Annotated in this window: 108 protein-coding genes, 2 tRNA genes, 10 pseudogenes and 1 other annotated feature (1 of these 121 running past the window's edge); of the genes and pseudogenes, 44 read left to right on the forward strand and 76 right to left on the reverse strand. The window is 69.6% G+C overall.

Translation table 11 applies throughout. The features are described 5' to 3' along the window. Positions 1-227, reverse strand: a pseudogene (locus ABD324_RS37355) (IS30 family transposase); the annotation flags it as partial. Between the two features lie 52 nt (positions 228-279). Then, positions 280-1,229 (reverse strand): annotated as a pseudogene (locus ABD324_RS22295) (IS3 family transposase); the annotation flags it as partial. Then, positions 796-930, reverse strand: a sequence feature (AL1L pseudoknot). Its footprint overlaps the pseudogene before it by 135 nt. A 131-nt stretch (positions 1,230-1,360) precedes the next feature. Here ABD324_RS22295 and ABD324_RS22300 point away from each other — a divergent pair. Both ABD324_RS22300 and ABD324_RS37360 read left to right on the forward strand, forming a co-directional pair. Continuing rightward, complete coding sequence (locus tag ABD324_RS22300; protein WP_344420371.1) at positions 1,361-1,921, forward strand: DDE-type integrase/transposase/recombinase; 561 nt, start codon at positions 1,361-1,363, stop codon at positions 1,919-1,921. Positions 1,922-1,954: 33 nt separating this feature from the next. Continuing rightward, positions 1,955-2,119 (forward strand): integrase core domain-containing protein, encoded by a 165-nt coding sequence (locus tag ABD324_RS37360; protein ID WP_425565895.1) that lies wholly within the window; start codon positions 1,955-1,957, stop codon positions 2,117-2,119. 455 nt (positions 2,120-2,574) lie between these two features. Here the strand turns inward: ABD324_RS37360 and ABD324_RS22310 are convergent, their stop codons facing one another. After that, on the reverse strand, positions 2,575-2,805 hold the full coding sequence (locus tag ABD324_RS22310) for a hypothetical protein (protein WP_344420377.1): 231 nt from the start codon (positions 2,803-2,805) through the stop codon (positions 2,575-2,577). Positions 2,806-3,110: 305 nt separating this feature from the next. Next, a complete protein-coding gene (locus tag ABD324_RS22315; protein WP_344420379.1) occupies positions 3,111-4,268 on the reverse strand; it encodes an NAD-dependent formate dehydrogenase in 1,158 nt (385 codons plus the stop codon). 155 nt (positions 4,269-4,423) lie between these two features. On the opposite strand from ABD324_RS22315, the gene ABD324_RS22320 reads away from it, so the two are divergent. Further along, positions 4,424-5,362 carry a LysR family transcriptional regulator gene (locus tag ABD324_RS22320; RefSeq protein WP_344420381.1) on the forward strand — a complete coding sequence of 313 codons (939 nt, stop codon included), beginning with the start codon at positions 4,424-4,426 and terminating at the stop codon, positions 5,360-5,362. 528 nt (positions 5,363-5,890) lie between these two features. Here ABD324_RS22320 and ABD324_RS22325 read toward each other — a convergent pair. Next, positions 5,891-6,769 carry an aldo/keto reductase gene (locus ABD324_RS22325; protein WP_344420383.1) on the reverse strand — a complete coding sequence of 293 codons (879 nt, stop codon included), beginning with the start codon at positions 6,767-6,769 and terminating at the stop codon, positions 5,891-5,893. Between the two features lie 511 nt (positions 6,770-7,280). Next, on the reverse strand, positions 7,281-8,285 hold the full coding sequence (locus tag ABD324_RS22330; RefSeq protein ID WP_344421792.1) for an amidohydrolase family protein: 1,005 nt from the start codon (positions 8,283-8,285) through the stop codon (positions 7,281-7,283). A gap of 303 nt (positions 8,286-8,588) precedes the next feature. Here ABD324_RS22330 and ABD324_RS22335 point away from each other — a divergent pair, with 303 nt between their 5' ends. The 11 genes from ABD324_RS22335 (at position 8,589) to ABD324_RS22385 (ending at position 20,445) form a co-directional block, all read left to right on the forward strand. Continuing rightward, positions 8,589-9,425 carry a helix-turn-helix transcriptional regulator gene (locus tag ABD324_RS22335; protein WP_344420386.1) on the forward strand — a complete coding sequence of 279 codons (837 nt, stop codon included), beginning with the start codon at positions 8,589-8,591 and terminating at the stop codon, positions 9,423-9,425. A gap of 703 nt (positions 9,426-10,128) precedes the next feature. Then, positions 10,129-10,770 carry a PAS domain-containing protein gene (locus ABD324_RS22340; RefSeq protein WP_344420389.1) on the forward strand — a complete coding sequence of 214 codons (642 nt, stop codon included), beginning with the start codon at positions 10,129-10,131 and terminating at the stop codon, positions 10,768-10,770. Continuing rightward, the gene (locus ABD324_RS22345) at positions 10,683-11,696 is read left to right on the forward strand and encodes an alanine racemase (protein ID WP_344420392.1); all 1,014 of its coding nucleotides are present in this window, start codon (positions 10,683-10,685) and stop codon (positions 11,694-11,696) included. Before ABD324_RS22340 ends, ABD324_RS22345 begins: the two co-directional genes overlap by 88 nt. Continuing rightward, entirely contained in the window at positions 11,693-11,839 is a 147-nt protein-coding gene (locus tag ABD324_RS22350; protein ID WP_344420395.1) for a hypothetical protein, read from the forward strand. The genes ABD324_RS22345 and ABD324_RS22350 overlap by 4 nt, the downstream gene beginning before the upstream one ends. A gap of 509 nt (positions 11,840-12,348) precedes the next feature. Beyond that, a complete protein-coding gene (locus ABD324_RS22355; protein ID WP_344420397.1) occupies positions 12,349-13,227 on the forward strand; it encodes an ABC transporter permease in 879 nt (292 codons plus the stop codon). Beyond that, complete coding sequence (locus tag ABD324_RS22360; RefSeq protein ID WP_344420400.1) at positions 13,220-14,734, forward strand: sugar ABC transporter ATP-binding protein; 1,515 nt, start codon at positions 13,220-13,222, stop codon at positions 14,732-14,734. Before ABD324_RS22355 ends, ABD324_RS22360 begins: the two co-directional genes overlap by 8 nt. Positions 14,735-14,935: 201 nt before the next feature. Next, entirely contained in the window at positions 14,936-15,844 is a 909-nt protein-coding gene (locus ABD324_RS22365; RefSeq protein WP_344420402.1) for a sugar ABC transporter substrate-binding protein, read from the forward strand. Between the two features lie 30 nt (positions 15,845-15,874). After that, positions 15,875-18,232 (forward strand): xanthine dehydrogenase family protein molybdopterin-binding subunit, encoded by a 2,358-nt coding sequence (locus ABD324_RS22370; protein WP_344420404.1) that lies wholly within the window; start codon positions 15,875-15,877, stop codon positions 18,230-18,232. Next, positions 18,229-19,101 (forward strand): FAD binding domain-containing protein, encoded by an 873-nt coding sequence (locus ABD324_RS22375; protein ID WP_344420407.1) that lies wholly within the window; start codon positions 18,229-18,231, stop codon positions 19,099-19,101. The genes ABD324_RS22370 and ABD324_RS22375 overlap by 4 nt, the downstream gene beginning before the upstream one ends. Next, the gene (locus ABD324_RS22380) at positions 19,098-19,616 is read left to right on the forward strand and encodes a (2Fe-2S)-binding protein (RefSeq protein WP_344420410.1); all 519 of its coding nucleotides are present in this window, start codon (positions 19,098-19,100) and stop codon (positions 19,614-19,616) included. Before ABD324_RS22375 ends, ABD324_RS22380 begins: the two co-directional genes overlap by 4 nt. 10 nt (positions 19,617-19,626) lie before the next feature. Then, entirely contained in the window at positions 19,627-20,445 is an 819-nt protein-coding gene (locus ABD324_RS22385) for an SDR family oxidoreductase (protein ID WP_344420413.1), read from the forward strand. On the opposite strand, the gene ABD324_RS22390 is transcribed toward ABD324_RS22385, so the two are convergent. Beyond that, entirely contained in the window at positions 20,442-21,107 is a 666-nt protein-coding gene (locus tag ABD324_RS22390; protein WP_344420417.1) for a TetR/AcrR family transcriptional regulator, read from the reverse strand. The two genes, ABD324_RS22385 and ABD324_RS22390, sit on opposite strands and share 4 nt — an antisense overlap. Positions 21,108-21,266: 159 nt before the next feature. Here ABD324_RS22390 and ABD324_RS22395 point away from each other — a divergent pair, with 159 nt between their 5' ends. The 5 genes and pseudogenes from ABD324_RS22395 to ABD324_RS22415 all read left to right on the forward strand — a co-directional run. After that, complete coding sequence (locus ABD324_RS22395; protein WP_344420420.1) at positions 21,267-22,244, forward strand: fumarylacetoacetate hydrolase family protein; 978 nt, start codon at positions 21,267-21,269, stop codon at positions 22,242-22,244. A gap of 37 nt (positions 22,245-22,281) precedes the next feature. After that, on the forward strand, positions 22,282-23,172 hold the full coding sequence (locus ABD324_RS22400; RefSeq protein ID WP_344420423.1) for an MBL fold metallo-hydrolase: 891 nt from the start codon (positions 22,282-22,284) through the stop codon (positions 23,170-23,172). A 132-nt stretch (positions 23,173-23,304) separates the two neighbouring features. Beyond that, complete coding sequence (locus tag ABD324_RS22405; protein WP_344420426.1) at positions 23,305-24,057, forward strand: CoA transferase subunit A; 753 nt, start codon at positions 23,305-23,307, stop codon at positions 24,055-24,057. Further along, on the forward strand, positions 24,054-24,722 hold the full coding sequence (locus tag ABD324_RS22410) for a CoA transferase subunit B (RefSeq protein ID WP_344420429.1): 669 nt from the start codon (positions 24,054-24,056) through the stop codon (positions 24,720-24,722). The genes ABD324_RS22405 and ABD324_RS22410 overlap by 4 nt, the downstream gene beginning before the upstream one ends. Positions 24,723-24,858: 136 nt before the next feature. Continuing rightward, positions 24,859-25,179, forward strand: a pseudogene (locus ABD324_RS22415) (transposase); the annotation flags it as partial. 124 nt (positions 25,180-25,303) lie between these two features. Here ABD324_RS22415 and ABD324_RS22420 read toward each other — a convergent pair. Next, the gene (locus ABD324_RS22420) at positions 25,304-26,230 is read right to left on the reverse strand and encodes a ketopantoate reductase family protein (protein WP_344420431.1); all 927 of its coding nucleotides are present in this window, start codon (positions 26,228-26,230) and stop codon (positions 25,304-25,306) included. Continuing rightward, positions 26,220-27,620 (reverse strand): NADP-dependent oxidoreductase, encoded by a 1,401-nt coding sequence (locus ABD324_RS22425; protein ID WP_344420433.1) that lies wholly within the window; start codon positions 27,618-27,620, stop codon positions 26,220-26,222. The genes ABD324_RS22420 and ABD324_RS22425 overlap by 11 nt, the downstream gene beginning before the upstream one ends. Positions 27,621-28,080: 460 nt before the next feature. Between ABD324_RS22425 and ABD324_RS22430 the strand changes: the two genes are divergently transcribed. From ABD324_RS22430 to ABD324_RS22445, 4 genes are all read left to right on the forward strand, one after another. Beyond that, on the forward strand, positions 28,081-28,248 hold the full coding sequence (locus ABD324_RS22430) for a hypothetical protein (protein ID WP_344420436.1): 168 nt from the start codon (positions 28,081-28,083) through the stop codon (positions 28,246-28,248). Beyond that, on the forward strand, positions 28,245-29,705 hold the full coding sequence (locus tag ABD324_RS22435; RefSeq protein ID WP_344420438.1) for an MFS transporter: 1,461 nt from the start codon (positions 28,245-28,247) through the stop codon (positions 29,703-29,705). The genes ABD324_RS22430 and ABD324_RS22435 overlap by 4 nt, the downstream gene beginning before the upstream one ends. A 473-nt stretch (positions 29,706-30,178) precedes the next feature. Then, the gene (locus tag ABD324_RS22440) at positions 30,179-31,015 is read left to right on the forward strand and encodes an oxidoreductase (protein ID WP_344420441.1); all 837 of its coding nucleotides are present in this window, start codon (positions 30,179-30,181) and stop codon (positions 31,013-31,015) included. A gap of 70 nt (positions 31,016-31,085) precedes the next feature. Continuing rightward, on the forward strand, positions 31,086-31,928 hold the full coding sequence (locus tag ABD324_RS22445; RefSeq protein ID WP_344420444.1) for a helix-turn-helix domain-containing protein: 843 nt from the start codon (positions 31,086-31,088) through the stop codon (positions 31,926-31,928). Here the strand turns inward: ABD324_RS22445 and ABD324_RS22450 are convergent. The 14 genes and pseudogenes from ABD324_RS22450 to ABD324_RS37375 form a co-directional block, all read right to left on the reverse strand. Beyond that, positions 31,917-32,276, reverse strand: a complete 360-nt coding sequence (locus ABD324_RS22450) for a ketopantoate reductase family protein (protein WP_344420447.1) — start codon at positions 32,274-32,276, stop codon at positions 31,917-31,919. The two genes, ABD324_RS22445 and ABD324_RS22450, sit on opposite strands and share 12 nt — an antisense overlap. Before the next feature lie 164 nt (positions 32,277-32,440). Beyond that, positions 32,441-32,608 (reverse strand): annotated as a pseudogene (locus tag ABD324_RS37365) (2-dehydropantoate 2-reductase N-terminal domain-containing protein); the annotation flags it as partial. A 475-nt stretch (positions 32,609-33,083) separates the two neighbouring features. Continuing rightward, on the reverse strand, positions 33,084-33,413 hold the full coding sequence (locus ABD324_RS22460; RefSeq protein ID WP_344420450.1) for a zinc-binding dehydrogenase: 330 nt from the start codon (positions 33,411-33,413) through the stop codon (positions 33,084-33,086). Further along, positions 33,374-33,868: an alcohol dehydrogenase catalytic domain-containing protein gene (locus ABD324_RS37370; RefSeq protein ID WP_425565881.1), complete on the reverse strand. Its 495-nt coding sequence runs from the start codon at positions 33,866-33,868 to the stop codon at positions 33,374-33,376. Before ABD324_RS37370 ends, ABD324_RS22460 begins: the two co-directional genes overlap by 40 nt. Before the next feature lie 12 nt (positions 33,869-33,880). Next, positions 33,881-34,804 carry a PDR/VanB family oxidoreductase gene (locus ABD324_RS22465; RefSeq protein ID WP_344420453.1) on the reverse strand — a complete coding sequence of 308 codons (924 nt, stop codon included), beginning with the start codon at positions 34,802-34,804 and terminating at the stop codon, positions 33,881-33,883. Positions 34,805-34,835: 31 nt separating this feature from the next. Next, complete coding sequence (locus ABD324_RS22470) at positions 34,836-35,882, reverse strand: Rieske 2Fe-2S domain-containing protein (RefSeq protein WP_344420456.1); 1,047 nt, start codon at positions 35,880-35,882, stop codon at positions 34,836-34,838. Between the two features lie 38 nt (positions 35,883-35,920). Next, positions 35,921-37,231: an MFS transporter gene (locus ABD324_RS22475; RefSeq protein ID WP_344420459.1), complete on the reverse strand. Its 1,311-nt coding sequence runs from the start codon at positions 37,229-37,231 to the stop codon at positions 35,921-35,923. 73 nt (positions 37,232-37,304) lie between these two features. Continuing rightward, positions 37,305-37,754 carry a (2Fe-2S)-binding protein gene (locus ABD324_RS22480; protein WP_344420462.1) on the reverse strand — a complete coding sequence of 150 codons (450 nt, stop codon included), beginning with the start codon at positions 37,752-37,754 and terminating at the stop codon, positions 37,305-37,307. Beyond that, complete coding sequence (locus ABD324_RS22485; RefSeq protein WP_344420465.1) at positions 37,751-38,551, reverse strand: FAD binding domain-containing protein; 801 nt, start codon at positions 38,549-38,551, stop codon at positions 37,751-37,753. Before ABD324_RS22485 ends, ABD324_RS22480 begins: the two co-directional genes overlap by 4 nt. Beyond that, positions 38,548-40,749, reverse strand: a complete 2,202-nt coding sequence (locus tag ABD324_RS22490; protein WP_344420467.1) for a xanthine dehydrogenase family protein molybdopterin-binding subunit — start codon at positions 40,747-40,749, stop codon at positions 38,548-38,550. Before ABD324_RS22490 ends, ABD324_RS22485 begins: the two co-directional genes overlap by 4 nt. Before the next feature lie 3 nt (positions 40,750-40,752). Then, the gene (locus ABD324_RS22495; RefSeq protein WP_344420469.1) at positions 40,753-41,556 is read right to left on the reverse strand and encodes an enoyl-CoA hydratase/isomerase family protein; all 804 of its coding nucleotides are present in this window, start codon (positions 41,554-41,556) and stop codon (positions 40,753-40,755) included. Then, entirely contained in the window at positions 41,556-42,329 is a 774-nt protein-coding gene (locus tag ABD324_RS22500; RefSeq protein WP_344420472.1) for a cyclase family protein, read from the reverse strand. The genes ABD324_RS22495 and ABD324_RS22500 overlap by 1 nt, the downstream gene beginning before the upstream one ends. 55 nt (positions 42,330-42,384) lie before the next feature. Further along, complete coding sequence (locus tag ABD324_RS22505; RefSeq protein WP_344420474.1) at positions 42,385-43,209, reverse strand: LacI family DNA-binding transcriptional regulator; 825 nt, start codon at positions 43,207-43,209, stop codon at positions 42,385-42,387. 45 nt (positions 43,210-43,254) lie between these two features. Further along, positions 43,255-43,419: pseudogene (locus ABD324_RS37375) on the reverse strand (LacI family DNA-binding transcriptional regulator); the annotation flags it as partial. Between the two features lie 174 nt (positions 43,420-43,593). Between ABD324_RS37375 and ABD324_RS22510 the strand changes: the two are divergent. Next, positions 43,594-44,700: an IS630 family transposase gene (locus tag ABD324_RS22510; RefSeq protein WP_344420477.1), complete on the forward strand. Its 1,107-nt coding sequence runs from the start codon at positions 43,594-43,596 to the stop codon at positions 44,698-44,700. Positions 44,701-45,356: 656 nt separating this feature from the next. On the opposite strand, the pseudogene ABD324_RS22515 reads toward ABD324_RS22510, so the two are convergent. The 12 genes and pseudogenes from ABD324_RS22515 to ABD324_RS22570 all read right to left on the reverse strand — a co-directional run. Then, positions 45,357-45,808, reverse strand: a pseudogene (locus ABD324_RS22515) (transposase); the annotation flags it as partial. Between the two features lie 194 nt (positions 45,809-46,002). Further along, a pseudogene (locus ABD324_RS22520) lies at positions 46,003-46,248 on the reverse strand (SUMF1/EgtB/PvdO family nonheme iron enzyme); the annotation flags it as partial. 16 nt (positions 46,249-46,264) lie between these two features. Beyond that, the gene (locus tag ABD324_RS22525; protein WP_344420480.1) at positions 46,265-46,525 is read right to left on the reverse strand and encodes an SUMF1/EgtB/PvdO family nonheme iron enzyme; all 261 of its coding nucleotides are present in this window, start codon (positions 46,523-46,525) and stop codon (positions 46,265-46,267) included. A 121-nt stretch (positions 46,526-46,646) separates the two neighbouring features. After that, the gene (locus tag ABD324_RS22530; RefSeq protein ID WP_344420483.1) at positions 46,647-47,372 is read right to left on the reverse strand and encodes a gamma-glutamyl-gamma-aminobutyrate hydrolase family protein; all 726 of its coding nucleotides are present in this window, start codon (positions 47,370-47,372) and stop codon (positions 46,647-46,649) included. A gap of 60 nt (positions 47,373-47,432) precedes the next feature. Then, positions 47,433-48,737 (reverse strand): NtaA/DmoA family FMN-dependent monooxygenase, encoded by a 1,305-nt coding sequence (locus ABD324_RS22535; RefSeq protein ID WP_344420487.1) that lies wholly within the window; start codon positions 48,735-48,737, stop codon positions 47,433-47,435. Next, entirely contained in the window at positions 48,737-50,377 is a 1,641-nt protein-coding gene (locus ABD324_RS22540; protein WP_344420490.1) for a dipeptide ABC transporter ATP-binding protein, read from the reverse strand. The genes ABD324_RS22535 and ABD324_RS22540 overlap by 1 nt, the downstream gene beginning before the upstream one ends. Beyond that, positions 50,374-51,240: an ABC transporter permease gene (locus tag ABD324_RS22545; protein ID WP_344420493.1), complete on the reverse strand. Its 867-nt coding sequence runs from the start codon at positions 51,238-51,240 to the stop codon at positions 50,374-50,376. Before ABD324_RS22545 ends, ABD324_RS22540 begins: the two co-directional genes overlap by 4 nt. After that, positions 51,240-52,202, reverse strand: a complete 963-nt coding sequence (locus tag ABD324_RS22550) for an ABC transporter permease (RefSeq protein WP_344420496.1) — start codon at positions 52,200-52,202, stop codon at positions 51,240-51,242. Before ABD324_RS22550 ends, ABD324_RS22545 begins: the two co-directional genes overlap by 1 nt. 33 nt (positions 52,203-52,235) lie before the next feature. Beyond that, positions 52,236-53,852, reverse strand: coding sequence for an ABC transporter substrate-binding protein (locus ABD324_RS22555; protein ID WP_344420498.1), 1,617 nt, complete (start codon positions 53,850-53,852; stop codon positions 52,236-52,238). Next, complete coding sequence (locus ABD324_RS22560) at positions 53,849-55,813, reverse strand: FAD/NAD(P)-binding protein (RefSeq protein WP_344420501.1); 1,965 nt, start codon at positions 55,811-55,813, stop codon at positions 53,849-53,851. The genes ABD324_RS22555 and ABD324_RS22560 overlap by 4 nt, the downstream gene beginning before the upstream one ends. After that, the gene (locus ABD324_RS22565) at positions 55,810-56,553 is read right to left on the reverse strand and encodes a FadR/GntR family transcriptional regulator (RefSeq protein WP_344420504.1); all 744 of its coding nucleotides are present in this window, start codon (positions 56,551-56,553) and stop codon (positions 55,810-55,812) included. Before ABD324_RS22565 ends, ABD324_RS22560 begins: the two co-directional genes overlap by 4 nt. Positions 56,554-56,766: 213 nt before the next feature. After that, the gene (locus ABD324_RS22570) at positions 56,767-57,723 is read right to left on the reverse strand and encodes a LysR family transcriptional regulator (RefSeq protein ID WP_344420507.1); all 957 of its coding nucleotides are present in this window, start codon (positions 57,721-57,723) and stop codon (positions 56,767-56,769) included. An 80-nt stretch (positions 57,724-57,803) separates the two neighbouring features. Here ABD324_RS22570 and ABD324_RS22575 point away from each other — a divergent pair, with 80 nt between their 5' ends. Together ABD324_RS22575 and ABD324_RS22580 are read left to right on the forward strand one after the other, a co-directional pair. Continuing rightward, positions 57,804-58,754: a threonine ammonia-lyase gene (locus ABD324_RS22575; protein ID WP_344420510.1), complete on the forward strand. Its 951-nt coding sequence runs from the start codon at positions 57,804-57,806 to the stop codon at positions 58,752-58,754. A 65-nt stretch (positions 58,755-58,819) separates the two neighbouring features. Beyond that, positions 58,820-59,782 carry an MBL fold metallo-hydrolase gene (locus ABD324_RS22580; RefSeq protein ID WP_344420513.1) on the forward strand — a complete coding sequence of 321 codons (963 nt, stop codon included), beginning with the start codon at positions 58,820-58,822 and terminating at the stop codon, positions 59,780-59,782. A gap of 48 nt (positions 59,783-59,830) precedes the next feature. On the opposite strand, the gene ABD324_RS22585 is transcribed toward ABD324_RS22580, so the two are convergent. Then, positions 59,831-60,559, reverse strand: coding sequence for an IS110 family transposase (locus ABD324_RS22585; protein ID WP_344420516.1), 729 nt, complete (start codon positions 60,557-60,559; stop codon positions 59,831-59,833). 1 nt (position 60,560) lies between these two features. On the opposite strand from ABD324_RS22585, the pseudogene ABD324_RS22590 reads away from it, so the two are divergent. Further along, a pseudogene (locus tag ABD324_RS22590) lies at positions 60,561-60,926 on the forward strand (transposase); the annotation flags it as partial. Between the two features lie 117 nt (positions 60,927-61,043). On the opposite strand, the gene urtE reads toward ABD324_RS22590, so the two are convergent. The 7 genes from urtE to ABD324_RS22625 are packed head-to-tail and all read right to left on the reverse strand — an operon-like array spanning position 61,044 to position 67,496. Then, positions 61,044-61,736 carry an urea ABC transporter ATP-binding subunit UrtE gene (urtE, locus tag ABD324_RS22595; RefSeq protein ID WP_344420519.1) on the reverse strand — a complete coding sequence of 231 codons (693 nt, stop codon included), beginning with the start codon at positions 61,734-61,736 and terminating at the stop codon, positions 61,044-61,046. Continuing rightward, a complete protein-coding gene (urtD, locus tag ABD324_RS22600; RefSeq protein WP_344420522.1) occupies positions 61,729-62,544 on the reverse strand; it encodes an urea ABC transporter ATP-binding protein UrtD in 816 nt (271 codons plus the stop codon). Before urtD ends, urtE begins: the two co-directional genes overlap by 8 nt. After that, entirely contained in the window at positions 62,541-63,653 is a 1,113-nt protein-coding gene (gene urtC / locus ABD324_RS22605) for an urea ABC transporter permease subunit UrtC (RefSeq protein WP_344420525.1), read from the reverse strand. Before urtC ends, urtD begins: the two co-directional genes overlap by 4 nt. Further along, entirely contained in the window at positions 63,650-64,534 is an 885-nt protein-coding gene (urtB, locus tag ABD324_RS22610) for an urea ABC transporter permease subunit UrtB (protein ID WP_344420528.1), read from the reverse strand. Before urtB ends, urtC begins: the two co-directional genes overlap by 4 nt. A gap of 56 nt (positions 64,535-64,590) precedes the next feature. Further along, positions 64,591-65,841, reverse strand: a complete 1,251-nt coding sequence (gene urtA / locus ABD324_RS22615; RefSeq protein WP_344420531.1) for an urea ABC transporter substrate-binding protein — start codon at positions 65,839-65,841, stop codon at positions 64,591-64,593. A gap of 29 nt (positions 65,842-65,870) precedes the next feature. Next, positions 65,871-66,980 (reverse strand): acetamidase/formamidase family protein, encoded by a 1,110-nt coding sequence (locus tag ABD324_RS22620; protein WP_344420533.1) that lies wholly within the window; start codon positions 66,978-66,980, stop codon positions 65,871-65,873. Between the two features lie 48 nt (positions 66,981-67,028). After that, positions 67,029-67,496: an antibiotic biosynthesis monooxygenase gene (locus tag ABD324_RS22625; RefSeq protein WP_344420536.1), complete on the reverse strand. Its 468-nt coding sequence runs from the start codon at positions 67,494-67,496 to the stop codon at positions 67,029-67,031. Positions 67,497-67,750: 254 nt separating this feature from the next. Here ABD324_RS22625 and pdxR point away from each other — a divergent pair, with 254 nt between their 5' ends. Next, entirely contained in the window at positions 67,751-69,214 is a 1,464-nt protein-coding gene (gene pdxR / locus ABD324_RS22630) for a MocR-like pyridoxine biosynthesis transcription factor PdxR (RefSeq protein ID WP_344420539.1), read from the forward strand. Between the two features lie 641 nt (positions 69,215-69,855). Here pdxR and ABD324_RS22635 read toward each other — a convergent pair. Beyond that, positions 69,856-70,659 carry an alpha/beta fold hydrolase gene (locus ABD324_RS22635; RefSeq protein WP_344420542.1) on the reverse strand — a complete coding sequence of 268 codons (804 nt, stop codon included), beginning with the start codon at positions 70,657-70,659 and terminating at the stop codon, positions 69,856-69,858. Positions 70,660-71,277: 618 nt separating this feature from the next. Further along, on the reverse strand, positions 71,278-71,814 hold the full coding sequence (locus ABD324_RS22640) for a transposase (protein ID WP_344420545.1): 537 nt from the start codon (positions 71,812-71,814) through the stop codon (positions 71,278-71,280). Between the two features lie 48 nt (positions 71,815-71,862). Between ABD324_RS22640 and ABD324_RS22645 the strand changes: the two genes are divergently transcribed. After that, positions 71,863-72,366 carry an LLM class flavin-dependent oxidoreductase gene (locus ABD324_RS22645; RefSeq protein ID WP_344421798.1) on the forward strand — a complete coding sequence of 168 codons (504 nt, stop codon included), beginning with the start codon at positions 71,863-71,865 and terminating at the stop codon, positions 72,364-72,366. A gap of 295 nt (positions 72,367-72,661) precedes the next feature. On the opposite strand, the gene ABD324_RS22650 is transcribed toward ABD324_RS22645, so the two are convergent. Then, the gene (locus ABD324_RS22650; RefSeq protein WP_344420548.1) at positions 72,662-73,048 is read right to left on the reverse strand and encodes an Rv3235 family protein; all 387 of its coding nucleotides are present in this window, start codon (positions 73,046-73,048) and stop codon (positions 72,662-72,664) included. 445 nt (positions 73,049-73,493) lie between these two features. Between ABD324_RS22650 and ABD324_RS22655 the strand changes: the two are divergent. After that, positions 73,494-73,973 (forward strand): annotated as a pseudogene (locus ABD324_RS22655) (IS110 family transposase); the annotation flags it as partial. Positions 73,974-74,481: 508 nt separating this feature from the next. Beyond that, a complete protein-coding gene (locus ABD324_RS22660) occupies positions 74,482-74,832 on the forward strand; it encodes a hypothetical protein (protein ID WP_344421801.1) in 351 nt (116 codons plus the stop codon). A 38-nt stretch (positions 74,833-74,870) separates the two neighbouring features. On the opposite strand, the gene ABD324_RS22665 is transcribed toward ABD324_RS22660, so the two are convergent. Then, a complete protein-coding gene (locus ABD324_RS22665; RefSeq protein WP_344420551.1) occupies positions 74,871-75,437 on the reverse strand; it encodes an Rv3235 family protein in 567 nt (188 codons plus the stop codon). Positions 75,438-75,887: 450 nt separating this feature from the next. Here ABD324_RS22665 and ABD324_RS22670 point away from each other — a divergent pair, with 450 nt between their 5' ends. After that, complete coding sequence (locus tag ABD324_RS22670) at positions 75,888-76,751, forward strand: TIGR02391 family protein (protein WP_344420553.1); 864 nt, start codon at positions 75,888-75,890, stop codon at positions 76,749-76,751. A gap of 55 nt (positions 76,752-76,806) precedes the next feature. On the opposite strand, the gene ABD324_RS22675 is transcribed toward ABD324_RS22670, so the two are convergent. The 8 genes and pseudogenes from ABD324_RS22675 to ABD324_RS22705 all read right to left on the reverse strand — a co-directional run bounded on the left by ABD324_RS22675 (position 76,807) and on the right by ABD324_RS22705 (position 82,224). Beyond that, on the reverse strand, positions 76,807-77,028 hold the full coding sequence (locus ABD324_RS22675) for a hypothetical protein (protein WP_344420554.1): 222 nt from the start codon (positions 77,026-77,028) through the stop codon (positions 76,807-76,809). Positions 77,029-77,038: 10 nt separating this feature from the next. Continuing rightward, the gene (locus ABD324_RS22680) at positions 77,039-77,590 is read right to left on the reverse strand and encodes a hypothetical protein (protein WP_344420556.1); all 552 of its coding nucleotides are present in this window, start codon (positions 77,588-77,590) and stop codon (positions 77,039-77,041) included. Positions 77,591-77,695: 105 nt separating this feature from the next. Then, on the reverse strand, positions 77,696-79,171 hold the full coding sequence (locus tag ABD324_RS22685; RefSeq protein ID WP_344421866.1) for a P-loop NTPase family protein: 1,476 nt from the start codon (positions 79,169-79,171) through the stop codon (positions 77,696-77,698). A 109-nt stretch (positions 79,172-79,280) separates the two neighbouring features. Beyond that, positions 79,281-79,367: pseudogene (locus tag ABD324_RS22690) on the reverse strand (ATP-binding cassette domain-containing protein); the annotation flags it as partial. 83 nt (positions 79,368-79,450) lie between these two features. Then, the gene (locus ABD324_RS22695; RefSeq protein ID WP_344420559.1) at positions 79,451-79,804 is read right to left on the reverse strand and encodes a DUF5615 family PIN-like protein; all 354 of its coding nucleotides are present in this window, start codon (positions 79,802-79,804) and stop codon (positions 79,451-79,453) included. 6 nt (positions 79,805-79,810) lie between these two features. Continuing rightward, a complete protein-coding gene (locus tag ABD324_RS22700; RefSeq protein WP_344420562.1) occupies positions 79,811-80,458 on the reverse strand; it encodes a DUF433 domain-containing protein in 648 nt (215 codons plus the stop codon). Positions 80,459-80,882: 424 nt separating this feature from the next. Further along, on the reverse strand, positions 80,883-81,218 hold the full coding sequence (locus tag ABD324_RS37380) for a DUF3987 domain-containing protein (RefSeq protein WP_425565882.1): 336 nt from the start codon (positions 81,216-81,218) through the stop codon (positions 80,883-80,885). A gap of 169 nt (positions 81,219-81,387) precedes the next feature. Then, positions 81,388-82,224 carry a bifunctional DNA primase/polymerase gene (locus ABD324_RS22705; RefSeq protein ID WP_344420565.1) on the reverse strand — a complete coding sequence of 279 codons (837 nt, stop codon included), beginning with the start codon at positions 82,222-82,224 and terminating at the stop codon, positions 81,388-81,390. Between the two features lie 117 nt (positions 82,225-82,341). Between ABD324_RS22705 and ABD324_RS22710 the strand changes: the two genes are divergently transcribed. Further along, positions 82,342-82,758, forward strand: coding sequence for a hypothetical protein (locus ABD324_RS22710; RefSeq protein WP_344420568.1), 417 nt, complete (start codon positions 82,342-82,344; stop codon positions 82,756-82,758). A 5-nt stretch (positions 82,759-82,763) separates the two neighbouring features. On the opposite strand, the gene mobF is transcribed toward ABD324_RS22710, so the two are convergent. The 9 genes from mobF to ABD324_RS22755 form a co-directional block, all read right to left on the reverse strand. After that, complete coding sequence (gene mobF / locus ABD324_RS22715) at positions 82,764-87,026, reverse strand: MobF family relaxase (protein ID WP_344420570.1); 4,263 nt, start codon at positions 87,024-87,026, stop codon at positions 82,764-82,766. A gap of 109 nt (positions 87,027-87,135) precedes the next feature. Then, positions 87,136-87,876 (reverse strand): hypothetical protein, encoded by a 741-nt coding sequence (locus ABD324_RS22720; protein ID WP_344420574.1) that lies wholly within the window; start codon positions 87,874-87,876, stop codon positions 87,136-87,138. After that, positions 87,876-88,529 carry a hypothetical protein gene (locus tag ABD324_RS22725; protein ID WP_344420577.1) on the reverse strand — a complete coding sequence of 218 codons (654 nt, stop codon included), beginning with the start codon at positions 88,527-88,529 and terminating at the stop codon, positions 87,876-87,878. Before ABD324_RS22725 ends, ABD324_RS22720 begins: the two co-directional genes overlap by 1 nt. After that, positions 88,526-89,083 carry a hypothetical protein gene (locus ABD324_RS22730; RefSeq protein ID WP_344420580.1) on the reverse strand — a complete coding sequence of 186 codons (558 nt, stop codon included), beginning with the start codon at positions 89,081-89,083 and terminating at the stop codon, positions 88,526-88,528. The genes ABD324_RS22725 and ABD324_RS22730 overlap by 4 nt, the downstream gene beginning before the upstream one ends. After that, on the reverse strand, positions 89,058-90,980 hold the full coding sequence (locus ABD324_RS22735; RefSeq protein ID WP_344420582.1) for a type IV secretory system conjugative DNA transfer family protein: 1,923 nt from the start codon (positions 90,978-90,980) through the stop codon (positions 89,058-89,060). Before ABD324_RS22735 ends, ABD324_RS22730 begins: the two co-directional genes overlap by 26 nt. After that, positions 90,980-91,483 (reverse strand): hypothetical protein, encoded by a 504-nt coding sequence (locus tag ABD324_RS22740; RefSeq protein ID WP_344420585.1) that lies wholly within the window; start codon positions 91,481-91,483, stop codon positions 90,980-90,982. The genes ABD324_RS22735 and ABD324_RS22740 overlap by 1 nt, the downstream gene beginning before the upstream one ends. Then, entirely contained in the window at positions 91,480-91,956 is a 477-nt protein-coding gene (locus ABD324_RS22745; protein ID WP_344420588.1) for a WhiB family transcriptional regulator, read from the reverse strand. Before ABD324_RS22745 ends, ABD324_RS22740 begins: the two co-directional genes overlap by 4 nt. A 179-nt stretch (positions 91,957-92,135) precedes the next feature. Further along, complete coding sequence (locus tag ABD324_RS22750; protein ID WP_344420591.1) at positions 92,136-92,366, reverse strand: hypothetical protein; 231 nt, start codon at positions 92,364-92,366, stop codon at positions 92,136-92,138. Positions 92,367-92,417: 51 nt separating this feature from the next. Then, positions 92,418-92,660: a helix-turn-helix domain-containing protein gene (locus ABD324_RS22755; protein ID WP_344420594.1), complete on the reverse strand. Its 243-nt coding sequence runs from the start codon at positions 92,658-92,660 to the stop codon at positions 92,418-92,420. A gap of 140 nt (positions 92,661-92,800) precedes the next feature. Here ABD324_RS22755 and ABD324_RS22760 point away from each other — a divergent pair, with 140 nt between their 5' ends. Then, positions 92,801-93,169, forward strand: a complete 369-nt coding sequence (locus tag ABD324_RS22760; protein ID WP_344420597.1) for a winged helix-turn-helix domain-containing protein — start codon at positions 92,801-92,803, stop codon at positions 93,167-93,169. 132 nt (positions 93,170-93,301) lie between these two features. Next, on the forward strand, positions 93,302-94,669 hold the full coding sequence (locus tag ABD324_RS22765; protein WP_344420600.1) for an NsdA family TPR-like regulatory protein: 1,368 nt from the start codon (positions 93,302-93,304) through the stop codon (positions 94,667-94,669). Positions 94,670-94,764: 95 nt separating this feature from the next. Here the strand turns inward: ABD324_RS22765 and ABD324_RS22770 are convergent, their stop codons facing one another. From ABD324_RS22770 to ABD324_RS22790, 5 genes are all read right to left on the reverse strand, one after another. Further along, the gene (locus ABD324_RS22770; RefSeq protein ID WP_344420602.1) at positions 94,765-97,362 is read right to left on the reverse strand and encodes a hypothetical protein; all 2,598 of its coding nucleotides are present in this window, start codon (positions 97,360-97,362) and stop codon (positions 94,765-94,767) included. Then, positions 97,359-98,705 carry a hypothetical protein gene (locus tag ABD324_RS22775; protein WP_344420605.1) on the reverse strand — a complete coding sequence of 449 codons (1,347 nt, stop codon included), beginning with the start codon at positions 98,703-98,705 and terminating at the stop codon, positions 97,359-97,361. The genes ABD324_RS22770 and ABD324_RS22775 overlap by 4 nt, the downstream gene beginning before the upstream one ends. Positions 98,706-99,046: 341 nt before the next feature. Continuing rightward, entirely contained in the window at positions 99,047-99,955 is a 909-nt protein-coding gene (locus tag ABD324_RS22780) for a phosphotransferase enzyme family protein (protein ID WP_344420608.1), read from the reverse strand. A 56-nt stretch (positions 99,956-100,011) separates the two neighbouring features. Continuing rightward, positions 100,012-101,817, reverse strand: a complete 1,806-nt coding sequence (locus ABD324_RS22785; RefSeq protein WP_344420610.1) for a tyrosine-type recombinase/integrase — start codon at positions 101,815-101,817, stop codon at positions 100,012-100,014. A gap of 91 nt (positions 101,818-101,908) precedes the next feature. Then, positions 101,909-101,982, reverse strand: a tRNA-Gly gene (locus ABD324_RS22790). 137 nt (positions 101,983-102,119) lie between these two features. Here ABD324_RS22790 and ABD324_RS22795 point away from each other — a divergent pair. Next, positions 102,120-102,196: transfer RNA gene (locus ABD324_RS22795), tRNA-Pro, on the forward strand. A gap of 66 nt (positions 102,197-102,262) precedes the next feature. Here the strand turns inward: ABD324_RS22795 and ABD324_RS22800 are convergent. Then, positions 102,263-102,514: a DUF4242 domain-containing protein gene (locus ABD324_RS22800; RefSeq protein ID WP_344420613.1), complete on the reverse strand. Its 252-nt coding sequence runs from the start codon at positions 102,512-102,514 to the stop codon at positions 102,263-102,265. Between the two features lie 57 nt (positions 102,515-102,571). On the opposite strand from ABD324_RS22800, the gene ABD324_RS22805 reads away from it, so the two are divergent. From ABD324_RS22805 to ABD324_RS22825, 5 genes are all read left to right on the forward strand, one after another. Continuing rightward, the gene (locus ABD324_RS22805) at positions 102,572-103,579 is read left to right on the forward strand and encodes an AraC family transcriptional regulator (RefSeq protein ID WP_344420616.1); all 1,008 of its coding nucleotides are present in this window, start codon (positions 102,572-102,574) and stop codon (positions 103,577-103,579) included. Positions 103,580-103,712: 133 nt separating this feature from the next. Further along, the gene (locus tag ABD324_RS22810; protein ID WP_344420619.1) at positions 103,713-104,087 is read left to right on the forward strand and encodes a DUF7793 family protein; all 375 of its coding nucleotides are present in this window, start codon (positions 103,713-103,715) and stop codon (positions 104,085-104,087) included. Further along, the gene (locus ABD324_RS22815) at positions 104,084-105,607 is read left to right on the forward strand and encodes a putative bifunctional diguanylate cyclase/phosphodiesterase (RefSeq protein WP_344420622.1); all 1,524 of its coding nucleotides are present in this window, start codon (positions 104,084-104,086) and stop codon (positions 105,605-105,607) included. Before ABD324_RS22810 ends, ABD324_RS22815 begins: the two co-directional genes overlap by 4 nt. Next, positions 105,607-106,383 carry a class I SAM-dependent methyltransferase gene (locus ABD324_RS22820; protein WP_344421804.1) on the forward strand — a complete coding sequence of 259 codons (777 nt, stop codon included), beginning with the start codon at positions 105,607-105,609 and terminating at the stop codon, positions 106,381-106,383. Before ABD324_RS22815 ends, ABD324_RS22820 begins: the two co-directional genes overlap by 1 nt. 45 nt (positions 106,384-106,428) lie before the next feature. Continuing rightward, positions 106,429-106,980 (forward strand): DUF1707 SHOCT-like domain-containing protein, encoded by a 552-nt coding sequence (locus tag ABD324_RS22825; RefSeq protein ID WP_344420624.1) that lies wholly within the window; start codon positions 106,429-106,431, stop codon positions 106,978-106,980. Here ABD324_RS22825 and ABD324_RS22830 read toward each other — a convergent pair. Together ABD324_RS22830 and ABD324_RS22835 are read right to left on the reverse strand one after the other, a co-directional pair. Further along, positions 106,977-107,126 carry a hypothetical protein gene (locus tag ABD324_RS22830; protein ID WP_344420627.1) on the reverse strand — a complete coding sequence of 50 codons (150 nt, stop codon included), beginning with the start codon at positions 107,124-107,126 and terminating at the stop codon, positions 106,977-106,979. The two genes, ABD324_RS22825 and ABD324_RS22830, sit on opposite strands and share 4 nt — an antisense overlap. Before the next feature lie 260 nt (positions 107,127-107,386). Further along, positions 107,387-108,127 (reverse strand): HAD-IIA family hydrolase, encoded by a 741-nt coding sequence (locus ABD324_RS22835; protein ID WP_344421807.1) that lies wholly within the window; start codon positions 108,125-108,127, stop codon positions 107,387-107,389. Positions 108,128-108,211: 84 nt separating this feature from the next. On the opposite strand from ABD324_RS22835, the gene ABD324_RS22840 reads away from it, so the two are divergent. Further along, a complete protein-coding gene (locus tag ABD324_RS22840; RefSeq protein ID WP_344420630.1) occupies positions 108,212-109,039 on the forward strand; it encodes a hypothetical protein in 828 nt (275 codons plus the stop codon). A gap of 79 nt (positions 109,040-109,118) precedes the next feature. On the opposite strand, the gene ABD324_RS22845 is transcribed toward ABD324_RS22840, so the two are convergent. The 3 genes from ABD324_RS22845 to ABD324_RS22855 form a co-directional block, all read right to left on the reverse strand. Further along, positions 109,119-109,934 carry an Fpg/Nei family DNA glycosylase gene (locus ABD324_RS22845; protein ID WP_344420633.1) on the reverse strand — a complete coding sequence of 272 codons (816 nt, stop codon included), beginning with the start codon at positions 109,932-109,934 and terminating at the stop codon, positions 109,119-109,121. 83 nt (positions 109,935-110,017) lie between these two features. After that, positions 110,018-110,827, reverse strand: coding sequence for an Fpg/Nei family DNA glycosylase (locus ABD324_RS22850; protein ID WP_344420636.1), 810 nt, complete (start codon positions 110,825-110,827; stop codon positions 110,018-110,020). After that, the gene (locus tag ABD324_RS22855) at positions 110,820-111,281 is read right to left on the reverse strand and encodes a ribose-5-phosphate isomerase (RefSeq protein ID WP_344420639.1); all 462 of its coding nucleotides are present in this window, start codon (positions 111,279-111,281) and stop codon (positions 110,820-110,822) included. The genes ABD324_RS22850 and ABD324_RS22855 overlap by 8 nt, the downstream gene beginning before the upstream one ends. Positions 111,282-111,298: 17 nt before the next feature. Here ABD324_RS22855 and ABD324_RS22860 point away from each other — a divergent pair, with 17 nt between their 5' ends. Beyond that, a complete protein-coding gene (locus tag ABD324_RS22860; protein WP_344420641.1) occupies positions 111,299-111,955 on the forward strand; it encodes a DUF429 domain-containing protein in 657 nt (218 codons plus the stop codon). Between the two features lie 97 nt (positions 111,956-112,052). Here the strand turns inward: ABD324_RS22860 and ABD324_RS22865 are convergent, their stop codons facing one another. Beyond that, on the reverse strand, positions 112,053-112,406 hold the full coding sequence (locus ABD324_RS22865; RefSeq protein ID WP_344420644.1) for a nuclear transport factor 2 family protein: 354 nt from the start codon (positions 112,404-112,406) through the stop codon (positions 112,053-112,055). Between ABD324_RS22865 and mobA the strand changes: the two genes are divergently transcribed. Continuing rightward, positions 112,405-113,072, forward strand: partial view of a molybdenum cofactor guanylyltransferase gene (gene mobA, locus ABD324_RS22870; RefSeq protein WP_344420646.1) — the 5' portion only. 7 nt of this gene lie beyond the right edge of the window; 668 of the gene's 675 nt are visible here — the first part of the coding sequence; its start codon is at positions 112,405-112,407; its stop codon lies beyond the right edge, outside the window. The genes ABD324_RS22865 and mobA overlap by 2 nt on opposite strands.

Genomic DNA, 113,072 nt, shown 5'->3' on the forward strand with positions numbered 1-113,072 from the left:
CGAAACCACCGTGTACCGACCGGCACGGACACGCCCACTTTCAGCGCCGCCTCGGCTGAGGTGATGCCCGTTGCGATCTGCCGCCAGAACTGCCGCTGCACCGCACGGGAGGGCTCGGGCCGCCCAGGCGAACGCATTGGGGGCCGCAACGCCCGATCCGCCCGCCACTGACGTCGAGCCCCTTCGGGAACCTCGCTCGGCCTCGCGTTCCAGTCCTTCGTCGCCACTGCCGAGCACCTCCACTTCAGGAGGGTGTTGCGACGACCGGTTGAGTCCGCCCTGAGACCCGGCATCGGAGTGGCACCGCAGCCCGTCCAGGCGGGTTCCGCGTGACCAGCGGGCCATCTCGATGGCGTCGAGCACCATGCTGGTGCGCATGTGCCCGGCGACGCGCCAGCCGACGATCGCGCGGGAGAACGCATCGACGATGAAGCACACGTAGGCGACTCCGGCCCAGGTCGGGACGTAGGTCAGGTCGGTGACCCACAGCTGGTTCGGTGCCTCGGCCTGGAAGTGGCGTTCCACCAGGTCGGGGTGTCTTGCGGCGGCCGGGTCGGCCCGGGTGGTGCGGGTCTTCTTCGTCCGCCGCACGCCCTCGATCCCGGCCATACGCATGAGCCGGGCGACCTGATCCCGGCCCACATCGAGACCGGCCCGGCCGGCTGCCTTCCAGAGCTTGCGGGCTCCGTAGACGCGGTAGTTGTTCTCCCACAACGCGATCAGCTGCGGGATCAGCTCCGCGTCCCGGCGCGCCCGCTTCGAGGGTGGACGTGTCTTGGCGGCGTAGTAGGTGCTCGGGGCCACCTGCAGGACCCGGCAGATGGGCTCGACCCCGAGCGGCTTGCCCTCGACCACGTCGTGGCGGTGGGCGTCGATGAACGCCACTACCTGCGATGCTGGCGGTCGAGCTCCGCCCCGAAGAAACTCGCGGCCCGCTTCAGAATCTCGTTGGCCCGGCGCAGCTCGCGGATCTCCTGCTCCAGCTCACGAACCCGAGCGGTCTCGTCGGTGGTGACGCCGGGGGCCTGGCCGTCGTCGATATCGGCCTGGTGCACCCACGAGCGCACCGACTCGACCCCGTAGCCGAGCTGCTCGGCCACCCGCTTCACGGTCCCGTGAGCGTGGCCCAGCTCCGCTCGCAGGGTGCGGACCATCCGCACTGCGGCAGCCTTCTCCTCCTCGGAGTAGCGACGCGTTGTCGGCTTGCCCGGCGACTGCTCTCTCGGCATGGCTCCATCCTCGTTTCCAAGGTCAAGAGCCTCCACCGAACCCAGGGCGAGTCACCCCGGCCGAGGTCGAGGCCCGCATCGAGCGGATCCGACGGGACCGCAAGATCGGTCCGGCACTGATCGCTCACGAGTTGCGCCGCGAGGACGGGACCCGCATCTCCGCCTCCGGGGTGCACAAGGTGCTGGTCCGGCTCGGGATCTCCCGGCTGCGTGATCTCGACCCGCCCACCGGGGAACAGCTCCGTCACGCTGATCCGGCCACGACCGTGCACGGCCCGAACCGGTGGCGCCGCTACAAACGTGCCCGCCCCGGCGAGCTGGTCCACATCGACGTCAAGAAGCTGGGCCATATCCGTGACGGCGGCGGATGGTGGGCCCATGGCCGGGACTCCGCCCAGTCCAGAGCTGCCCGCTCCGGGCCGCGGGTGGGCTACGACTACGTCCATGTCGCGGTCGATGACCACTCACGGCTGGCCTACGTCGAGGTCATCAACAAGACCGAGGGCGGGGAAGACCAGCACGCCTGCACCGGGTTCCTGCGCCGCGCACACGCCTGGTTCGCCGACCACGGCGTCCGGATGGAGCGGGTCATGACCGACAACGCCTGGTCCTACCGACGCAGCAAGATGTTCGCCGCGACCTGCACCGAGCTCGGCATCGCGCAACGGTTCACCAAACCCCGCTGCCCCTGAACGAACGGCAAAGCCGAACGGTTCAACCGCACCCTGGCCCAGGAATGGGCCTACGCCACCGTCTTCGACTCCTCAGCCGAGCGTATCGCCTCGCTCCCGACCTGGCTGCACGGCTACAACTTTCACCGGCCCCACACCGCGCTCTGCGGACATCCACCCGCCCACCGCGTCAACAACCTCTGCGACCGCGACAACTAGATCGTCACGCAGCAAGGCGTCCCCACCGACACGGCGCAGCGTGCGCTCGACCTGCTCCACGCCGAGGGGCTCCCCCGCATCCTGCGTACCCGCCGCGGCGAGCCCACCGGAACTCTCGATCCAGTGGCGTCGGTGCTGCGGGCCGCCGCCGTCGCCGTCGCCGTCGAAGCTGCCGACCACATCGTCGCGCACCTCCCCACTCAGCTCGACGGCGAGGCTGCGCGCACCCATCTCAACGACTTGATCGCCGGAGTGCAGCGACTCACCGCCCGCCTGGCCCAGCCACCCAGCAGGGTCAGCGCTCCAGTTCTCGCGGCTAAGCAGCTCGGCGCCGCGCTTCCACGCCGCTGGCGCCACGTGGAGTCCATCGCCGTCCTCGCCGACCGGGTCTCCCAACGCCTCGAACCAGTCGATGCCGGAGCACTGCGGGACGCGGCATGGCTCCATGGCATCGGCTATGCACCGACGCCGTCCAGACCGGGTTCCGTCCCCCGGACGGCGCCCGCTTCCTCGATCAAGCCGGAGTCGACAGCCGCGTCGTAGCGCTGGTGGCTCACCACTCCGCAGCGATATCCGAGGCGACAGAACTCGAACTCGCCGACGATCTCGCCGTCTACCCCGACGAGTGCAGCATCGTCCGTGACCTGCTGTGATGGTGCGACATGACCGTCGGTCCGGACGGGCAAGGCCGTAACCTTCGACGAGCGGCTTCCCGAGGGTCGAGGCGACCTGGTGTGGCCGCCCCCTCGATCGATGCCCACAGCCTGATCCTCGACGGCTCGGCGTCCCTCTCCGAGAGCTCGCTCCGCATCACACCGGTCAGGGCCGTGCTCCACCGACCCGCTCCCGCGCACCGTCCCGTCGCGGGCTGCGCCGCGGACTGCGTCGAGATCGGGGGAACGTAGGCCGGCAGAACAGTGAACCCGTTCCTGTCCTGCACACTTCCGGGGCGCGCGTTCACCAGCTCGGTCCCGGCGCGCCCGGAGGCCGATCAGCCGGCAGTGTAGGAGTGTGCGCCTGTGCCGGCGAGGGCGCCGCCGTCGACGATCAGGTACTCGTCGCGGATCGGGGTCCCGCCGAAGAAGGACTCCAGGATCTCCCGGGTCCCGTCGGCGTACCGGGTCTGGGCGGACAGTGACGAGCCCGAGATGTGCGGGGTCATTCCCTGGTGGGGCATGGTTCGCCAGGGGTGGTCGGCGGGCGCCGGCTGCGGGTACCACACGTCGCCTGCGTAGCCGGCCAGTTGCCCGCTCGCCAACGCATCGACCACTGCCTGCTGGTCGACGATCAGGGCCCGCGCCGTGTTGATCAGGTATGCGCCACGGCGCATCGTCGCAAGCAAATTCTCGTCGAAGAGGTTGCGTGTCTGCGGGTGCAGAGGCGCGTTCACGGTCACGACGTCGCAGTGCGGCACCATGTCCTGTGCCGACTCGTGGAAGGTCAGGTTCAGCTCCTGCTCCAGCTCGGCAGGCAGCCGGTGCTGGTCGGTGTAGTGGAGATGCACGTCGAAAGGCGCGAGCCGACGCAGCACCGCAAGACCGATCCGGCCCGCTGCCACCGTGCCGACGTCCATGCCCTCCAAGTCGTAGGACCGGGCGACGCAGTCGGCGATGTTCCACCCACCCCGGCGAACCACATCGTGCGACGGCAGGTAGTTGCGGACCTGCGAGAGGATCATCATCACGACGTGCTCGGCAACGCTGATGCTGTTGCAGAAGGTCACCTCGGCAACCGTGATGCCGCGCGCGATCGCAGCGTCCAGATCGACGTGGTCGGAGCCGATACCCGCGGTCAGAGCCAGCTTGAGGTTCGGTGCCTTCGCGATCCGCTCAGCAGTCAGGTACGCAGGCCAGAACGGCTGGGAGATCACCACGTCGGCCTCCGGCAGGAGGCGGTCGAACTCAGAGTCCTCCCCGTCCTTGTCGGAGGTGACGAGTAGTCGGTGGCCCTGTCCCTCCAGGTAGGACCTCAGACCCAACTCACCTGAGACGCTGCCCAGCAACGTGCCGGGCGCGAAGTCGGTCGCCGACGGGGTCGGCAGGGTCTGCCCGTCCGGGTAGCGCCCCAGGGCCGGCACGCCGTCCCGGGCGTACTCCTTCGGGTAGCCGTCCGTCGGGTCGTCGTAGAGCACACAGAGCACTGTCGCCATGAACGCCTCCCAGGGGGTGTCACTTCTCTCGACCACCGTCGCGGACCGGCCCGGCGGGCCGCAACTGCGCGGCGGACCAGTTCCTCGATCCCCTCATCGGTCATACCGATCACCACACCCCCGGCACAGGCACGAATCGTGGCTAGGCTTGGCCGGTGTCCGGGGACGTAGGGATCCGCCAGCTCGAGTACCTCGCTGCTCTGGCCCGGGAACGACACTTCGGGCGAGCGGCGGCGGCCTGCCACGCGAGCCAGTCCGCGCTATCCACGGGCCTGCAGAATCTGGAGCGCCAGCTCGGCGTAACGATCGTGCGGCGCGACCGTAGCTTTGCCGGGTTCACTCCGGAGGGCTCCCGCGTCGTCGGCTGGGCCCACCGGATCCTCGCCGAACGCGACGCGCTGCGCCTCGACCTGGATCGGCTGCGGAACGGGCTGTCCGCCACCATCCGCATCGGAGCGATCCCTACCGCGGTCCCGATCACACCACTTCTCACAGCAGCATTGGTCGACCGGCACCCGCTCGCAGCGGTCCGTATCGAGGTCCTCCCCGCCGCCGAGATCAGTCGACGGCTGGCGGCCTTCGACCTCGACGCGGGACTGACCTATCTGTCGGAGGACGCGCAGCCCACGCCCTCGGTCCTTCCCCTGTACCGGGAAGGCCACGCCCTACTCACGCCGGAGGGGAACCCACTGGCCGAGCGCGACACCATCGAGCTCGCCGAGCTCGACGGTCTCGCGGTGTGCGCACTGCCCACCACGATGCAGAACCGGCAGTTCCTGGACGCGGCGCTCGCCCAGGCCGGTGCCCGTGTCAGGGCGGTGGTCGAGACCGGCACCGTCGACACCCTCTACGCGCACATCACCGATCGTCGATGGTCCGCGGTCGTCGCGCACACATGGCTTCTCGCCCACGACGTCCCGGTCGGAATGCGGGCCATCCCGCTGGCCGAGCGCATCCCGACCCCACCCGTCGGGCTGATCGCCGGCGGACCGGGCGCCCCGTCCCTCGCCTCCGCTGCGCTGCTCACCGCGGCGAAGGAGGCCGGGATCGCGGACAGGCTCCAGCGTGAGGACTGGCCGCGCGCACGCGAGTAGTATCCCGTCGGCCCGCCCCGGCCAACGAAGACGCCCATGACGGACGCGGCTCAGATTCCGACCTCAATGATGACACCAGATGGGTGAGGCCGGATATGCTGCCCGGGGACGTCGGTCGAACTGAGGCTCGTGTGACGACACGAGCTGATTGAGTTTGGCGGATGAGGACCCTTGGGAGTGGCGCGGAGCTGTCTGACCGCATCCGCCCCGGGCTCCGGCAGATTCTCGTGCTCCACGCTAACGCTGCTCTGCCACGGGATCATCGACGCGCTCACCGAACACCAGATCCCCACCGCGGCCGACACCGCCCACCAAGGCGCCGGCCCGACCGTCGCGGTCCCGCCCCCGCTGGCCGAACCCTGGCGGTCGGTGGAGGCTGTCTGGCGGCTGCTCGAGAAGGGCTTCGGGCACCAGTCGGCCTCGGCGACGACTTCGGTGGCGTCGACCGTGCCGATCCCGTTCCCACCGGGCGGCCGAGAACAATCATGGACGCGACCGCAGGCCTCGAAGACAGGCCCGATCCGGCACTCATTCAGCGACAGCGCGGGTCAGTGCCTCGACATCGGCGTCGGAGATCTCGACGCCGGCTGCGGCGGAGTTGTCCTCGACATGCGCGATGGACGAGGTGCCGGGGATGGGCAGGATCACAGGCGAGCGGCGTAGCAACCATGCGAGCGCGAGCTGGGAGGGGCTTGCTCCATGCTGCTCGGCGATGGCCGCGAGCGGACCACCGGGCTTGACGAGCGCGCCGGTGGCGAGCGGGAACCAGGGGATGAACGCCAGCCCGTTCTGCTCGGCGTACTCGAGGACGGGCTCGGCGTCGCGGTGAGCGAGGTTGTAGAGGTTCTGCACGGAGACGATCCGCGCGGTCCTGCTAGCCTCCGCAAGCTGCTCCGCGGTCACCTCGGACATACCGATGTGCCGGATGACGCCCTCGTCCTGGAGCTGCTTCAGCTCGCCGATCTGGTCGGCCAGCGGCACCGCGGGATCGACGCGGTGGAGCTGGAACAGATCGATCCGGTCGACACCGAGGAGGCGCAGGCTCATCAGGGCCTGCTGGCGCAGGTACTCGGGCCGCCCGACCGGGCGCCAGTCGTTCGGACCCGAGCGGGTGAGGCCGGCCTTGGTGGCGATCACGATGTCGTCGGCGTAAGGATGCAGGGCCTTGCGGAGCAGGGGTTCGGCGACGACGGGGCCGTAGGAGTCCGCGGTGTCGAAGAAGGTGACGCCGAGCTCGGCGGCCCTGCGGATCACGCGGACTGCCCCTTCGGGGTCTGCGGAGGGGCCCCAGATGCCGGGGCCGGTGAGTTGCATGGTCCCGTACCCGAGCCGGATCACCGGAAGGTCACCGCCGAGGTCGAAGGATCCGGACGCCACGGCGCTCGGTGCAGTCGTGCTGTCAGTCATGTCACTACCTCAAGAAGAGCGGGGATGAGCGGAAGGAAGGCCTGAGTTTGGTCACCCGGCCCGGAATCGCCGACGCGCGGCTCGCTGACCTGCAACGATGCAGGTCGAAGGTGCTGGATCCACGCACTAACGGATGCGTCGGAGAGGCGGCTTCGGGCACGTTCGCGGGGCGAATCGAGCGCCGAGAGGCCCTCGACCTGCGGTTTGCAGGACATCGACCGTCGGATTCGTCATTTGTCAGGTCTAGCGCCGGGTCCAGGAGGCGGGGACGACATGTCTCGCAGACGATCCGGCGCCGTGGCCCAGTGCGCTGAGCTGGGCAGATGCGATGCCGTCGATCCGCGAGGATGCAGTGGACTCACGCACTAAGGCGTTTGACCAAACTCGGGGAAGGCAGGCGTGAAATTCTTCAGACTGGAGAGGGATATTCGTGTCAGGGGAACCCACTCGCGCATTCAGCGGCCCTGCGTTGAAGGGGTGCGTTCGCCATCTGTTGGATCGATGTGATCCCTTAGGCGCGTTGCACGCCGGTTGCCACGCCGATCCTGGACGCTGCGGCCGGGAACATACCGAATGCGTTCTGCCCGATCGCTCGAATCTGCTCGCCGGTCAAGCCGTCGTATCCGAGGATTTCGCGGAGATTCGCGTCCATAGTGGCGTCTGTCGTGCACGGTACCCCGCAGTCGGATCCGTAAACGATGTGATCGGGAGAGGTCATGGCCAGGCCGCTCGCCAAGCCGTTGGGCGCGATTCCCGCCGTGTCGAGATACAGCCGTCGCAGGTGCTCCCGGATCTCGGTATGGGTGATGCGGTGCGGGTTCGGAACCCAGCACTCGGTTCCGAGCAGGTGCAAACGACCCGCGAGGGCGGGCAGCGCCCCGCCGCAATGAGCAACAATGAACTTGATCTCGGGATGGCGACGGAACACACCGCCGTAGAGCATGTCGGCGAATGTGCGGGCTGTCTGGAACGCGACCTCGAAGACAGCGTCGGGACGCCCCATGGTGGTTCCGTAAGCATCGGGGTGGGCGAATACGACTGCCTTGCGGCGGTTGAGCTCCGTCCATACGGGCTCGAGAAGGGGATCACCGAGGTACGTTCCTCGGTAGAAGGACGTCACAGCGAACCCGTCGGCCGCCAACTGATCCGCACGCCCGATTTCGGCAAGGCAGGCCGAAGGATCGTCGGTGGGCAAAGCGGCCAGCAGACCGAATCGATCCGGATGGTCCGCGACCACCGAGGCGCCGAAGTCGTTCGAGTCGCGCAGCGCCCGAGGGTTGGGCGGGATATTGCTGAGCAGCTGCATCTGAATGCCGGTCCGGTTCATGTAGGCCAACGTGGACTCGGCATCCCACCTCGGTGGCTCGTCGACCTGCCAGCACGCCTGGCGCAGACGCTCCAACTGCTGCGCCTCCATCTCCGCGGTGCGCGGCGGGCTGAAGTGCGCGTGCACGTCGATCCACCCGTCGACCAACGCGCCCGGCGTGGTCCCGACGGACGCCACACGTTCCATCATCACCCCTATCGGAGATCCTCGACTCGGCTGGATCGACGCTAGAGCGGACGGGAGCTGGCCGGGTAGGTGCGCCACACCCCCGGTTGTCGAGTGCCGCCGCTCACACGTAGGGGCCATCCGACCTGGGACTGGCTCGGAACCCGTGGTGAGGCAGTGCTCGAACGGCAGCGGCTCCACCCGTGACCGGTCCTGGCAGAGACCGAGCAATCGCGCGAGCCCGCCATGAGACCTGGGCTGGGGTCAGCACGGCAGGGTGAGTGCTGCTGCCACCTCTCAGCCGACAGATCCCTTAGCATTGCGTCAGTGGATGGCAGAGAAGAGCTCGGCGAGTTCTTGCGCGCTCAGCGCAACCTCGCGTCGTCGACCGCAGCGGGCTTCCCTTCTGACGAGTCGCGGCGGGTGCCGGGCCTTCGCCGGGACGAAGTCGCCTTGCTGGCCGGCGTGAGCACGGACTACTACACGCATCTGGAACAAGGGCGGGAGCGAAACCCGTCCCCGAAGGTACTGGTCGCTCTGGCTGCAGCGCTGCAGCTGGACGAGATAGCTCGTAGCCACCTGTTCCGGCTCGGTATCTCCGGCCTGCCCCAGGCTCCCTCCCCCGAGGGGGTCGAATCAGACCTGCTCCAGCTGCTCGATCGGCTGAGCGAGGTCCCGGCCTTGATCATCGGGCCCAGTCAAGACATCCTGGCCGCCAACTCCCTCGCCGCGGCCCTATACTCAGGGTTCGAACACCCCGACAATCTCGTGCGCATGATCTTCTTGGACCCGTTTGCGCGTCAATTCTTCGACAATTGGAGCTGGACCGCCGAAGTTGCCGTAAAGAACCTTCGGTCTGCGTCGGTCTATTTTCCGAACGACCCGGGGATTGCCGACCTCATCCACGAGATGACCCTCCGGAGTACCGCGTTCTCGCACCTCTGGTCACGTTACGAGATCCAGCCGAGAGCGCGCGACACGAAAACCTTTCATCATCCTGAGGTCGGGACGCTTCAGCTGATCCACGAGTCGCTTGCAGTCACAAGCGCACCAGGCCAGACGATATCGACGTACATGGCGAAGCCGGGCAGCGAGAGTGCGCTACGGCTCGAGCTCCTGGCGAAATTGGTTCACGACGGGCACTGGGAGGCCAGGGGCGCGTGAACACATTCTGATCGCAGGCACTGGCACCGTCGCTGGCTGACCGACGGCGGCCGGATCCTCGCCATCGCCGTCCGCGGCGTCCGCCCGATCGCGACCGTCCTCGCTTCACAGGTGCGCGGCCGCAGGTGGATCCGGTTCTTCAGCAGGGACCCGGTCGCGTCGCTGTTGCACGACGGCGGGCGGTTCATCGAGCGCGGGCAGCTGCACCCGGTCGGCGCCGGCGTGCCCTGGAGAGGCGCGGTGTCGCGGTGCGCGTCGCCGCGTCGGAGGTTGCGCGGTGCGCCTGCTGTCAGTGGTGAACAGAAGGGACCCGCGCATCGTCACCGCGGACGTCGAGCTGAGCGGCATGGTGATCCGCCGCGGCCGGACCGGGCTGGTCTCGCTCCCCGCCACCAACTGTGATCCGGCGACCGTCGAGCGGCCGGAGGGCGGCCTGGAGTCACGCGCGGGAAGCCGACCCACGTCGCATTCGGGCACGGCTTGCTAGCTCGGCCGGATCGAGCTGCGCCTCGGGCTCCCGGCGCAGCTGCGGTGCGTTCCCGGACTCGATGTGGCCGGGCCCGCTGAGATCCCTGTCGTTCCGCGAGCACAGCAGGGTCCACGGCGTTCACCGCGTCGACGTTCTGCCGGTCAGGTGGTGATCGCCGATGGCGTGTGCGACACTTTCTCCAAATCCGGACATTTTGTTCAACCTGAAGGTGTCGTGCCCGACGGCAGTAGCGCGGACGCCGTGTTCGCCGAGCTGTCCCCCGTGGTCGAGGGCCTCACGGCGATGTTCGCGCGCAGCTGCGAGGTGGTGCTGCACAACTATCGCCATCGGGAGCGGTCGGTCGTCGCGGTCGCCGGGACCGTCACGGGCCGGGCGGTCGAGGACACGATGAGCGAGATCGGCCTGCGCGTCCTCGCCGCCGGGGACGACACCCGCAACGAAATCGGGTACGTCACCCGGGCGCAGGACGGCCAGCTACTCAAGTGCACGACGCTGCCGTTGCGGGACGCGGACGGGATGCTGATCTGCGCGCTGTGCGTCAACATCGACCTCTCGGCCGTCCACCGCGCGACCGGGGTGCTCGCAGACCTGCTCGGGCTGTCCGTGCCGGAGGAGACGGCCCCGCCCCGCCGACCAACTTTCCGGCGACCTGGACCAGGTGCTCGGCTCCGTGGTCGACCGGGCCGAACGTGCCCACGCGCTGCCCGCGAGCGCGCCGGGGGCGCGCGGACCGGCCGGCGCTCGTCCGCTCGCTGGACGAGGCGGGGGTGTTCGGGCTGCGCGGCGCACCGGGTCAGGTCGCGAAACGTCTGGGGATCTCCCGCACAGGCCTGTACACCGACCTCGCCGAGCTGAGGAGACCCCTCCGTGACCGCTCCAGACACCCCGTTCGCCCTCGTCGACGTCGACCGGGTGGACCGCAACGCGGCCCGCCTGCGCGACCACCTGGACGCCCTCGGCGTCCCCTGCGCCTGCACGTCAAGACGGCGAAATCCGTCGAGGTCGCCCGGCGCGTCCACGGCGACTGCCCGATCACCGCGTCCACGCTCGCGGAGGCCGAGCACTCCGCCGACGCGGGCTACCGCGACATCCTCTACGCGGTAGGTATCGCCCCGCACAAGCTGCCGCGGGTCGCCGCCCTGCTGCGCCGCGGCGTCACGCTCACCGTCCTGCTCGACACCCCCTGCAAGCCGAGGCGGTGGCTCGGTTCGCCCAGGAGGAAGTCCTCCGCGTTGCCCGCCCTGGTCGAGATCGACTGCGACGGTCACCGCGGCGGCGGGGTCGTCCCTGCCGATCCCGCCCTGGTCGAGATCGGCCGTGCCCTGGGCCCCCACCTCGCCGGGGTCCTCACCCACGCCGGCGAGTCCTACTTCGCCTCCAGCCGGGAGGCGCAGCGGGAGGCCGCCGCGCAGGAACGCGACGCCGCCGTGGAGGCCGCCACCACGTTGCGGGACGCCAGCCTGCCGTGCGCGATCGTCAGCGTCGGATCGACCCCCACCGCGCACGCGGCGACCGACCTTACCGGGGTCACCGAGGTGCGCGCCGGCAACTTCGTCTTCTTCGACCTCGTCATGGCCAGCATCGGCGTCTGCAGCACGGACGACCTCGCCCTCTCCGTCGTCGTCACTGTGATCGGCCACCAGCCCGACAGGAATCGGGTCCTCACCGACGGCGGCTGGATGGCCACCTCGCGGGACCGCGGCACGCAGGTGCAGGCCGTCGACCAGGGCTACGGGCTCGTCACCGACCTCGACGGCCGCCTGGTCCCGACCTCCTCATGACCGGGGCGAGCCAGGAGCACGGCATCCTCGGCATCCGGGACGGCAGGCCCGTTCCCACCCTGCCGATCGGCACCCGCCTGCGGATCCTGCCCAACCACGCCTGCGCCCCACCGACAACATGGTCGCGCCTGCGCGGGTGGTGACGACCGTTCACCCTCAGCAAGAGACACGTTCTCCCTGGCAGCAGCTCTTCGTCTGCTGTGCCACGCTCGGTAGTCCTGCTTGCGATGTTGGTGACCGGGCCGTTCGGGTGGGCCGGAGCAGGCGGTGCTCACACCGGCTGAAGCCGCCTGCAGTTCGCGGGGGCCATGTGAAGACGGCGTCGTCCCCAGATGTCCCGGTACCCGGGACGAGGCACTGCCCACACCGGCATGAACTCTCGACGAGGCATCGGCGCCTGCAACGGCGCCCGAAGTGGCGGTTGACACCTCTTCGCCACGGGCTAGAATAACGACTCGATGCGTTTCGTTTTGAATCGCGCGGCTCGTTAGGCAACGACGCCCCACCGTCCGGGAGAGCCATGTCCATCCAAGTGCAGCCACCTGAGACCCAACTCGCGCCAACGAATACCAAGCGCTGGTCCGATCTCGTTCGGAGTGTTCAAAGGAGCGCCGTCGGCGATCACGCAATCCTCCTCGGTGTTCTCGTCGCCATGGCGGTCTTCTTCGTCATCGCCGAGCCACTGTTCGGATCGTCGGGGAACCTCCAGAATCTCGCCAGCCAGTCGGCTGTGCTCGCGATGGTCGCCGCCGGCCAGCTCTTCGCCGTGCTCGGTGGCGGCATCGACCTGTCGGTCGGCGCCCAGGTCGGACTGCTATCGATCATCGCGGTCGATCTGTCGCACATCCTGCCGCTCGGCCTCGTCTTCCTGGCGACCCTCGCGGTCGGATGCCTTGTCGGCCTCATCAATGGCCTGGCCGTCACCCGCCTGAAGATCTCGCCGATCATCGCCACGGTGGCGATGCTGCAGATTCTGACCGGGGTCAACCTCGCATATACCAAGGGGTTGCCGCGGCGGAACTTCGATCCGCTCTACACCGCGCTGGGAACGCAGAAGATTCTGGGCCTGCCGATCGCGGCGATCCTCGCCGTCGTCGTCGCCATCGTCGCCGCCTTCGTCCTGCGCCGCACCGTCTTCGGCCGCTACACCTACGCGATCGGCGGCAACTCCGACGCGGCACTCTTGTCCGGCATCAACGTGCGCTCGGTCAAACTCGGTACGTACGTCGTATGCAGTCTCTTCGCGGCGCTCGGCGCGCTCACGCTCTCGTCCCGGACCGGATCGGGCATCCCCGACCTCGGGTCCGGACTTGAGATCACCAGCATCGCCGCAGTCTTCATCGGCGGCATCGCCTGGGGAGGCGGACGGGGAACCGTGCTCGGCGCGATGCTCGGAGTCATCCTGATCGCGATGCTCGGCAACGGTCTGGACCTACTGTCGGTACAGACCAACGTGCAGACGATCGTGACCGGGATACTCATGGCCGCAGCCGTCGCGCTGACTCAGTTGCGACGAGGTTCTCGTGCCTGAGGAGTTCGCAAGCGTCCGCGGGATCGGCAAGACGTACGGCGCAGTACGCGCACTCGACGACGTCTCGCTGAGCTTTCATGAGGGCCAGGTGCATGCACTGCTCGGGGAGAACGGAAGCGGCAAGAGCACACTGGTCAAGTTGCTGGCCGGGGTGACCGAGCCGACCGCGGGCACGGTGATCCTCGGCGGCGAGCCCATTCGCATGTCCAGCCCGCACTTCGCCATGCAGAACGGCGTCGTCACGATCTTCCAGCAGTCTCAGACCGTCCCGGACCTCACCGTTGCCGAGAACATCTTCCTCGGCAACGAGCGCCGCCGGTTCGGCGTGATCGACCGGGGCCAACGTGAGGCCGCTCGCGACATCCTGTCGTCGCTCGAGGCCGACATCGGGCTCGACGAGAAGGTGCGGACCCTCTCCGTGGCGGGGCAGCAGATCGTGGCCATCGCCAAGGCTCTGATGATGCGAGCGAAGTTGCTCATTCTGGACGAGCCGACTGCGTCGCTGGGGCATCTCGAGGCCGATCAGCTGTTCCGACGTGTCGAGCGCCTCCGGGAGCGCGGGCTGGCGATCATCTACATCACCCACCGGATGGCGGAGGTCGAGCGGCTCGCGGATGTCGTCAGCATCCTGAAGGACGGCCGGCACGTGACGACGCAGCCCGCGAGTGCGCTCACCCGCGCGGACACAGTGCGGTTGATGGTCGGGCGGGAGCTTGAGCAGCTCTTCCCCGCGCGGTCCGAGCCGCGGGCCCGTGTCGTGCTCCGCGCGCGTGACTTGCGGTCGGGCGACGGTCAGGTGCTGCTTGAACACCTGGACGTCCACGAGGGCGAGGTCGTGGGCTTCGCGGGCCTGGAAGGATCGGGCCGGGCGACGATCGTCCGCATGCTGGGCGGAGTAGAGCGACCTGCCGCCGGCGAACTGAAGGTCAATGACCAGGACGTGCTCCGAGCGAGCACCCGAGATGCCATCAACCGCGGCCTCGCGTTCGTCCCGCCCGACCGGCTCAACGACGGACTGATCTCGACCTTCACCATCCGCGCATCCATCAGTCAGGCGGCGCTACCACTCCTGTCCCGGCTGTCGGTGATCCAGTCAGGCCGGGAGCGTCGGACCGCGTCGGAGCAAGCACGCCAAATGCGTGTGAAGGCTCGCTCCTTGAACGCGAACATCCTGACGCTGTCCGGCGGCAATCAGCAGAAGGTCATGATCGCTCGCACCCTCGCAGCGCGCGTGCGCGCACTCGTCATGGACGAGCCCACCGCTGGGGTCGACGTCGGCGCCCGAGGGGACATCTACACCCATCTGTGCTCGATGACCGCCGAGGGCACGGCCATCGTCGTCTCGTCCTCCGACATGGTCGAACTCATCGGTATATGCCACCGCATCCTGGTGGTACGCGAGGGCCGCGTCGTCGAGGAGATATCGGCGGCGGAAGCAACAGAGGAAAGAATCATGGCGTCGCAACTCCCCGTCGCCTCCGTGCACGATTCTCACCATGAGGAATAGGCCATGAACAGTGCAAAGATGCACTATTCCGGTAAGCGAGCCCGGTCCGTGTGGGCGGTCGCCCTGGTCGCTGGACTCATGCTCCTCCCGGCCTGCGCGACGGCAAACGGAACGGGCGGAGCCGGAGCCGGCCAGAACCCGGCGGGCGGAGCCGCAGGCCCCGCGTCAGTGGGACTCCTGAACGACTATTCGCTCCCGAAGGTGGATAAGCCCGCTAAGCGCTACAAGATCTTCGTCGTCCAGGCCCACCAGACCGACGCCTTCGCCCAAAGCTCCGCGGCGGCGATCAAGCAGCAGGGCGAGGACCTCGGTGTCGACGTCACCGTGCTGGATGCAGGGGGGTACACCGAGGTCCAGAAGCAGATCTCTCAGATCCAGGCCGCGACGGCGCAGAAGCCGGACGCCATCGTCGTGTGGTCGACCGACCCGACGGCGATCGTCCCGGCGCTCAAGGAGGCCGAGCGGGGCGGCGCCAAGATCTACGGGTGGATCCAGCCGCCCACCATGGACAGCCTCGTGGCCACGGTCAACTCCGACTACACCAGCGACGCGAAGGCCTATTCCAAGGCCCTGTTCGACTACATTGGCGGCAGCGGGGAAGTCATGGCTGCCTTCGGTGCCTGCGCCTCCCAGTACTACACCGACCTGCACAAGGGTATGGAGGCGGCATTGGCGGAGTACCCGAACATCAAGCTGGTCACCGACGAGTGCAGCCCGGACTTCGACCCCTCGAAGACCGAGACGCTCGTGTCCAACACCCTCACATCGCACCCGGAGCTCAAGGGCGTCGTCACCTCGCTGGTGCAGCAGGCGGTCGGCGCGGTGACGGCGGCGCAGACCGCGGGCAAGTCGGGGCAGGTGACCGCTGTCGGTGAGGCCCTCGCCGACTGCGGCCAGATCCAGCTGCTCAAGCAGGGCCAGCTGCCCATCATTGCCGGCCTCCCGGCCGTGTACTTCGGGCAGCTGATGATGAGCACGGTCGTCCAGAGCCTCGAGGGCCAGCCCGTGGAGAAGCAGCAGATCGTGCCCAGCAACGTATACACCAAGGAAAACATCGACAAGGCGCCGCTGAACCTCGAGCTCGCGGACAACTTCCGGAACGGTTGCTGATGCTCCATGCGATCGCTTGACGAACGCTGGGTGACCCCTGGTCAGCCGGTCCGGCGCAGGGACGGTGACCTCCTGGTCACCGGACATGCACTCTACGTCGACGACTTCCGGGAGCCGGGGACGCTGCACATGGCGGTCCTGCGCAGCCCGCACCCCCACGCCCGGATCTCCTCCATCGACACCACCTCGGCGATGTCGGTGCGGGGCGTGCGCGCGATCGTGACCGGGAAGGACGTGCAGGCCGCGATCGGGCCGGTCCCGCACTGGTTCGATCCCGCGAACTTCGGGGGCAACACGAGCGACTTCCCGGCCCTGCCGGTCGACGAGGTCGTCTACGCGGGCCAGCCGGTCGTCGCCGCGGCGGCGGAGTCGAAGGCGCAGGCCGAGGCTGCGCTGGCGGCGGTACGGGTCGAGTACGTCCCGCTGCCCTTCGTCACGTCGGTGCCCGAGGCGATTCGCGAGGACGCACCGCTGGTGTTCGGCCGCTGGGACCGTAACGTCGCACTGGGGGACACCATCTCCTTCGGCGACGCGGCGGGGGCGCTTGAGCGGGCTGACCACCGGGCAAGCGACACCTTCTCCATCCAGCGCTACCAGACCGCGCCGCTGGAGCCCCGCGCCTACCTCGCGAGGTGGGGCCGGGACGGGCGGCTCACCTACCACTGCAACACCCAGAGCCCCCACCAGATGCGGGGCAACCTCGCGGCGATGTTCGGCGTGCCCGAGCCCCACGTCCGCGTGATCACGCCCAAGGTGGGCGGCGCCTTCGGCCACAAGTTCCACGGCTACCCCGAGGAACCGCTGGTCGCGCTGATGGCCAAGACGTGCGGTGCGCCCGTCAAGTGGATCGAGTCGCGGGAGGAGGCCATGCTGGTCGGCGCCCGCGAGTTCGAGCACGACTTCGAGGTCGGTTTCATGGCCGACGGCGAGATCACTGCGATCCGCAGCAAGGTCTGGTCCAACGTCGGCGCGCTCGGGGCCGCGGGCGGCTGGCCGATGACGGTCGTCAGCGCCATGACGATCCCCGGACCCTACGAGATCCCCAACACCGAGTGCAGCTACGAGGTGGTCGTCTCCAACAAGGCGCCGTGGAACGGAGCCCGCGGGTACGGCAAGGAGTCGGCCGCCATCGTCCTCGAGCGCATGGTGGAGATGGTCGCCGAGCGCCTCGGCATGGACCCGGTGGCCGTCCGCCTTCGGAACTTCCCGCCCCCGGAGGTCTTTCCCCACTGGCTCGGCGGTAAGCGGCTGGACAGCGGTAACTACGCGGTGGTCCTCGAGCGGGCCGTCGAGATGTCGGGCTACCGGGAGCGGCGCCGGGCGTGCCGGGACGAGCGCACCGACACCACGGTGTTCGGCGTCGGCATCGGGTTCGAGCTGACGCCGGAGGGCGGGGACTGGCATGGCGGCCTGCTCCGCGGCTTCGACACCTCGACCGTCCGCATGGACCCCTCGGGGGACGTCACCGTCCTCACCGGGGTGACGAGCCCGGGCACCGGCAACGAGACCGGGATCGCCCAGGTCGTGGCATTCGAGCTCGGCGTGGAGTTCCGCGCCGTCACCGTGCTCCAGGGCGACACCGACACAGTCCCGTACGGGTTCGGCAACTCCAGCAGCCGGAGCCTGAACCTGGGCGGCGCGTCCGCGGCGCTGGCCTGCCGGGAGCTTCGCGTCAAGCTGGTCGCCGCTGCCGCGTACACCTGGAACGTGCCGGGGGAGACCATCCACTTCCGCAACGGCCGGGTCGGCTGCGACGGCGACGCGTCGCTCGGGATGACCATCGGCGAGCTGGCGTACGCGGTCTACACGGCCCCGATGCCGGTGCGCGAGCTCATGCCGCCGCAGCTGGAGGCCACTGCGACGTACTGGCCGGCCAACCTCGACCACGACCCGCCGGGCCCCGGGGGGATCACGCACACCCCCTACCCGACGTTCCCGTACTCCGCACACGTCGCCCAGGTCGCGGTCGACGTGGAGACGGGGCTGGTCAAGCTGGTCGGGTACGACGCCGTCCACGACTGCGGCACCGTGGTCAACCCGATGTTCGTCGAGGGGCAGTTCCACGGCGCGATCGCCATGGGCCTCGGCGGCGCGCTGAGCGAGATGAACGCCTACGGTGCCGACGGCATGCTGCAGTCGACGACGTTCAAGACCTACCTGCCCATCCGGGCGACCGACCTCCCCGACCTGCGGACCGACCACGTCGTGACGCCCTCGCCGGTCACGCTGCTCGGCACCAAGGGTGCGGGCGAGGGCGGGGTAGGCGGGGCACTCGCCGCGGTGATGAACGCCGTGAACGACGCCGTCGGCCAGGTGGGGGCGACCCTGCGCCGTTTCCCCGCCCGGCCGCCGGCCGTCCTGGCCGCTCTCCAGGAGGCGCGCCGATGATCCCGCCCCATGTGCGTTACCTGACCTTCCCGGACCTCGGGTCGGCGTGCGCGGCGCTCGCGGCCGAGCGGAAGTACGTCGCGCTGGGCGGCGGCACCGTCGTTGTGCCGGAGCTCGTCCGACGGGAACGACACGCCGACGCCATGGTCGAGCTCCGCGGCCTGGTCCCCGACGGCGTCACGGTCGGGGAGGGCGAGGTGGAGTTCGGCGCGCTGGCGACGTACACCACCGTCGCCCGCGATCCTCGCCTGCAGGAGGCGGCACCGCTGCTGCGGCAGCTGGCCGCGGGGATCACCGGTGGCGCCCAGCTCCGCAACCAGGCGACCCTGGTGGGGTCGGCGTGCCGGGCAATCCCGTCGTCGGACGTGCCGGCGGCGCTCGTCGGCCTAGACGCGACGATGCGCGTCCAGGGGCCGTCGTCGAGCCGCGACATCGCCGCGACCGACTTCTTCCTGGGGGCGTTCCGCACGGCCCTGGCCCCAGGCGAGATCGTGCGCTCCGTGGTCGTCCCCAGCCATCCGGGCGGCTACGGCTACCTCAAGTTCAAGTTCAGTGAGAGCAGCTGGCCCATCGTCACCGCGGCCGCCTTCGTCCGGGACGGCGCCTCGCCCGGCGGCCCGCGCTGGGCCACGATCGGCGTCGGCGGGCTCGCCCCCGTGCCCGCGCGGGTCGATCTCGACCTGGACGGGTCGCTGCCCACGGCGGCGGACCTGAACGACCTGCTGGCGGAGCAGACGTCGGCGTACTGGAGCGACGAGCTCGCCGACGGCAACTACCGCCGCAGCATCGCCGGCGCCATCGCCCGGCGGGCGCTCGCCCAGGCCGCGACGCGCCACCAGGACAGCGCGACCGACCGAGGAGGCGAATGACCATGACGCACGTCGATCCCGCGCCGCACCGGACAGTGTCGTGCACCGTCAACGGCAAGGACGTCCAGGTGCGGTGCCGAGACGGGGCACTGCTCGTCGAGATGATCCGCGACACGCTGGACCTCACCGGGACGCACATCGGCTGCCTCAACGGCGACTGCGGGGTGTGCACCGTGCGGGTCGACGGACAGGTGACGAAGTCGTGCCTGTACCTGGCCGCCCGCGCCGAGGGCGCCGAGGTCACGACGATCGAGGGCGTGGCGGAGGAGGGCACGCTCCACGAGGTCCAGCAGGCGCTCTGGAACGGCGAGGGGTTCCAGTGCGGGTTCTGCGTCCCCGGCCAGGTCTTCTGTGCCATGGACCTGCTGGAGTCGAACACCACCCCGTCCGACGGCCAGATCCGCCACGCGATCAGCGGGAACCTCTGCCGCTGCACCGGCTACCAGAAGATCGTCGAGGCGATCCACGATGCGTCGACGCGTCTCGACCCGACCGAGAAGACCGCTACACACTGAGGAGTACACAATGGATCTGCACCTTTCCGGACGGACCGCCCTGATCACGGGCGGCAGTCAGGGGCTGGGTCTCGCGATCGCCGAGGAACTGGCCTCGGAAGGGGTCAACCTGGTCCTGGTTGCCCGCGACCAGGACAACCTCGAGCAGGCGAAGAAGGACCTCACCGCGAGGTTCGCGGTGAATGTCTCGATCGACGCGGCCGACATCGCGGTTGCGGGCACGGCAGAGCGGCTCGCCGCCTCGCACCCGGACGTCGACATCGTGGTGAACGGGGCGAACAAGCCCTCGGGTGGCACCCTGGAGAGCCTCCCGGACGAGCAGTGGATGCAGAACTGGTCGGTCAAGCCGTTCGGATACGTCCGGGTGCTGCGGGCGTTCCTGCCCGTGCTGCGGAACCATCCGAACGCGGTCGTGGTCAACCTGGTTGGATCGCTCGGCAAGGCCCCTTCCTACAAGGGCATCTACTCTGCGATGAGCTGCTCGGCGCTGGCGACCCTCACGATCGGCATGGCGGACCAGCTCGCCGCCGACGGCATCCGGATCGTCGGCGTCAACTCCTTCGTGGTGCTCACCGAGGACATCATCGACAAGTACCGTGACCTGGCCGCCAAGCGGTTCGGCGACGAGGGCCGCTGGGAGGAGATCATCGAACACCTGCCGTTCGGGCGCGGTGCCCGGCCGGAGGAGATCGCCGACCTGGTGGCGTTCCTGGCGTCGGATCGGGCCGGCTACATCAGCGGGCAGGTGATCGACGTCGACGGCGGGTTCGTCAACAGCAGCCTGCCGGCGTCCGTGCGGGGGCCGCTGGCGCTCGAGAGCGCCAACTAGGCAGGATCGGCGTGGCCGGGCTCGTGGTCCGAGGGACCGAGGACCTGCTCGACGAGACGGTCGACGAACGCGGTGTCGATCTCGTGGTTGCGCACCAGCAGAGCGAAGTACATCGCCCCGTACAGCGAATCCATGATGACATCCGGGTTGGCGTCCCCGGCCACCTGTCCGGCCGCCACCGCCGCCTGGAGCGCGACTCGCGGCGCCCGCCGCTGCGGGTCGATGTACTGCTCCCGGAAAGTGGCGGCCAAGTCGTCGTCGTGCTGCATCTCGGCAATGATCTCGGCGAGCGTGCGGCCGAGGGTCGTGTTCAGGACGTCGACCATCTTCCGCAGATGGAGCCGGAAGTCGTGTCGAATGTCCCCGGTCGACACGAACGGCAGCTCCGGGATCATTTCGGCGACGAATGCCTCCATCGCCAGGCTGGCTTTGCTGGGCCACCACCGATAGATGGTCGCCTTGCTCGTTCCAGAACGGGCGGCGACGGCCTCGACGGTGAGTGCCATCAGCCCACTCTCCTCGAGCAGGTCGATGGTGGCACGCCGGATGGCCAGGTGCGACTCCCGGCTGCGGGGCCGGCCGTGGGGCCGCCGCCGGCGCGGTGCCGACGACCCGGATTCGTCGGTTGGATCGGAGCCGGAAGGCGACTCGATCACCGGCATCTCACTCCATTGATCGGTGTTTTCGGAACCTCGGCGTCGAGTTTTGCGCGACGTACCGGTTCCTCAGTGTACCGGTCACGGAACGCACGGGGACGGGAGGGGCGATCGTGGGCCCCGCCACTCCAACATTGTCACACTCTCGGTGAGAAGGGAAATGAAATGAAGCTCGCAAGTCTGAAGAATGGCACACGAGATGGTGCGCTGGTCGTCGTATCACGCGATCTGAAGCGTGCGGTGGAGGTCGGCTCGATCGCCCCGACGCTGCAGGCCGCGCTCGACGACTGGGCAACGGTCCGGCCGCAGCTGGAGCGGGTCTCCGAGGAGCTGAACGCCGGCGACGTGCCGGGCGCGTTCGCCTTCGACGAGCCGGCGGTCGAGTCGGCGCTCCCGCGTGCCTACCAGTGGCTCGACGGGTCCACCTACCTCAGCCACTACAACCGGATCAAGCCCGAGATGCTGGTCACGGGCCTAGAGCCGCCGGCGGACGGCATCCCGATCCTGTACCAGGGCACCGGCGACGACTTCCAGCCGCCGCACGGCGACCTGGTCCTGCCCGACGAGTCGCACCACATCGACTTCGAGCTGGAGCTGGCCGTCGTCACCGACGACGTCCCGCTCGGCACCACGCCGGAACGCGCCCTCGACCACGTCGTGCTGGTCGGCATCATCAACGACGTCAGCCTGCGCGGGCTGATCGCGGCCGAGCTGGCCACCGGGTTCGGGCCCATCACCGCGAAGCCGTCCAGCTGCCTGTCGCCCGTGCTGGTCACCCCGGACGAGCTCGGGTCCGCCTGGCACGCGGACGGCATCGACCTCGCCGCGTTCGTCGAGCTCAACGGCGAGCTGGTGGCCCAGCCGAACGCCCGGGGGATGAAGTACGGCTTCGACGTGCTCATCTCGCGGGCCGCGACGACCAGGAGGCTGGGGGCCGGGACCGTCGTCGGGTCCGGCACCGTCTCCAACCTGTCCGACGAGGTCGGCTACGCCTGCATCGCCGAGCGCCGCGCCGTCGAGACCGCCACCTCCGGGGCGCCGACGACGCCGTTCCTCAAGCACGGTGCCCGCTTCCGGATGTGGATGGACCTCGACGGAATGTCGATCTTCGGAACGATAGACCAACGAGTCGTCATCTCGTGACCGGCACGGCCCCGTCTCTTCTCTAGATTGGCTCGTCATGCGGCAAATTGGCCCGAACTCCCACGCGGAGTTCTATTTCCTCGGGTGCAATCCCGGGTACGTGATGACTTCAGAAGGCGCGCTCCTGATCGACTCGCCCCAGCGGGGAATAGACGCGCTGCGCTACGCGGAGGCGATCCGCGAGTCGGGACCCATCCGACACATCGTGAACACCGAGGCCCACGGTGACCACGTGTGGGGGAACTCGTTCTTCAAGGACGTGCCGGTGGTGGGGTCGAGCGCATTGCGACGCGAGTTCGAGAACACCTGGTCGGGGTTCGGCGGTCCCGCGGGGCGGCTGGACCGTATGAAGACCGGCGAGGCGTGGCTGGGCGACCCGGAGAGCGTGTGGCTGATGGAGCAGCCGGACTTCGCGCCGCACCCGCCGACCACGACGTTCGACGACGAGCTGACAATCGAGCTGGGTGAGCACACCATCCACTGCCTGCGGATGCCGGGGCACACGCAGGGGCAGACGTCGGTCTACATCCCGGCGGAGGGTGTGGTCTTCACGGGCGACACGATCTTCCACCGGTGCCGCACGTGGCTGCACGACGCAGAGCCCTGGCAGTGGCTTGATGCGCTCGACCGCCTCGCTGAGCTCGACGTCGAGACCATCGTGCCCGGCCACGGCGAACCGTGCGGCAAGGAATACCTGTCGGTCCAAGCACAGGTCATCCACGACTGGCTCGGGGTCATCGGTGGGTTCTTGACCGCGGGGATGACCGAGGACGAGGTCGTCGCACAGGAGACAGACGCCTGCGCGGAAGCCGACCCCTACCCGATGGCTCAGCGACTCTGGGAGCTGCGGAACGAGCTGACCGAGCTCAACATCCGCAACCTGTACCGGCAGGTCGCTGCACGGGAGTCTGCGATGTCACCCGGTTAAACCTTGCGCGCGTCGTAAATCGACGCGCCGACGCGGGCCAAGGTTCCGATGCTGGGCTGCGGGAGCTCGTCGCCCTCCGCCGACGCAAGCTCCTGCAGCCCGGGCCACCCCGAAGACCGAAGGATTGTGTGCATGGACAAGGTGATCGACGCCGATCAGGCGTTGGCCGACATCCGGGACGGCGCGAGTCTCGCCGTCGGCGGGTTCGGCCTCTGCGGAATCCCGTCAAGCTTGATCTACACACTGCACCGCGCAGGGGTGGCGGACTTACAGGTGGTCTCCAACAACTGCGGCGTCGACGACTGGGGTCTCGGAATCCTGCTCGGCGACAAGCGGATCAGCAGGGTGACCGGCTCGTACGTCGGGGAGAACAAGGAGTTCGCTCGTCAATACCTCTCCGGTGAGCTCGAGGTCGAACTCTGCCCCCAGGGCACACTCGCCGAGCGTCTTCGGGCCGGAGGGTGCGGGATCCCAGCATTCTTCACGCCAGCGGGCGTCGGCAGCCAGATCGCCGACGGTGGCCTGCCCTGGCGCTACGCCGCCGACGGGACCGTCGCCATCGCCTCGCCGCGCAAGGAACAGCGTGAGTTCGGTGGCGTGGTACACGTACTCGAGGAGGCAATCGTCACGGACTTCGCATTGGTCTCCGCGGCGACGGGCGACCGGCACGGCAACCTCGTGTTCGACAAGACGGCACAAAACTTCAACCCCCTATGCGCAATGGCGGGACGGATCACCGTAGCGGAAGTTGAGGAACTCGTGGAGCCCGGCGAGATCGACCCGGCCCAGGTACACCTGCCCGGGGTGTTCGTTCAACGCGTTGTGCACGTGCCCGATGTCGAGAAGCGGACCGAGAAGACGACTGTCACGGAGGTTGCATCATGAGCTTGTGCCGTCATCAGATGGCTGCCCGTGCGGCGATGGAGCTGCGAGACGGTCAATACGTAAACCTCGGGATCGGGCTGCCAACGCTTATTCCCGGTTTCCTTCCCGAAGGCAGGCACGTTGTTCTGCACAGCGAGAACGGAATCTTGGGTACCGGGCCGTACCCGGCACCGGGCACGGTTGACCCGAACCTGATTAATGCGGGAAAGGAGACAGTGACGGTCCGTCCCGGCGCGTCGTTCTTTGATTCGTCGCTGTCCTTCGGGATCATCCGTGGCCGCCACCTTGATGTCGCCGTTCTTGGTGCCATGCAGGTTTCCGAGCGCGGTGACCTGTCGAATTGGGCCGTGCCTGGGAAGCTGGTGAAGGGCATGGGCGGGGCGATGGACCTCGTCCACGGAGCCCGTCGGGTAATCGTGCTGATGGAGCACATGACCAAGGACGGCTCGTCGAAGATCCTGCGCAAGAACACGCTCCCCTTCACCGGCCTCGGCGTGGTCGATCGGATCATCACCGACCTCGCGGTGATCGACGTGACGTCGGACGGACTGGTCCTCGTCGAGACCGCGCCCGGAGTGACCGAGGACGAGGTGAGGAACTCGACCGATGCGCCTCTTACCACCGCAACCGCTGAGGCCTTGAACCCTGGCCCAGGTCGATGGTAGTAGCTACTTCGCCCTGAAGAAGTAGCGGGGCGTCAGGCCGCTGACCTGCGGAGATGCCTGACGCGCCTTCAGTGTCGAGGGTGAGATGCGCGGAAGAATGGCCTTGTAGCTCGGTGAGCTGGGGAAACGAGGCCTGATGCTGCGGACACGCGCGGTCGAGGTGAGCTTGCGGGAGGCGGTGCTGCCCGAGGAGGTCCTGCGGCTGCCCGAGGAGCTCGCCCGGGTCGATGGGCTGCTCGATGATCCGGTGTTCTTCGCCCCGTTCGTGCCGTTCTTCGACCCGGCTGGGTCGGCCGTCCACGCCGATGGAGGTCTACCTGCGGTTGATGTTCCTCAAGTCCGCTACCGGCTCGGCTACGAGTCGCTGTGTCGCGAGGTCTCGGACTCGATCACCTGGCGGCGGTTCTGCCGGATCCCACTCGACGGCGAGGTTCCGCATCCGACGACGTTGATGAAGCGCCCATCAACGCGCCTGTCGGTGTGTACACAGCGCGCGGAGCCAGGCTGTCGGGCGCGGCCGACAGCTTGGCGCTGCACGCGCGCCTGGCCGCCCGACCGGAGTCACTGACGCGGACGTGCCGTCAGCTCGGCGACCGAGTGGCCTCGTGAACCCGCAGCCGCACGAGCGCCGCATCGAGCAGGCCCGGTGACGGGTCCTGACGGCGAGCGACCAGATCGCCGAGGACGTGCTCGGCCTCCGTACGGTTGCCGGCTCGAAGATCCTGCAGCAGGGACGGGACCAGGGCGGAGCCCGGCTCGGTGATCGTGCGGCGGGCGGCGGCCAGCGCCTCCTCTTGCTGCGGAAAGCCCTGCGTTGCGGCGATCGCCGCGGCCTCGGCGACGAGCCGCTCGGCGATCCAGGAACCACCCGCCGCGACGAGATCGCCGACTGAGCCACCCACCAAACCGGTCGCCCCGGCCGCGGCCGCGATGAAGACCCACTTCGCCCACATCTCCGCGACGATGTCGGGCGAACGGTGCAGAGTGAAGGCGGGGCAGGTCAGGAGCGCCTCGATCGCGTCGACGGGGACGCGGAGCGGCCCGCGGTCGCCGAACGTCAGCCGGGCGGAGCCACCGTTGTGCCGGATCGTGCCGTCCGCGTCACGGCGGACCGACAGGAAGCAGGTGCCGCCGGCCACGGCCTCGGCCCCGAACCGGTCGTCGAGCACGTCGAGCTGGCGCAGCCCGTTGAGCAGCGGCAGCACGACACCGCCCCTGTGCACCACGGGGTCGAGGTCCCCGATGAGCCCGTCGAGGTCAAACGCCTTGCACGCCATCAGGACTAGTGCGAACGGCTTCGCCGCTCCGAGCTCGGACGCGGTGACGGTCCGCGGCCGGGCCACCCGCACGGGTGCCGATGCGCTGTCCACCGACAGACCTGCCGCGCCGGCTGCGCGCCGGGCTGGACGTACCAGGAAGGTCACGTCTCGCCCGGCCGCGGCGAGCTGGGCACCGAAGAACGAACCGATCGCCCCCGTCCCGGCGACGAGGATCCGATCAGGGGACACGGAGGACGATCTTTCCCCGGGTGCGCCCCGAGTCGATGAGCCGGTGCGCCTGCGCCACCTCGTCGAGGTCCAGGACGCGGGTGAGCACCGGCCGCAGCGCTCCCGCGTCGATCAACGCGGCGATTTCGGCGAGCCGGGGGCCGTTCGAGTCGAGCACGAAGGTGTGCGCGGTGATCCCGAGCTCGGCGGCCTTCGCCTCGTCGGGTGTGCCGGCGATGGTGACCAGGGCGCCGCCCGGGACCACGACGCCGTAGGAACGCTCGAGGGTGTCTCCCCCGACGGCGTCGAGCACGACGTCGGCGAACCTACCCCGCGCCGTGAAGTCCTCGTTCCGGTGGTCGACGACCTCGTCGGCACCGAGCGATCGTGCGAGCTCGATGCCGTCTCCCGAAGCCGTGGCCACGACCTTGGCGCCGCGATGGTGGGCAAGCTGGATCGCCATCGTTCCGACGCCCCCGGCTCCGGCGTGGACCAGGACGGTTCCGCCCGACTTGAGCCCTCCGAGGTCGAACAGCGCCTTCCATGCGGTGAGCGTCACCAGCGGGACGGCCGCGGCGGACTGCAGCGAGAGGGTGCGTGGGGCTGCCGCGATCTCTCCCTCCTCGACTGCGAGGTACTGGGCGTAGCTGCCGTCGCGAGCCAGGGACGGGCGGCCGTAGACGACATCACCCACCGACCATGCGGTGGTCGCAGACCCTGTCGCGACGACGGTGCCCGCGAAGTCCCAGCCAGGGATCCACGGCAGCGGGCGGTCGGAGACCGCGAACACGCCCTGGCGGACAAGTGAGTCGACCGGGTTGACCGCGGCCGCATGGACCCGCACCAAGACGTCGCCCGGGCCCGGATCCGGGATCGGTGCAGTCTCCACGGCCAGCTTCGACTCGTCGCCGAAGCCATGGATCCGTACGGCCTTCATCTCCCTGTCGGACATCGCTCTCTGCTCCTCTTCCTTTGGGGTGTTCACCGTGGTGGATGGTCGAGTCGGTACCGATGCTGCGGTCAGCGCTGCTTCGACGGCCTGTTCCAAGCAAGCTGCCGCGTTGGCCGGCTGATTCATGGCGTCGTGAGCGACCGCGGACAGAGCGGCGTGGAGGCCCTCGACGAAGGCTTCGCTCGCCACGAGAGCCTCCGACGCGGCCCGCCGCCGGCGGGTCTCACCCAACCGCGCCCGAAGGCGCTGCACCAACCAGAGCGACCAATAGATGTCACCCAAGCCGTCCGGCCGCGTCGAGAGGCCCGACGCGACGTAGGCGGTCCTCTCGAACTGCTCGACGACTGTGCCCGGATCAGCGTGGCGCGCAACCTGTGCGGAGTACTGGAGGGCGTTCCCCTCGGCAGCACCGCCGGCCTGCGCGGCCCGTCGCAGCCGGTCTTGCTCGCTGTCCAGCATCAGCCTTCTCCCCATTCGGACCGATCGCTCGAGGCTGACGGTAGGAGCGATCTCCTGCGGGTGGGTAGGTGAAGTGCACCCACCCTTCGGATCGCTCCGGAGTGCAGCCCTGGGACTCGGGTCTGAGTAGGTCGCCCGAAGCGCTCCCGACGCCGCAACACCTTGGTGGCGGTGGCGAACCCGCACAACGCAACGCCCAGGTGCAGTACACAGCCGTCCTGGCCAGGCTGAACTCGACGATGCGGCCAGGCTGCGCCTGGTCCGGTTGAGACTTCGCAGCAGGACGCGGGTGGTCCGGCGCTCCGGCGCGGTGGTCAGACCGCCATCCTGATCGGGTGGACGCCACCGCTTCTCGCTGAGGGTGTGAGGGGTGGGTGCAGCGCACCCTCCCGGCCCGGCGGTCCGCCCTGCGAATCTTGGTCCTCGAACTCAGCCATGAGCCATCAGCACAGTGCAGCGGGTGACCTGTGAGGTCGCTGAGAACGACCGGCTCGCGGCCGAACCGGCCGAGAATGCGCCCTACGACGGAAGCATCACGATGACCATGAGACTGGCCACGGCCGTGGCCCCCGGTGCGCAGGACGTCAACTCGTCCCTGCTCCCACCGACGGCGGGGATGGCGCAGTGAACGGCGACGAGTCTGCCTCGGCGGGGCGCTCTTGGCTCGGGGTCGCCACCCTGCTGGTGGGCACGCTGCTGCCGCCGCTGGACTTCTTCATCGTCAATCTCGCCATGCCCTCCATTCAGGACGAACTCGGCGGTGGGGACCTGCTGGGCCGGCAGGTCGTGGCCGCCTACGCGGCCACCTACGCCGTCACTCTCATCCTGGGCGGTCGGGTCGGCGACCTCTACGGACGCCAGCGCGTGTTCGTCGTGGGTGTGGTCGGGTTCGCGGTGGCTTCGCTGCTGTGTGGCGTGGCACCCGAACCCGACGTGCTCATTCTCGGACGGATCCTGCAAGGCGTCACCGCGGCGTTGATGGCACCGCAGTCCCTCGCTCTCATCCGGGCCAGTCTGAGTGGCCGGCAGCAGAGCCTCGCCCTCGGCTTCCACGGCGCCGTGTTCGGCCTCGCCGCCGTCCTCGGCCAGTCCCTAGGTGGCCTGCTGGTCGCCGCTGACGTGTTCGGCCTCGGCTGGCGCGTCATCTTTCTAATCAACCTACCATTCGCGGCCCTCGCCGCCGCAGGAAGTGTCGTGCTCCGTGCGCGACGGCCTGAGCGCACCGAGCTCCTCGACGTCGTCGGGGCAGTCCTGCTGTTCGTCGGCCTCGCCGGGATCGTGGTGCCGCTGGTGGAAGGCCATGCCCTGGGCTGGCCGTGGTGGTGTTGGGTCGTCCTCGTCGCCGCCGGAGCGACGCTGGCCGGGTTCTGGCGCCGACAGCATCGCCTCGCCGCCGACGTCGTGGACGGCGCCGCCCTACGGGTCCGACCCCTCGTCCCTCCGACTGCGGTCAGCGCTACGGGGGTTCGTGGCGGGCTCGTGGCGTTGCTGCTGTTCTATTCGATCACGGCGTTCTTCCTGGCCTTCTCGACTTACCAGCAGGCTGCTGGTCGAACTCCCTTCCAAGCCGGTCTGGACATCCTGCCGCTGGGCGTCGGCTTCCTCATCGGGCCGCTGACCGTCCACCGCCTGGCCGGCCTGCTCCCTCGTGGCGTCGCGGTCTTGGGCCTGTGCATGGAAGCGGCGGGCTTTGTGGTCTTCGCTGCTCTGGCCGTTGCCGTCGGACACACGGCGTGGACCGCCGTGCCGTTGGCGGTCATCGGATTGGGACAAGGGTTGGCCCTCCCCTCGCTGGTCCGTCTCACCGTCGCCCGCGTTCCCGGCCGCTACGCCGGCCTCGCGAGTGGACTCGTCAACGCCACCCTGCAGATCAGCGCCGCCCTGTCCGTGGCGATCGTCGGGACGGTGTACTTCGCCCTCGCCGACGCCTCGGGGCAGACAACCGCGATGACCGCTACCGCCTTGATCATCGCAGCGCTGCTGCTCACTGCCGCGCTGATGGCGCGTTCGGTCGCGGCCGTCCCCGCCGCGGGGGACAGTGATGAGCCCACCAGCGCACCGGCCGCCGCGACCAACGAGAGATGAGACTCCTCACCATCTCGCCGATGGGCCCGCCTTGCGCCGCAGGCGTGACTGCGGTCGGCGGCCATGTGGCTCGCAACTCAGACCGAGGCTTGGTGGCGATGGCAACGCCCGCGTCGAGATGGCCGTCATATGGCCCGGCCGCCCCGTTGTTCGCGTCAGGGAGCGACCAGGTCCAGCGACCGTACCGGGGACCGCTGACGCCGGCCGTTTCGTAGCCGGGCGCGAATGACGACTCGGTTGATGACTCGGGTGCGAGGTCGTGCTCGCGGGTCGGGTTGGTTCGGGTCGACCATGTCAGGCCCAGGAGGGCTACAGCGTCGACTCGGGAGCGGTCGACGCAGCGGAATCCACCGGTGCCGAGACCAGAGTGGGTGCGGCACAGCCTGGGATGAACAACCTGGTGGCTCTAGCGTCGACGGCATCGAAAGGGCGGGCGAGCAAGCCCGCCAAGGCAACGGAAGGCGGTACGCGTCATGTCGCGCAGGTGGCTCATCACAGGATGTTCGGGCGGGCTCGGACGGGTCCTCGCCGAGGCCGTGCTGGACCGCGGGGACCAGGTCCTGGCCACGGCCCGCGATCCGCGGTCGCTGCCGGACCTCGTCTTCCGGTACCCGCAGACGTGTCGCGTGACGGCCCTCGACGTGACGAAGGAGGGCGACGCGGCGGCCGCGGTCGCCCTCGCCGAGGCCGAGTTCGGCGGGCTCGACGTGCTGGTCAACAACGCCGGTCACGGCATGCTCGGGGCGGTCGAGGAGGGGACGCCCGAGGAGTATCGCCCGCTGTTCGAGACCAACGTGTTCGGGGTGATCGAGACGACCCGGGCCGCCTTGCCCGCGCTGCGCAAGAGCGGCGGTGGTCGGATCGTCATGATGTCCTCCGGCGCCGGGATCGCCGGTATCGCAGGCGACGGCTACTACAACGCCACTAAGTTCGCGGTGGAGGGCCTGTCCGAGGCACTCGCCCAGGAGGTGGCGCCTTTCGGGATCGCGACGGTCATCGTGGAGCCGGGGCCGTTCCGCACCGAGTTCCTCGGACGGTCCATGCGGATGGCCGCGGCCGAGATGCCGGAATACGCCGCGACGGCCGGGCTGCGCCGCGTGTACCGGGCCGACCATGACGGACAGCAGGTCGGTGACCCCCGGAAGGCGATCGACGTCGTGCTCCGGGCGGTCGACTCGGAGAAGCCCCCGCTGCACCTCCCCCTCGGTGACCGGGCCTATACGCTCGCGCGGACGAAGTTCGCCGCCTTCCTGAAGTCGATGGACGAGTGGGAGCCGCTCGCCCTCAAGACCGCCTACGACGAAGCCTGAGCTGGCCCCCGTCCCCGACGGGGTGTCCCGCACCCTCCCGGAGCGCGGACCGGCCGGTTACCGTCGGGACATGGACCGAGGCAACGCATTGGGTGAATTCCTCGGCGCTCGTCGGGCGCTGGTGTCCCCGGCCACCGTCGGGCTGCCCGAGGACGGCACCCGGCGGGTCCCGGGACTGCGCCGCGAGGAGGTCGCACTGCTGGCCGGGGTCAGCACCGACTACTACGTCCGCCTCGAGCAGGGCCGCGAACGGCACCCGTCGCAGCAGGTGCTCGAGGGCCTGGCCTGCGCATTGCGGCTCGACGAGGACGCCGCCGCACACCTGTACCGGATCGGCCTGCCCGCCCAGCTCGCGATGGCACCAGTCACCACGGCGGTCGCAGCGCCGCTACGGCAGCTCCTCGACCAGATGCACGCTGTGCCGGCCTTCGTGGTGGGGCCCGGCCAGGACGTCCTCGCCGCCAACGCTCTCGCCGAGGTCCTCTACCGGGCCTTCGCGCGCTTCGACAACCTCCTGCGGATGATCTTCCTGGATCCGCACGCGCGGGAGTTCTACGCCGACTGGGACCAGGCCGCACGGGTCGCGGTGCGCAACCTCCGCGCGTCCACCGCGGTGCCGGACCAGCGTACCGAGCAGATCGTCGGCGCTCTGACGGTACGCAGCCCCGCGTTCGCCTCGCTCTGGGCCCGCTACGAGGTGAGGCCGCGCACGCAGGAGGACAAGCACTTCCACCATCCCGACATCGGTGAGATCCGCCTCCACTTCGAGAAGCTCACCATCGCCAGCGCGCCCGGCCAGCACCTGTCGGTCTACACGGCGGAACCGGGCTCCGCCGCGGCCGACGGCCTGGCCCTGCTCACGAGCCTGGCCGCCGACCGGGTCACGAACGCGGACGTGGGATCAGCGGGCTGAGCGGAGCGCTTCGTGCACCCGCAGCCGCACGAGCGCCGCGTCGAGCAGGCCCGGTGTGGGGTCCGGACGGCGGGCGACCAGGTCGCCCAGGACGTGCTCCGCCTCCGTGCGGTTGCCCGAGCGGAGATCCTGCAGCAGGGACGGGACCAGCTCGGAGTCCGGTTCGGTGACCGTGCCCCGAGCGCGCGCCAACGGCTCCTCACGCTGCGCGAAGCCCTGTGCTGCAGCGAACGCCGCGGCCTCCGTGACGAGCTGCGCGGCGATCCAGGAGCCGCCCGCCGCGACGAGCTCGCCGACCGAGCCGCCCACCAGGCCGGTCGCCCGGCCGCGGCCGCAATGAAGACCCACTTCGCCCACATCTCCGCGGCGATGTCCGGCGAACGGTGCAGGATGAAGCCGGGGCAGGTCAGCAGCGCCTCGATCGCGTCGGCGGACACGCGTAGCGGGCCGCGGGCCCCGAACGTCAGCCGGGCCGCACCACCGTGGTGCCGGATCGTGCCATCGGCGTCGCGGCGGACCGCCAGGAAACGGGTGCCGCCGGCCACCGCGTCGGCACCGACGCGGTCGTCGAGGACGTCGAGCTGGCGCATGCCGTTGAGCAGGGGCAGCACGACACCACCCCGGCGCACGACGGGTTCGATGTCCGCGACGACCGCGTCGAGGTCGAACGCCTTGCACACAGCAGGACCAGCGCGAACGGCTCCTCCGACCCGAGCTCCGCGGCGGTGACGGCGCGCGGGTGCGCCAGGTCGACGGGAGCCCGACGGACTGTCGACGGACTGGCCACTCGCGAGCGCCGCCCGCCGGGCGGGCCGGACCAGGAAGGCACGTCCCGCCCGACCGCGGCGAGCTGGGCACCGAAGAAGGAGCCGATCGCACCGGCACCAGCCACCAGGATCCGATCAGGGGACACGAAGCACGATCTTGCCCCGGGTGCATCCCGAGTCGATGAGCCGGTGGGCCTCCGCCACCCGGTCGAGGTCGAGCACACGGGTGACGACCGGTCGGAGGTCGCCCGCGTCGACCAGCCGGCGATCTCGGCGAGCCGGAGACCGTTCGAATCGAGCACGAAGGTGTGCACCGTGATCCCCAGCTCAGCGGCCTTCGACTCGTCCGGCGCACCAGCGATCGTCACCAAGGTGCCGCCCGGAGCCACTACCCCGTAGGAGCGCCCCAGAGTCTCTCCCCGACGGTGTCGAGCACGACATCGGCGAACCGCCCGCGCGCCGCGAAGTCCTTGTTCCGGTGGTCGATCACCTCGTCGGCACCGAGCGACCGCGCCAGCTCGATCCCGTCCCCCGACGCCGTGGCCACCACCTTGACGCCACGGTGGTGCGCCAGTTGGACCGCCATCGTCCCGACGCCCCCTGCGCCGGCGTGGACCAGGACGGTCCCGCCCGGTTCCAGACCGCCGAGGTCGAACAGGGCCGTCCCTGCGGTCAGGATCACCAGCGGGACGGCCGCGGCAGCCTCCAGGGACAGCATGCGCGGGGCGGCGGCGATCTCCCCCGCGTCGACCGCGAGGTACTGGGCGTAGGTCCCCTCCCGAGCCAGGGAGGGGCGGCCGCGACGACATCACCGACCGACCAGGCCGTCCTCGCGGACCCCACGGCGACGACCGTCCCCGCGAAGTCCCGGCCCGAGATCCACGGCAGCGGCCGGTCCGAGACCGCGAACGCGGCCTGCCGGACGAGCGAGTCGACCGGGTGACCGCCGCCGCGTGGACCCGCACCAGGACGTCCCCCGGACCCGGCTCGGGGATCGGCGCGGTCTCCACCGCCAGCACCGACTCGTCGCCGAAGCCGTGGATCCGCACGGCCCCCATCCGATCGCCTGACATCGTGGTGACACCTCTCCGTTCTCGGGGACCGGAGGGCCGACCCCGACGTGCCGGTCCGACGGTAGGAGCCGACGGCGACCCAGAGGTGGGTGCGTCGCACCCACCCGCGTGCTCAGACGTCGATCACGAGGAACGATCCCGCGGCGCGGGAGCAGCAGACCATCATCGTGCGGTCGGCGTCGTGGCGCTCGGCACTCGCCACGGTGTCGTTGTGCGTCACCGCGCCCTCGAGCACCCGCACCTCGCAGGCACCGCAGGTCCCCTCCTCGCACGAGTACTCCAGGTCCACCCCGGCCTTCAGACAGGCGTCGAGCACGCTGGTCTGCGGGTCCACCTCGACGTCGACCGCCGATCGGGCACACCTCACGGTGAAGCGTCCGGGGGACGAGAGCGGCGCCCGCGCCACGAACCGCTCCACGTGGACCCGGTCCGGGTCCCGGCCCGCGCAGGCCGCCTCGAACTCCTCGAGCATCCCCTCGGGGCCGCAGCAGTACAGGTGGGCGTCCGCGGGCGCGGCCCGCACGACGTCGGCCACCGCGGCCGCCGCCCGCCCGCCGGGGTGGAGCACGACGGCGGCGTCGCGCTCCAGCTCGGCGCGCGCCAGCATGTCCTGCAGGCTCCTGGCCCAGTAGTGCAGCGACACCCGCCCGCCCGCCCGCCGGACGGCGCCGAGCATGCCGAGCAGGGGCGTCACCCCGATGCCCCCGGCGAGCAGGAGCACCTCCCCCGCGGTCCCGTCCAGCGGATGCAGCGGGAACGTGGTGCGGGGTGGGGAGACCGCGAACTCCGCGCCCACGACGCTGCGGTCGTGCAACGCCACCGAGCCGCCCCGACCCGCCGGGTCCCGTTTGACCCCGATCCGGTACTCCAGCGGATCCTCACCCACCGTGAGCAGCGAGTACTGCCGGATCAGGCCCGGCTCGACCTCGACGTCGAGATGGGCCCCGGGCTCCGCCGCCGGCAGCGGGCCGTCGACGCCGACGAAGGTGTAGACGTTGATGTCGCGGGCGCCGTAGGTGATGGACTCCAGCCGCACGCGCAACCGCGCATGACCGTTCGGCGCCACCTCAGATGATCCCGTACGAGATCTTCTTCGACCGCAGGTACTGCCGGTACCGCTGCCCCATCAGGTCCGTCCGATGGTGCAGCTCGAAGCGCAGGTCCGCGGGGATCCGCTCCGGACGCTGCCGCTCCACGATCTCCTGGTCCTCCGTGAACACCACGTGCAGCCGCGCCCGGACCTCGTCGTCGCTGGGTCCGGGACGCATGGTGAAGGCCGCCACCACCCGCAGGACGCACTCCTTCTCGCTCACCGGCTGGATCGTCATGAGGTTCGTGTAGAAGTGCTCGGTCCCGGGGACCGGGTTCCAGTCGGCGTCCGCGTCGACCATCCGCTTGCGCAGGTGTCCGACCAGCGGCCGGTGCACGCTGTAGGTGTAGTTGCTGATGACCGGCACACCCCTGGCGTCGCCCTCCGGCTGGCGCACCGCGATCTCGGAGGACACCAGCCCCTCCTCCGAGACCTCGACCTCGTAGGGCGGGATCACGTCCGGCGCGTCGGCGTTCCCGTTGGTGCCGTTGTGCACGAAGGGGAAATGGGTCGCGTCGAGGAAGTTCTCCAGCGACCGGAAGCCGTTCGCCCGGAACTCCCAGGGACCGCACACCACGGTGTGGTAGCTCGGGTCCGACCACTCCGCGAAGGCGGGAACCGGCGCGGTCGGGGTACCCAGTGTGGTCCACACCAGGCCGTACCGCTCCTCGACCGGGTGCGGGAACGTGCGTGCCTTCTTCATCGGCCGGTCGGCCGGAGCCGCGGGCATCAGCGTGCACCGCGCCGAGCCGTCGTACCGCCACCCGTGGTAGGGGCAGACCACGTGGTCGTCGCGGACCCAGCCCTTGGAGAGCGGGGCCCCGCGATGGACGCACAGGTCTTCCCAGACGTGCAGGACGCCCCGGGTGTCCCGCCACGCGACGAGGTCTCGTTCCAGGAGCCGAAGTGGGTAGAGCGTGCCGGACGTGAAGTCACCGGTCAGCCCGATCACGTGCCACTCGTCGAGCATGGCCGGGTCCTTGCAGCCGGCGTCGACCGTCAGCGGAGGGTGGGCGAGGGTCATGAGAGGTCTCCCGTCTGGAGCTGGGTGTGGTCGCGGGATCAGGACAGCGTGATGCCCTTGGTCTCCGGACTGAGCAGGGTGGTGACCACGCCGACCAGCACGAGCACGACCGAGTAGAGGGAGAAGACCCACACCAGGTCGTGGCTGCTGAGCCAGGTCAGGACGTAGGGCGCGGTGCCACCGAAGATCGCGACGATGAACGAGTAGGGCACCCCGATCCCGGAGGCCCGCACCGCGGTCGGGAACAGCTCGGCGAAGTAGGCGGGCATGATCCCGACGAACGCGCCGAGGAAGAACAGCGCGACGACCATGACCGCGAACATCCGCCACGCGGAGTCGTTCAGCAGGGCCACCAGCGGGAAGGACAGCACGAGGAAGGCCACGCCGTAGGTGAGGAAGATCGGCTTGCGGCCGAACCGGTCGGAGAGCCTGCCCCACAGCGGCAGCGTGGCCATGAACACGAGGTTGGCCGCGACCGTGGCCCAGAGCGCGCCGGTGGCGGGCACCCCCTTGGTGGTGATCGCGAAGCCGGACAGCCCGATCGCCCAGGTGTAGTAGACGACCGTGCTGGCCAGGCTGAACCCGACGATCCGGGCGAGGCTGCGCTTGTTCTGCCCGAGGCCCCGCAGCAGGTCGCGGAGGGTGTGGCGCTCCGGGGCGGTGGTCGGACCACCGTCCTGCCCGGTGAACGCCTCGGTCTCGGGGAGGGTGCGGCGCAGGTAGAGGCCGACCAGCCCGAGCAGCCCGCCGATCAGGAACGGGATGCGCCAGGCCCAGCTCTGCAGTGCCTCGGCGCCGAACAGGCTGCTCGCGCCCGCCCCGATCAGCGAGGCCAGGACGATTCCCGCGGTCACCGACACGTAGAGGCTGGTCGACCAGAGCCCTCGGCGGGCTCGCGGCGCGATCTCGGCGATGTAGGTGTACGACGCGGCGATCTCCCCGCCGTGGGCCAGTCCCTGGGCCAGTCGGGCGAAGACGAGGATCACCGCCGCCCAGATCCCGACCTGCGCGTGTGTGGGCGCGACGCCGATCACCAGGCTGCCCGCCGCCATCAGGATCATCGAGCTGGTCATCGAGAAGCGCCGGCCACGACGGTCGGCCAGCCAGCCGAACACGAACCCGCCGATGGGGCGCATGATGAACCCGACCGCGAACACGGCGAGGGTGGACAGCAGCGCTCCGGTCGCCCCGTCGTCGACGAAGAACTGCTTGGCGAAGAACGTCGCGAAGATCGCGTAGACGCTCCAGTCGTACCACTCGAGCGTGTTCCCGACCCCTGCGCCGAGCAGCGTCCGGAAGGTGCGTGGGGGTGCGCTGGCGGTCTGGGTGTCCTGGCTGGGTGCGGACATGGGCCCTCCTTTGGGCATGTCGGCCTGCCACCGCGGCCGGGTGCCGCGGTGGTGCAGTGCGTCCTGACGGTGTCTAGAGCCCTGCCGCGCGCCGGACGGCGCGCACGGCGTTGACGTAACCGGTGCAGCGGCACAGGTTGCCGCTCAGTGCGTCACGGATCTCCGCGTCCGTGGGCGAGGGGTTCGCGTCGAGCAGGGTGACGGCGGAGAGGATCATCCCGGGCAGGCAGAATCCACATTGGAAGGCGTACTCGGCCATGAAGGCCTCCTGCACGGGATGGGGTTCCGCTTCGGTGCCGAGCCCGGCCAGGGTGTCGACGCGCGCACCGTCGGCCCTTCCCGCGAGCACCAGGCAGGTCTTCACACACCGCCCGTCGACGACCGCGGTGCAGGTCCCGCAGTCCCCGTTGCGGCACCCGGCGCGCACGGCGGTGCTGCCCAGGTCCTCGCGCAGGACGTCGACCAGGGTGTCCTCGGGATCGGCGTCGACCTGCACGGTCACGCCGTCCACCTGCAGTCTCATCGGATCTCCTCGGCCTGCTCGACGGCGCGCGCGGCGATCTCCGGGGCGACGCGTCGGCGGTACTCCCACGGCGCCCGCAGATCCGTCCAGCGGTGCTCGGCCCCGAGCGCGGCGAGGTGATCGGCCACGGCGGACCGGACCGACGCGCCGTCCGTCGCCGCCCCGGGGATCGGGACGACCTGCGGGGTACCGGCCACTCCCCCGAGCACGACCCGCCCGGGGACGGCGGCAGCGGTCACGACGGGCCAGGAGGACTCGGCGAACTTGTGCTTGACGTACCCGTTGGTGCCGGGGCTCCGCGGGATCCGTACCCCGACGACGAGCTCGCCGGACGCCAGATCGGGTGTCATCGGGCCGGCCAGGAACCGCTCCACCGGCACTCTCCGCGTTCCCGCCGCGCTCCGGACCATCACCTCGGCCCTGAGCGCGACGGCGGCGGCCGGCACGTCGGACTGCGGCCGGGCCGCGCAGAGCGCACCGACGAGCGTGCCCTGGTGACGGATCTGGATCCCTCCGGTGATCCCCGACGCAAGCCGGTGCAGCAGCGGTAGCTCACGCCGCACCACGGGCGAGGTCAGGAGCTGCTGGTAGCTCACGAGGGCTCCGAGCTCGACCGACGGGCCGTCGACGATCGTGTCGAGGCCCGCCCGGCCGAGGTCGACGATGTCGGCGGGAACGATCTCGCCGCGCACCAGTGCCGGCACGCACAGGGTGCCACCACCCACGACCAGCGGCTTCTCGCTCGCGGCCAGGGCCGCGACCGCCTCGTCGACCGTTCTGGCGAACGTCGTGCTCATGGCTGTTCCTCCGGCAGCAGGGCCAACACCGCGGGCGGGTCGAGCGGTGTCGACGTGACCTCCCGGCCGCCCCGGCGGGACAGGGCGTCGTCGACGGCGTTGGCGACGGCGGCCAGCGCTCCGCCGACCCCGGCCTCTCCCGCGCCCTTGGCGCCCAGCAGGGTGTGCGGCGCCGGCGTCTCGTAGTGGCCGATCACGAAGTCCGGCAGGTCGTTCGCCCGCGGGGCGAGATACTCCTTGAACGAGGAGGCCCGAGGCGCCCCGTGCTCGTCGACACGGCTCTCCTCGGACAGCGCCAACCCCACGCCCATCGCCATCGCGCCCTGCAGCTGGCCCTCCACCAGTACCGGTTCGATCACCCGGCCGCAGTCGTGCACGGCCGTCAGCGAGCGCAGCCGGACGCGGCCCGTGGCCCGGTCCAGGTCGACCCGCGCCACGTACGCGCCCGAGGAGAAGTACGGGTAGCTGTAGCGATAGTCCGGGTCCGCGGGCGGTTCCGGCCGGTACTCGCGCAGGTGCTCCAGCCGCCCGTACCGACGGAAGGTCTCGGCGTCGATCGTGTCCACGCCCAGGGAGTCGAGCGTCGTGGCCAGGTCACGGGCGGCGAGGACCACGGCCGCCCCGCCGACCGCGACGCCCCGGCTGCTGGCGTTGCCGGTGCCCGGCGGGCACAGGTCCGTGTCGCCCTGGACCACATGAACCTGCGCCGCTGTGATCCCGAGCTCCTCCGCGGCGAGGCCGGCGAGCGCGGTGTCGTTGCCCCCACCCGGGTTCGTGACCCCGGTACGCACCTCGACCTGCCCGTCCGGCCGCAGGAGCACGGCCGCCGCCTCCGGCGCCGCCACGGTCGGGGTGACACCGGGGCCCAGCCGTCCGGCGGCGTGGCCGCCGCCCTCGGGCGTCACCTCGACGGCGATCCCGACGCCGTCGGCCTCGGCGCCCTCGTCGAGGGCCAGGACCTGCTCCAGGACGGCCGGGAGGTCCCCGCTGTCGACCCGGTAGCCGGAGGCCATGCGGTGCGGGAGGTCCTCGGGTCGCAGCAGGTTGCGGCGGCGCACCTCGGCGGGAGCGAGCCCGGTCCGGCGGGCGACCATGTCCATGATCCGTTCCATGACGAACACGGGAGCCTCCTTCCCGAATCCCCGGCAGGAGTGCCAGGGCGCCACGTTGGTCGCGACGACCCGGGACCGGACGTCGAGGTGGGGGACGCGGTAGGCGGTGGGGAACGCCGCCACGCTGACGAACGCCTGCCGCCATCCGGGCTGGACGGCCTCGGCACCGACGGGGATGACGATCCGGTCCCGCAGCGCGAGGATCCGCCCGTCGGCTGTGTGGGCGACCTCGACCTCGTGGAGCTGCTCGCGGCCCCCGCCGAGGAAGCACTCGGCACGGGTCTCGATCCACTTCACCGGCCGCCCACACAGGATGGAGAGCAGGCAGACCAGCGGCTCCTCGACGGGACCGGTCATCTTGAGGCCGAAGGCTCCGCCGACGTTCGGCACCACGACGCGGATCGCGTCGACCGGCAGATCGAGCACCTCGGCGAGCTCCGCGCGGAGCTGGAAGGGCTGCTGGTGTGCGGCGTGCACGGTCAACCGGGCGCCGTCCCAGTCCGCGACGTAGCCCCGCGGCTCGATCGGGGCGGTGCTGCTGCGGCCCAGGGCGAACTCGGTGCGAATCACGTGCTCGGCGGCGGACAGCACGCGGCCCGCATCCCCCGCCACCGTCTCGTTCTCGGCGATGACACGGCTGGGGTCCGGGTCGGCGAGGAAGGCCCGCGCGTCGAGCAGCACGGGCAGGTCCTCGTACTCCACGACGACCGCCGCGGCCGCGGCGCTGGCGGCACGCCGGCTCTCGGCCGCGACGACCGCGACCGGCTCCCCGACGTAGCGCACCTCCTCGACCGGCAGGGCCTCCAGCACCGCCCGCCGGCCGCCGATCAGCTCGGGATCGCCGAACTGGTACGGCAGCGGGCGTAGGTGCAGCGAGGCCTCCCGGCCCTCCAGCACCCGGACCACACCGGGCACGGCCTTGGCCGGGGCGGTGTCGACCCGCCGCAGCCGGGCGTGTGCCCGCGTGCTGCGGACGACCGCCATGTGCAGCAGCCCGTCCGGCCGGATGTCGTCCACGAAGAGCGCCGAGCCGCCCGCGAACGCGAACGCGTCCCGCTTCGGCCATCGGGCACTCGTCGCACTCATGGGTCAGCCGCTCTTCATCCGGGCCATGCCCTCCAGAGCCAGGCCGTAGCCCAGCAGCCCGTGCAAGCGCTGGCGGAGGTCCTCGGTGAGCACCGTACGGGTGTAGCGGCGGACCAGCCGGGGCTGCCGCAGCAGCAGGCGGGCGAGCTCGCGAGCCCGCGGGAGCAGCTCCTCACGCGGGAGCACCTCGTTGACCAGGCCGATCTCCTTGGCCTCCGCCGCATCGACCTGCCGGCCGGTGTAGAGGAAGTACTTACCCCGGGTCGGCCCCATGAGCAGAGGCATCAGGATGTGCATACCGTCCCCGGGCACCATCCCGCCCGAGAAGTGCGCGGTGTCCTGGAAGAAGGTGTCCTCGGTGGCCAACACGATGTCACTGACCAGCGGGATCTCGGCGTGCCGCACGGCGGGACCGTTGATGGCCGCGATCACGGGGGCCTCGATGGCGAGCAGGTTGGGCAGCAGGTGCTTGCCCTCCCACTGGATCGGGTCGTAGATCTCGGGCGTCATGGTGCGCCGGTTGGGGTGCTTGCCGGGCTCGATGGCGGGGCCGCTGAAGGCCTCGCCGGTGCCGGTGAGGATCACGACGTCGTTCTCGCGGTCCCGGCCGATCTCGAGGAAGGCGTCCTCGAACTCGTTGTGCGCCAACAGGCTCCACTGCAAGGGGCCGCCGTCGCTGTGGAACGCGACCTCCAGGATCCCGTCCGTGCGCTCCATCCGGATCGTCTTGTAGCGGTCCTTGTAGGAGTCGAAGGACGTCGGCTCCCGGTCCAGGTGCGACATCGCTCGGGCATGGTCGGTCGTCATCAGTCCTCCAGAATGGCGACGGCGCGGGTCCAGCCCGCCGACGCCGCGTGGATCTTCACCGGGAAGCAGGACACGGTGAAGCCGTGGTCGGGCAGCTGGTCGAGGTGGCGGAGCTTCTCGATCTGGCAGTACTCGGTGTGACGGCCCGCTTTGTGCCCCTCCCAGATGATCGAGGCGTCCTTGTCCCGGGCGTAGCGCTCCACGACGTAGGAGAAGGGGGCGTCCCAGCTCCAGGCGTCCGTGCCGACGACCCGGACGCCCCTGTCGCACAACCACAACGTCGCCTCGCGTCCGAACCCACAGCCGCTCTGCGCGTACTCCGCGGTGCCGAAGCGCGCGCCGGCGGAGGTGTTGGCCAGGACGATGTCGCGGGGCTGCAGCTCGTAGTCGATGCGCTTGAGCTCGGCCTCGAGGTCGGCGGCCGTGACGATGTAGCCGTCCTCGACGTGCCGGAAGTCGAGCTTGACGGCAGGCCGCAGGAACCAGTCCAGCGGCATCTCGTCGATGGTGCGCGGCCTGCTGCCGTCCTCCATCCGCGACGAGTAGTGCCACGGCGCGTCGACGTGGGTCCCGTTGTGGGTGGACAGGTGCACCGTCTCCAACGCGAACGCCTCGGAGTTCGGCAGCTCTTCGGGCCGTAGGCCGTCATAGCGCCGCTGCAGCATCGGCAGCGTGTCCTGATGGCTCTTGTACTCGATCTCGAACTCGTAGCCCGGCGGGTCCGACGGGACCCCGTTCTCGAGCGTCATCGAGATGTCGACGATGCGGGTCATCGGTGACTCTCCTCTTCGGTGACGCTGGAAAGCTACGAGCGGGCCCGCCACGAGGTCAATCGTTTGATATCAAGGGCGCGGTCGACTCGCGGCGCACCAGCCGAGGTGGGTCGGGGACCACCACCCGGCGCGGCTCACCCCCGTTGACCAGGGCCAAAGCCAGCTCGACGGCCTCCGCACCCAAGAGCTCGGTCGGCATGGCGACTGCCGTGAGCCGCGGGACGAGGTAGTCGGCGAGCTCGTCGTTGTGCAGTGCCACGACGGACATCTCCTCCGGGACGGCCAGCCCCGCGTCGTGCAGACCGGCGAGGACACCAACCCCCATGGGGAACGTCCCGGCAACCACGGCGGTGGGCCGCGGCTCTCGGGCCAACGCCCGCCTGACGCCGTCGAACCCGGCCCGCTGGTCCCGCTCCGCCATCTCCACCGCGCACCCTCGCACCCCACGCAGCTCGGCCTCCGCGAAGAACCCCCGCCGACGCCGCACCATCGTGTCCAGACTGCTCGGCCCGAAGATCCCGCACACCCGACGGTGACCCAGCTCGGCCAGATGCGCCACGGCCACCGCGGACGCGTCTGCGTCGCGCAGCACCACGCTCGCCGCCACCCCCCGCACCTGCCGGTTCACCAACACCACCGACTGCGGCACCTGGTCCACCAGCCGCCGCAGCGCGCGGTCCTCGATCCGCCCGGACGAGACCAACAGCCCGTCCACCCGACCATGCATGAGCATGTCCGTGATCGTGTCGTGCGGGTCACCCGCCGCGTGGGTCCCGAGGACCAGCCCGTAACCGTGCCGGCCCGCCCGCTCCTCCACGCCGTGCGCGATCGAGGAGTAGACAGGGCTGGAGAAGCCCGGCAGCAGCAGGCCCAACGTCATGGTTCTCGCGTTTCGCAGGCCTCGCGCTGCTGCGTTCGCGCGATATCCGACCTCCTGCGCGGCCGCCCGGATCCGCTCCCGTGTCTCTGCAGAGGCGAAGCCCCTCGGATCGTTGCGCAGAACCCGGGAGACCAAACTCGCGTCCACCCCGGCGATCCGCGCGACGTCCGCCAACGTCGGCCGTCGCCGCGGTTGATCCACTGATGGCACCCCCGTCGGTCAAGCAGACTAACCGCCGCCCAGCGCATCGACTCAGACCGCTGACGTCGCCGGTCGGTACGACCGGACCATCGTCACCGTCCGCCACCACGAAGGCGCCAGCGCGCGTCAAGGGCACACTAGTGTCCTGAGTCGTTAAATCGCTGTCGGTTGTTAGGCTGCGGTATGGCGACTCGGGGACCGAAGCCTGCGGTGATCGAACTGTCCGACGACGAGCGTGTCCAGTTGGAGTCCTGGGCTCGTCGTCGGACCAGCGCGGCGGGGTTGGCGACGCGGAGCAGGATCGTGCTCGCCGCCGCCGAGGGTGGGTCGAACACCGAGATCGCGGCCCGGCTCGGGGTGCCGCGCCCGACGGTGACGACGTGGCGGTCCCGGTTCGCGGCCCGCCGCTTGGACGGGCTGCTCGACGAGCCCCGCCCCGGTAGGCCCCGCACCGTCACCGATGAACAGGTCGAACGCCTGGTCGCCGACACCCTCGAGTCCACCCCGGTCGACGCGACGCACTGGTCGACCCGCTCGATGGCCGCCCGTCAGGGCATGTCGCAGACCACGGTGTCGCGGGTGTGGCGGGCGTTCGGACTGGCCCCGCACAAGTCCGACACCTGGAAGCTGTCCAAAGACCCGTTGTTCGTGGACCCGTTGTTCGTGGACAAGGTCCGCGACGTTGTCGGCCTCTACCTGAACCCGCCCGAACGCGCCCTGGTGCTGTGCGTGGACGAGAAGACCCAGATCCAAGCCCTCGACCGCACCCAGCCGGTGTTCCCGATGCTGCCCGCCACCCCGGCGCGGGCCAGTCACGACTACGTCCGCAACGGCACCTCCAGCCTCTACGCCGCCCTCGATATCACCACCGGCAAGGTCATCGGCTCCCTACACTCGCGGCACCGCGCCGTCGAGTTCGGCAAGTTCCTCCGCACACTGGACCAGCAGGTCCCTGCCGAGCTCGACGTGCACCTGGTCCTGGACAACGCCTCCACCCACAAGACCCAGACGATCCGCAGATGGCTCGCCGTGCACCCCCGTTTCGTCCTGCACTTCACCCCGACCAGCAGCTCCTGGCTCAACCTCGTCGAACGCTGGTTCGCCGAACTCACCACCAAGAAGCTGCAACGCTCCACACACCGCTCCGTGGCCGAGCTCAACGCCGACGTCAAAGCCTGGATCAACACCTGGAACGACGACCCCAAGCCCTACGTCTGGACCAAGACCGCCGACGAGATCCTCGACAGCGTCGCCAACTACTGCAAACGAATCACTGACTCAGGACACTAGTCCGTCTCCCCTCCCTCTAGCAGCAGTTCGTACTCCATCAAGGCGAATGACAACTGCGGTCGGGGCGTACGACTCACCTGCCAGGGACGGTTCGGTCATGCCTCGGGCGCGACAGATCGCACCCCCTCCCAACGAGCACGATCAGCCATTACAGTAACGTCGAGACCGTGATAGAAACGAATGAAGTCCGGATCAGTAGAAGCAATGGGGCGACGTTCTCCCTGGAACCGATCAGAAATCTCGGAGAAAGTGGGCCCGCGACCAGACGGCCATCCTGGTCGGCTTCGCCGCGGCATACAGCGAGACGAAGCGCGCCGCCTCAGTCGGAAAGTCCGATATCGAGCCACGGCAAGCAACCGACCCCGTATCCTATTCTTTCGCCGACCAGTGACGCCGTGACGGCACCGGCGCCCTCAACTCCGAAACCGAACCGACGCGCCCCGACGTCGTGAATGCACGACCTTGACCCGGATTGTGCGGATTTCGCGGACGCGGGATGGACCTCCCAGCGCGGCGACGCCGGGCGACCGGCTCCGCGGGCTACCAGGATGCTGCAGCACGCGGAGGAATCCGTGCTCGGCCAACGTCTGCAGAGCGGGCTCCAGGTCGGCGACCTTGCCGAAGCGTAGGCGGGAGAGGGCAGAGAACGCCTCACGGCGGGTTCGGTCCCATCCGTACTGCCGTTTGAGGGTGCTGATCCGGGCCTCACTGCCGGTGCGCCACTTGATGTTCCGACGAAGCGCAGGGCGATGCTCGAGTGCCTGGCGGGCTTGGCCGGGTCTGCCCTTGCGGGGGATCGCGACGGTCCGGACGCCGAGCTCGTGCAGGCTGTTCTCGACGCGGGCTTCGCCGTAGCCGCGGTCAGCGGTAACCGTTCGGGGTCGGCGCCCGGTTCTGGCGATGACCGGGTGACCGCGGGGACGAGCTGTGGGGCGTCGGCGGGGTTGCCGCGTTCGACGGTGTGGTCGAGAACGATCCCGTCGTCGTTGTCGAGGACCTGGGCCTTGTAGCCGAGCCGCGGTGCAGATCGCGGATTACGTGTCCGGGCGCCGCCAGCGGATCGTCGCTCACCTCGGGTCGGCGCACAGCGAGGTCGAGCTCGGGCTGTTGATCGCTCGGGCCCAAGCCATGCTCCTGGAGTCGCACTTCGGCAGGCACGGCGACGCGTTCAAGTCCGACGTCCACTCCCAGACGTTGCCCGCCAGGTCGAACAGGCCGTAGCCGTTGGCCGGGAAGGTGCGCACCGGCGTGGTCCGCCGCTCCGCCGGGCGCTTGAGGTTCTGCCAGGGGAAACTCGCCGATCCAGAAGTTCGCGAGCTGCGAGCCGTAGGGGGCGAGCTGGTCGGCCCAGGCGTACAGCGCGCCGTCGAGGCCGCCGCGGGCCGCGAACTCCCACTCGGCCTCCGTGGGCAGGTCCTTGCCCGCCCACTCGGCGTTGGCCACCACGTCCTCCCAGCAGAGATGGGTGATGGGGTGCAGCTCCCGCCCGACGACCTCGGTCAGGACCCCTCGGGGTGCGCCCAGCTCGCGCCTGGCACGTACCGCCACCAGGCCTTCTAGTCCGTCAGGTCCACCGGGCCGCTGGTCGGGGTGAACACCAGCGAGCCGGGGACCAGCAGCGACGGGTCGAGATCCGGGTAGTCCGCGGGGTCCGGGCCCGCTCCGCGACCGTGACGTACCCGGTGCGCTTCACGAAGCGGCGGAACCGGATCGTCGTCACCGGCGTCTCGTCGATCCAGAAGCCGTCGACGGTCACCTCACGGACCGGCCCCTCCTCGGGGTACTCGGCGAGCTCGGACCCCATCCGGAAGGTGCCGCCCGGCACCCACACCATCCCCTAAGCCGGGGGCGCCTGGGTCTGCACGCTGATGCACCCCACGCTATCCCGGCCGGCCGGGGCCCGGGGCCCAGGGTCCTCGACACCGCCGCCCGCGCGGATCCCGCTCCTACGTCGTGATCAGGACCGCGGACGAGGTCACGAGCCACTCGAAGGCGGGATCGGAGTCCAGCGCCTCCGGATGCCACTGCACGCCGAGGATGTCCTCGTCCTCGACCTCGATGGACTCCACGACCCCGTCGTCGGCCCAGCCGGACACGTGCACTCCCTTGCCGGGGACGTCGACCGCCTGGTGGTGGAACGAGTTCACCGCGACGCTCGGCCCGTAGAGCCGCGCGGCCAGCGAGCCGGCCTCGAAGGTGACGTTGTGTCGCCGGAGAGCGCGGGGATGATCGCGGGCGGCGTGCGACTCCCCCGTCCCCACCGGGAGGTCGGCCACCAACGAGCCACCGAGGGCGACGTTGATCAGCTGCGCGCCCCGGCAGATGCCGAGCACCGGCTTCCCGGCCGATCTCATCTCCTGCACGAGCGCGAGCTCGGAGGCGTCGCGAAGGGCGTCGCCGTAGTCCGGGGCGGCTGCCGCGTCCGCTCCGTAGTGGGCCGGATCGATGTCGGCACCGCCGCTGATCAACAACCCATCGATCCGCTGTGCCACCTGCCGGGCATCCACGTCGAGCGGGAGATGGACCGGCAGACCGCCGGCGCGGATCGCCGCCTGCGCGTACTCGCTCAGATAGATGTCGGCCGGCGAGTCGTTGAAACCGGGCGGCATCCCCAGCATTCGCGCGGTCCTACGACGCCCGGTCAGACCGATGACCGGAAACTCGGCTGTCACTTCTCCACAGACCTCTCGTTCGTACTGAGTTCGTGTTCGCCGGACCGGCCCGCGAGGTGGTCACGGTGTCGGCAGGCCGAGATGGTCGCGCAGCGTCGTGCCCGAGTACCCGGTGCGGAACAGGCCGCGCGCCCTGAGCAGAGGAACGACCTGCTCGGTGAAGACCCGCAGTCCGCTCGGCAGGACCGGGGCCATGACGTTGAATCCGTCCACGGCGCCGCTGCGGAACCAGTCCTCCATCAGATCGGCGATCTCGGCGGCCGTGCCGATCACGTACTTGCGGCCGTGCGTACCGGCGGAGATGCGGTTGAGCAGCTGGACGAGCGTCGGCCGCTCCCGCGCGATCATCCCCGCGACCACGTCCGCGCGCCCCCCGCGCCCGGCGAACCGGTCGGCGGGAACGAGGTCGGTCGGACCGAGATCGGACAGGTCGACATCCAGACGGTCCTGGGTGGCCTTCAGCTCGATCTCGGTGAGGGAGAGTTCGTCGAGCTCTGCGGCGAGCTCGGCCGCATGGGACGTCGACTCGGCGATGACCGGGAGAATCCCCGTGATGATCTTCAGGAGCTCCGGGTCGCGGCCGGCGAGAGCCGCCCGCTCCTTCATCTCGCGCCCGTACTCGCGCACGGCCTCGCGATCGTCGAAGGCGACCAGAATCGTCTCGGCCCGCGCCGCGGCCAGGGGGCGCCCGATGGGGTGGTAGGCGCCCTCCTGGATGACGACCGGATGCCCTTGCGGGGACCGGGGCGCGGTGAACCGACCCTCCAACCGGATGTGCGTGCCCGACTGGTGGACGACGGCGATCTTGCCCTCGTCCGCGTATGTCGGCCCGGCGGGATCGGCGACGACCGCGTCGGGGGCCCAGCTCTCCCACAGCGCGAGGACCGCCTCGAGGACCTCCTGCGCCCGTTCGTAGCGTTCGGCCGCGTCGGGATGCCGGTCATGACCGAAGTTCGACGCCACCGCGTCGCCGCCGACGGTCACCATGTTCCAGGCCGCGCGACCCGAGGAGATGTGGTCGAGCGACGAGAGCTGGCGCGCGAGGTTGTAGGGCTCGAAGTACGTGGCCGCCATCGGGGCGATGAGCCCTATATGCCGGGTGACCGAGGCCAGGGCCGACAGCAGGGTGATCGGCTCGAACACCGCGTGCGGGTAGTGGCCGACGTTCTGCCTCAGGGAGGGCTCGTCGGTGAGGTACAGCGCATCGAACGTCGCGTCCTCGGCGATCCTCGCGCACTCGACGTAGTAGTCAATGTCCGCGTTCCGCAGAGTTGCTGCCGGATGGCGCCACGCCGCCGCGTGGTGCCCGTACTGGTGCAGCGAGGCGACCAGGTGCATCTGCGATGTGCTCGGTGTCTGTGTCATCAATGAACCTTCGTGATGGCCGGAATCGCCTCGAGTAGGGAACGCGTGTACTCGTGTTCGGGCGCCGCGAAGACCTGGCTGACGCTCCCGTGCTCGACGACCACGCCGTGCCGCAGCACGAGCACGTCGTCGGACACCAGGCGGATGACGCCGAGGTCGTGGGACACGAACACGTAGGTCAGGCCGAACTCCGTCTGCAGGTCGACGAGCAGGCGCAGCACGCGGTCCTGGATGGAGACGTCGAGGGCGGAGACGGGCTCGTCCAGGACCAGGACGCTCGGGGTGAGCGCCAGGGCCCGGGCGATCGCGACCCGCTGCCGTTGACCCCCGGAGATCATGGCCGGCTTGCGCTCCGCCATGAACCGTGGCAGGGCGACGTTGTCGAGCAGGACGGCGACCTTCGCGGCGATCTCACTGCGGTTCCCGAGCCCGAACGCCTGCAGCGGCTCGGCGATGATCTGCTCCACGGTGAGCCGCGGGTCCAGCGAGCCGTAGGGGTTCTGGTGGACGTACTGGACCTGTCGCCGCATGAGCCGTTGCTCCTTGCGCGACTGTCCGTGGACGTCCCGGCCCTCGATCCGCACGCTGCCCCAGGACGGATGCTCGAGGTTCGCGATGATCCGCGAAAGCGTCGACTTGCCGGAACCCGACTGCCCGACGACTCCGAGCGTGCGCCCTGCGGCCACGGAGAACGACACGTCCTCCAGGGCGACCAGCTCGCTGCTCGCCTCGCCGCGGCCCGAGCGCGGCTGGAAGACCTTCCGGAGATCGCGGACCTCGATGGCTGCGGCAGGGCCGGCGTCCTGATCGGGCACGGCCTCGTCCAGCCTCGACTGGATCAACGGCGTGCGGGACGTGCTGGGGATGGCGGCCAGCAGCTCCCGGGTGTACGAGTGGGTGGGGTTCGTCAGGACCTCGCCCGGCTTTCCCTCCTCGACGAGTTTGCCGCCGCTCATCACGAGGATGCGGTCGGCCCGCTCGCCGGCGATGCCCAGGTCGTGCGTGACCAGGATCACGGCAACCTCGTTCTCGCGCGCCAGGGCGACGAACTCGTCCAGGACACGCTTCTGCACGTTGACGTCGAGGCCCGAGGTCGGTTCGTCGGCCACGATGACGGACGCTCCGGAGGCGAGTGCGATGGCGATCAGCACGCGCTGGCACATGCCTCCGGAGAGCTCGTGGGCGTACTGCCGGTAGCGCTTCTCGTGGTCGGGGATCGCGACCCGCTCCAGCAGGTCCAACGCGGCGGCCTTCGCCGCGGCGCGGTCGTGGCCGCGAAGGACGCGGAACACCTCGGCCACCTGGTCGCCGACGGTCTTCACCGGGTCGAGCGACAGGACGGGGTCCTGGGGGACGTAGCCGATGGACCGGCCGATGAACTTCCGCAGCCGGCGCTCGGAGAGCGTCGACAGGTCCGTCCCGTGCACCCGGACCGTGCCCGACGTCGAGGCCGACGACGCCAGCAGGCCGACGAGCGCCCGCACCGTCGTGGACTTGCCCGACCCGGACTCCCCGACGACCGCCAGGATCTCGCCGCGGTCGACGCCGAAGCTGACGCCGTCGACCGCGTTCCCGCCGCCCTTCGCGCCCCCGTAGCTGACGACGAGGTCCCGAACCTCGACGACCGTGTTCTCGCTCACGCTGTCTGCCCCCGCTCCGAGAAGCTGTGACTCAGCCGGTTGGCCGACAGCACGGTCGCGACGATCACGATCCCGGGGAACGCGATCATCCACCACGCCGTCGCCATGTAGTTGCGGCCTTCGGCGATCAGGTTTCCCCACTCGGGGGCCGGGAGCGGCGCGCCGAACCCGAGAAAGCTCAGTGACGCGATGAAGAGGATGGCGATTCCGAACTCCAACGTCAGCAGCGAGAGGACCGGACCGGCGGCGTGCGGGAGGACGTGCCGCACCAGCAGCCGCGGCCAGCGGACGCCGGAGGCCTTCGCCGCCTCGACGAACGGCGAGTGCATCACCCGAAGCACCGTCGAGCGCATGACCAGCGAGAGCGACGCGACCATCGACACACCGACAGCGATCGCCACGTTGACCGTGCCCACTCCGAGCGCGCTGATCAAGATCAGGGCCAGGAGCATGTCCGGCACGGCGAGGAACAGGTCGACCAGCCGCATCAGGACGGAGTCGTAGATTCCTCGGAAGAACCCGGCCACGCCCCCGATCACCGCGCTGACGACGAAGGCGATGGCGATCGCGACCAGGGCGGCCAGCACCGACGCCCGCGTCCCGTACACGATCCGCGTGAAGAGGTCGCGGCCGATGTCGTCGGTACCGAACAGGTGCTCGGCCGACGGCGGCGCCAGCTTGTTGAGAATGTCGGGCGCGAACGGGTCCTGCGACGTGACCAGTGACGGCGCGGCCGCGAAGAGCACGACCACGAGCAGGATGACGACGGAGACGACGACCACTGCGGGCGACCGGAGCAGACCGCGGGCGGCCCGCCCTGCGGACGAACGACGCAAGGATCTCTCATCGAGTACTTCGGTCATCACTCCACCTTCGTCCTGGCCCGCCCGGGGCGGCGCAGACGCGGATCGACGACGGGAATGACGAGGTCCGCCGCGAGGTTCACGACCGCATACGTTGTGGCCGACAGGACGACGATCGCCTGGACCACCGGGAAGTCCTGGGTCTCCACCGACAGCTGGAGCAGTCGGCCGATTCCCGGCCGCGCGAAGATGGTCTCGGTGATCACCGTCCCCGCGATGAGCCCCCCGATCATGACGCCGACGACGCTCAGCACGGGCAGGCCCGCGTTCTTGAACACGTGAGTCATGACGATCTTCGGCCTGGACAGCGACTTCACCTTCAGCACGTCGACGTACGGCGTGCGCAGCTCACGCTGGATGTCGCGGCCGAGCACCTGGCCCACGCGTGCGCTGAGGGACAGGCCCAGGGTCAGCCCCGGCAGGATCAGCGCCTCGAACCCGTCGCTCCCGCGGAACGGGAGCACTCCGAGCTGGAACGCGAAGACCCACATCAGCAGCAGCCCGATCAGGAAGTTCGGGATCGCCGACAGGAAGGGCGGAACCGAGAAGATGACGTCGCGGAGCACGCTCGACCGCACGACGTTGGCGGTGAACGCGACGAGGATCCCGACGAGGGCTCCGATGACGATCGCCAGGGCGGCGAGCTGCAGGGTGCTCGGCAGCGCGGCCCCGATAGCGGTCGTGACGGTGCTCCCCGTCTGTATCGACGTCCCCAGGTCGCCGGTGAGGAGATGGCCGAGCATTCTCAGGTACTGCACGATGAGGGGCTGGTCGAACCCGAACCGCGCGACGATCGCGGCCCGGTCGGCGTCGCTCACCGTCGACCCGTCCACGGCGCCGGCCGAGAGCATCGTCGAGACGGGGTCCGCCGGCAACGCGTACAGCAGCAGGAAACTGACCGTGTACGCCGCCCAGACAACGATCAGAGCGTGCCCGAGTCGCCCCGCGACGTACCTCACCATGAGTCTGTCTCGCTCCATCCGAGGGGCATCGGGTTACTTCGCAGACTTGGTGGTGTCGTAGAACGACAGGTAGCCGGAGTAGATGAACTTCACGCCGGACACGTTCGGCGCCGAGGCTCCGTAGCGCACCGTCACGTTGAGCGGGAAGCCGTAGCCGTCGTCGACGATCAGGTTCTGGATCTGCCCGATGGTGGCCTTGCGGGCGGCCACGTCGGTCTCCGACGTCTGCTTGGTGAGCAGCGCCTGCAGGTCGGCACTGTTGTCCGCGGTGAAGCTTGTGAACAACGAGGCGGCACCGTAGTGGGCGAAGAAGGCGTCGGCGTCGGGCCGCGGGCGACCCGTCATGCGCAGGTCCCAGTCACCGCCCTTGCCCTCGGCCGCGATCTGGTCCAGCGTGACTCGCTTCAGCTCGATGTCAAATCCGAGCTTCTTCAGCTGGGCCTGGACGAGCAGCACGGCCGACTGCACGGGAGCGAAGTACCACTCGTAGATCACCTTCAGCCGCTGGCCGTCCTTGGCCCGGACGCCGTCGGCGCCCATCACCCATCCGGCGTCGTCGAGAATCCTCGCCGCACGGTCCGGGTCGTACTTCAGCTTGCTGCTCAGGTCCACGTATCCCGGCACGCCCGGGGTGAGCGCCGACGTGACCTGCGGGGTGAACTTGTTGAACGCACCCGCCAGGATCTCCTCGCGGTCGATCCCGATCTGGAGCGCGTCACGCACGGCGGGGTCGGTCATCGGAGCCCGCGTGAGGTTCGGGAAGATCGAGCTCGGAACGCCCTCCGAGTTGTTCGTGTTGATCTTGACGCCGGTGGCCTCGAGCTGCGGGATGTCCGCGGCGGCCGGGTCGACGATCACGTCCACGTTCTTGCTCAGCAGGCCCTGTGTCTGGACCGAGGCCTCGGGGATCTCGACGAACCTGATGGCGTCCAGATAGGCCTCGTCGCCGTGCGTGCTGTTCGGCGACGGCCACGCGTAGCCCGGTCGCCGGACGACCGTGATGTGGTCGTTCTTCACGTTCTCCGTGATCGTGAACGGGCCCGTGCCGATCACGCCCTTGCTGCAGCGGTCCGCGTAGGAGCCGCCGAGGCTGCTCGGGGCGATGATGCCCATGGTCCGGTCGCTCAGCAGCTGGAGGAAGCTCGCCGAGGGCTTCTTCAGGGTGATCTGGACGGTGCGGTCGTCGATCACCGACGAGCTGGCGTAGGCGGTCAGGAAGTTGCCGGCGGAGCTGGGCTGGCCGTACTTCTTGGCGAAGCCGACCGCGTCGTCCATGCCGGCCTTGACGGCCGCCGCGGTGAAGGGCTCGCCGTTGCTGAAGGTCACGCCGTCCCTCAGCGTGAAGGTGTAGGTGAGGCCGTCCGGCGACTCCGTCCACTTCGTTGCCAGCCACGGGACGATCTCCCCCGTCTTCTGGTCCTGGTCGACGAGGGTGTCGACCGTCTGACGGCCCGGGTCGTTGCCCGTGACGGAGATCGACGGGTCGAGGCACGTCGGCAGGGTGTTCTTCGCCACGACCAGGGTGCCGCCGCGCGTGGGCGCCGCGGGGTCACCCGACGGGGCGCCACCCCCGCTGCTGCAGGCGGCGAGCGTGGCGAGGACCACAGCGGTGCCCGCGGCGACCGCCCTCGAGAGTGACCTGGTCCTCATCTGACTCTCTCCTCTGTAGACGTGACAACGCTTGCCTGGGGACGGTCGATGTGGGTGCCCGCGTCGGCGGAGACGGCGCTGTTCAACAGCGCTCGGGCGAGTTGATCAGCGAAGAGTAGCGCGGCGGAGTTCTCGCCCTTGCGTGCGCTCGCGCCTCCGAGAACGTCCGCGAACGGCCCGCTCGCGAAGCGACGGTAGTGCGGCTGCTGGTCCGCGCCCACGAGTCGGAACTCCCGGTCGACGTACAGGGCGCCGGTGTTGACGCGGCGGCCTGCCCGCTGCCCGACGACCTCCACCGCGACACCGGTCTCGACCATCTCCCGCAGCACGCCGTTGCGGCTGTCCGAGGCCGACACCCGCGGAATCCGGGCCTCGATGAGGCCGGTCGCCGGGTACTCCGCGTCCGTCGAGTCGCTCGTGACGGTGAACCGGCCGGCGGGATCGGTGCCGACCGCCATGCCCGCACCCACGAACCGGACGATGCCCGCCTCGGCGAGTGCGACCAGCTGGCGCTGCCGCAGGCCATACGGGCCCCCGGCAGTCCAGTTGAAGAACTCGCGCCACCAGCCGCCGTACTCCAGGACGCGCGAGTCGCGATCCCAGTTGAGCGCCACGTCGTAGCGCAGCAGGAGCCGGAAGATGGTGGTCTGACAGCGCGCGTAGGCGAGGTGGGGCCCGTGGGTCGCGTAGGCCCGATTGGCGAGGTCGCGGTTCAGATAGTCGATGACGAACCGTTGGAGGTCGTCCGCCGTCTCGAAGGACCGCCCGTGGAGGGGACCCCTGTGCTCGTCCAGATCGATCCGGTCCGACTCGGCCGGTACGCATTCCGCGACGAGCGCGACGAGTGCCTTCTCGTCTGCACGGACCTCGTCGAACCGCCGCGAGAACTCGTCCCAGGAGGCCGTGACCCGGTCCGGGTACAGCGCGAACAGCTCCGCGTACCATGAGTACTGGAGGTCGCCGAGGATGCGCGGCCAGAGGTCCCGCATGAAGCAGACCACGTCACCGCTGAGGGCCAGCTCGTCGAGGAATGCCTCGCTGATGTAGCGGGGGCCGTCGAAGTCGGTGACCGGGGAGGCCTTCGGGTTCGGCTTGACGTGGAACGGAACCCCTCGACGGGAGCCGACGAGCAGGTGGGGTTCCTGACCCGAGGGGACGTAGCGCAGGCTTTCACCCTCGGACGTCTCGAACCGACCGCCTCTTCCCTCGGTGAACAGAATCATCAGGTCGAAGAACGTCAGGTTCATTCCGCGAATGGCGATCTCGGCGCCGGCCGCCACCGCGCCGAAATCCTGGTCGATGAAGAGCGTCGGGTACAGATAGTGCAGCCCGTGCTGCTGGGCGTGGGCGAGCAGCGGCGCGGCGTCGCCGTCGGGCTCGGACTCGGTGTGCCCGATCGCGTACACCACGGCGTCGACGACGATCGGCTCCGTGGCCCCTTCCACGAACACGGACTGGGGCTCACCGGGTCCGCCCGCCACGCTCGTCACGGTCGTCGGGAAGTACTGCACGCTGACCTGCGGCGGAGCGGTGTCGACGACGCGCTGCCAGGCCCAGGCGTAGTACATGCCGACGGCGCGGCGCGACGGGTTCTTCTCGGCCTTCAGGCCGGCGAGGTCCGCGCGGACCTCGTCGTCGGCCTCCGGGAGGTCGATCTCCCCGTCCGTGACGAGCTTGGCCCACTCCAGGATCGAGGGCCCGTCGTTGACGTGGGCTCCCGAGACGGACGCGTCGACGAAGGTCGTCTTGGTCCCCGCGGGCATGCCCGTGGTAAGGAGGGGGGACTGGTCGGTGCGCCAGATCCGCCCGCCGCCGGGTGGATGGGGGTCGAAGGCGAGGATCTCGACCGGAGTCTCCCCGACCAGGTGCGGAGCGTTGACCGTCAGGCGCTCGATGACCAGCGTGCCCTTCGGTCCGGCCCCGATGACTGCAATCCGGATCGGCGTGTTCTCGCCGCTCATCGACCCCCACTCTCGTCCACGGTCGCAGGGCGCCGGGCGCCGGGCTTCCCGAATCGGGCCATCACCGCGCAGTGCGTGTGATGGACGTGCGCGAACATGGCACTGCGCGCCGTGTCCCCGTCGTGCGCGTGCAGCGCGCTCAATACTTCCGAATGCTCGGCGATGGTCTGCTGCGTCACCGAGGCCGAGAACTGCATCAGGTCGAGCAGCGAGTTCATGGACACCCGGATCTGCCGGATGGAACGCGACAAGAAAGAGTTCTGGGCCGCCTCCGCAATCATCAGGTGAAAGTGGATGTCAGCGGTGCGGAACTCTTCGTGCGTACAATTCGGACGGCGACTGAAATCGACGATGCGGGTGAGCTCGGCGAGCTTCTCGTCGCTGATCCGCTGGCAGGCGACCTCGGCCGCGAGCGGCTCCAGCCAGTCCCGGAACTCGAGCGTCTCGACCAGCGCCGGCCACTTCTCGACCAGGTCGTTCGGATCCCGAACCTTGGCCTGGCTGGTGATCGGCAGAACGAACGTTCCACCGCCGTTGCCCACCTTGCGCTCGACGAGGTTCAGCTCCTCGAGCGTGGCCAGGGCGTCCCGGACCGTCGCCCGGCTTGCGTCGAAGGTGACGGCCAGTTCCCGTTCGGACTCCAACCGGTAACCGGGCGCGAGGTCGCACAGCAGGATCGCCTCGCGGATCTGGTCGACGATGAGGTCCGCCGCCCGCTGCGTTTGCGCAGCCTGAAACATGGCGATTCCCTTCCCTGGCTTCGAGGTCGGACCCCGGATCTGCGGGCTGTCCGATCCGCAACTCGTCTCTCAATGGTCTGAGGTCTTGACCATAGACCATGGGATGCGGGAGCGGAAGGACATGGATCACGAGTTGCGTCCGGACTCGACGTCCACAGTAGTTCGTGTTCGCACGACTGGGCTGTGACGCCCGGCTCGGCTGAGCGTGCGAGCTCAGACCTCACTCGCGGTGCCAGTCCCCCCAGCGGGTCGGGCCGGAAACACCGACCTCGACACGGTCCCGGCCGCGACGAGGTGGCCGAGCAGTGCGGCGGTGGCCGGCGGGTCGGGTGCGCGTCCGTGGACGGCGGCCACCACCTGTCGGTCGTGGTGCGGAAGCGGCATGGCACGTACCTCGGGGTGTTGCTGCGCGGCGAGGGCCAGGGCAGGCAGCGTGGCGACGCCGAGCCCGGCCGCGACGAGGGACTGCACCGCCACGTAGTCGTCGGTGAAGATGCGGATGTCGGGGACGAAACCCACTCTCGCACAGGCTCGGAGCAAGTGGGCCCGGCACCGTTCGCAGCCGCCCACCCAGCGTTGCCCGGCGAAGTCGGCCAGGGTGCGGCCACCGGCGCCCTTACGGGTGATGAGGTAGGTCGGCTCCCTCAGGAGCGACACCCGGCGCAGGTCGTTCTCGTCGTCGGCCTCCAGGACGCTGTCCTCGCCGGTCGTGGGGTTCTCGTAGGCGAAGAGCAATGCGATGTCCACCTCGCCCGCGCGGAGCAGCCGGACCGCCTCCGGTGGCTCGGCCTCGATGAGCCGCAGCTCGATGGCGGGGTGCTCCGCCAGCAGGGAGGCCGCCGCCCGGGCGACGATGGTGGACAGCGCGGACGGGAAGGCCGCCAGCCGCACGCGCCCGGCCCGCAACCCGGCGTAGGCCGCGAGCTCGGCCTCGGCCGCCTCGAGCCGGGCGAGGATCTCCTCGGCGCGGGCCGCCAGCATCCGGCCGGCATCGGTGAGGCGGATGCCGCGGCCCGCCCGCTGGGTCAGTTTGCTGCCGGTCTCGGCCTCGAGGCGTTGGAGATGGTGGCTCACCGACGGCTGCGCGTACCGCAGTTCCTGTGCGGCGGCGGTGACGGAGCTGAGACGTGCCACTGCGACCAGCACCCGCAACCGGTTTACATCGAGCACTTCCTCATATTAACCGGATCTATGGTTCACCTAGGAAGATGGCATTGGACCGATACGTGGACGACCGTGACGATGAGGACATGGTTGCTTTCTCCGACGTCGTGTCCGCGCGAGATGCGCTGGCCGGCCGGCTCCCGGTGACACCACTGTGGACCTACCCGGCGGTCAACGAGGTCGCCGACGCCACTGTGTACGTCAAGCACGAGAACGTCCAGCCGGTCGGTGCCTTCAAGGTCCGCGGCGGGTTCACCCTGCTCGCCGCCATGCCCGAGTCACGGCGCCGCGGCGGCCTCGTGACCTGGTCGACCGGCAACCACGCCCAGTCGATCGCCTACGCCTGCCGCGAGTTCGACGTGCGCTGCACCATCGTGATGCCGGTCCTCACGAGCGAGGAGAAGATGCGCGCCGTGCGGGTGCTCGGCGCGACCGTCGTGCTGGACGGGGCCGATCTCGGTGCCGCGCAGGCCCGAGCCGAACAGATCGTGGCCGAGGGGAACGGGCATCTCGTCAGCCCGGGCGACACGCCGGAGCTCGTCGCCGGGGTCGGCACGGCCTACATGGAGGTGTTCGAGGCCGTCTCGGACCTCGACGCCGTGGTGGTGCCGATCGGTAGTGGCACCGGCGCTGCGGCGGCGGCGATCGTCGCCGGGGTCATGGCGCCGGGGTGCGACGTGATCGGGGTCCAGTCGACCGCCGCGCCGGCCGCGTACGAGTCGTGGCGGTCCGGCACGTGCGTGCGGCGACCCGCGCGGACCGTCGTGGACGGACTCGCGGTCGGCCGTGGCTACGAGCTCCCCCAGCGCCTGATGAAGGGTGCGCTCGCCGACTTCCTGCTCGTCACCGACGACCAGATCGTCACCGCGCAGCGCCTCATGGCCACCCACGCGCACACCCTCGCCGAGGGGGCCGGCGCTGCGGGTCTCGCCGCGGTCCTCGCCCACCCGGACACGTTCCGGGGCCGCCGGGTCGCCGTCGTCTGTACGGGCGGCAACGCCTCGTCCCGCGAGATAGCCGCGCTCGTCAGCGCATAGGGCGCCACGGACTTTCGACCACACCGATGAGACCGGCGCAGGGGCCGGGTGCAGGAGGACAAGAAATGGGAACTGCGGGAGAGTGCGACGCCGCGCGGATCACCGTACTGGATGAGAACTTCGTCGACATCCTGCTCACGGACTCACCCGGCACCACGCACTTCGGCATGGACCAGCAGTTCGACGTGAACTACGGCGAGATCCTCGCCGAGAACGGGATCTGTTTTCTCGTCGAGACGCTCCACGCCGGACGGTGGTCGCGGACGCTGTTCGACGCCGGCCTGACCTCGACGGCCGTCCTGCACAACGCCGCCGTGATGGGTGTCGACCTACAGACGCTCGACCACATCGTCATCAGCCACGGCCACCCGGACCACTTCGGCGGCCTGGAGGGGATCCTGGCCCACCGCGAGCGCGAGTCGACCGTGGTCATCCACCCGGACGCCTTCGACCCGCGGTACATCGTGAAGCCGCACAAGGTGCTCCCCTTCTTCAACCGCGGCCTGTCGCGCGCCGGCATCGAGCGGAACGGCGGGCGCCTGGTCGAGGCGAGGGAGCCACTGCCGCTCGCGCCGGGCGTCTTCAGCTCGGGCTCGATCCCCCGGTCCGCCGTATTCGAGCAGGAACCCCCGAAGGGACGCCTCTGCATCCACGACGGCGCCGTCCGTGAGGACGAGATCGACGACCACCAGATCATGGTGGTGGCGGTCAAGGACGTGGGTGCGATCGTGATGGACCCGTGCGGCCACGCCGGGGTCATCAGCTCGGTCCACTACGGCCTCGAGCTCTCCGGGGCCACCCGGCTGGCCGCGGTGCTCGGCGGCTTCCACACCGGGCACCCGCACGTGTCGAAGGCACGGGTCGACCGCACGGCCAACGAGCTCCTCGGCCTCGGGCCGACCATGATCGCCCCGATGCACTGCAGCGGCTTCCCGATGAAGGCCGCCGTGTACCAGCGCGACCCGAAGGTCTTCACCCAGGCGACCGCGGGCACGGTCCTGGAGTTCGGGGCCGTGCCGCAGAAGTAGGGAGCAGGCAGGAGCGCCAGAAGGCCCCTGGACGAGTCCGGCGGCCTTCTAACTGAACCGTCCTGGGTCTGCGAGAGGCTGAGGTTCAGGCCACCGCACCCTGTTGGGCGATGGGCTCGTCTTCCCCGAGCTGGCCGGGATGGGGCAGGCGCCGCCCAGCTTGGTCAGGGCGGCTTCGCTGCGGACGCGTTCGAGGTTGTCGCCGACCACGATCAGCAGTTCCGCTGCGGAGTCGGCGGCGATGCCGAAGTGGCTGGTGAGCGTGGGTGCGGCGCGGTCGGTGGGGGTGTCAAGGACGCGTTCGTGGCGGCGGGCTTCGTAGTCGAGGCTGCGGTGGCGGTCGGCGAGGGCGCGCAGGGTGTAGCGGGCGGCGTCTTCGGGTCCGTCCATGGCCCCGTAGCGCAGCGCTCGGCAGACGTCGAGGAGCTCGCGGTCGTTGAGAGGCTCGCGGGCCTCGCGTAGCTCGGCGGGCGCGTTCACCAAGACTGTCTTGAGTGTCAAGATCGCCTGGGTGCGGGCCTTGGTCGCGGTGTCCTTGGCGATCTTGACCTGGCGGATCATCTCGACGACGCCCTCGCCGGTCTTCCGGATGGCGGTGGCCGTGCCGGACAGCACGGAGCGGGCGGCGGTCTCGGCGTCGATGGTGTCGTCCTTGCCGCGCAGGTGGCGCACCGTGCGGTCACCCCGGTTGACCTCGATGATCTGGTAGCCGGCACGGCGCAGGAACGAGGCCAGTCCGGCGCCGTAGGAGCCGGTGCCCTCGATCCCGAACGCCACCGCAGCGCCGTCGTTGTCGACGGTGGTCGCGACCTACTACCTACCCGGCGTCTCGGCCCGGCGGATGGAGAAGCTCGTCGAGTCGTTGGGCATCACCAGCCTGTCGAAGTCGCATGTCTCGGTGATGGCCGCCGACCTTGGTGCTCAGGTCGAGCAGCTCCGGACACGCCCGCTCGACGCCGGGCCTGGCACGTTCCTCGCTGCCGGCACCCTATTGTTGAAGGTTCGCGAGGGCGAACGAGTCGTGAGGGTCATGCCCTGCTCGCGACCGGGGGTCAACACCAACGGACACCCGGAGATCCTCGGTCTGCACATGCCCTCCGCCGTGGAAGGCGGTTGGCTCGGGTTCTTCCGTGCGGTCTGTGCGGGCCAGCGGGATCGTCGCAGCCTCGGCGATCGGAGTTCGAAGCACCGGGAGGGAGCGCGTCGCGCGGGCCGGTACGGGCGCTGCGAGGTCGGGACCGCCACCCGGTGCATGTCGTGGTCAGATCGTCATCGCCGCCCGGACGGCGGTCTCGGCGCCGGCGCCGCCCTCACCGTGGCTGGTGATCCGGCCCGCCTCGAGTACGTGGTAGTGCTGGGCCGATGCGAGGGCGAAGTCGATGTGTTGCTCGACGAGAAGGACTCCGAGGCCGCCGCGTCGGGTCAGCTCGAGGATGGTGGCTTGGATCTCGGCGACCACGGTGGGGGAGATGCCCTCGGTGGGTTCGTCGAGGATGAGGACGCGCGGCTCGACGATGAGGGCCCGGGCGATGGCAAGCTGCTGGCGTTGGCCGCCCGAGAGCAGGCTCGCCCGCCGTCGGGCGGCGTCGCGCAGTGCCGGGAACAGGTCGAGGGCTTCGGCGAGCTTTGCCTTCCCACGACGCCGACCGTCGGCGACCACCTGCAGGTTCTCCAGGGTCGTGAGCTGACCGAAGGACTGTTGGCCCTGGGGTACGTAGGCCAGCCCGCAGGCGACGCGCGCGTGCGGGCGCAGACGGGTGATGTCCTGTCCGTCGAGCCGGATGGTGCCCTTCCGCGCGGGCAGCAGGCCCACCGCGGCCCGGAGCAGAGTGGTCTTGCCCGCTCCGTTGTGTCCCACGACGGCGACGACGCCGCCGTCGGGGACCTCGAGCGAGATGTCGTGGACGACCGGGGAGCGGCCGTAGCCGGTGTGGATGCCGGAGAGCTCAAGCACGGTCGTCGCCCTTCGCGGTGGCAGCCGGTGTCGCGGGTGTGCCGAGGTAGACCTCCTGGACGCGGGGGTTGGCCTGGACCTCGGCGATCGAGCCCTCGGCGAGGACCCGGCCCGCGGCGAGCACGGTGACGCTCGTGGCGAAACTGCGCATGAAGTCCATGTCGTGCTCCACGACCACGACGGTCCGTTCAGCGCCGATGCGTCGCAGCAGCCTGCCGGTCTCCTCCCGCTCGTCGTGGGTCATCCCGGCGACCGGCTCGTCGAGCAGGAGGACGTCGGCGTTCTGGACCAGGAGCATCCCGATCTCCAGCCACTGCTTGCGTCCGTGGGGCAGGATGCCCGCGGGTGTGTCCCGGAGGTCGGAGAGGCCGGTGGTGTCGAGTGCCGCCTCGATCTCGGGGGACACCTCTCGACGCCGGCGCAGCAACGTGAGCGCCGAGCGTCTTGCGCCCGCCGCGATGTCCAGGTTCTGGAGGACGCTGAGCTCCTCGAAGACACTCGCGGTCTGGAAGGTGCGACCGACGCCGAGCCTCGCGATCTGGTGGGCCTTCCGGCCGAGCAGCTCGACGCCGGACTTGCGGATCGAGCCGGTGGCGGGGACCAGGCCGGTGATGGCGTCGATGAGCGTCGTCTTTCCCGCTCCGTTGGGTCCGATGAGGAACCGCAGGTCGCCCTGCAGCAGGGTGAGGTCGACGCCGGTGGTGGCCTTGAACCCGTCGAAGTCGACGGTGAGCCCGCGGATCTCGAGGTACTCGCTGGTCATGCCGGCGTTCCCGCCGAGCCGGGGTTCGGTGGCGTTCGGGCTCATCGCGCCGGCTCCTGCTCGGCGACCGGCGCGGGCGCGACGGTGGGCGGGTCAGCCGGTGTGGGTGGGCCGGGCCGTCGGCGCCGCAGCAGCATGGCCAGGCCCGCCAGGCCGCCGGGGAGGAATCCGATGACCACGATGAACAGCGCGCCCTGCACGTAGGTCCAGCCGCCGGGGAACTGTTCCGACAGCGCGGTCTGGGCCCAGGCCACTCCGATCGCCCCGAGGACGGGTCCGAGCAGGGTGCTCCGCCCGCCGATCGCGACGCCGATGAGCAGGGCGATGGAGGCGACGACACCGACGTCGTTAGGGGAGACGATGCCGACGATGGGGACGAACAGGGCCCCGCCGACGCCGGCGAAGAACGCGGCGGTGACGTAGGCGACGACCTTCACGGTGGCGGGGTCGTAGCCGAGGAAGCGCACGCGCTCCTCCTGGTCCCGGACGGCGACGAGCAGCTCGCCGTAGCGGCTGTTGCGCAGCTGCCTGCTCAGTGCCACGGCGGCGAGCAGCACGGCCGAGGCGATGAAGAACAACATCTGCCGGTTGGCGGGGTCGTTGATCGTGAAGCCGAAGAAGGTGCGGAACCTGTTGAGCCCGTTGGACCCCCCGATCGTCTGCTTGCCGATGAGCAGGATGGCGAACGCCGCGGCGAGTGCCTGGCTGAGGATGGCGAAGTAGGTCCCCTTGACCCTCCGTCGGAAGACCCCCAGACCCAGGACGAGTGCGAGGAGTGGGGGCAGCAACAGGACCGCGAGGATCGTGACGACGGGAGAGGCGAGGGGAGCCCAGTAGGCCGGTAGCACGCGGATCCCCGCGATCTGCATGAAGTCCGGTACGGCGTCGCCACGCAGCTCGGCGTCGGCGATCTTGAGGTGCATCGCCATGAGGTAGGCGCCCAGGCCGAAGAACACGCCCTGGCCCAGGGTGAGCATCCCGCCCCGACCCCACGCCAGCCCGATCCCGACGGCGACGATCGCGTAGCAGACGAACTTCGCGAGCAGGCCGAGCCGGAAGCCCGACAGCGCCACGGGCGCGACCCCGAACAGCAGCACGGCGGCGAGACCGAACCCCAGCCACGGGGTCAGCCTGCTCCGGAGCAGGACCGTCATGCGAGGCTCCTCGTCCGGACCGTGAACAGGCCCTGCGGGCGGATCTGGAGGAAGATCACGATCACCACGAAGAGGATGACCTTGGCGACGGACGCCGTCGTGGAGAACTCGACGAAGGAGTTCAGCAGACCGAGCGCCGCCGCGGCGATCACGGCGCCCTTGATCTGGCCGAGCCCGCCGACCACGACCACCAGGAAGGCGTCGATGAGATAGGACTGGCCGATGGTCGGGCTGGTCGAGCCGATGAGGGTGAGCGCGACCCCGGCCACCCCGGCGAGGCCGGACCCGATGAAGAAGGTCGCCCGGTCGATCCGGCGGGTGGGGATCCCGGCGGTCTCGGCGAGGTCGCGGTTCTGCACCGTCGCCCGGATGCGGCGGCCCAGCGGCGTCGCCTTCAGCACGACAGCGAGGGCAACGACGCACACCACGGCGAGAGCCATCATGAACAGGCGGGCCTTCGGGATCACGGTGCCGAGCACCGCGACCCCGCCTGTCAGCCACCCCGGTGCGACGACGTTGACCGCGGGCGCCCCGAAGACGTCCCGGGCGAGCTGCTGGAGCACCAACCCCACACCGAAGGTGGCCAGCAGGGTGTCCAGCGACCGGTGGTACATGTGGCGGATGAGCAGGGTCTCGAGCGCGAGGCCCATGAGCCCGCCGAGCGCGAAGCCGGCGACCAGGGAGACGGGGAGGGACACCCCGGAGGCGGAGAAGACCTGCTGCGTGACGTAAGCCGTGTAGGACCCGGCCATCATGAGCTCGCCATGGGCCATGTTGATGACCCCCATCTGACCGAAGGTCAACGACAGCCCGAGTGCCGCGAGCAGCAGGATGGATCCGGTGCTCAGGCCGGTGAACGCCTGGCCGATGACGACATCCATCGTAGTCCTCCTTTCGTTTGTCTATGGTCGCCGGCGTCGCCGGACGAGGTGGCGGGTCAGCCGGTCTGCAGGCCCTTGGCCCACGGGTAGCTGGTCAGGAACGGGTCCGGTGCGACGACACCGGGGGACTGCCACTCCGTGCTGATCTGCCCGTCGGCCTGGATCACGCCGATCCGCGTCGTCTTGGTGATGTGGTGGTTCGTGCCGTCGACTGTGATCGTGCCCTCGGGCGCCTCGACGGTGACCCCGCCCGCGGCCTGCTGGATCGCGGCGGTGTCGAACGACTTGGCCTTCTCGACCATTGCCTTCCAGGCGTAGACCGCGGCGTAGGCGCCGGCCATCGAGTCCGCTGTGACGCGGTTCTGGCCGTACTTGGCCGTGAAGTCCGCGACGTACTTCTTGTTGGCCGGCGTGTCGACCGTCTCGAAGTAGGCGGCGGTCGTGGGCTGTCCCACCAGGTTCTGGGCGCCGATCGAGGCGACCTCCTGCTCGCCGACGACCATCGACATGACGGGCATGGTGGCTGCCTTGAGCCCCGCGCTGTTGTACTCGCGGAAGAACGAGGTCAGTGAGTCGCCGACCACGACGTTGAACACGGCGTCGGCACCCGCGGTGCGGATCTTGTTGACCACCGTGGAGAAGTCGGTGCCGCCGAGCGGCACGTAGTCCTCACCCTTGATCGTGATGCCGTTGGCGGCGGCATACGCCTTGACGATCGCGTTGGAGGTCCGGGGGAAGACGTAGTCGCTGCCGACCAGGTAGAGCGACCTGACGCCCTTCTGCTTGAGGTAGTCCAGCGCGGGGACGATCTGCTGGTTGGCGGTGGCGCCGGTGTAGAAGATGTTCTTCGACGCCTCGAGGCCCTCATACTGCTGGCCGTAGTACAGCAGTGCGTTGTCGTCCTCGAAGACGGGCAGCATGGCCTTGCGGCTGGCCGAGGTGTATCCGCCGAACGTGGCGGCGACGCAGTCGCTGGAAACCAACTTCTGCGCCTTCTCCGCGAAGACCGTCGGTTCGGACGCGCCGTCCTCGGTGATCAGCTGGAGCTGCTTGCCGAGGATGCCGCCGGAGGTGTTGATCTCGTCGACCGCCATCTTGACCGAGTCGTTGATCGGGACCTCGTTGAGGGCGGTCGAGCCCGAGAGCGAGTACACCGAGCCGACCTTCACGGTCGAACCCGAGGTGTCCACGCACGACGCCTTGGCGGCAGGTGTCGAGGTGTCGCCGGCCCGGTTGCCGCAGCCGGTGAGCAGGAGGGTCGCGGCGGCGATCACCGCGGGCAGTACGACCAGGTGTCGGGATCTCATGAGGTGTCCTTTCGGGGCGGGGTCGGCCATCAGCCGAAGATCATCTCGGGGAGCAGGGCGGAGACCACGAAGTTGGGGTAGTCGACGACGTTGGAGATCCGCAGGTCCACCGCGACGCTGCAGATCACGTAGGCCTGCTCGCGTGAGAAGCCACGCTCCTGCAGCAGGACGATCATGTTGCGTACCGCGTTCTTCGCGGCCAGGGTCAGGTTCTCGCTCTCGCTGTCCCCCTCCTCGTTGATGGGCATACCCATGACCCCGAGGAAGTGCTCGGGCGCGGCGATCCTGGGGTCGGTGTAGTAGCTCGTGCGGGAGAAGACCGGGCCGGCGAAGGTGCGCTTCTCGGCGAGCCCCTTGTGGACCGTGAACCGCACCACGGGGGTGCCGGCCATCTCGACCGCGGTGCAGCAGACCTCACCGTCGCCCTGGGCGAAGTGGGCGTCGCCGGTCGAGAACAGCGCTCCCTCGGCGAACACCGGCAGCATGAGCTTGGCGCCCTTGGTCAGCAGCTTGCAGTCCATGTTGCCGCCGTTCTCGCGCGGGGTCCACGTCCGGAGACCCTCCGCGCCGATGCCGCCCTGCGGCACGGCCGACACCGGGTCCTGCAGCAGGACGGCGCCCCCCGCCTCCTGGCACCGCTGGTCCCGCTCCACCCACTCCGCGAGCTTCCTGGCCGACGGCGCCACGCCGGTCAGGCCCATGAACGAGGCGCCGGGGATCCGCACGCCGGGCACCTGCTGCGACGTCGCGAAGCCGTCGGCGATGTCCCAGTGAGCGAGGAACGGGGTCGTGATCTCCTCCCGGAGGAAGCCCAGGTCCGGCACGATGCAGGTGAAGCCGTGCGGTTCCGGGACGATGTCCAGGAACTCCACCTCGAGCACGTCGCCGGGCTCTGCGCCCTTGACGAAGACCGGGCCCGTCAGGGGATGGATCCGGTTCGAGTCGAAGGTGGGCAGGTCGTCGATCGTGGTACCCGGTCCGAGCTGCCCGTCGACGCCGTCACGGCACTCGATGACGACCTCGTCGCCCTCTGCCACCTCGATGAGGGGCACGATGTCGGGATGGAAGCGGTTGTGACCGCTGTGGGGCTCGGCGGCGAGGGGGACCGAGCGATCGACGTGGAGCGTGTGGGTGGTCACGTGGCTGTTCTCCTTCGGGTTCGACGGGTCGGATCGAGCACGGTCGGATCAGGTGTCGGCGATGTCCTTGAAGACCGCGAAGCTCGAGGGCTGCTCGGTCAGGTACGGGAAGTGGAACCCGCACTTCGGGCACTGCTCGCGCAGCACCGCCTGCTCCTTCTGGAGCTCGTAGACCTTGTCCTGCAGCTCACCGCAGCACGGGCAGATGCGCAGCAGCCGGGTCCCCACCAACTCGAAGTTGGTGATGATGTCCTCCATGATCGCGCCGTTGGCGGCCCAGGCCTTGGCGTGGCGGTGGTAGGTGTCGGTGTGCCAGTCATAGAGGGCCTCCTTGCTGGCCCAGAAGCTGCACTCGTTGAACCAGGTCGGGTCGTCCGGGTGCTCCCACCAGGTGAGGTGCAGAAAGCCCGGCAGGTTCATCAGGTGGTGCCGGGTGTCGCCGAACACCACCTTGAACTTCTCATAGGCATCGGGGCTCGAGAACCGCACGCGCTGCATGCTCAGATAGATAGCCATCTGACAGACCTCTCCTGGTGGGAAAGACGCGTCAATTGCGTCAACGGGAATGGGGTGCAGCCGTTTCGGGGTGACTCTCCCCAAAGCTGTGAGCCAGAATCATGTCGCGAAAGCGAATTCATGGCCTACGCTTTGCTCAGGCTGTTGGCTCCCAACGTAGCGCCTGGAGCGGGAACCACCAGAGCCAATCTCGAAGCAGGTCAAGGAGCCACGTGTCATCCGAACGAAATCTCACGCCCCGTGGTGGTCCGGTCATGGGGGGTCGCGATCGGCCTGCCTACCTTGAGCTGTACGAGCAGCTCAGGGACCGGATCCTGCGAGGACAGTTGGCGGCGGGATCACGGCTCCCGCCCAGTCGGACCCTGGCTGCCGAGGCCGGTGTGTCCCGCAACACGGTCCTCGCGGCCTTCGACCAGTTGCAGTCCGAGGGGTACATCCGCGGCAGGCAGGGCTCGGGGACGTTCGTCGCGAAGGTGCTGCCGGAACAGCTATTAGGTGTGGAGGCGGCTCCGCCTCGCTCGCCGCTGAGCCTCAGCACCACGGCCAAACTCTCCGCGCGCGGTGAGCGGCTCACCCGAACCAGTCGGGTCCCACTTCCGTCGGTGCTGGGGAAACAGCCGCGGGGAACGGCATTCCTGATCGGCCTGCCCGCGCTCGACGCTTTTCCCTTCGACACCTGGAGCAAGCTGTACGCGCAGCGACTGCGGAACTCGGGTGCGCGCCTGATGACCTACGACGACGCGGCCGGGTACCGACCGCTACGGGAGGCCGTCGCCGGCTACATCGGCAACGTCCGCGGGGTGCACTGCTCCGCGGACCAGGTCGTGATCATGACGGGCTCGCAGCAGGCCCTGGAGTTCTGCGCGCGGATACTGCTCGACCCGGGTGACCCGGCCTGGATCGAGGATCCTGGCTACTTGGGCGCCCGAGCGGCGCTGGTGTCAGCGGGCGCCCGACTGATCCCGGTCCCGGTGGACGAGAGCGGGCTCGACGTCGCCGCGGGCATCGATCTCGAACCGTCCGCGCGGCTGGCCGTGGTGACCCCGTCGCACCAGTTCCCGCTCGGCCACGTGATGAGCCTCGAGCGTCGGCTCGCGCTCATCGACTGGGCGGCCCGCAACGAGGCCTGGATCGTCGAGGACGACTACGACAGCGAGTTCCGCTACGTCGGCAAGCCGCAGGCCGCGCTCAAGGCCGTCGACCCCTACCAGCGGGTGGTCTACGTCGGCACCTTCAGCAAGGTGCTCTTCCCGGGGCTGCGACTCGGGTTCGTGGTGGTCCCGCCCGACCTCGTCGACGCGTTCGTCGCCGCCCACCTCAGCACGGACATGCACGCCCACCTGATGGACCAGGCCGTCGTCGCTGACTTCATTGAGCAAGGGCACCTGGCACGGCACATGCGCCGGATGCGGATGATGCACGCCGAGCGGCTCCAGGCGCTCGTCCGCGAGGCGGAGCGCCTCGGCGACACGATCGAGATCAGACCGTCCGAGGGCGGGCTACACCTCGTCGGACGCCTCCCGGACAACTCCGACGACGTCGCGATCGCGAAGGCCGCCGTGCGCAAGGGGGTCCACGTGTGGCCGCTCTCCACGCACCGGCTCACGCCCGGGACCGACTCGGCCCTGCTCCTCGGGTATGCGGGGACGACACCGGACGACATGCAGTTCGGGATCGATGTGCTCGCCGGGGTGCTGAAGGGGCGGTCGGGATCCTGAGCCGGCCCACCTGCCGCGCGGTGCGCCGACGACCGCGATCGTCGCAGTCGCCGACAGATGCGGGGTGTGCACCTGAGCTGATCAGCTCGACCGGCGGGCCAGATGGAGGACCCGGGTGGGGCCGCGCTGTGCGTCGGGGCGTTATAGGCCCGACTCAGCACAGCACCTGGAGAAAGGCGAGGCGTTCTGGACCGCGCCGGTTGCCGGGAACGGCGTCGCTTCGGAGCCAAGTCCGCTGGCGTGGTGTGTGACGACGGCCGCGTGATCTGTGAGTGTGTCCGGTGGGAAGCGCTTAGGCTCGACGGCGGTAAGCCGCCCCAGCGTGTCGGGACTATCCGGACAAGCCGGGGCGGTTCAAAGCCCCCGCCCAGCCAGCCTTAACACGATTGGGTCGAGCACCGCCGCCCTGAACTCCGGCAACTTCTCAACGAGGGACCGTAACATCTGAAGTCCATCGCGGGGATGTACGAAGCCAGGGACGCGCTTCTTGCCTCGCCACCTGCAGCAACGCGTCGAGATCAGCACCGTCCAAAGAACCGGCGCAGCGACAAGAGCTGCGCCGCGATGACGGTACCGGCGCGTTGGCGCCCCCATGGATGAGCCGGGCCGGGGGCCTCCTCGGGTCCAATGGAGCTGCGCCCTCACATGGGTGCGACCGCAGAATCCGCGAACGCAACGTTCCTTACGATTGCAGCGGTTCCCCGAGGGTCCTCACGGAGGAAGAAGTGCCCACCAAGGTCGACCGGGACGATATCGAGCCGATCGGACAACGACGCCGCGACTTCGCTGTCGAGGAACGCCGATGCCGCTATGACCGAGATCGGCACATCGACCTGGCCGAGCTGGACGTCACGATCCCATTCGAGGAGCGACCGCCACGAACCCAGAGCGTGCGGAACCGAGGTCCTTCCCAGGTCCTCCGCGATCCGCGCCCGGAGCACCGGGTCCGAGCGATCAACGGAGTAGCGATTGACGACACCCGTCACTGTGCCGCGGAAGTCAGCGGCAATGGTGTCCAGAACGCCGGCGATAGACTCCTCGCTCTGCCGGGGATAAAACTCCTGGTACGTGAGTGAGTCGATACAGACCACACGCTTCACAGCCGTCAGGGCAGCGGCCTCCACACAAACCGCGCCGCCCATGCTATGTCCCACGAGGATTACGTCCGCCCACCCGAGTTCGCCGACCAGCGCCGAGACGACCTCGCCGAACTCCGGAATGGTCCAGTCGGTCCGCGCGCTCGCTGATTCCCCCTGACCGGGCAGGTCGAGCGTCGCGCTCGAGAAATCCTCGAACGATTCGACCATGGGGAACCAGTCGCCTCGGGAACAGCACCAACCCGGTACGAAGACGATCCCGGATGCTCCGGGGGCCTCTCTCACGTCGTACCGGACAGTTGCCCCACCCCATTCCGTGGCAACCGACCGGAACCCTGGCGTGGACATTGGAACCTCCGTTGGTCGACCGAGTCCCCCGACGACCTGTCTACCTCGGACGGAGAAGGGGGTCAATCGTGTGATATCAAGGCCGGGCGCGTGATAGTCGGCCGAGGCACCGGGAGTCCAGCTGGTCGGCGGCCCAGTACAGGCACGACCCACGTGGCCACGGGGAATGACCGACGAACCGCTCTGTCGCAAAAGCGGTGTGAGCTTGACCCCGTTCGCAGGACACTGGCGGTGTGGGGTCAGCGATCTTGGTCAGGTGGGGTGTGGAACGCTTCGAAGTCTGCTGGGGACAGCATTCTGATGCTGGAATGACGTCGTAGCGGGTTGTACCAACACTGTGAGCTGCTGCTCCACCCGGACCTCGCGGCGCAGGAAGTCGACGTGCTGGAGCTCCAATGCGAGCGCCTCACCGTGCCGGAGAGCAAGGCCGACGCCATACACGAGCGCCTGGTACCGCTTGGGCAACGCCGCTCTACTGCGTCGTAGTCATCGACGTGCTCTCCCGCAGCGTCGGCTGGCCCATCGACGACAACGTGCGCACCGAACTCGTCGTCGACGCCCTCGGCATGGCCATCCTCCGGCGACAGCCGGAACGACAGTGAGATGCTTCTATGACTGTCAAGTGGTCATCGGGGATATCTGGGTGGCGGCGAGGAGCCGGAAGAGTTCGCGGCTGATGTAGCGCTTGAGGATGCGGATGATCTCGCGTTTGGTGGCGCCCTCGGCTGCGCGGCGGGCTCGGTAGGCGCGGGTGCGGGGGTCGTGACCGAGACTGGTCAGGGCGATGGTGTAGAGCGCTCGGTTGAGTCGGCGATCACCACCCCGGTTGAGGCGGTGGCGGCGGGTGTTTCCGGACGAGGCTTGCAGCGGAGCGACTCCGGCGAGGGCGGCGAACGCGGCCTCGGAACGCACTCGTCCGGGATGCGACCAGGCCTGCAGCACGACGGCAGCGACAACAGGCCCGACACCGCGGACCTCGAGCAGCTGGGGGGCTTGGGCGCTGACGGCGGCGGTGAGCGCGGCGTGGTTGGTGGCCAGCTCGGTGTCGAGAGCACGGACCCGGCGAGCCAGGCGGATCGCCTCGCCGCGACAGACCGCCCGAGCTGTGGCGGTGCCAGCGGTGGTGGTGCGCCAGCTCGCGATCGTGGTGATCATCGCCGCGGAGAGTGCTCGGCGGGCGTCGACTCCGAGGTTGACGAGGCGATCTCCCTGCTCCGGGCACTGTGGACAGGCGAGCCGATCACGGTGGACGGTGCGGAGTTCGCCACCCGGGAGGCCCGGATCGACCCGCCCGCGGAGCACCCGATCCCGATCTGGCTCGGCTCGTACGGGCCGCGGGCGCTGGCGCTCACCGGTCGTCGGGCGGACGGCTGGCTGCCGTCGCTGGGCAGGCTCACCCTCGCCGAGGCGAGCGCGCGACGCGAGGTCGTGCGCGCCGCGGCCGCGGAGGCGGGCCGCGACCCGGACGACGTGACGTGCGCCTGCAACATCGCGATCCGGGTCAGGCCCGGGGCCGAGCCCTCCCCCGGCGTCCTCACGGGCACCGTCGACGAGGTGGTCGCCCAGACCCTCGAGGTGGTGGCCGCCGGGTTCACCGTGCTGTTGGTGCACTCGCTCACCGAGGCCGACCAGGAGCTCCTCGCCGCCGAGGTGCTCCCGGCCGTGCGGGCGGCGGCCGTCGAACGGGGGTTTGCCCGGCTGCCTTGACGGCTCAGCGCTCGACCGGCGGCAGCTCCAGGGACGTCCACCCGGTCCGACCCGCGCACCACGACGTCCTCGACAGCGACACGGTGCCGCACGACGGCACCCTGGCCGACCGCGGCGGCGCCGAACGCGGCGACGGCCTGGTCCGCGTGGACCCGCCCGGACCGGTCCGGCTGGTAGAGCACCCGCCCCTCGAACACCCGTCTCGACCAGAGCCGGCTGTCGTCCGGGAGGCTCGGCACCGGCACGGAGGTCGCCGCGGCGGCCGTCTTCCTCGCAGGCGACGGGAGCTCGTCCATCAACGGGCACGTCCTCGAGCACATTCCCGCGCGGAGTCCGGGCCCGCCGACCAGGCAACCTCCAGGACCCCATCGTGCGGCTGCACCGCACGGACACTCAGCAGCCGAGCCCCACCGTGCGAACCGGTGACCTCCGCCGGGACTGCCCGCAAGTAGCGCAGCACCCGCGGGTGCACCAGGTCCCCGACCTGCCGCGGTGGACGACGCTGGTCGAGCACATCCACCAGCATCGCCACCGTCCGCGCCGCTATCCCCAACGCGACCCGGTCCGGCACCACGTCGACCACCGGCTCGCCCTCCGGCAGCGCGGCAGGAATCCCCAAGACCAGGTGGTGCCCGCACTCCCAGCACGGCTCCAGCAGATCGTACCCGTCCCAGACGTACACGCGGCTCGGCGCCAGCCCGAGAGCCTTCCGGAGAAACGTCCTGCGTGATCTCCTCGTCATCGTGGGTGATGGCCATCGCGGCCTCCCGGTCGGGTCGACAGCCAGCGCGCCACTCGGAGCAGCTCGATCGGTGGGGCTGGCTGTGGGGCGCGGTGCGAAGCGCCCGCCCTTTCCCCGCGCCCGACTCCGCCCGGCCAGGCTCGCGGTCACTGCAGGAAGAGTGGGACCTCCCGGATCCGAGGGGGATCTGGTGCGCATCCCGGACCGTCGGGCCATCGCCCAGGCTCGCGTGGCCTTGCAGGTCCGCCTTGACAATGCGAGGCCCGACGGGACGGGGCGTGCTGACCGGCGATGGGGTTGTGCGCCATGAGCGCTCCAGTGACCGACCGGCAGCCGCGCCCACTCGGGAACGCTCCCCGCACGCCGAACGGAGTGATCGACACCGATGCACGACCATGGACAGACACAGACCGACAATAGCGGCCCCGAGCAGGCAGCGAGCTCGGACGGGCGGCCGGTCCGGTGGGCCGGAGTGGACTGGTCGTGGTCCGAGCACACCGTGTGCGTCATCGACGACACCAGCGCCGCCCTTGAGCGGTTCACCGTCGGCCACACCGCCGCCGGCCTGCGCAGGCTCGTCACCACGCTGCACCGCCACGGTGGCACCGGTGTCGCGATCGAACGCGGCGACGGCCCGGTAGTCGCCGCGCTGCTCCAAGCCGCCCTGACCGTGTTCCTGATCGTTCCGCAGCAGGTCACCGCCCTGCGCAGCCGCTACAGCGTGGCCCGCAACAAGGACGACCGGTTCGACGCCTACCTGCTCGCCGACGTACTGCGCACCGACCGCCGCCGGCTGACCCCGCTCAAGACCGACACCGACGCCACCATCGGGCTGCGGATGCTGGTCCGCGCCCGCGCCGACCTGGTCAAGGCCCGCGTCGTGGCGCACAACCAGCTCCGCGCGCACCTGCAGCTCGCCCACCCAGGAGTGGTCGGGCTGTTCCACCAGCTCGACGGCAAGATCTCCTTGGCGTTCCTGACCCGCTTCCCCACCCCGCGCCACGCCCGCTGGCTCTCCGAGAAGCGCCTGGGCGCGTGGCTGAAGGCCGAGCGCTACACCCGCCCGAACACCCGCACCCCCGCGCAGCTGTTCGACCACCTCACCGGCGCCCCGGCCGGACACGTCGACGGCCCGGCCACCGACGCGGGCGAGGTGATCACGTTGCAGCTCGTCGCGTTGCTGACCAGCCTGCAGGAGCGGATCAAGACCGTCGAGACCCACATCGAGCAGGCACTCGCCGCGCATGCGGACGCGGCGGTGTTCACCAGCCTGACCCGGTCGGGGAAGGTCCGCGCCGCCTCGATGCTGGCCGAGATCGGCGACTCCCGCGGGCCGCTACCCCACAGACGACGCCCTGGCCGCCGCAGCCGGGATCTCGCCCTCGACCAGGGCGTCGGGGCGCGCGCACTACGTGGCGTTCCGCAGAGGCTGCAACTACAAGCTGCGCCAGGCCATCGTGAACTTCGCCGACGCCAGCCGCGCCGCGCATCCCTGGGCTCAGGACGTCTACGCCCGCGCCCGGGGACGCGGTCACAACCACGCCCATGCCGTCCGGATCCTGGGCCGGGCCTGGCTGCGGATCATCTGGCGCTGCTGGACCGACCACGTCGCCTACGACCCCGTCCAGCACGCCGCCGCGGTCGCGGCGAGACAGTCCAGAGACCAGCACCCCACCGACACCGCCACGCCCGAAGCCGTCACACCCGAGGCCGCGGTGGCCTGAAAGCCGGGCGAGGCCCCGGGGCCTCGCCCGGCCGTCCATCACAGGATCCGCACCGTCTCACACACCCAGGAGTCCACCCCGGGCAGAGCGAATGACGCCGCCATCGCCCGACGCCGCCCCGCCAGTCGCAGCGACGCGGCGACCTCGACCGCGCCCTCATGCGGCTGACGCGGATGCACCGACAACAACCGCGCTCCCCCACACGACCCGTCCCGACCGGCCGGGACCGCGGCGAGATAGCGCAGCACTCGCGACGCCACCAGCCCCGTGACCTGGCGGGCCGGGCGGCGCCCATCGAGCAACTCGACCAGCAGCGTGAGTGTCCACGCCGCGGCCAACAACGCCGACCGGTCCGGGCGCAGGTCCGCCACCACCGGACCCACCGGCGACGCGGCCGGCTCGTCGAGGTGCTCCCAGTGCCCACAATTCGGGCACGGCTCCAACAGCTCGGTGTTGTCCCACACCACCGTCTGCAGCCGCGGCAGCCGCAGCTGCTCCCGCAACGCATCCCGCGTCAACGCGGCACGACCCGCCACCACCGCCTCACCGAGCACGTCGCGGCTGGTCTCGGTGGTGATCTCGGGCGCGGTCTGGGTGACGGTCATGGCGGCCTCCGCTGCGGCGGAGCCGGCCCTGTCGGCCCGACGTGAGGCGCACCGACACGGTCGAAGAGGCTCGCGGTCCACGGGCGGCCCACAGGGCCGTCGCCGCAGGCGATGCGCAGCGAAGCGGAGCACCCTTGACCGGGAGACGACCGTGTTAACGCCAGGGCCGACAGGCCCACGCCTGCAGGGCGCCCACCAGCACTTTCACGTCCAGCGCGGCCTTGAGCGCCTACCTAACCGAGCACCCGTCGAAGCCAACTTCCGGCCCGGAGGTTGACTTGGGGTTGTCACGGGCAGCCCGCAGGGTCGTCAGCGCCAGCGGATGCCGAAGGCACCCTTGAACTTGAGACCGGGCGGAGTAAGCGGCCCCACCTGAAGACTCCGCCCGGCACCAGCCGGATGACGGTCGCGAAGCGACCCCTGCCCGGTGGACATCGTGGGCGAGGTTGAATGTCAGACGTGGAAGCCCGCCGCAACCCCGCCTACCTGAAGCAGCTCATCCAAGAGGTCGAGGACTTCGAGCGCGCATACCGAGGATGGCTCACCCATCACCTCATCACGGACTCTGAGAAGCTGATCCCAGGCGTCGTGCCGGGTGTGAGCCCAGCGGTCATGCGCCGTGATGGAGCAGATCCCGCCCTCGTGGAAGCGGCCGCGGAGAAGGTCGGCCACGCAGCAGGCCGGATCGCACACGTCGCTCCGATGACCGGGGTGATGATCGGCGTCGCGGGAGTCGGCCAGGTCGATCCGTTCGTCAACGCCCTCTATGTGTCTCGGCCGAAACCGGTCCTCGAGCCTCGGGACGTCCTCGGCGCCTGCGCCTCCGCGCGAGGTCGTCTCGAAGGGCTGCTCGGCCTGGCCGAGGCCGACTCACCGCCGACCGTCGATCCGGCGAGCCTGCATCCCATCGTGTGGGGTGCAGCGGGCGCCCTCTGGAGGGACGGGTACCGACGTCGCGCCGTGTCCGCAGCCGCGGAGGCCCTGACGGCCGCAGTAAAGGCAAGGCTTGACCGCTACGACGCGTCGGACACCGCCATCTGGCAGGAGTCGCTGTCCAACAACCCTCCGGCGGGCGGGAAGGCGCGGCTGCGGTGGCCCGGAGATCCGACGAACCTCACGGTCAAGTCCATCCAGGATGGGCTACGGCAGTTCGCGCCTGGGGCACAGATGTTGATCAGAAACCCCGCAACGCACCTCGACGAGGAGCCCGCAGAGCAGGTCGCGCTCGAGCAGCTCTGCACGTTGAGCTTGCTGGCGCGCATGGTCGATTCCTGCATCCTCGACGAGGCCCCGGAGCCCGAGTCGACGGGCTAGGCCGCGTCGGTCCCGGGCGTCCTACAAATGGCAGCCTCGCCGATGTCGAACGCCCTCATCGCCAGAGAGTGGACCCGATCCGGGACGGACGCATCAGCTCGTACTCCATGATCAAGAAGTCCCGCAGGTTGGAGCGATACAGCGCGGCCTTCTCCTTAGCCTCCAGCGCATCGAGGAGGGAGAGCCCCGCGATCTCGGTCCCCTCCAGAATCTCGAGCTCGACGACGTCGACAACCTCCAAGGGAGCCACGTCCGGCCCGGCGAGCAGACCCGCCACTCGCGCCCGCTCACGGAGCATGGTCAACGTGACGGGATTGACCGGGAAACCCTCTGTCATGACCAGAACCGGGTAGTAGCGCCACGGCCTCGGGTCGGGCGCTACCCCGGTCAGGACCGCCTCTCGTTCGCGGAGGCGCTCGCAGCTGGTCGACCTTGGCCATGAGCTTTAGCAGGTCCTCGTCGAGCCGGATCGCCGACCCGCTCGTCGCCGAGTGCCGGCTCAACCTCGTCGTCGTGACCTCGAGCAACGCCCATCGAGGACCGTCGTCGAGGGTCAGGTCGCAGACACGGCGGCCACCCGAGCTCGGGTCGGTCGCCGCGGCAAGATCGTTCTCGTCGAACATGCGCAGGCCGTGCCGCTCAGCCTGCACTGCCAGCGTCTCTCGGGTGTATCGCTCGCTGACGTGCTCGAGACAGGACTTGATCTTCCTCAGCCGCTTCCCGGGTGCACCCGCGGTCCGGAGGCCTTCCTCAACGTCATAGAGCGGAAGCCACCCGAAGAACCTCTGGAGCAGCCACCGCGGCCGAACGAGCAACAGGTCGTCGCCGAAGTCGACCACCGGGAAGCGCTCCAGGTGCTCGAACTGCCACTCGCTCGACGCCTCATCGCTGCGCGCCCAGGCCCGCAGGTCAGCCGGTCCCCGAGCGACGAGACCCAGGATGCGCTAGGCCGTACCCGCCTCCTCAAGAGCCAGATCGATGAGGACGTGCCGTGGGACCGTGACGTGCCCGGCGATAGCGGCCAGGTACAGGATCGCGCCGACTGCGACGAAGTCGTCCAGCCTCACCCCGACAGCGGAACGGAACTCTCCGGGGAGGTCGACGATCCGCTGCTGCCCGGCAAGCTGCGCCGGGTACTCCCGCCAGCACTGGAAGAACCTCCCCACCATGTGATGGACATCGAGCTGGCGGTGGAAATGGTGCGCGGCGACCACCGCCTGTGCGAGGAAACCCGGCATCCCGGCGTCGACGACGTCCCCGCCGGACCGGTCATCGGCATCCTCGCGGCGCCCCAGGTCATCGGCCGACCCGAGCAGCGCCACGAGCGGATCGCCAGGAGATGCGGAGGGAAGCAGCATGTCTCCGCTACTCAGAGCCGCACACTTCATCATGGTGAGCAGGACCTGAGGCGCCACGAGCATCCGGCTCCCGTCGGCGATCAGACTGCGCACCCTCCGCCATCCCGCGGCGGTGAACCTCGGACGGAGATGATCGTCGAGATCGTGCACGCCAGCCCGGGGGTCGTCGAAGATCCGCAGCAGGTCGGCACAGAACGCAAGCGCGTCCCGCAAGGGCAGCCTGCGTAGATGGTGGACAGTGGTCAGGGCCGAGATTTCTTCCCCGAGCACGTCCAGACCGCGAAGGTAAGTCTTCACGCTGTCGATGGGCTGCGGTGGACGCGCGAGGCGCTCAGGGACCATCAGGCCCGTCGGCCTCGTCGCGTAGACAGCGCTGACGAGCGGGATGACCGAGTTGGGGAAGTACCGCGTCCCCGAACTCAGGACAGCCAGAAACCGATCATCAAGGCCGGGAGGTAGCGGCTCGAGCGGACCGGTACCGCTCGAGCCGCCCGGCGCGGGCAGCTCGAACACATGTTCATGATGACACCGAGGGTCGAGAGGATTTTCCTCGGCCCGGCCGACTACCGGATGGACTCCACTCGTGTCGCAGCAGCCGCAGAAGAAGCTCAGAGCCGCCTGTGCGACTGTCTGTTCCACAGCGCCGCGTAGTGCCCGCCCCAGGGCCCGCAGCTCTGTGTGCGAGCCCTGGTCCACGACCCGCCCGTGTTCCAGGACGACGAGGCGGTCTATGCCCGCGACCGGCGATAGCTGGTGCGCGACGACCACGAAGGTGCGGCCGGCCATCATCCGCCAGAGCGCAGCCTGGATCTGAACGCTCTCCGCGTCCAGCACGCTCGTAGTCTCGTCGAGCAGCAGGATCGGCGCGTCCCGCAGGATCGCGCGGGCGATCGCGAGGCGCTGCGCCCGAGAGCTCCACCCCGCGCTCGCCGACGAGCCTGCCGAAACCCTGGGGAGGCGTCGACGAACTCGGGGACGTGCGCGGCGTCGGCCGCGGATCTCGGCCTCGGTCGCGGTGGGGCGGCCGAAGGCCGTGTTCTCGCCGAGCTTGCGGTGGAACATCATCGGGTCCTGCGCACAAGGGCGATTTGGGTGCGCAGGTCGGCGTGAGCGCGGCGATGTCCTGCCCGCCCACCAGGATCCGGCCGCCCTGGACGTCCATCAGCCGCAGCAGCTTGACCAGCGTGGTCTTGCCGTCGCCGGAGTGGCCGACGAGTCCGACCCGCTCGCCGTCGGCCACAGTGAGGTCCAGGGGCACGGCTCGCCCGGCGGGGGAACCTCAGTGCGCGTCAGCCTGGTCGTTGGCCTCTTCCAAGTCTCCACAGCCCTGCCCTAAGTCGATCATTCCCACGCGAACGATGTATCCATGCCGTCCTGCGAGACCCGCACCCAGATGTCCTCCCGGATACTGACGGCCGCGACGATCTCGTCGAGCCGACGCTCCACCAACGCCGGTGCGTCAAGGTCGAGGCAGCGCAGCCAGACGTGCCTGCCGATCACGTTCCGCTTGCGACGCTGAGAGAACTCCTTGTCGTGCGTGAGAAGAACCGCGCCCTGCTCATGGGCATACACAGTCACCTCATCATCGCTAACCCGCGCGAGCCCCGCGCCACCCACCGTCCATGCCTCGTGCCCCTGCCGACGCAACACTGCGCCGACCTCGGCATCGACGTCGTGATCCAGAACGAAACGCAATGAGGCCTACGCGCCGCGCCGAGCGGCTCGGACATCCGCAGCGGTCAGCGAGGGGAACGAGGCCAAAATCTGCTCGACCGAGCGCCCTGCTTCGAGGTAGCGCACGACGGTCTCGACCGGCACGCGAGTGCCAGCAACCAACACCTTGCCGCCCATAGCCCCGCGCCGCCGCTCGACACGGCCGCCAGTGTCGGCGGCGCGCTCCGTGGCCTCGGACTCGATCCGGTTGCGCAGCGGCGCCAAGTCCAACACCTGGTGCATGACGATCTGGTCCGGCCTGACGTCACCCTCCCAGCTGCCGTCAGGGTGTTGGAAGTAGATCTGCCTGCCGACTGTTGCGAACACCAGTTCAGTAAGAGGCCGTTCGTAGCCACGTGTCCGAAGGTGCTCGACGACTGCGCGGATGTGCTGGAGGGAGATGCCGCGAGCCTTCATCTCGGCCGCTGCCATCAGAGCCAACAAGTCGACGAAGCTGTACAGGCGGACGCGAGTGCCTGGCGAGAGCCGACGATCGGTCGTCGGCTCCAAGACGCCTGTGGAGGCCCAGTAGTCGACCTGCCGTAACGACAACCTGGCAATGCGGGCAGCAGAGTCCCGCGTGACGGCAAGATGCCGCACGTCGAGAGCCCCGTCTCGCTCCACCTCGCCGCCCACCCCACCACCATCGCACGGCCCGCTAGTTACCGGCATGTCATTCGCCGACCTGCGGCAAGACGTTACGCAAACAAGGCGTCCTCAGCACGCCCGTCGCCGCCACCCTGCTGACTGGCCGCGCCGCACCGAGGCCACGCCAGCACTGCTGCCCAGCCGAGCGCAGCACCACGGCTCCGGGCTGTGACCACGGTTGTTGTGTGAGGCCGGAGCGGACACCGACCACCAATCAGGTTCGCCCCCCGGAAACTGTCCGAGATGGACTCAAAACCAATAAAACCGCTGGTCAGAGGTGGAGCGGGCGACAGGAATCCGCGCATCGCCCCCGAGGAGTCCGGGCGTGTCCGAGGGCCTGGGAGGTGAGGTTCCCCCGCTTGCTCAGAGATCGACGATCTGGCCGAAGGGATTCAGCGCGCGAGAGGCGGGGTCACGCATGTTGCTCGCGTCGATGGTACGGCGCTCGGCCTCCTTCGCCGCGACCTTGCGGGCCAGGTCGGCCTCGACGATCCGGGGGGGCCAGCTCCACCAGCTGTGCCTCGGCCTCGAGAAGCGGTGCGGTCATGGCGGCGAAGACCGCGCTCTTGCGCGACCCCGGGGGCATCGCGACCACCGTGTAGAGGTTGCAGGGCTCACGCCATCCCGGGCGGATCTCGACCTCGGCGCGGCCACCGGCGGCGGTGGAGAGCGCGGCGAGGGCGAGCCGGGAGGTCCAGTGGGAGTCTGGGTGAGCTCTGCGACCGCCAGCACCATGTCGGCCACCCACGACGGCAACGCGTCCACCGGGAACGGCGGGACGAGCCGGCGCGGCGTAAGCGGGGTCGGGTCGGACTCCCAGGCTGCAGCCTGGGCCGGTTGGTCGTCGCCGTGTAGGACGGCGAGGCGGCGTTGCGAGTCGAGGCCGGTCAGGATGTCGTGCGCGGTGCGGCGGCCGGTCACGCCCCCTCCCCCAGACTCGTGTGGCGCGGGGTCCGGGACCCGGCGGTGAGGCCGGAGCGGATCGTCGCGTGTGCCTCAGCGGCAGACAGACCGATCGCGGCCGAGGCCTCCGCCAGCGCCGCGGTCGCGAGACCCTCGGGGAGCATGCCCGCGCCGACGAGCTGACCGAGGGCGAAGGAAGCACGGTTGAGGGTGTCGTTGCGCTGACCGCTCCCCGGGTGGGCAGCCAAGACTTTGTCCAGCTCACCGCGCAGAGCCGCGGCAACATAGGCCGACCGTCGCCCGACGACGTCGAGCAGCGGAGTGAAGCCGGCTGCACGTGGGTTTGACGGCGGTTGGTCAAGTAGGGGAACGAGCCAGCCAGGCAGATCGGCGACCGAAGCATCGGTGCTGCGGTATCGGCGGCTCCGCACAACAGAGCCGGCAGCCACGACGTAGCCACCGTTCGCGCGCACATCGACGAGCCAGCCGAGCCGGCCCGCCGAGTTCCGGATCCGCGAGCCAGACGGCGCGCTGAAGTAGAGGTGCTCTCCCCCGCTGGCGGTCTGCACGCTGTAGGTCTCCAGCGGCACCTCCGCACCGTGTTGTTCCGCGAGCGCGGCCAGAACGTCGGTACCATCGCGGATCCCGGGCTGGTCCCACTCCGACGGGCAGACGCTGCCAGGCTTCGGAGTATCGAGGCCGACCACGACGAGACTCGAAGGGCCGCAGGCGATGCCGATACCGAACGGGCCCCGCGCCCATGCTCGCCTGATGCGGACCAGATCGGTGCTCGCGCGGGTCTCCCAGTCCTTGATCGCGGGGCGCTTGTCGTTGGGGCGCAGCGGGAACACCCGCCACCCCGCGGGCGGCGTGGGACAGCGCGGTGCGCATCAGCTCGGTGGACGTCATACCGGCCTTCCGACACGGGGAAGGCCGCGACCATCGGCCGGCCGTGCGATTCTGCTGGTGTGCGCGTCACCGAGCGCGATGTCGAGCGTGTCCCACCGGGGAACCTGCGGGTGCCACGGCGGGAGTTCGGCCTGCTCTGGGCAGCCGCCGAGGCGCGATCTGAGAAGCAGGGGGCCCGCGGCATCACCGACTACGAAGCGGGCGCCATCGCCATCACCTGTCGCTGGCTGGCCCACGCGACCGTCGACGGCCCACGCGGGCGACGCCGTCCGGCATCGGCGCCGGTCACGAGAACCCCGCGGTCCGCGGGAGAGGAGCTGATCGAGGCCGAGTACGTCGCGGCGGAGACTCTGGCCGCGCGGGCCGCGCCGCCGGACTGGCTGGCGCGTCAGCCGGGATATCTGGCGGCGGTGTGCGCGACGCTTCGCTGGGCGTGGCGCGGCGACGGCCCGCCACCGGTTCTCGCCGATCTCTGAGGTGCTCATTCGCGCTCCAGGGCGTAGTCGTCGGTGGTGTCGAGCTCGGCGGATCGGTCCGGCGGCGGTAGTTCCTCGGCCGCCTCCTGGGCATCGTGGAAGTCGCGCGCTTCGATCTCCGCCAGTGCGCGCTGGGCTCGGGTGAGGGCGTCCGCGGTCTCGTCGGCGCTGGGCACCCGGACGGCGTCCTCGGTGCGGCCGCGATCGCGCTCCTGCTCGCGGATGTCGCGCTGCGGCTCGTCCCGCTGGTGCGCGGGAACGTCGAGCTCGTACTCCTCGGTGATCTCGCGGTGCTTCTCGTCCTCGCCCTGCTCCGCCCGATGAGCGGCAAGCCATTCGTCGGCGGTCACGACCGGCTCGGGCTCCTCGTCCGCGTGGCGCAGGGCGAGCTCGGCCCGGGCACGGTCGCCGGCCGCGCGGGTGGCCGCGGTGTGGGCGAGCCATACGGATCGGGCGTCGTCGACCTGCTGCAGCTCCGCAGCGCGGCCGTCGAGGACCTCGGCGAGAGCTGTGGCGTCGCCGCTCTCCCGGAGCAGCCGCTCCCGGTCATCGGAGGACTCGGCCTCGGCGGCGCGCAGCGCGGCGGTTCGACGCTGGGCGTCTGCTGCCTGATGGGTGCCGGCCAGCTCGTTGGCGACGTAGCGCGGGGCCCAGTTCGACTCGCGCTCGGCCGCGCGGACCCGGACCCGGAGCTGCCCGTCGGACATCTCGATCTCCTCGCGGTCGATCTCCGGCCGCCCCAGCGAGCGCCAGGCCGCGCGATAGGCGGCGAAGGCCTCGACCTGACCCGGGGCCGGTGCCGGTCCCAGCGCGTCGGCGTCGCCGGTGTGGCCCCGGACCTCCCGATACGCCGCGATGGCCCCGACCTCGGCCGCCCACTCGCCGCGGGCCGTCATCTCTTCCGGCGGAGCGCCGAAGGCGTCGACCGCCCACTGCGGCGGCGCGTCAGCCGCGTCGAGACCGAGCTGCGCCGCCCGATCGTCGGCTGTTCGTGCAAGGTCGTTGAGGTAGTTCTGCCACTGGGCGTCGTCGACCTTCGGGGTCCAGTCGGCCCAGGTCTGGCCGACGGGGTCGAAGCGGTGGCGGTCGGTGATGCGGCTGTAGATGACGTTGGTGGCGTTGCGGGCGCCGTCGAGGGAGCGGTCGTCGACCGCCTCGGTGAGCACCTGGCGGGCGTCGAGGCCCGCGAGCTCGGCGCTGCGCAGGACCCGGGTCAGCGACGCCGCCCCGTCCTCCGCGGCGATCCGCGAGCGGTCGCGCAAGGCCAGGGCCCCGTCGAGGACGATCTCGTCGAGCCAACCCGAAGTGCGGGCGGTCGCGGCAAGCTGGGCAGCATCGGCGAACAGGTCGGCCGGGGTTCGCACGTTCTCGACCTCGTCGGCCGAACGGCTCGCCGTCGCCAGAGCCGAATGCGTCCCCGCCCGATCATCCGGATCCAGCACCAGGGCGACCGCGGCCACGGGATCCCGTCGAACCATCTGGTCCGGCCGGCCATCGGCGGAGTCGGCCGGGACGGTCTCGGTGACGACATGGGCGAGGTTGCTCTCGCGGCCCCGCGACATCCCGACGTAGAGCGAGCTCGGGCTGGTCCGCGGCGTGACGACGATGTAGCTGGTGTCGACCGTGCGGCCCTGCGCCGAGTGCACGGTCGAGGCGTAGGCCAGCGCGAGATTCTCGGCGACATAGTCCGCCGGCAGGACCATCCGGTCCTCGCCGACCGCGACCTCGAGCCCACTGTCGTCGCGGACCTCGGTGACCCGGTAGGTCTCCCGGTTGATGGGACCGCGGCGGTTGCCCTCGACGCCGGCGAGATTCCAGCCGTTCGCCCTCGCCTCGACGAGATCACCGACCCCGGCGTACGTGCCCTGCCGCCCGAGCGGCACTCCATGCTCCTGGACCCGGCCGAGCCGGACCAGCTCCGCCCGAAGCGCCGCGGAGAGGGTTGCGGCCTGGTCGTTGGTATCGACGACGAGCAGTGAGCGCTTCCCGGCCAGGGTGTCGGCGAGCCAGGCCTGGGCCGCGGCGGTCTCGGCCTGCTCGAGGGTGCCGGAGTTCAGGAGCCGGCCGTGCTGGTGGTAGTCGCGCAGGACCGATTCGTCACCGGCCCGCAGGCGCAGCGACGCTCCGCGTTCCCAGCCCTGGGTGAACCGCCGGGCGTCGGCGAGCTCGTAGCGGGCGCCGGTTGCGGCGATCAGGTCCATCCCGCCGCCGGCACCGACCGCGGCGAGCTGCTTGTGATCCCCGACCAGCAGCAGCTTCGCCCCCGCCGCGTCGACGTGGCGGTGGATGGTGGCGAGCGCGGGGGTGTCGGTCATCGCGGACTCGTCGACCACGACCAGGTCCCCGCGCCGCAGCCGCCAGCCGCGGTCTTTGTCGCGTGCCGTGTTCTCGGCGACCGGGGCGGCCAACCGATCCTGCGTCGCCAGCCAGCGGGCCACGTTGCGGGTCGTCAGGCCCTCCCCTGCCAGGACGTCGGTCGCGACCTGCGACGTGGCGAGCCCGAACACCCGCCGCTCCCCGGTGTCGCCGTGCAGCTCCGGATCCGTCCAGGCGCGGGCGAGCGATCCCACGACGAACGACTTCCCGGTCCCGGCCGGACCGACCAGCGACTCCACCCGGGCGCCGGAGGTCAGCACACCGCGGACCGCAGCCGCCTGATCCACGCCGAGCTCGATCCCGGACTCCCGCAGCCCCTCGAGGAACCGCTGGGCCTGCTCGGGCGCGAGCGCGGTGGCATCCCGGTCGACCGTCGACGCGACGAGGATCCGCTCGATCTTGAGCTGCTCCGGAGTCGAGTAGAGCCTGCCGCCCGGTGCCTGATAGGCCGAGTCACCGTTGGCGAGCCTGAGCCCGTCGGGCAGCGCCGTCTCGGCCGGGCGATCGGTGTCGAGCCGGACCGCATGACGGATCGCCTCGACGGCCAGCTGGTCCAGCAGCGCCGCGACGTCGCCGCCGCTGGGCGTCCCCAGGTGGTCCGGGAGGGCGGCGTTGATGGCCCGTGTCAGATCGGACCGGTTCCACGCCGCCTTGCGAGACTGGACGTCGGCCAACGCCGTCTCGATTACGGCCTGCGGCGACCAGTCCTCAGCGCTACGCGACGCCGGCCGGGCGTCGAGAGCCGCACGGGCGACGCCCGCGAGACCGTCCGCGACCTCGGTCCGCAGCCGAGCGTCGACGCGGTCGAGCACCTGCGCGCGGGTCTCGCCGTCGTAGGTCTTCGACTGCCGGGTGGCGAAGGTGGCTTGGCGGGATAGCCGGTCGCGCTCCAGGCCTGTCGGGGTCCGGCCGAAGCGCTCCTCGAACTCCGCGATCAGCTCGGCGGCCTTCCCCGTCACCGCGTGCCGGCGCGACGAGATCAACGCCATCGCCTCCGGGGCGACCCCGACGATTTCGCGGGCCTTGCCGTCGGGACGGGTCGCCAGGCTGATCCCGAGCCCGTGGCTCAGCCGCTCCTCCGTGGTGCGCTCGGCGACCGCCGCCGCGGCCGCACGCCACTTGTGCATCCCCCGCGAGTCGAGGGTGCGCCACTGCGCCTCCGGGGACTCCGCCCGGTTGAGGATCGCGTTGTGGATGTGCAGCTGGGGATCGTGGTCGCGCGAGTCGTGCTGGAAGAACGAGGCGACGACCCAGTCGTGAGCGTCGACGTAGCGGCCGGCCGCGCCGCCGTGGTGCCCGACGCGTGAGTAGCCGGACTTCTCCGACAGGTAGTCCAGGCCGGCGTTGTTGCCCGCCCAGATCGCGTCCTCCACCGCCTGCCGGTAGCGGTCCCACGCCGCGGCGGCCTCCGTGTCACCTGCCGCCACGGCCTTGACCTGTTCAGCCTCGAACGCTGTATGCAGCAGCGTGACCGACTTCTGAACGCTGAACGTGACGTCGAGGAAGGCGACGTTGCGGCGCGCGGACTTCCCCGCCTCGACCCGGAGTTCAGCGCGCCGTTCAGGGCTCGCGTCGGGTTCCCGTGTCAACGCCGCTGCGTACAGCTCGTCCTCGGACTGGTACTTCCGTCCGGTGTGACCGAGGGTCGGCACCTCGTCCCAGCGGGACTCGTCGGTGAACGCCTCGTGGCGCGGGTCGAGGAAACGCTCGTAGAGCGCCGTCATGTCCTGGCCGTCGACGAGGCCGCGGAGCCCGAGCTGCTCGGCGCCGCGGCCCCACCAGCGTCCCGGCGGCTCGCCCTCGCTGACCGCGCCCGTGTAGTAGTTCTCGCGCCCGGTCGCGACCGCCTTCAACAGGTAGTCCGGGCTGTAGCCGACCGCGATGCTCAGCACGGCGCCCACCGGCCGCAGGCCGCCCGTCGGATCGTGATGCCTTGGTGTGATCGCGTTGATCTTGGTCGTTTTGTCTGGTTTTCGGTCGTCGTCGGTGCTACTGAGGTGATCATGAGGTGGTCCTGGAGTCGGTGTTCTCGTCGTCATGGGGAGTTCGGACGAGCTGGAGTGGATGAGGGGCTGTCGGCTCGTCGCGGAGGCCCTTGAGGGCCTTGGCTGCGGTGCCGCGGGCGACTCCGGCGCGGTCCTGCAGCTCGGAGACGGTCGGGAGCCGGCCGTGCTCGGCGAGGTGGGCGCGGGCTTCGTCCTGGGCGCGGTCACGCTGCGGGGACTCGACCGGCTTCGCGGGTTCGACCGGCGGGAGTTCGGTGGGAGCCACCGGCGGCTGCTGAACGGCGTGCGCCTGTACAGGAGCCTGTTCACCAGGCTGTACACCCGCCTGTTCAGCCCGAGGGTGAACGACCGGTGGCTCGGTGAGCAGGTACAGCAGGTGTGCCACCACGGCAGCCGCGACGGCAGGCCACGCGCCGATGCCGAACCGGACCGCTGGAGATGCCTCGAGGGTCTCGTCCGCCGCGAGGTAGATCGCCTGGGCGAGCCCGGACAGTCCGGCGGCCACCACGACGACCGTCCATGCGTACCGGGCGGCCGAGCCGGTGAGCCGCGCCGTCGCCGCGTAGGCGACGAGCGCGAGCCCGTCCGTGATGAGCGGATAGAGCCACGCGATCCCGGCGGGCACCCGCGAGGCCACCGCGACCTCGTAGAGCCCGTGCGCGGTGGCTGCCGCCGCGCCGGCGGCGACAGCCAGTCCCGGGAGCCAGACGACGGATCGCGCGGCCTTCCCGTTCATCACCGCCCTCGCATGGACGCGGCGATTCCACCGCTGGCACGGGGCGTCGGCTCGGGCGCGGGCTCGTCTCGATCGTGGGCCCACCATTCGGCGAGCGCTCCGAGCTGGTCGTCACCGGGAACGACCGGAGCACCGGCCGGGACCTCGGGCCACCCGTCGCGTGTCTGGTGGTTCTCCTGCGAGCAGATCCCCGCGGTGGCCTTGATCCGGCGAACCACACCTGGGCGCAGCCGGTCGTGCCAGTCCCCTGCCAGCGCCACGGACGCCGCCGGCCCCTGGTAGGCCGCAGCCCACGCGTGCATGAGCCAGAGCAGTTCCTCTACGACGTGCGGGTGCCAGCACCAGCAGTCCGGGAACGACTCCACCGCGTCCGGGTAGCGGAGGTACACCGCGCCGAGCCAGGCGGCGACCTCGTTCAGCAGCTCACCGGTCGCGGACGGATCCGCAGGCGCCATCAGCCAAGAGAGGGCCGGAGTCGAGGTCCGCGACCGCAGGGCGGTCACGGACTCGGCCAGGTCGGCCAGGAGGCGCGCCAACTCATCGACCCGTCCGGGGAGCGTCCGCAGCGGGAGAAGCTCGCGGCGCAGGCCGTCGACCTCCCGGGCGAGACCGGCCAGGGCGACATCGGACGAGTCGGGCTCGGGCGGGATCACGACGACCACCCGTCCGCATCGCCTTCGCCGTCGTGGTGCTCGGTGTGGTGCACCGCGGGCTCATCGGGCTGGCGCACCTCGGCGACCGCGTCTCGCGCTCGCTCGAGCTCGTCGACGTCCGCATCGACCGGCTCGAACCCCTGGGCACGCTCGGCCCACTCCACCGCCTGCTGATGTGCACGGGAGGCGTGGCCCGGGCTGTGGTCACGGTCGATGGTCGCGGCGTACTCGGCCCACCCGACCGCGTAGTCGGCAGCTCGTTCCCGCGCCGTGGTCGGGTTCTCGCCGCGTTCGTAGTCGATCCACTCGTAGCCGCGGCGGATCTCCTCGAGATCACCCTCATCGAGGCTCCACTGGTGGACCGATACGCCCAGGCTGGCGCTGGTCTCGTCGAGGTAGTCGCGGACCATCCGCTCGGCGAACTCCGGGTCGCGGCCGGTGTCGGCGACGATCCGCCCGACGAGGTCCGCAGCGGTCAACGGCTCTTCGGGGGTCGACGCGTCCAGCTGGTTCGGCCCGGACTTCGCGTCAGCGGCTGTCGTGTCGGGGTTCATCGTCCGACCTCCTTTCGTGGCTCTCGATGTCGGATCCGGGCAGGTCCAGCAGAGCGGCCGACCCTGGAACGTCGACGACCTGGCCGTCGACGACGAGCGCGTCGCCGGGCAGCCGGGCGAGCGCCGGCCGGGTGAACACCGGGCCGGGCCAGCCCGGCACCAGCCGAGAGGCCAGACCGGTCGCGAAGGGCAGTTGCTCGGCCAGGCCGACGAGTCGCGCTGCGGCGCGAGGGCGACGGTTGCTGAACCGCGACCAGCGCAGGTCTCGACGCCGCCATGCCATCTGCGCTCGTCCGACGACGGGAGCGATGCCGCGACGGACTACGAGGACCTTGCCCGCTGGAAGGTTCGCGATCTGGGCCGGCGCCAGGACCGCGGTCTTGCGGGTCGTGTGGGCCACGGTCCGGCCACGTGGGTCGAGGGTCTCGGCCGGCTCGTCACGCTCGCCGGTCAGCGTCGACCAGAACTGCAGGTCCTCGCGGTCGCGAGTGCCTCCGAAGACCATGATCGCGCCGGCGTTGTTGATGATCGTGGCCGCACCGTGCTCGCCGTAGCGGGCGAGTAGCTGGGCCCGGGACTGCACCACGATCAGGATCGACACCCCGCGTCCGCCCATGTCCGACGTCCAGGCCTCCAGCGGGACCGGGCAGATCAGCGCCGCCTCGTCCAGAGCGAGCCGCAGACCGGGATCGAGACGGCCACCGGGCTGCGTCGCGGCGATCCGGCGAGCCTCGCGCGCGACGTAGCCGGTCAGCGCGGTGACCAGAGGTGCCGCGTGAGACTCCTCCCCGCCGAGGAGGAAGACGGTGCCGTGCATCGCCAGGAGCTCGTCGACGTCGAGTGGCCGAGCCCCCTCCGGCCCGAGGCCGGCTGCCTCCCGCGCCGGGGCGGACGTCAGCCAGCCGAGCGTCGGCATGATCGTCGAGGTGATGGACGTCCGGGTGCGGTCGTTGGTACCGACGAACTGCTCGAACGACACCCGGAAGGCCGGTTCGGGCGACCGTCGCAGCAGCCCGGTGACTTCCTTCTGCCCCGACTCGGGATTGGCCGTCCAGTCCAGGACCTCGCGCATCGACCGGTGCCCGAGCGCTGCGGCGTGCAGGAGCGCCTCCAGCACCCGTCGCCCCTGCAGCTCCCAGTACTCGCGGTCGCCTCCGTTCCCTCGAGAGGACACGGCCGACAGCAGGTCCGCGGCCCGCTCGGCGGCGGCCACAGGGTCCTCGCACCCGGTCAGCGGGTCGAAGGTGATCGACGAGGCGACGCCGCCCAGACCGGCCGGGTTGAAGGTGAAGACCGGGCCCTTGCGCTCCCGGTGCGGCGTGCACAGCTCGCGCAGGTCCAGGCGCGTGCTCGTGACCAGCACCGCGCCGGGAGCGTCGATGATCTGGCCGGCGAGCCATCCTGACTTCCCGGTCCGCGGCCCACCGACCGTGATCACCACGTCCTCGACGGACGACCAGACCCACTGCGCCCCCGATCGGCACAGCCTCACGGCCACCTCGGGCACCGGCAACGCCAGCAGCTTCCGCTTGGAAGCCCCCGCCAGGGAAGGCCGGACTGTGCCTGCGCGCCGGAGCATGGCGGCCGACCCGGCGAAGCGGAACACGTCCGCCGTCGAGGCCACACCGGACTTCCGACGCGACCGTGCGCCCCAACGGGTCACGGTCGACGACGACTTCGTCCAGCGGTACCGCACGATCCACAGCGCAGGAACCGCGGCGATCAGGAGAACCGGCCAGGTGACAGCCTGCACGATCGTCCAGAACGGGAAGAGCGCCAGGAGCGCGAGCGCCGCCGCGAGCCCGCGCGCCCTTCTCGCCCACGCGACGAGGGCAGCGCCGGCCAGCCCCAGCAGGATGAGCGGGGTCGGGCTGAGTAGTACGTCCAGGCCCGCCATCACTCCTCCCATCCCGTCCGCTCGCGCCACTCCTGTACCGCGGCCTGCTGCCGCGCGCAGTCGCTCGCGTGACCGCTCTCGTTGTCCTCCGGGTGCGACTCGAAGGGGCCTCGGTCCTGCACGACGGAGGCGCACGAGCCGCACCGCCACGAGGTCGCCGGGACCCGGAAGAAGTCCTGACTGGGCATGGCCTCTCGGCGCTCGATCACCTGGACGAAAGCCGCCTCACCGCGCGGCTCGTCGTCCGGACCGTCGGGGAGATCGAGAGCGGCACCGACCTCGTCCCACGACCGTCCCGCGGCCCGCGCCTCGTTCACGAAGTCGAGCAGCTCGCGCCGCGCGACGGCCTGCACCTCGCGGGCAGACCGAATGCCGGCGAGTGGATCGTCGAGGCGGCTGCGGGTGAGGACCTGGTAGCTGGGAATCGGCTCCACGATCAGCTGCGCCCCGAACTCCTCGACAGCGAGTCGCCTCACCACGTCGCGGACCCGCTGACCGGTCATCGGGCACCGCCGGCGACCGATCGCGACTCAGCCCGCTCGGCTCCTTCGGAACCCAGGCTCGCCGCCCAACGGTCCACCGTCCTGCGCGTGACACCGAAGGCCTGCATCACCAGGGTTCGCGACGCTCCGGCCGTCAGCGCCCGCCTGCCCGCAGCCGCCAGCTCACCTCGGCGCGCGATCGACAGTCCGCGGATCTCCACCAGCCGCTTTGCTCCCGGCTCGATGGGCCGCAACCGCTTCTGACGCATGCGGCTCCGCTCCGCGGGGGTGCAGCCGCCGGCAACGCCGTGGGCGAGGTTGTCCAGCGCCCAGTCCAGGCAGGCCGTGCGAACCGGGCAGCCGGCGCAGACACGCTTCGCCCTGAGTACCTCTGCCTCGCGGATGGGCCCGGTCTCCGCGGTCGGGAAGAACAGCTCGGGATCCGTGCCGACGCACGCTGCCTCGCGCCGCCAATCCCGGGTGTCGTCGGGCATACCGACGTCGTCTCGCTCTAGCATCGAACCTCTCCTGCCGTCTGCTGATGTGCGGGGAGAACGGCCCGGCGGCTGTGTCCCGCCAAGAACCCGTCGCCGGGCCGACCCACCTCTGACTGCGTTGACATCGCCGCGTCAATCACCGCGGCTCCTGTGCTCGACCTGCGGAAATGCGCTGCTCATCGACCAACGCTCGCCTCCTGCCCGCCGTTCAGGGCCGGGGTCGAGGCGTTGTCGATCGCGGTCAGGAACGAGCTGATGGCGTCCGGCAGGCCCTGGCCCACCGGCGTCGCGATGAACAGCACCAGCGCGAGCAGGGAGAACGCGATCGCGCCCCCGGCCGAACGGACCTTGGCGCAGATGAAGGCGCCGAGGATGGCGACGAAGATCAGAACTCCTACTGCGTGCATCGCTTCAGACCTCCGCGGTGACGACGTTGGCGCTGCTCGGGTCCCGCCGGTTCACTGGGACGCCTCGCTCAGCCAGCTCGTCGACTCCGCCTGCTGCTCGGCGGCGGACTCGGCCGTCGCGATGAGCGCCTCGATGACCTTGGCCGGGACGATGTAGCGCCCACGGATCCGGACCGCGGCCAGCTCGCCGTCACGGATGGCCCGGTACACCGTCATCCGCGACATGTGGAACATCTCGGCGACGGCCTTGACGTCGTAGAACGTCGGCTTCGCCCTGGTCTCCCCCACTGACATGACCTCTCCTCGCTCGATCCGTACGTGCATTGTGTGCCTTGCATACATAGTTGGACAAGGTGCATCCGGGTGAGCACCCTCTGAGGGATGGCGCACTATGTGCGCACTGCGCCTTGCTCAGAGCCTCGGAGGACGACGACGTGACCGCACCGACCGGCCGCCCCCGCTATCTCGAGGTGGCCGACGACCTCCGGTCAGCCATAGCCGGCGGGACCTACCCGGTCGGAAGCGAACTGCCCTCGACCAGCCAGCTCACCACCAGGTATGGCGCCTCGACGACGGTCGTGCGGGCCGCTGTGAAGGAGCTCCGCAACGAGGGACTCGTCAAGGGCCAGCCGGGCAAAGCGGTCTACGTGACCGCGACCCCGGACACTCCGCCGGCCGCGTCCACTGGCGACCTCGAGTCCCGCCTGCAGGAGCTCTCGGACTTCGTCCGGGGAGCTCTGTCCGATCTCGACGTTCGCCTCCAAGCTCTGGAGTCCCAGGACGCTCACCAGCGCCCCTCCTGATTCGTTCACCATTGCGAATGCTCTCTGCACTCATTCAGCAAACAGGGACGCGGCGCGGATCTACAGTGTGCTCAGGGGGTGCATCCGTGCACAGGGGGTGCACGGGACCCGCAGCGACCTGGGGGTGGGCAGGTGGACGAGCCGAATCGCATGCTGGCCTCGGCCCTCGCCGCACTGAAGTTCAGCAACAAGGGCCTCGCCGCTCGCGTCCGGGAAATCGCTGCGCGCGACGGCAAGCAGGTTTCCACGGACCACATCGCTATCGGCCGCTACCTGAAGGGAATGCAGCCGAAGCGACAGACGGCGCACTACATCGCGGTGGCCATGTCGGAACGAGCCGGCCGAAGCCTCAACCTCGCCGATCTCGGCTTCCACGCTGACGACGGGCTCGAGCGCGAGCCGGCCGTCGGTCCCACGGTCGACTACCCCGAGGCGCTCGACACCGCCACGACCAGCCTGGGCGCCCTCACGCAGGCGGACGCCACCCCCGGTTCCATCGCCCCGCTCGGGCGCTGGGACAAGTCCGCAGCCCCGGGCATCATCACCGGCTACCTGTTCGGCGGATCGACGCTCGACGCCGGCTCCCCCGGTGCGGACAAGCAACAGCTCGACGCCATGACCATCCGCACCACGACCAATCACCTGATGGACCTGGACTTCCAGCTCGGCGGCGGGCACACGCGGGAGCTGCTGCTGTTCTTCTTCCGCAACCAGGTGATGCCGATCCTGCGCTCCGCGGCGAGCGGACCCGCCGGGCGAGATCTCTTCTCCGCCACCGCCGAGCTCGCGCAGATGCTCGGGTGGAGCGCGTACGACTCCGGTCGACACGGCGCGGCCCAGAGGTACTTCGTCTACGCGCTCCGCCTGGCGAAGGAGGCCGGCGACTCGCTCATGGGCGCACGGCTTCTGTCGAACCTCAGCCACCAGGCGAACTATGTGGGCCGCTTCGACCAGGCGGTGCAGCTCGCTCGAGCGGGACAGTCCATCCAGGGACACAAGCGCTCCGGAGCTGTCGCGGCGCTGCTGCTCGCTATGGAAGCGAGAGCGCTGGCTTCACTCGGCGACGGACCTGGCTCCGCAGGCGCAATCACCCGCGCTGAGCAGGCCTTCCACACCCGCGATCCTGACAACGACCCAAGCTGGATCAGCTACTTCGACGAGACCGAGCTCGCCGGCGAGGCCGCGCATTGCTTTCGGGACCTTTGCCGTCCTATCGAAACCACTGAGTTCGCTAGTCTTGCGATAAGGCCAGGCATCACACCGCCACGCACTCAGGCATTCATTACTATGGTTTCCGCAGCGAGCGCACTCCATGCCAGCGATCTAGATCTAGCGATATCGTTGGCAACCAGCGCGCTCGACGGCGCAGGACCACTCCGATCGGCCAGACATCTGAGATACGTTAAGGATTTCCTCAGCGCAGCTTCACAGCTCGATCCCCGCAAGGCCCAGCTGACGACATTCATCGAATACTCTAATGCATACATCGGAACACGCTAAACACCCATATTCACTGTCAGCGATCCATCTATATATTGGCATCCGCGGCGATCGACCGCACGGCGGGACTAAGAGGCAATTTCTCGGGCACACCGTCAGACAGCGACCGCTTTATCCGCATCATAAACACTCTGGGCGAAAGCGTAAAAGTCAATGTACGCGTCCTCGGGCCACTCGCCGAGAGGCAACCCCATCTGCCTGGCGCGCGATCCGCTGGTCTTCACAAACTCCTTCCCCTGGAGAACAGAAAAGAGGTTACCGTAGCCGGACGCGTCGATTAGCTCCGCAATCTCAACGGCGCACTCCAAGTTGCCGCTACGGAGTGCAGTGGCACCAATAGTGCCATACCCCCAGACAACTATCTCAACTTCTTGACTCTCGCCCAATGCGCCAACCAAGCTCATGTACTGCTTCAGCGCAGGGCGCCAGAACTTGGTATCCCGCGTCGCCGCCCAGGAGGCCAATCTTACAGTTTCGGAACGCCTAGACTCGTCAAAGTACTTCTCAATCAACCTGAGAGTTTCGACCCAAGTGACGCTATCCCCCAACTCCAAGGAGCGGCGCCCAATCGCCACAACGAGCGATGTGAAGTCATCCAGACTGTCCTTGTCTTTTGGACCGCGCAGAACCTTGCCCGCAGCGTAGAGAATCGTCGAATCAAAGAAGCCGCCGCACTGGAGGTATCTCTTGGCCATCTGCGTACTACGATCACTTCTCTCTTTTGGACTCAGAGCCTTAGTAAGAACAAGATCGCCGAGAACCTGACCAGGATGACTTACCGGCATCCGCGCAAAGTCTGACTCGGTGATGCTCTGACGCGGGTCACCAGTCTCCCGCGCCAGTGCACGTCCAACACTCACAAGGTCCCTAATTCGTCGCCGACGCACAACCGATGCTGAATGGTGAAACGTATACAGAAGGTCCGTCGGCAAGGGAGCAACCGAGAAGGCAGCAGTTATGTCGCCCTCGTCCTCGAGCTTGAAGCACAGACTTGCCAGAGCAGTACAGTCCCGGCCGACACGGTCGACGATCGCGAGTGGCCTAACCTGCAAGCTGGACCGAATCCGGCGGACAGTTGATGCCTTCGGCATCCTTTCCGGAGATGGCTCGACGGCCGCTATCACCTCACCCGAATTCACCACTGAGCCGACTGGCTTCAGAATGACGAGCTCCCTGACCCCTTGCGTCGGATCGCTAAGGATCTTCGATGCGCTCGTCAGCCTTGGCACGATAAACCCGCGTCGAGTGGCCCGGATCAACGCGGCCCTGTCTGAGTAACCCGCGTCAACCTCTATCCGGATGCCAGTCTCGCTCTCGGCGACATGATTGATGCGTACACACTCTGACTGCATAAGCCCAAAGCGTCTTCCCGCCCGCCGGCTCTGACCGACCCGGCGCCGAAAATAGGTTTCCGCGGCTACCGTAGGGTCTGTAGTTCTCAACAACGTAGGGATCAGTAGCACGATACTGACTGCGAAACACAACATTAGGGCGATCGCTGCCCACCTCTGAGAGATTTGGAGTTCATCGCTCCTGTAAACATTATCCATTAGTGCTAAAGGAATCAAAAGCAGCGCGCTAGCATACGAACTCCACACCTGCCAACCCTGAGCCGTCACTCGGGCAATGCCGCCCGGCAGCCTGTTATTGGAGAGGGTTATCGAAAATACATTGACAGTAACAAGCAAGGCCAAAAACGGCACGGCCTGCGAGATCCCTACGACAACCGGCGGAGTTACCCAGCCAAGAATGAAGGAAAGGATTCCAAGCGCTAGCGCAGATATGAGCACTGAGGCTATCCCAAGCAGGATCATCAGCCAACTGGGTACTTTTAGTCTCAATACACGATCTGGGCGCGACAAGTCGCCGGTTGCCGCCGCCGGAACCAGCCAACTATACCGCTTCGCCTGCTGGAGAAGACTGCCTTGTAGTGGCTTCGGCGCGGCAAACTTCACAAAGCTCTGAGCTCGCGGCTCTTTCCGTCTCTGTGTGACTAGCGAAAAAATCGAATGCAACAGATCCTGCTCGTCATTCGTGCCACTCTCGAAGACAGGAAGTGCCTGCTCATCTAGGTCTGGCCAGGCTACGAGTAGTTCGATAACCGCGTCCTTTGCAAATGAGGTCGCCGGAGTCCGAATATAAGGATCAACGGGAGTGAGCGCGATCAGCAGAGTTCGCTTGAGTAGCCGACTGGCATCCTCTCGCGGTAGGACGAGAGCAATCTTTCCGATGCAGGCAAGGAGAAATGGTAGCTTCTCACTTCCTCGGAGGTCCTGCTTTAGAAGCGCGTCTCGCACCTTGCTAGCCGTGAACGCCGTCTCCGAAAGATGCTGCCGGAGCCACGCGAAGACCAGAATCTGGAGCGGCCCGTTGGGCTCATCAAGCAGCTCGACGGCATGCCAAAATTCATCCTCCGATATTGGCGTATCCGCAGCTATCGAGCGGTGCAGCGGCCCGCGCTCAATCCACTCGACGAGCTCACTCGGTCGAACGCCACTGAGATTGAAAGATCGAATCCTCGGCAAAAGCAGTTTCGCACCAAACAGGACCAAGATTTTCGCTACTGGGCGCGGCCGAATTCGGAAGACCTTAGACTTCATTAGCAGGCGGGCAATTTCAGTCGCTACCGCCGTAAGAATCCGCGTTGTAGCTCGACGAATAACAAGCATGGCTACCGAGATACTGTCGGTCATCTCGCGCCATCTCCAGCCAATTGAATCCGTTTCACTGCGGGTGACATCATCGCCTGGCCAGGGAAATAGAGGTCCTTAGGTGGGTCAGCGAAGGTATCCGAAACAGTGCCCAAGACCTCCACAAGGCGCCCTCTTAGGTGACTCAGGCGCTCAATTGCTATCTCGGGATACAGGTCGATGGCCCGTCGCACCTCCGGAATGCCTGGAACTCCATTTCGAATAGCCCATACACGACCGGTTAGTAGGATCTCGATCCACATCGAGCGTTCAGATACAATCTCGAGAAAGGGCTCCAGATAGCTTACCCCGAGCGGGCTACCGATCTGATCGGAGCCGCTTAGGTGCATTGCTTTGGGCAGAGTTTTCGAGCCGTCCCCATCAATGACAATTGGCGCCCCCTCGGGCGTGAGACCAAGCAGGTCTTCTGGGCGAACTAGTCTGATATCAGTGAGCGGATTGTCGCCATAGTCGAGAATTCCGTTGCCGCACACAAAGAGATCGCGCATGAAATGCGCAAGATATTTGCGAATGAGAGTTCGTTCGACAGTCTCGCTTGCGCGCTGCATAACCTCCACGGCAGCGGAGCCGGTTACCCGGAAGTTAGTTGCCATGGCTGCCACAACACGATCCACTGCAGATCTAACCTCTGGCCTGCTGTTGTATATATACCGCATTAGTGGTGCTCGTTCCGCGATCTCCTTGGCGGAATAGGCTGGGCCACTGTAGGAGATATTTAGAAACGTTCCCTGAGCGATCGATTGTTGCCGGAGCTGGTCAGCTACAAACTTCCACCCGAACGCCCTGTTCGCATCTTTAACGCCGCGATGAGATGTTAGGTCGAGCCTGTTGGTTTCATCAGTCAGGGACGTGACATCGAGCTGGTCCGCACGAATTAGATTCTGTCGACCTAGAAGACTCGCCACGGTGGAGAGCGCCGCAACTATCTGCGTCTCGACGCTGTCGTTAGCCGAGATCATTATTCGGAATGGCTGCTCCTCCTTCGACCGCTTAGGGTCGTAGACAGTTGCCGCCTTACGTGAGCGAATCGCTTCAACGTCGTCGAGTGCGGCCCAACCTCCGGCCAGCTCAAGAAGCTTCTCAGGGGTTGTCTGGCGAAGGTGTGGAATTTCAGGAAGGGTGGCATCTATGTTAGCCAAAGGCAGCGAGCTGAAACTACTAAGAAGTGGATTCAGAAATCCATCATGCTGGAAGTGGGAGAACCGAATCACCATCGTCTCGCCGCGTCCGACAGTATCTGGACCGACGACCTTCAGCCCAGAGGCTATCTCCGCGAGAATTCGAGCAGACGCATCTGCGTGCTCTTGCGTTACAGTTTCGAGCATCGGCCCTCCAATATTGTCAAGCTATTCAACGCGAGGAGGCGCGCCCAGAGGATTCAAGTTAGGTCCTCTGACCTGAGGCTCGCTATCGCTTTCCGCCATGGTATGGCTAACTGATGTCGACGCAGCACTGCGACCGGTCCCTTTTCGCCAGAACAGCCGCCAGGGTCGATAAGCGGCTCCGCCACGACTACACTTTGACCCTGACAGGGTGCATGCCGGTTGCCCGACGCGATCGGCGGTAGGCAATGCCGCCAGTAGTGATGGGGCCGCAGTCCTCCCCCTCGAGTCGGACGACTATTACGACTTGCGATCATCCATGAGTAGCGTGGCACCTCTGGGGCTCAGAAAGGGCGCCAGGGCTTCTGCGTTTCACCGCTTCGCATCGTCGCCAGCCGAACTTGATACTCAGTGCGCACTTCCACGGCCTCCTGCACATTTTGCATCAGCCAGGTAGTCATCTTCAGCTCGTGAACACGTCGCAAGACATTGAACCCTGACCACGTCATGACATCAAATCCGTACGTCGCGGCGAAGAGTTCGTACTGCGGGGCTGACCACCAGCCTGCAGTAGCGTACTCCGTGGCAGTCATAGCGAGATCCCACTCGGGCTGCCCGACCGCAACGCGTTCAAAATCAATCAAGATCGGTACACCTCCGATGACCATGAGATTCTGAACGTGGGCATCTCCATGGGTGACGCTTACACCCAGAGGGAAGTCGAGGCTAGCTACAGCTTCGTTGAGCTCTGTCACGAGGTCGATGAGGAATCGTCGGTCCTCATCGGGAATGGGCGCGGCCTCGATGCGAGGGCGGACGCGGCCGAGGATGTCTTCCTGCGGGAGGTCGAACAAGGTCGGCACGGCTCGACTATGCAGATCTCGGAGGATGCTGGCGAGCGAAACCAGGTCGTCGGGGCTCCCTCGGCGGCCGTCGAGGTACTCCCAGAACGTGACCGGCGAGCCGCTGATGTCGAGAGGCTGGTCATCGGGGCCTCTCCAGACGCGGGCCGCTCTGATGCCTTCGTGCGAGAGCCATTGCGCGACAGCGACCTCCTTGGCCGCGGAGTCTCTGAACGCGGGGCCTCGGGCGATGCGGACGATCACCGGTGGGGTGCCCACGCGGAAGATCGCGTTCTCACCGAGGCGGATCAGCTCGGCGTCGGTGGGGTCGAGGCCTGCCGCGGCGCACGCCTCCCGCATGATCCGGGTAGCGGACGCGCGGCCGAAGGCCTCGCTCTGCTGCGTGCTCATCACCTCACAGGCTAGGGGCATTCGCGGTAGCGGGCCCACCCTGCCCGGACGTGCCGCTACTCCGTCCAGGGCGAGGTGACAAAGGTCAGAAGCGGCTCTGCCCCGCCGGCGAGCTGTACGTCCATCTCGTAGTCGCCGATCGCCTGGTCGTCACCGCCCGTCCTGCGGACCGCACCCGCGAGGATCTTGTGGAGGGCGATGGCATTCGTGGGGTCGGCCATCGTCGAGAAGGTCGCGATGTCCTGGCCCCGGTGCCGGAGAGACAGGGTGAGCAGTCTGGCGTCTGCCTGCGGTGGTGCGGGTGAAGGCGAGGACGGGGGTTCGACCGCCGGCCTGACAGGTGTGGGCTCTCGGCGCTGCTCGGCGACGACGAGCGGGCCGCCGTTGTGCCGCACCAGCGTTCCCCACTCCGTCAAGAGGACGAGCGACCGCTTCGCCGTGGCGAGCGAGACCCCGTGCCGCTCCACCAGCGTCGGAGCTGCCGGAGCCGGGTCGCCCGCTGCTAGGTGTCCCTCGTCGACGTCGCGGGCAACCGCTGCCGCGACCCGCTGGTACGGGTAGCGCGGGTCCGACCTGACCTGCTCCATGTCGTCCATCTCGACCGGGCGCGACGGCATTCCCGCGCCGAGTCCCTTAGCCGCTCGCTGGTCGGCCTCCGACACCCACGCCGAGTAGGCCTTGAGCGTCGTGGTTCCGCCGCCGCTGTGTCCGAGCCGGCCGGCGACCGTGCGCGGATCGACTCCGGCGGCGATGAGTTCGGTGGCCGTGTAGTGCCGGAGCTTGTGGATTGTCGTGTCGATTCCGAGGCGGGTCACCATCCGGTCGTACCGCTGGCTCACGCTGTCCGGGGTCCAGAACGTCGAGCCGTCGGGTGAGCTCGAGAAGAGGTAGGCATCCGGGCGTAGCTCCAAGCCCAGCGCGGCGGCTCGGGCCCGGCAGCGCTGCAGCTGGGCACGGAGCACCGCGACCGTCTCCTGATCGAGCGCGATCCGGCGCTCCTGGTGCGTCTTCAGCCCTGCTTCGGTCCAGCCGGCGCCGGGTTCCCTCCGGATCGCCTTCTGGAGCCAGAGCATCTCGCGGCCCGGCTCGAGGTCGACGGCGGAGACATGGATCCCGCACATCTCGCCCCGGCGTGCACCGACGGTCATCGACGTCCAGATGTAAGCGCCCCAGTCGGGATCACGCCACGACTCGGTGACGATGCGGGCGGCCTCAGCAGCGGTCGGCGGCCGCGGCTTGGGCGTCGGGGCCGGCGGCGGTTCGGCCTGCGCCATCGGGCTCACCGCCAGCCACCGCCACCGGACCGCCTTCTTGTACGCGCCGGAGAGGATGAAGTGGATGTGGCGCACCGTTGTCGGTGCGAGCGGCTTGCACTGGTGCGGCCGGCATCGCTCGCCGCACTCGTGGGCGTCCTCGGTGATGTGATCGACTCGACGCCTCCCCTTGCAGTGCGCGCGACAGCGAAGGAGCTCCCCGTAGAAGGAGTCGAGGATCTCGGCATCGAGCTGGCCGACACGCAGGTGTCCGAGCACAGGCGTGATGTGGTTCCGGATGTGCGTGCGGTAGAGGTCCAGCGTCGTCGGTGAACCGGAGAACTGGTCGAGGTAGCGCTCGAGGAGCTGGTCGATGGTCGCGTTGGTGCGCGGGGTCCGCTTCGCGGCGACCTCGGCCAGTAGCAAGCTCTTCGTGTCCTCCGCCTCGCGCCAGGCCCTCGGGCCGGCCGCGATGTCCTCGCGGAGGTAGTAGCGCTTGCCGGTCACGGGATCGATCCCGGCGTAGACGGTGACGCGCAGCCGGCCCTTGGGACGGGGCTCGATGGATCCCCGAGCCCGCCCGCTGGGAGGGCTTGATCGTCGTGGCATGAGCGGGACGCTAGGGGAACTTTCGCCCCCTTGGTGAACCCCTTGCGACGCTCCGAGCGGGCTCTGTGGGAGAGAAACCGCTGGTCAGAGGTGGAGCGGGCGACGGGAATCGAACCCGCGTAGCTAGTTTGGAAGACTAGGGCTCTACCATTGAGCTACGCCCGCGCGCGTCGGATCGCTCCGAGCACCGGGTAAGCCTAGCCGATCCTCGTCGTCGGTCCCGCCGGTACCCGGCGGCGTGGCGGTCCCGATCGGCCGAGGCCGCCGTCCGGTGTGGTGGTCGCCCCGTACACTCCCAGCGACGGGGTGTGGCGCAGCTTGGTAGCGCGCTCGGTTTGGGGCCGAGAAGTCGTGGGTTCGAATCCCGCCACCCCGACCACCGCCGGTGCGCTTCTGATCGACGACGCGGTGCCGGGCGGGGTCGACTCCCGCCCGGCACCGCCGCTCACTCGCCCTCCGCCACCGGCCAGATCTCGTCCGCGACGAGGCCGTGGGCCTCGCGGTGGACCTGCGCCGCCGCGGCGGCGTCCGGGGCCTCGACCAGGCAGAAGATCTTGCCGTTCTGCTCGTCCACCCAGTACCGCTGGTAGTTGACCCCGTGCGTAGCCTGGACCCGGAGATCGGCCTGATGGGCCTGGGCCACATCGTCGAGGCCGACCGTGCCATCCATCGTGTGCACGTCCATGAAGAGGGGCATCTCGGTTCCTTTCGCGGCCCTGCGGCCCTCGGGTTCTTCCTGACAGGAACGAGTCTCATGCCGCGGACCCGCACCGAGAATGACCGGGACACCGGCGAACCTGATCCGGCGCCCTCGCCCGCACTCGCCGCGGCGCTGGAGCGGCTGCGGCTGCAGGGCGCGGTGTTCCTGCGGGCCGAGTACCGCGAGCCCTGGGCCTACGAGTCGCTGCCGGGGCCCGTGACCGCGGACCTCCTGCGGCCCGGCGAGCGGCGGGTCATCCTGTTCCACGTCATCGCCTCGGGGCGCTGCTGGGTCACGGTCGGCGACGGCGAGCGGCACTGGGCCTCTGCCGGGGACGTCGTCGTGCTCCCCTACGGCGACCAGCACCGGATGGGCGGGACCGGGGACGCCGAGGTCGTCCCGATCACCACCTTCATGGACCCACCGCCGTGGCCGCAGATGCCGGTCCTGCGGCTGGGGACCGGCGGGAGCCTCACCGACGTCGTCTGCGGGTACCTGCACAGCACGGATCCGCTGTTCGATCCGGAGCTGCGGGTGTTCCCGCCGGCGTTCGTCGTGCGGCCGCCGCCCGGGCCCGCCGCCGACTGGGTGCGGGCCAACGTCGAGTTCGCCCTGGCCCGGACCGCGACGGGCGGCGTCCCCGCACTGGCGACCCGGCTGCCGGAGATGCTGCTGGTGGAGATCCTGCGCCTGCACCTGGCGAGCGCCCCGGCCGTCGAGCAGGGATGGGTCGCGGCGCTGCGCGACCCGGTAATCGCCCCCGCGATGGCGCTGCTGCACGGGGCGCCGGCGCACAGGTGGACCGTGACCGAGCTGGCGCGGGCCACGGCCGTCTCCCGTTCGCTGCTCGACGCCCGGTTTCGCGAGGTGCTCGGCCGCTCGCCCATCCGCTACCTCACCGAGTGGCGGATGCATCTCGCGCGGGACCTGCTCACGACCACGGACCTGGCCGTCGTCGTGGTGGCCCGGCGGGTGGGCTACGACGCGGAGGAGGCCTTCAGCCGGGCGTTCAAGCGACGGCACGGGGCGTCGCCGAGGGTCTGGCGGGCCGCCGCCGGATGATCGCGGCGAGCCCGCCGGCAACGGGCGCTGCTCCGACGCGAGGACGCGTCGACCGCTCGCTCGGACAGAGACATGGTCCTGCGGTAGGGCGACCTGGGTCCGTCCGAACGGCGGCTACCACTAGTGTGGTGCGATGACTGGGCCGACCTCGCCCGACGAGGTGATGGACGTCGCCGCGGAGCCGGACGGACTCGTCCGGCTCAGCTGGTCCCCGGGAACCCGGGTGACCGGGGAGCTGGCGGAGATCGCGATGGCGCGGGTCGACGCCGTCAACGGCGACACCGAGAACCCGCTGCTCGTGGCCATGCGCCTGACCGCGGAGGTCACCCGGGACGCGCGGATGGTGTTCGCGCGGAAGTGCTCGGCGAACCGGATCGCGCTCCTCGGCAGCTCCGCGGTGGACCGGGTGATGGCGAACTTCGCGCTCGGGGTGCGGACCCAGCCCGTCCCCACCCGGTTCTTCACCGACGAGGCCGCCGCCCTCGACTGGCTGCGCCGGGGCCGATGAGCGGGGACGACGCGCGGCTGGACCAGCTGGTGGAGCTGGTCGTCGAGCTGGCGTCGGGGCGGCTGGACCGGCGGATGGAGGTGTCCGCCGCGGCGGACCGGATCGACGCCGTCGTCATGGGCCTGAACATGATGGCCGAGGAGCTGCAGGCCCTCAACGGCGATCTCGAGGCGCGGGTCACCGAGCGGACCGACCAGCTGCGCACCGCCCAGCAGCAGCTCGAGCGGGTGGCGCTCTACGACCCGCTGACCGGCCTGGCCAACCGGTCGCTGCTCGCGGACCGGATCGAGCGGGCGATGGCGCACGCCGAGCACGGGGCCGCACCCCCGGCCGTCCTCGTGCTGGACCTGGACGGGTTCAAGGCCGTCAACGACTCGTTCGGGCACAGCGTCGGGGACCTGCTGCTGGTGGAGGTCGCGGACCTGCTGCGCCGGGTGGTGCACGAGACGGACACCGTGGCCCGGCTCGGTGGCGACGAGTTCGCCCTGGTGGTGCTCGACGGCGAGGTCGAGCGGGTGCTCGAGGTGGCGGACCGGGTGATCGCCGCGTTGCAACAACCGGTGCCGGCCGGCGGGCACGCCTGCTGGGTCGGCGCCAGTATCGGGGTGTGCTTCGCGACCCGCGGCCAGTCGTCCGAGACGCTGCTGCGAGACGCCGACACCGCGATGTACGCGGCCAAGGCGAGCGCGCCGGGCACCGTCCAGATCTACGAGCCCGCGATGCACGCCGCCGCGCTCGCCCGCGTCCGGCTCGCGGAGGACCTGCGCGAGGCGCTGGCCGCGAACCAGCTCAAGGTGCACTACCAGCCGATCATCGAGCTGGCCGGGCGGAACCTGGCGGGTGCGGAGGCGCTGGCGCGCTGGCACCATCCCGAGCGCGGGCCGCTGCCGCCGGAGGAGTTCGTGGCCGTCGCCGAGGCGACCGGGCTGGTCACGACCCTGGACACCTGGGTGCTCGACACCGCCGTGGCCCAGCTCGCCCGCTGGCGCGAGACGACGCTCGGGGACCGGCCCTTCGGCCTGCACGTCAACATCTCGCCGATCGGGTTCCGGGCACCGCGCTTCGCGGACACCGTGGCGGCGTGCCTGGCCCGCCACGGCGTGGCCGCCCGGGACCTGTTGCTCGAGGTCACCGAGACCCAGATGATGGGCGAGGACGCGCAGACCCTGCAGTCCATGGAGGTGCTGCGGTCCGCGGGCGTCGGCGTGGCGATCGACGACTTCGGGACGGGCTGCTCGTCGCTGACCTACGTGCGGCGGCTGTTCGTGGACCTCATCAAGATCGACCGGTCGCTCGTCACCGGGGTGGACCGGGACCCGCACCAGCACCGGGTCGCCGCCGCGATCCTCGCCGTGGTGGACGCGTTCGGGCTGGCCGCGGTCGCGGAGGGCGTCGAGACCGAGGAGCAGGCGGCGGTGCTGACCGCGCTGGGCTGCCGCTACGGGCAGGGCTGGTTGTGGGGAAAGCCGCTCTCCCCGGCCGACATGACCCGACGGTTGCGTGCGACCGTTCACCGGTGATGTTCCGCAGGGTCCCGATCCTGGTCCACGTGATCCGGCTGGCCGTCCGCGCGCCGAAGGACGTGCGGTCGCGCTGGGACCGGTACTGGGCGGACTCGCGCGGGCTGGGCGACGGCGGCGACGTCCTCTGGGACACCGGGGACACCGCCGAGGCCTCCCGCTACCTGGGCCTGCTGGCCGAGCACGCCGATCCCGCGCTGCCCGTGGTCGACCTGGCCTGCGGGAACGGGCGGTTCACCCGCTCCCTCGCCACGAGGTTCCCCCGGGTCGTGGGGGTCGACATCGCGCCGCACGCCGTGTCGCTCGCGCAGGCGGAGGGCGGGGACTTCCGGGTCGGCGACGCGACCGATCCCGCGCTGGCCGCCGCGCTGCACGAGGAGCTGGGCGACTGCACCGTCTTCATCCGCGGGCTGCTGCACACCCTCGACGCCGGGGCGGCCCGCCGGGTCGGTGACGCGGCATCGACCCTGGTCGGGCGGGCGGGTGTGGTGCTGATCGCCGAGACCGACTACCGGGGGCCGCTGCTCGGCTACCTGGAGAGCCTCGGCGCCGGGCCGCGCGGGCTGCCCGGACCGCTGGCCCGCGCCGTGTCCAGCGGGATCCCGCGCCCGCACCCGTTCGGCGACGACGAGCTGGCCGCCGCCTTCCCGCCCGAGCGCTGGGAGCGGGTGCTGGTGGACCACTCCGCGACGATCTCGGCGGTCCCGATGCGGACGGAAGGGGTGCGCGAGGCGATACCCGGACACGTCGCCGTCCTCCGTCCGGTCCATCCGTGACAAAGGGCATGGCACCCGTGGGCGTCGCGGGCCGATGATCGGGGCATGGACCCCAGGCCCGAGCTGCGCGCGTCGGATTCGGAGCGCGCGGCCACGCTGCAGCACCTGCAGGACGCGCTGGCGCACGGCCGGATCACCCTGAGCGAGTTCGACGAGCGCAGCCGGGACACCTCCGCCGCGATCACGCTGGGCCAGCTCGCCGCGGTGACCGCCGACCTGCCCGGCACCACCCCCGCCGTCCCGCAGGAGCGGCTGGAGCTCGGCCGCACGATCGGCTCGGTGAAACGCTCGGGGAACTGGCGGGTGCCGCAGGAGCTGGTGCTGCGCGCCCGGTTCGGCTCGGTGGAGCTGGACCTGTCCGAGGCCGAGATCCCGCACGAGATCGTGACGGTGGACGTCGACGTGATCGCCGGCTCGATCGAGATGCGGCTGCCCGAGGGCGCGTCGGCCGGGTTCGCGCAGCTCGACGTGATGTTCGGGAGCACCGAGGACCACCGGCGCAGCACCGGGACCGGCCCGCACTTCGAGTTCCGGGGCCGGGTGCTCGCCGGGTCGGTCGAGCTGCGGGGGCCGAAGCGGCGGTTGTTCGCGCGCTAGGCCGCTTGTCTGTCGTCCCAGGTCCATTGCGGCGTCATGTCCGCCGCGCAGTCCGGGCACGTGATGTCGAAGCCCTCGGACTCCTCGGCGGGGAGCTCGGCGTAGGAGCCGCAGCCTGCGCAGCTCCACCAGACGGTGTCACCCATTGGTCCGAGGGTAATCACACTCGTGTGATTCGCAAGCGCAACACGGGATGCGACATCCCCGGCCCATGCGTAACGCACCGGTTCGACCGGGCGAGTTCTACCCCAGGCGCGTCACCCGTTCGGGTACCGAGAAGGTTCTCCGGGCGGGCCACGCCGACCCCGCGGCCGGGAGAACCCCTCCCTCACCGGCCGTAGGTCCACGCCGACAGTGCCCGTCGGCGTGGACCGCCAGGGGTCCTCCCCCGGGCTCGGTGCACCGCTCAGACGTCGTCGACCAGCTCGGCGATCGAGGCGACGACGCGGCTCGGCCGGTACGGGTACCGGTCCACCGCCTCGGCCTTCATGATCCCGCTGAGCACCAGGACCGTCCGCATCCCCGCCTCCAGGCCGGCGATGACGTCGGTGTCCATCCGGTCGCCGATCATGACCGTGGTCTCCGAGTGGGCGCCCAGGCGGTTCAGCGCGGCGCGCATCATCAGCGGGTTGGGCTTGCCCACGAAGTAGGGCTCGACGCCGGTGGCCCTCGTGATCAGGGCGGCGACCGATCCGGTGGCGGGCAGCGAGCCCTCGTTCGACGGCCCCGTGGCGTCCGGGTTGGTGGCGACGAACCGGGCACCCCGCTCGACCAGGCGGATCGCGGTCGTCACCGCCTCGAAACTGTAGGTGCGGGTCTCGCCGAGGACGACGTAGTCCGGGTTCGAGTCGGTGAGGACGTAGCCGATCTCGTGCAGGGCGGTGGTGAGCCCGGCCTCGCCGACGACGTACGCCGAGCCGCCGGGGCGCTGCTGGTCCAGGAAGGTCGCCGTGGCCAGCGCGGAGGTCCAGATCGACTCCACCGGGACGTCGATCCCGGAGTTGCGGAGCCGGAACTGCAGGTCCCGCGGGGTGTAGATCGAGTTGTTGGTGAGGACGAGGAACGGCGTGCGGGTTTCGCGCAGACGGTTCACGAACGCGTCCGCGCCCGGGATGATGGCGCCTTCGTGGACGAGCACGCCGTCCATGTCGGTCATCCACGCCTCGACGGGCTTGGACAGCTGGGTGTCGGACACGGCGGCGAGCCTACGCGCGGGAACCTTTGCGCCCGGATGTCCGTTGTCGGGGTCGAGACCGTAGATCAGGGAGATGTCGTGGACCTCGTGACCATCGTCGTGCTGCTCGCCATCGTGGCGGGCGTCGTCTGGCTGGTCCGCAACCGGGGCGCAGGCCAGGCCAAGCAGCTCGAGGACGCCAAGGCGGACGCGCGCCGCTGGCTCGAGCGGCTCGGCGGGCAGGTGCTCAACCTCGTCGGGACCAACGAGGCCGCCAAGCAGGCCATCGCGGACGCCTCCGAGCGCTACAACGCCGCCGGCTCCCAGATGGAGCAGGCGAAGACGCAGGCGCAGGCCCGCGGCGTGACCGAGACGGCCTACGAGGGCCTCTACTACGTGCGCGCGGCGCGCCTGGCCATGGACATGGACCCGGGCCCCGAGCTGCCGCCGCTGCCCGGCCAGGCCCGCGCCGGTGCGGTCACCGAGGACCGGGACGTCGACGTCGAGGGGCAGAGCTACAGTGCCTCGCCGCGCCCGTCGGACCGCAACTCGCACTACTACCCCGGCGGCAACGTCGCGGGTCGTCCGGTCCCGGCCGGCTGGTACTCCGAGCCCTGGTGGAAGCCGGCGCTCGTCGCGGGCGCCTGGGGCCTCGGCTCGGCCCTGCTGTTCAGCGCGATGTTCTCCGGCATGGCCGGCAGCGCCTACGCGGACGGCTACTCGGACGCGATGGCGGCCGACATGGGCGCCGGGGGCGACGGCTCCGGGGACGCCGGCGGAGGGGACTTCGGCGGGGACGGCGGGAGTGACTTCGGCGGCGGTGACTTCGGGGGCGGGGGCGACTTCTTCGGCGGCGGGGACGGCGGCGGAGGTTTCGACTTCTGATCAACGGGTACCTCAACCCTGGCCGGCACGATCGGCCCTTGCGACACAGGCCGGCCCGGAGTGCTCCATCCCGGGCCGGTCAGTGCTTTCCCGGCCGCTCCCCCTGGCAGGTCGGGCACCAGAAGAGGTTGCGGGCACGGTGGGACTCCCGGGCGATCGGGGTCCCGCACACCAGGCAGGGACGGCCGGTGCGCCGGTAGGCGTAGACGGCGCTCGCGCAGGCACTGTCCGGCTGGTCGCCGGCGCCGAGGGTCGCCTCCGTCACCGTCTCGATCCGGCCGCGGCGCTCGCCGTCCCGCATCATGGCGCGCAGGTCCGCCCAGAGCCGCTCCCAGTCGTCGCGGCCCAGGTCACGGCCCGGCAGCAGCGGCGGGAGGCCGCACCGGAACAGGGTCTCGGCGCGGAACACGTTGCCGACGCCGGCGATCACGCTCTGGTCCATCAGGAGCGTCGCGAGCGGGGCGCGGGAGCGGGAGATGCGGGCCCAGGCCTCGTCCGGGTCGGCGTCGCGGCGGAGCGGGTCGGGGCCGAGCCGGGCGAGGATCGCCTTGACCTCCACCTCGGTCAGGAGCTCGCAGGCCGAGGGTCCGCGCAGGTCGGCGTAGTGGGTGGGCCCGACGATCCGCATCCGGACCTGGCCGCGGGGCGGGTCCGCCGGCAGGCGGCGGTTGGGGAAGCGGCCCCACAGGCCGAGGTGGACGTGGACGACCAGGTCCGGACCGAACGTCTGGAAGAGGTGTTTGCCGTGGGCCTCGACGGACTCGAGCACCCGGCCGTCGACCAGCTCGGCGTCGGTCGCGAAGCGGCCCTGGGGGCTGGACACCTGGAGTGCGTGGCCCACGAACCGGCGGCGCTGCAGGCGCGCCATGCGGTGGAGGGTGTGGCCTTCGGGCATGCGACCGACCCTGCCCCGCCCGGCTCACCCCCGCACGTCGAACCCCTGTGAGTGGCGATGGTCGCCATGGCGACCATCGCCACTCACGAGGCTTGGCAGGTCGGGCACCAGAAGAGGTTGCGGGCCTGGTGGGTCGCGGTGCGGACCTCGGTGCCGCAGAGGTGGCAGGGCATCCCGGCGCGGCGGTAGACGTAGACCTCGCCGCCGTGGCGGTCCTTGCGGGCCGCGAAACCCTTGCGGCGGGGGTCGTCCTCGGGGCGGACCGTGTCGATCCGGCCCTTGCGTACGCCGTCCTTCATCAGCAGCACCAGATCGGCCGCCATCGCGTCCCAGGTGCCCCTGTCCAGGGCCTTCCCGGTGGTCTGCGGATCCAGGTTGTGCCGGAAGAGCAGCTCGGCGCGGTAGACGTTGCCGACGCCGGAGATCACCTTCTGGTCCATGAGCAGCGTGGCCAGCGGGGATGTGCTCTTCGAGATCCGCGTCCAGACGCGCTCGGGATCGAAGTCGCGGCGCAGCGGGTCGGGGCCGAGGCGGTCCCGGATCGCCAGGGCCTCGGCGCGGGTGAGCAGCTCACAGGCCGTCGGGCCGCGGAGGTCGGCGTAGTGGGTGTCGCCCTCCAGCCGGAGTCGCAGCTGGCCGCGCGGGGGCTCCACGGGCAGCTCGGCCTCGTCGAACGTGCCGTAGAGGCCGAGATGGACGTGGACGACCTCGTCCCGCCCGAAGGTGTGGAACAGGTGCTTGCCGTGGGCCTCCGCCCTGGTGAGCACCCGGCCGTCGAGAACGGCGGCGGCGTCGGCGAAGCGGCCCTGCGGGCTGGAGACCCGCACCGGCCGGCGGGCGAAGAGCTTCTGGTGGCGCTTCGCCAGCCGGTGGAGGGTGTGGCCCTCAGGCAATGATCTCGCCGGTGTCCTCGAACCGGGCGAGCTTGTCGATGCGCCGCTGGTGGCGCTCGCCCTCGGAGAACGGCGTGGTCAGGAACGCCTCGACGATCGCCGCGGCCTCCTCGAAGGTGTGCTGGCGGGAGCCGATCCCGAGCACCTGGGCGTTGTTGTGCTCGCGGGCGAGCTTGGCGGTGTCGGTGCTCCAGCCCAGGGCCGCACGGCAGCCCTTGACCTTGTTCGCGGCGATCTGCTCGCCGTTGCCCGAGCCGCCGATCACGATGCCCAGGCTGTCCTCGTCGGCGACGGTCCGCTGCGCCGTCTCGATGCAGGGCGCCGGGTAGTCGTCGTCCGGGTCGTAGGTGAGGGCGCCGACGTCCACGACGTCGATGCCCTGCCCGCCGAGGTGCTCCAGCAGGCGGGCCTTCAGCTCGAATCCGGCGTGGTCACTGCCGAGGTAGACGCGCACGGGTGGGATCCTGCCTCATGCGCGAGATCGCCGGGGTGGACGGGGTGCCCGGAGGGTGGGTCGTGGTGCGGGTGCCCTCGCTCCGCTGGGCCGTGGTGGGCTCGCCGGCGGAGGTGCTCGCGGCGGCGGAAGGGTGCGCAGCGGTGGGGGTGGACATCCCGCTCGCCGTGCCCGTCACCGGGTCCCGGTCGTGCGACGCCCTGTGCGCGGCACGGCTGGGTCGGGCGCGGTCGTCGGTGTTCCCCGCTCCCCCGCGGGCGGTGCTGCTGGCCGGCTCGCATCCCGAGGCGGTGGCGTTGTCGCGGGAGCTGACGGGGCGCGGGATCAGCATCCAGGCGTGGAACATCCGGCGGCAGATCCTGTCCTGGCTGGCGGTCCCCGTTCCGGACCATGTGGTGGAGGTGCATCCGGAGCTGGCGTTCCGCGGGCTCGCCCCGTCGGTCGGCTTCGCCGGGAAGAAGACAGCCCGGGGCGCCGGTCAGCGCATCGCGGCACTCTCGGGATGGGTGCCGCTGGACCGGGCGCTGGCCGACCTCCCCGCGGGTGCGAGGCTCGACGACTGCCTCGACGCCCTGGCCGCCACCTGGTCCGCCGCCCGCTTCGCCTCCGGGACCGCGGAGATCCTCGGCGGCGAGACGGGCGACGATGGCCGGCTCATGCGGGTCGCCGTCTGACATCCCGCGAGTCGGCAGTTCTCGGAGGCCGTGTGTGACGCCGACGACGTCGTCAGCGTGTCTCTCAGGCTCCCGAAAGTGCCGACTCGCGGGGTTGTCAGGTGGGGAGCTTGTCGAGGAAGCCGATCACCTGGGTGATGCGGCCGTCCTCGGCGAGGGTGACGCCGTCGGCGCCGATCACCGGGGGCTCGACGCCCTGGGGGCCCAGGCCCCAGCGGAAGCGGACGACGTCGTGGTGGGCGTCGGCCGCGCCGACCGGGGTGAAGGTGAAGCCCGGGAACTGCTGGTGCACCCCGCCGATCAGGGCGGTGATGGCGGCGTGGCCGGTGACGTCGGCGAGGGGGTCGACGTAGCGGGCGTCCTCGGTGAAGACCGCGGCGACGGCCTCGGCGCGGGCCGCGTCGTCGGTGGTGTTCCAGGTGGTCAGGTACTCGTTCACGATGTCGGTCATGGCTCTCAGCCTGGGGGCCGGGCGGACGCCGGTCGATGACCTCGGAGGTAGGGTGCGGGCCGTGCGGACGGCGGGGATCGTGCTGGCCGGGGGCCGGTCCTCGCGGATGGGCCGGCCGAAGGCGTGGCTGGACTGGGGCGGGCGACCGCTGCTCGCGCACGTCGTCGGGATCGTCGCGGGGGTGGTCGACGGGCCGGTGGTCGTCGTCGGGGCGCCGGGGCAGGAGCTGCCCGGGGTTCCGGCGGAGGTCGTCGAGGATCCGGTCGAGGGGCGGGGGCCGCTGCAGGGGATCTCGGCGGGGCTCACCGCGCTCGAGGGCCGGGCGGACGCCGCGTTCGTCGCGTCCGTGGACCTGCCGTTCCTGCAGCCCGCCTACGTCCGGCGGGTGCTGGCGATGCTCGGGGACCACGCCGTCCTGCTGCCGGTTGCGCACGGTCACCATCAGCCGCTCGCCGCCGCCTACCGGACCGATCTCGCCCCGACCGTCCGGGCCCTGCTCGACGAGGGCCGCGGGCGGCCGCCGGACCTCTTCGCGACCGTGGACGTCCGACGCGTCGATCCCGCCGCCCTGCTCGCGGATCCGCTCCTCGCCGCAGCCGATCCGGAGCTGTCGTCGCTGGTCAACGTGAACACGCCGGAGGAGTACGCCGCGGCGCTGGAGCGGCG

Origin of the sequence: Pseudonocardia ailaonensis, from assembly GCF_039531635.1 — a bacterium.
Classification (GTDB): Bacteria; Actinomycetota; Actinomycetes; order Mycobacteriales; family Pseudonocardiaceae; genus Pseudonocardia; species Pseudonocardia ailaonensis.

Bases quoted from the DNA above. Each gene is read 5' to 3' on its own strand.
- ABD324_RS22830 (WP_344420627.1), bottom strand. From the start codon at position 107,126: ATGGGTGACACCGTCTGGTGGAGCTGCGCAGGCTGCGGCTCCTACGCC.
- ABD324_RS22730 (WP_344420580.1), bottom strand. From the start codon at position 89,083: ATGAACCCCGACACGACAGCCGCTGACGCGAAGTCCGGGCCGAACCAG.
- urtD (WP_344420522.1), bottom strand. From the start codon at position 62,544: ATGAGCCCGAACGCCACCGAACCCCGGCTCGGCGGGAACGCCGGCATG.
- ABD324_RS22720 (WP_344420574.1), bottom strand. From the start codon at position 87,876: ATGAACGGGAAGGCCGCGCGATCCGTCGTCTGGCTCCCGGGACTGGCT.
- ABD324_RS22490 (WP_344420467.1), bottom strand. From the start codon at position 40,749: ATGAGTGCGACGAGTGCCCGATGGCCGAAGCGGGACGCGTTCGCGTTC.
- ABD324_RS22375 (WP_344420407.1), top strand. From the start codon at position 18,229: ATGATCCCGCCCCATGTGCGTTACCTGACCTTCCCGGACCTCGGGTCG.
- ABD324_RS22825 (WP_344420624.1), top strand. From the start codon at position 106,429: ATGGACCCCAGGCCCGAGCTGCGCGCGTCGGATTCGGAGCGCGCGGCC.
- ABD324_RS22745 (WP_344420588.1), bottom strand. From the start codon at position 91,956: ATGCCCGACGACACCCGGGATTGGCGGCGCGAGGCAGCGTGCGTCGGC.
- ABD324_RS22780 (WP_344420608.1), bottom strand. From the start codon at position 99,955: ATGAGCACGCAGCAGAGCGAGGCCTTCGGCCGCGCGTCCGCTACCCGG.
- ABD324_RS22820 (WP_344421804.1), top strand. From the start codon at position 105,607: ATGTTCCGCAGGGTCCCGATCCTGGTCCACGTGATCCGGCTGGCCGTC.
- ABD324_RS22460 (WP_344420450.1), bottom strand. From the start codon at position 33,413: ATGCTGTCCCTGGAGGCTGCCGCGGCCGTCCCGCTGGTGATCCTGACC.
- ABD324_RS22510 (WP_344420477.1), top strand. From the start codon at position 43,594: ATGGCGACTCGGGGACCGAAGCCTGCGGTGATCGAACTGTCCGACGAC.
- ABD324_RS22640 (WP_344420545.1), bottom strand. From the start codon at position 71,814: ATGATCACCACGATCGCGAGCTGGCGCACCACCACCGCTGGCACCGCC.
- ABD324_RS22330 (WP_344421792.1), bottom strand. From the start codon at position 8,285: ATGATGGAACGTGTGGCGTCCGTCGGGACCACGCCGGGCGCGTTGGTC.
- ABD324_RS22445 (WP_344420444.1), top strand. From the start codon at position 31,086: ATGGACCGAGGCAACGCATTGGGTGAATTCCTCGGCGCTCGTCGGGCG.
- ABD324_RS22625 (WP_344420536.1), bottom strand. From the start codon at position 67,496: ATGGCTATCTATCTGAGCATGCAGCGCGTGCGGTTCTCGAGCCCCGAT.
- ABD324_RS22395 (WP_344420420.1), top strand. From the start codon at position 21,267: ATGAAGCTCGCAAGTCTGAAGAATGGCACACGAGATGGTGCGCTGGTC.
- ABD324_RS22665 (WP_344420551.1), bottom strand. From the start codon at position 75,437: ATGACCGTCACCCAGACCGCGCCCGAGATCACCACCGAGACCAGCCGC.
- ABD324_RS22810 (WP_344420619.1), top strand. From the start codon at position 103,713: ATGACTGGGCCGACCTCGCCCGACGAGGTGATGGACGTCGCCGCGGAG.
- ABD324_RS22635 (WP_344420542.1), bottom strand. From the start codon at position 70,659: ATGTCCACGCCAGGGTTCCGGTCGGTTGCCACGGAATGGGGTGGGGCA.
- ABD324_RS22815 (WP_344420622.1), top strand. From the start codon at position 104,084: ATGAGCGGGGACGACGCGCGGCTGGACCAGCTGGTGGAGCTGGTCGTC.
- urtC (WP_344420525.1), bottom strand. From the start codon at position 63,653: ATGACGGTCCTGCTCCGGAGCAGGCTGACCCCGTGGCTGGGGTTCGGT.
- ABD324_RS22845 (WP_344420633.1), bottom strand. From the start codon at position 109,934: ATGCCCGAAGGCCACACCCTCCACCGCATGGCGCGCCTGCAGCGCCGC.
- ABD324_RS22770 (WP_344420602.1), bottom strand. From the start codon at position 97,362: ATGACCGACAGTATCTCGGTAGCCATGCTTGTTATTCGTCGAGCTACA.
- ABD324_RS22390 (WP_344420417.1), bottom strand. From the start codon at position 21,107: ATGCCGGTGATCGAGTCGCCTTCCGGCTCCGATCCAACCGACGAATCC.
- ABD324_RS22805 (WP_344420616.1), top strand. From the start codon at position 102,572: ATGCCGCGGACCCGCACCGAGAATGACCGGGACACCGGCGAACCTGAT.
- ABD324_RS22385 (WP_344420413.1), top strand. From the start codon at position 19,627: ATGGATCTGCACCTTTCCGGACGGACCGCCCTGATCACGGGCGGCAGT.
- ABD324_RS22755 (WP_344420594.1), bottom strand. From the start codon at position 92,660: ATGTCAGTGGGGGAGACCAGGGCGAAGCCGACGTTCTACGACGTCAAG.
- ABD324_RS22440 (WP_344420441.1), top strand. From the start codon at position 30,179: ATGTCGCGCAGGTGGCTCATCACAGGATGTTCGGGCGGGCTCGGACGG.
- ABD324_RS22405 (WP_344420426.1), top strand. From the start codon at position 23,305: ATGGACAAGGTGATCGACGCCGATCAGGCGTTGGCCGACATCCGGGAC.
- ABD324_RS22735 (WP_344420582.1), bottom strand. From the start codon at position 90,980: ATGGCGGGCCTGGACGTACTACTCAGCCCGACCCCGCTCATCCTGCTG.
- ABD324_RS22485 (WP_344420465.1), bottom strand. From the start codon at position 38,551: ATGAGCACGACGTTCGCCAGAACGGTCGACGAGGCGGTCGCGGCCCTG.
- ABD324_RS22355 (WP_344420397.1), top strand. From the start codon at position 12,349: ATGGCGGTCTTCTTCGTCATCGCCGAGCCACTGTTCGGATCGTCGGGG.
- ABD324_RS22315 (WP_344420379.1), bottom strand. From the start codon at position 4,268: ATGGCGACAGTGCTCTGTGTGCTCTACGACGACCCGACGGACGGCTAC.
- ABD324_RS22505 (WP_344420474.1), bottom strand. From the start codon at position 43,209: ATGACGTTGGGCCTGCTGCTGCCGGGCTTCTCCAGCCCTGTCTACTCC.
- ABD324_RS22775 (WP_344420605.1), bottom strand. From the start codon at position 98,705: ATGCTCGAAACTGTAACGCAAGAGCACGCAGATGCGTCTGCTCGAATT.
- ABD324_RS22865 (WP_344420644.1), bottom strand. From the start codon at position 112,406: ATGACCGACATCGTGAACGAGTACCTGACCACCTGGAACACCACCGAC.
- ABD324_RS22840 (WP_344420630.1), top strand. From the start codon at position 108,212: ATGTCCGTTGTCGGGGTCGAGACCGTAGATCAGGGAGATGTCGTGGAC.
- ABD324_RS22470 (WP_344420456.1), bottom strand. From the start codon at position 35,882: ATGACCCTCGCCCACCCTCCGCTGACGGTCGACGCCGGCTGCAAGGAC.
- ABD324_RS22550 (WP_344420496.1), bottom strand. From the start codon at position 52,202: ATGGTGAGGTACGTCGCGGGGCGACTCGGGCACGCTCTGATCGTTGTC.
- urtB (WP_344420528.1), bottom strand. From the start codon at position 64,534: ATGGATGTCGTCATCGGCCAGGCGTTCACCGGCCTGAGCACCGGATCC.
- ABD324_RS22580 (WP_344420513.1), top strand. From the start codon at position 58,820: ATGGGAACTGCGGGAGAGTGCGACGCCGCGCGGATCACCGTACTGGAT.
- ABD324_RS22565 (WP_344420504.1), bottom strand. From the start codon at position 56,553: ATGTTTCAGGCTGCGCAAACGCAGCGGGCGGCGGACCTCATCGTCGAC.
- pdxR (WP_344420539.1), top strand. From the start codon at position 67,751: ATGGGGGGTCGCGATCGGCCTGCCTACCTTGAGCTGTACGAGCAGCTC.
- ABD324_RS22535 (WP_344420487.1), bottom strand. From the start codon at position 48,737: ATGACACAGACACCGAGCACATCGCAGATGCACCTGGTCGCCTCGCTG.
- ABD324_RS22685 (WP_344421866.1), bottom strand. From the start codon at position 79,171: ATGTTCCACCGCAAGCTCGGCGAGAACACGGCCTTCGGCCGCCCCACC.
- ABD324_RS22785 (WP_344420610.1), bottom strand. From the start codon at position 101,817: ATGCCACGACGATCAAGCCCTCCCAGCGGGCGGGCTCGGGGATCCATC.
- ABD324_RS22350 (WP_344420395.1), top strand. From the start codon at position 11,693: ATGACCGGGGCGAGCCAGGAGCACGGCATCCTCGGCATCCGGGACGGC.
- ABD324_RS22480 (WP_344420462.1), bottom strand. From the start codon at position 37,754: ATGAGACTGCAGGTGGACGGCGTGACCGTGCAGGTCGACGCCGATCCC.
- urtA (WP_344420531.1), bottom strand. From the start codon at position 65,841: ATGAGATCCCGACACCTGGTCGTACTGCCCGCGGTGATCGCCGCCGCG.
- ABD324_RS22380 (WP_344420410.1), top strand. From the start codon at position 19,098: ATGACCATGACGCACGTCGATCCCGCGCCGCACCGGACAGTGTCGTGC.
- ABD324_RS22425 (WP_344420433.1), bottom strand. From the start codon at position 27,620: ATGCTGGACAGCGAGCAAGACCGGCTGCGACGGGCCGCGCAGGCCGGC.
- ABD324_RS22860 (WP_344420641.1), top strand. From the start codon at position 111,299: ATGCGCGAGATCGCCGGGGTGGACGGGGTGCCCGGAGGGTGGGTCGTG.
- ABD324_RS22500 (WP_344420472.1), bottom strand. From the start codon at position 42,329: ATGACCCGCATCGTCGACATCTCGATGACGCTCGAGAACGGGGTCCCG.
- ABD324_RS22740 (WP_344420585.1), bottom strand. From the start codon at position 91,483: ATGACCGGTCAGCGGGTCCGCGACGTGGTGAGGCGACTCGCTGTCGAG.
- ABD324_RS22545 (WP_344420493.1), bottom strand. From the start codon at position 51,240: ATGACCGAAGTACTCGATGAGAGATCCTTGCGTCGTTCGTCCGCAGGG.
- ABD324_RS22325 (WP_344420383.1), bottom strand. From the start codon at position 6,769: ATGACTGACAGCACGACTGCACCGAGCGCCGTGGCGTCCGGATCCTTC.
- ABD324_RS22575 (WP_344420510.1), top strand. From the start codon at position 57,804: ATGGTTGCTTTCTCCGACGTCGTGTCCGCGCGAGATGCGCTGGCCGGC.
- ABD324_RS22400 (WP_344420423.1), top strand. From the start codon at position 22,282: ATGCGGCAAATTGGCCCGAACTCCCACGCGGAGTTCTATTTCCTCGGG.
- ABD324_RS22560 (WP_344420501.1), bottom strand. From the start codon at position 55,813: ATGAGCGGCGAGAACACGCCGATCCGGATTGCAGTCATCGGGGCCGGA.
- ABD324_RS22800 (WP_344420613.1), bottom strand. From the start codon at position 102,514: ATGCCCCTCTTCATGGACGTGCACACGATGGATGGCACGGTCGGCCTC.
- ABD324_RS22495 (WP_344420469.1), bottom strand. From the start codon at position 41,556: ATGACGACCGACCATGCCCGAGCGATGTCGCACCTGGACCGGGAGCCG.
- ABD324_RS22475 (WP_344420459.1), bottom strand. From the start codon at position 37,231: ATGTCCGCACCCAGCCAGGACACCCAGACCGCCAGCGCACCCCCACGC.
- ABD324_RS22410 (WP_344420429.1), top strand. From the start codon at position 24,054: ATGAGCTTGTGCCGTCATCAGATGGCTGCCCGTGCGGCGATGGAGCTG.
- ABD324_RS22835 (WP_344421807.1), bottom strand. From the start codon at position 108,127: ATGGACGGCGTGCTCGTCCACGAAGGCGCCATCATCCCGGGCGCGGAC.
- ABD324_RS22670 (WP_344420553.1), top strand. From the start codon at position 75,888: ATGTCAGACGTGGAAGCCCGCCGCAACCCCGCCTACCTGAAGCAGCTC.
- ABD324_RS22750 (WP_344420591.1), bottom strand. From the start codon at position 92,366: ATGCACGCAGTAGGAGTTCTGATCTTCGTCGCCATCCTCGGCGCCTTC.
- ABD324_RS22555 (WP_344420498.1), bottom strand. From the start codon at position 53,852: ATGAGGACCAGGTCACTCTCGAGGGCGGTCGCCGCGGGCACCGCTGTG.